The organism is Streptomyces sp. NPDC020917, assembly GCF_044333795.1.
Classification (GTDB): domain Bacteria; phylum Actinomycetota; class Actinomycetes; order Streptomycetales; family Streptomycetaceae; genus Actinacidiphila.
The window spans coordinates 1-108,047 of sequence record NZ_JBIRRR010000029.1 but is presented as its reverse complement, the minus strand read 5'-3'; the positions used below and the strand labels follow the sequence as shown (position 1 = coordinate 108,047).

Sequence of the window (108,047 nt, the reverse complement as noted above, 5' to 3'; positions counted from 1 at the left end):
CAGCTGGCAACTCACTCCGGCCACCGCATAGCGAACCGGGGCTGCCCAGCCTCCGACCGGACAGCCCCTCACCAAGATCTTCATGAGTCTTCTAGCCCGGCCCGCACCGGCGCCGCACCCTCGTGGACCCGGCCCATTCGGGGGAGCCGCTCGCCCAGGAGGGTTCGGTCGGGCCCGCACCTCCCCGAAACGGCGCGGAACGCGACCTAAAGTCACGCTCCGAACGGTCCCGGCGAAACCTCGCCCGACGGTCACATCGAGGAGGCTCATCCGTGATTCCCTGGCGCGAACGACGTGCACGTCGTGAACGGCGCGAGCACAAGGCCGCCTTCCTGGTCGCCGCCGCGGCCGCGGCCGCCGTGGTGGCCCTCGCGCCGTCGGCGGCCGCCGCCGATCCGTCGTCGACCACGGTGCAGGCGTCGCCCTCGTCGGCGTCGACCGGGCAGCTGGTGACCCTGGACGCGACCGTGACGTGCAGCTCCGACCCGAGCACCGGGCTCGGCGTGTCGTTCTTCGACGGCCCGGACCTCCTCGCCACCGCGCCCGTCTCGGCCAGCGGTCAGTCCACGCTGACCACCGGGTTCACCACCACCGGGACGCACACCATCACCGCCGCCTTCAACGGCGACGACGGCTGCAGCGCGTCGAACGGCACCACCGACGTCACCGTGTCCGAGGCCCCCGCACCGCCGTCGAACACCCCGGGCTGCCTGCTGTGCGGCCTGGTCGACTTCCACGTCGGGGACATCCACAACAACGTGAACATCAACAGCCACAACATCACGAACATCCACAAGTGAGCCCGGCCGCCGGCCGGTGGACGCGGCGAAGGGGCGCCACGGGTCCGTGGCGCCCCTTCGCTGCGTCTCCTGCGAGGTGTCGACTGCGGCCGTCGGGCCGTCGGGTCGTCAGATGAGGCCGAGCTCGCGCACCGCGGCGCGCTCCTCCTCGAGCTCCTTCACGGACGCGTCGATACGGGTCCGCGAGAACTCGTTGATGTCCAGGCCCTGCACGATCTCGTACGCGCCGTCCTTGGTGGTGACCGGGAACGAGGAGATCAGGCCGGTCGGCACGCCGTAGGAGCCGTCGGACACGATGCCCATGGAGGTCCAGTCGCCGTCGGCGGTGCCGTTCACCCAGGTGTGCACGTGGTCCAGGGCGGCGGACGCGGCGGACGCGGCCGAGGAGGCGCCGCGGGCCTCGATGATGGCGGCGCCGCGCTTGGCGACGGTCGGGATGAAGGTGTCGGCCAGCCACTGCTCGTCGTTCACGACCTCGGCGGCGTTCTTGCCGGCGACCTCCGCGTGGAAGACGTCCGGGTACTGCGTCGCGGAGTGGTTGCCCCAGATGGTGAGCCGCTTGATGTCCGCGACCTGCACGCCGGTCTTCTTCGCCAGCTGCGCGACGGCGCGGTTGTGGTCGAGGCGGGTCATCGCGGTGAACCGCTCGGCCGGCACGTCCGGGGCGTTGGACTGGGCGATCAGCGCGTTGGTGTTGGCCGGGTTGCCGACCACGAGGACCTTGATGTCGTCGGCCGCGTGGTCGTTGATGGCCTTGCCCTGCGGCTTGAAGATGCCGCCGTTGGCGGACAGCAGGTCGCCGCGCTCCATGCCCTTGGTGCGGGGGCGGGCGCCGACCAGCAGCGCGACGTTGGCGCCGTCGAAGGCCACGTTCGGGTCGTCGCTGATGTCGATGCCGCGCAGCAGCGGGAAGGCGGCGTCGTCCAGCTCCATCGCGGTGCCCTCGGCGGCCTTGAGGCCCTGCGGGATCTCCAGCAGCCGGAGCTTCACCGGCACGTCCGCGCCGAGCAGGTGGCCCGAGGCGATGCGGAAGAGCAGGGCGTAGCCGATCTGGCCGGCCGCTCCGGTGACGGTGACGTTGACGGGAGTGCGAGTCATTGCCTTCTCCTGGCCTTTGCTGCGGTGTGCTGCGGCGGGTTGCGGTCGCCCCGGCAGTGGCCCGAGCGGCCCTTCACGTGGATCTCTCGGCGTCAAGAGAGCCACCCGTCAGGCTATCGCGCGCGGCGGGCCGCCTCGACGCGCGGTCGTGTGGTGACGGTCACCGGCCGGAACGGTTTCCCCGCGGGGGGCGGCCCGGGAGGACGCCGGGACGCCGTCCCGGGGACGGGTCGGGGCGGGGCGGCCGGGTCGGGTCGGTCGGGGCGGGGCGAGGCGGCCGGGCGGGCGATACGGCCGCCTCAGCCGATGCAGACGCCGAGCAGGATCAGGCCCAGGCACACCTGGGAGCGGGTCGGGCTGGGGCTCGGGCTCGACGGGCTGCTCGGCGCCGCGGTGGTCCCGCCGCCGCCCGTCGTGGTCGGCGGCGCCGCGGTGGTCGTGCCGCCCGGGCTGCCGGCCCCCGGCGGCGCCGTGGAGCTCCCGCCGGTCGCGGGCGTGGCGGACGGCACGGGGGACGGGGACAGCGAACCCATCGCGGGCGACGGCCGGTCCCCGGTGGGGGCGCCGCCGGTCGGGTCCGCGCCGGCGTTCGCGGTCGTGCCGGAGCCGCCCGAACCGGCCTTCCCGGTGGGCGATCCGCCGCCCGACGAAGCGGCGCCGGTGTCGGGGGCGATCCCGCCGGACACCGAGGGCCCGGCTGTGCCCGGCGGGACGCGGCCCGTGCTCGGGCCCGCGGTGAGGAGGACGGCCACGAGCGCGGCGACGGCCAGCACGCCCACGGTCGAGAGCAGCAGCATCCGGCGGCCGCGGCGCGGCAGCCCCTCGTCGGGCCCGAGCGGGTCGAGCGGGTCCGGGTGCGGCAGGGGCTTGCCCCGGCCCCGGTCCCCGGAGCCCGAGGCGGCTTTCTCGGCGAGCTTCCACAGGGCGCCGATGCGGTCGTAGTCCGCGCCGCTGACCTGGGCCAGCACCTCGACCGCGTCGAGCGGCGGGAGGTGGCGCCCGGCGAAGGCACGCTCCCAGGACTCGGCGCTCTGCGCGGTGCGGGCGGCCAGCGCGGGCACGGTCAGGCCGCTGCGGTCCTTCATCCGCCGCAGCTGCGTGGCCAGGCGCCGCATGTCCACCGGGATGCGGTCCGCCAACGGCTGCCAGTGACCCATGGCGCACCCCCTCGCCCTCGTCCGTCCCCGCCGGGGGTCACGCTAGAACAGGCGTGCCCGCCCGCACCCGTTTTCCCGCACCTCCGCCCGGAACGGACCGCTTCGTGCTATACGCCCGCGGGGCCGCCTGTACGTCCGCGAGGCCGCACGTCAGGCCGTGTTGCTGCCGGAATCGGCCCCTTGAGTGGCGTGTCACCCGGCGTGACGGCGCGCTGCGAGGTCGTGCCGGATCCGGCCGGTATGCGTGGTCCGTCAGGTGCGCCAAGCAGAAGGCTGGAGACGATGGTTGGGCGAAGGAAATTCCTCATGGCCGGCGCCATGGGCGGTGGTGCGGCCATGCTTCCTCAGGGGCTTGCCCCGGCGCGGGCGTATGCGGCGCCGGCTCGCGGGATGGGCGGCGCCGACGCCCCGGTGACGCAGACGCCGCCGCTGGAGAAGTACGTCGATCCGCTGCCCACGCCGCTCACAGCCGTGCCGGATCCCTCGGTCTATCCCGGCGCCGACTACTACGAGATCACGATGCGCGAGGGCGAGTGGCGCTTCCACCGGGACCTCGGGCCGGCGAGGGTGTGGGGCTACTGGGCCACCAACCCGCACCGGGCGCACCGCCCGATCGGCATGGGCTATCTCGGGCCGACCATCGAGGTGGCCCCGGACCACCCGACGGTCGTCAAGTACCGCAACGAGTTGCCGACCACGCACATGTTCCAGTACGTGATCGACCAGATCCGCAGCGGGAACCCCCAGCTCACCCCGATCCCCCCGCCGCCGTACAAGAGCGAGCAGCCCTTCCCCGCGAACGTCAACGTGTGGAATGTCGTCCACCAGCACGGCGGTTACACACCGCCGCAGTCGGACGGCACCCCGATGCAGTCGTTCAGCCCGGACGGTGTCCACGCCGCGGACTACGCGACGCTGGACCCGAGCCGGGTCCGCCCCAACGAGGCGATCTACGCCTACACCAACCACGACCAGTCGTGCATGCTCTGGTACCACGATCACGCCATGGGGATGACCAGCCTCAACGTGTACGCGGGACTGGCCGGCCTCTACGTCCTCCGCGACCCCGCCGACGAGCGACTCGGCCTGCCCAGCGGCGAGTTCGAGGTGCCGCTGATCCTCCAGGACCGGACCTTCAACTCGGACGGCTCGCTCGCGTACACCATGACCGAGCGGGAGGGGGAGGACACCCCCGTCGTCAACGGGAAGGCGTACCCCTACCTGGCCGTGGAGCCGCGACGCTACCGGCTGCGCTTCCTCAACGCCTCCAACGAGCGCTTCTGGCGACTGCGCTTCGACACGCCCAGGGACGTGTTGCCGCAGCCCACGCTGCCGTTCTGGCTGATCGGCACCGACGGCGGCTTCCGCAGGCCGCTGCAGATGCTGAACTTCCTGATCTCGCCGGCCGAACGGTACGACCTGATCGTCGACTTCAGCAGGATGCCCATGGGCACCTCCATCACGCTGACGAACTACAACGCGCCCGTCCACTTCCCCGACGGCGCCGGGCCGGAGATCACCGAGGTCATGCAGTTCCGGGTCACCAGGCCCCTGTCCGGGCCGGACCGGACGACGCCGCCCGCGCAACTCGACCTGCCCGCGGTGCCACCGGCCAAGGTGGCACCGGACACCCGCCGGCGGCAGTGGGTCGTCTACCAGCACCAGCTGTTCGGCACCATGACGTTCAACGCGGTGCCCTTCCCCGAGCCGTCGCAGGACTTCGTCACCGACGGCTCGACCGAGGTCTGGGAGTACGTCAACCCCAACCACGACGGGCATCCCATGCACGTCCACCTCGTCAACTTCCAGGTGCTGAACCGGCAGCCGATGGACGCGGCCGCCTACCAGGCCCAGTACGAGATCTGGATCGACGGCGGCCGCAAACCGGAGGACCTGCCGGTGCTGGAGAACTACCTCACCGGCCCGCCGATCCCGCCGGACCCCGACGAGGCGCTCTCGTGGAAGGACACGTTCAAGTCCTATCCGGAGACGGTGACCAGGATCGTCATCCCGGACATCACCCCGCCGACCGGGCCGATCGCGTCGATCCCGGGCAGCGGCGCGGAGTTCCCGGCGATGTACATCCACCACTGCCACATCCTCGAGCACGAGGACGACGACCTGATGCGCCCCTGGACGATCGTCCGCGACGACGGCTGAGACCGCCCGGCCCCGGCACCTGCTGGGCGGGTGCCGGGGCCGGCGGCGCCCGTCGAGTACGCCAGGGCGGTGCGTCTAGCGGACGCTGAAGTGGATGATGTCCTCGAGGAAGGGGATGCGGATCAGCGGGTTGGGCTGGGCCATGAGAGCCAGGAGCAGGATGGCCAGGCCGAGCACGCCATAGGTGAGGACATCCGTGAAGCGGCTCCGCACCGCCAGCATGCCCACGTTGACGACCGTCCACCGCAGCACCGCTCCGACCAGCAGCGCCACCCCGATGGTGATCGTGCCCGCCCGGAAGGCGCCCGTCGCCGTGACGACCAGACCGATCGCCACGCCGGCTATGACCAGCAGGATCGGCCACTGCCTGGCCGGGGCGGGGGCGTCGCCGCCGGCCGCCCGGCCGCCGCCCTCGGGTCGCGGGGTGCTGCGGGTGACCGCGGGCCGGCCGCCCGGCTCGCGGCGGGACGAGTGCCGCCAGGCCGGCTCCGGCCGCGCGTCAGCCGACACGGCCTGCCGCCTCGACGACGTTCTGCAGGAGCAGGGCGCGGGTCATCGGGCCGACGCCGCCCGGGTTCGGCGACAGCCACGCGGCGACCTCCGCCACCCCCGGGTGCACGTCGCCGACGATCTTGCCGTTCTCGTCGCGGCTGACGCCGACGTCCAGCACGGCCGCGCCGGGCTTGACGTCCTCCGGCTTGACGATGTGCGGCACACCGGCCGCGGCCACCACGATGTCGGCCTGGCGCAGCTGCGCCGACAGGTCGCGGGTGCCGGTGTGGCACAGCGTCACCGTGGCGTTCTCCGACTTGCGGGTGAGCAGCAGCCCGATCGACCGGCCGACCGTGATCCCGCGCCCGACGACCACCACGTGCGCGCCGTTGATCTCCACGCCGTGCCGGCGCAGCAGCTCGACGATGCCGTTGGGGGTGCAGGGCAGCGGGCCGGGCACGCCCAGCACGAGCCGGCCCAGGCTCATCGGGTGCAGCCCGTCCGCGTCCTTGTCCGGGTCCATCAGCTCCAGCACCCGGTTGGTGTCGATGCCCTTGGGCAGCGGCAGCTGGACGATGTAACCGGTGCACGCGGGGTCGGCGTTCAGCTCGCGGACGACCGCCTCGATCTCGTCCTGCGTCGCGGTGGCCGGCAGTTCGCGCTGGATGGACGCGATGCCGACCTCGGCGCAGTCGCGGTGCTTGCCCGCGACGTACCACTTGCTCGCCGGGTCGTCGCCGACCAGCAGCGTGCCCAGGCCGGGCGTGATCCCCCGGGCCTTGAGCTCCTGGACGCGTGCGGTCAGCTCTGCCTTGATCGCGGCGGACGTGGCCTTGCCATCGAGAATCTGGGCGGTCATGCCCCCATACTCGCGGATCCGCCCGGCGGGCGGCGAATCAGGTCCCGTCCGGTCCGCGGAACGGGCGGATTTGTCCCTTGCGCGGCGCCCGGCGCCGGGCCCACGATGTGCCGGTCCCCCCTCGGCTACGCCGCCCCCGCCCGCTCCTCCGCTCGAAGGAACCGCACGTGAGCCAACCCCCCGGTCCCGCCAATCCGTACGGCGAGCAGCCGCCGCAGCAGCCCTACGGCTACCCGCAGCAGCAGCCGGCGTACCCGCAGAACCCGTACGGCCAGCCCGGCCCTGCGGGGGCCTATCCGGGCTTCCCGCAGCAGGCCGGCTACCAGCAGCCGTACGACGCGATGCCGCCCTACGCGACGGCGCCGCAGGGCATGCCCCCGCTGGCGAGCTGGGGCGCCCGGCTGGGCGCGACGCTGCTCGACTTCCTGATGGTCATGCTGGTGCCGTACGGCCTGTTCATGGCCGGGTACCTGCGGTACTCGGTGAAGGTCGCCAACCGCTGGAAGGACTGTGACAACCTGCACATCACGCGGGACAACTGCCCGGTGCCCAAGGTGCCGACCGGTTCCGTCGTGCTGATGCTGATCGGCGGCGTGCTGATGCTGGCCGCGACCCTGTTCCTCTGCTACCGCGAGGGCACCACCGGCCAGACGCCGGGCAAGCGCATCGTGGGCATCCGCGTGCTGCGCGAGCGTGACGGCTCGGCGATGGGATTCGGCCTCGCCTTCGGCCGCCGCCTGCTGCACGTCCTCGACTCCCTGCCGTGCTGCCTGGGCTACCTGTGGCCGCTGTGGGACAGCAAGAAGCAGACGTTCGCCGACAAGTGCGTGTCCACGGTGGTCATCAGGGACCCCAACTAGCCACGCCCGCACGACGCCAAAGGCGAACGGCCGGCGGCCGCGCCCTCGTTGCGAGGACGCGGCCGCCGGCCGTTCGCCGGTCCGGGCCCGTCAGGCCCGGACGCCCGGAGGTCAGTGGAAGAAGTGGCGGGTGCCGGTGAAGTACATCGTCACGCCGGCCTTCTGCGCGGCCTCGACCACCAGCTCGTCGCGGATCGAACCGCCCGGCTGCACGACGGCCTTGACGCCCGCCTCGGCGAGCACCTCGAAGCCGTCGGGGAACGGGAAGTACGCGTCGGACGCCGCGTAGGCGCCGGTGGCGCGCTCGGCACCGGCCCGGGCGACCGCCAGCCGGGCCGAGTCCACCCGGTTGACCTGGCCCATACCCACGCCGACGCTCGCGCCGCCCTTCGCCAGCAGGATCGCGTTGGACTTCACCGCGCGGCACGCCCGCCAGGCGAACGCCAGCTCGGCCAGCTCCTCCGCGGACAGCGCGTCACCGCTGGCCAGCGTCCACGCCGCCGGGTCGTCGCCCTCGGCCTGGAGCCGGTCCTTGACCTGCACCAGGACGCCGCCCTCGATGGGCCGGTACTCGGTCTCCGCCTGCGGCGCCTCGGCGCACCGCAGCACCCGGATGTTCTTCTTGCCGGACAGCACCTCGACCGCGCCGTCCTCGTACGCCGGGGCCACGATGACCTCGGTGAAGATCTCCGCGACCTGCTCGGCCATCGCCACCGACACCGGCCGGTTCACCGCGATGACGCCGCCGAACGCCGACGTCGGGTCGCAGGCGTGCGCCTTGCGGTGCGCCTCGGCGACGTCCGCGCCGACCGCGATCCCGCACGGGTTGGCGTGCTTGATGATCGCCACGCATGGCTCGGCGTGGTCGTACGCGGCGCGGCGGGCGGCCTCGGTGTCGACGTAGTTGTTGTACGACATCTCCTTGCCGTGCAGCTGCTCCGCGCCGGCCAGGCCCTGGCCCGAGCCGTCGCTGTACAGCGCGGCGCCCTGGTGCGGGTTCTCGCCGTAGCGCAGGATGTTCTGCCGCCGGTAGGTCGCGCCGGTGAAGTCGGCGAAGCCGCTGTCGCCGTCCGCCGCGTAGCCGTCGGCGAACCACGAGGCCACGGCCACGTCGTAGGCGGCGGTGTGCTGGAACGCCTCCGCGGCCAGCCGCTTGCGGGTCGTCAGGTCGAAGCCGCCGTCCTGCGCGGCGGCCAGCACGTCGGCGTACCGCCCGGGGCTGGTGACCACGGCCACCGAGGGGTGGTTCTTCGCCGCGGCGCGGACCATCGACGGGCCGCCGATGTCGATCTGCTCGACGCACTCGTCGTCGCTCGCGCCGGAGGCCACCGTCTCCCGGAACGGGTAGAGGTTGACCACGACCAGCTCGAACGGCAGCACGCCGAGGTCGGCGAGCTGCTGCCGGTGGTCGGAGATCCGCAGGTCGGCGAGGATGCCGGCGTGCACCTTGGGGTGCAGCGTCTTGACCCGGCCGTCCAGGCACTCGGGGAACCCGGTCAGCTCCTCGACCCGGGTGACCGGCACCCCGGCGCCGGCGATGCGCGCCGCGGTCGACCCGGTCGACACCAGCTCGACGCCGGCCGCGTGCAGCCCGCGGGCCAGCTCCTCCAGACCGGTCTTGTCGTACACGCTGATCAGTGCACGGCGGAAGGTCCGCTTGGTCTGCGTGCCCTCGGTGGGGGTGACGTCGGCGCTCATGCCGGGATCCGTACCTTTCGTCCTTCGATGCGGTAGCCGTCGCGCGACAGCCGCCCTACGACGTCGACGAGCAACCGCCGCTCGACGTCCTTGATGCGCTCGTGGAGCGCGTCCTCCGTGTCGTCCTCGCGGACCTCGACCGCGCGCTGCGCGATGACCGGGCCGCTGTCGACGCCGTCGTCGACGAAGTGGACGGTGCACCCGGTGACCTTCACGCCGTACGCGAGCGCGTCGCGGACGCCGTGGGCGCCGGGAAAGCTCGGCAGCAGCGCGGGGTGGGTGTTGACCAGCCGCCCCCCGTACCGGGCGAGGAACGCCTTGCCGACGATCTTCATGAAGCCCGCGGAGACCACCAGGTCCGGCTCGAACGCGGCGGTGGCCTGCGTCAATGCCTCGTCCCAGCTGTCGCGGTCGGGGTGGTCCTTCACCTTCACCACGAAGGTGGGGAGCCCGGCGCGCTCGGCCCGTTCGAGGCCGGCGATGCCGTCGCGGTCGGCGCCGACCGCGACGATCCGGGCACCGTAGTCGGGGTCGGCGTCGATCGCGTCGATCAGCGCCTGCAGATTGGTGCCCGAGCCGGAGACCAGGACCACCAGGCGGGCGGTCCGGTCCGGGTCTGCGGGGCGGTCAGGGCGGGCGGGGGTGCGGGCGGCCACTGGCGGGGGCTCCCTTGGAGGTGGTGCGGTATTGGATGATCGTACGATGCGGGGGCCGTTCGCATTCCGGGGAACCCTACGAGCCCGCCGACCGTCAGCAACGATACCGGCACTCTGGACGGCCCCCGCGGGACGGGGGAGCGCGCGGACGGTAGCGTCTGGCGGAGAATGGAAGTTCGCACAGGGCACCCACTGACCGGAGGAGTCGAGCCCAAGGGGATGGCGCATCACATCATGAGCAGCGGCAGCAACCGTTTCGTGCTGCGCGCGCCCGAGGGCGATCAGCGGGACAACCCGTTCGCGCCGCCGCCCGCCGGAGCGCCTGACCGGCCGTGGCAGCCGCGGCAGCCGGAGGGCCCGCGGGGCGCGCAGTCGCCGTCCGGCGAGGGCCAGGGGGACGGCGGTTCCTCCGGCGATTCGCAGGGCGGGGCGCCCGGGGGCTCGCAGGGAACGCCCGACGGATCCCAGGGCGGGCAGCAGGGCGGGTCCCCGCAGGGGCCGCCGCCTCCGCCGCCCCCGGCATGGGGCAGCCAGTGGAGCAGCAGGCAGCCGCAGTCAGGACGGCCCGATCCGTTCGCGCAGCGCCCACCGGACCAGGAGGCGCCCACCGGGCCGCAGGGCACCGGACCGCGGTTCGACCCCACCGACCCGGCGCACCGCCGGTCCCGCTACGCGCTGGTGTGCGGCGGCTGGGGCCTGATCTTCGCGCTGCTCGGGTGGACCGCGATCGGGCTGCTGCTGGGCGCGCTCGCCCTCTACTGGGGCATCAGCGCGCTGCGGATGTCCCCGGAGGACCGTGCGTCCGCGCGGGCCACGGCCGCCTCGGCCCTGGCCGACGCGACGCAGTCGCCCCGCCCGGCGCCCCCCGCGCCCGGCCCCGACGCGCAGCGGTCCTTCCTGACCGCCGCGTGGTCCGGTGTGATCACCAGTGCTCTGGCGCTGGCGATCGTCGCGGCGACGTACGGCTTCCAGTTGGCGTACCGCGACTACTACACGTGCAAGTCGGATGCTTTGACGCAGCCGGCGGCGCATGCGTGCACCAAGCTTCTGCCGACGCCGTTCCGGGATCTGCCGGCCTTCCGCCGCTGACCGCCTCCGGCGGGCCGGGAACGGCCTGGTGCGCCTTGCGCCTGCGGGGGCCTCTGGGATGAGGTGCGGCTCTCCCCTGCGCGGGGCCGCGCCTGACGGCGGGTGAGGTCCGCGCTTCCGTGCGGGTCAGGCTGCGCCTGGCTCGGGGGCGGTTCGGCACCGCCGGGTCGGTTCGTCTCGCGTCCCGCCGCGGCGGCGGGATCAAGGGAGCCTCTCGGCTCCCCCGGGCCCCACGACGATCAGGCTGCGCCCGGCTCGGGGCGGTTCGGCACCGCCGAGCCCGCTCGTCTCGCGTCCCGCCGCGGCGGCGGGATCAAGGGAGCCTGGCCGCTCCCCTGGACCCCACGGCGACTCCTGAGCCCCAGGCTGCGCCTGGCTCGGGGGCGGTTCGGCACCGCCGAATCGGTTCGTCTCGCGTCCCGCCGCAGCGGCGGGATCAAGGGAGCCTGGCCGCTCCCCTGGGCCCCACGGCGACTCCTGAGCCCCAGGCTGCGCCTGGCTCGGGGCGGTTCGGCACCGCCGGGTCGGTTCGTCTCGCGTCCCGCCGCCGCGGCGGGATCAAGGGAGCCTCTCGGCTCCCCCGGGCCCCACGACGATCAGGCTGCGCCCGGTCGTCCACTGGGGCCCCACGGTTGTTCGGGGGCGCGGGGCGGGGTCATGCGGGTGGGTTGGAGCCACTGGGGGTGGGGGGTGGGGAAGGGGCGGTCGGGGGGAGGGGCGGGGGGAAGGGTGGGGGGGTTGGCCAGGGGAGGGGGTCGGTGACGGAGGGGGCGGGGGCTTCGGTGGGGCGGCGGAACGTGGGGCGGGGGATGCGGGGGCGCCAGGGGGAAGCAGGGCGCGGGAGGTGGGGGCGCCACGCGGAGGTGGGGCGCGGGATGTGCGGGCGCCAGCCGTGGGCGGGGTGGGCCACGTGCCAGCTCAGCACGAGGGCTCCGGGCACGGCGAGGACCAGAACCCACGCCGCGCCCGCGGACCCCGTCAGCCACCACGTGGGCCCGAACGTGGCGAGCACGTCGTTGCCGAGCGCCCCGCCCGCCCACGCAGCGGCCACCGCCAGCCCCGCACCGTAGAAGAGCGCCGCACCGCAGGTGACCCGCAGCGTCCGCCACCCGCTCAGCCCCGCTCCGCCCGCGCACCACGCCACCGCGCACGCGGCCGCCGCGGGCAGCGCCAGCGTGGCCCAGCCGAAGACGCCCGCTCCCCCGGTCCCGGGCAGTGCCGCCAGCAGCGGGAAGGACGGCAGCAGCGGATACCCGGACGCCCCGGCCGGGCCCACCACGCTGCCCGCGCCGACGCAGAAGCCGGCGCCCAGCGCGTAGGACGCCGCCCACACGGCCAGGTTGGGGATCAGCGCGGCGGCCAGCAGCAGGACCGCGACGCGCCCGGCGTTCGGCCCGCTGAGCTGGCCGTACGTCCGCCCGACCGCGTCCCAGTGCCAGGCCAGCGCGGCCGCGCCGAGCAGCGCGCCGCCGCCGAGCAGCACCCCGCCCGCGACGGCCGCGGACCGCAGCGCCGCCGCGAGTTCCTCCGCGTAACCGCGGGGCAGCGGCAGCCACGAGTCGAGCGGCGGCCGCCCGCACCCCGACCAGGCCCCGCACGCCACGGCGACGGTCGCGAACAGCGGCACGTAGAGCGCGGTCAGGGGCGCGACGCGGATCGGGCCGCCCGACGCGTAGACGACGGCGACCGCCGTCACCGTCAGATAGCCGGCCAGCACCCAGCGGGCGACGGCGAGGGCATGGCGCACGTCGGGCGGGCCGTCATGGCCGGTCCTGCCGCCCGCTCCGCGCGCGTCCGGGGCGTGCGCACCATCGGCCCCCTTTCCGTCCCCGTCGGCGGCGTCGTCCGCGTCGCGCTCCCCGGCGACCGCGGACGCCGTGCCCCGGTACAGCAGCCACGCCGGGACGGCGCTGAGCAGCAGCGGGGTGAGGCCGACGGGTGCCGGGTCGCCGGACAGAGTGCCGGTGCGGACGAGTTCGGCGCCCTGGGCGAGCAGCCACAGGGCGGCGGTGAGGTGCAGCGCGCTGCCGAGTCCGCTGTCGGGGTAGGGCGAGCCGATCCAGAGCAGCAGGACGGCGACGGCCGGCACGCCGAGCCCGAGGCCGGCGGCGACGGCGCCCGCGGCGAGCGCGGACACCCGTTCCGCGGCCCACCGCGCGTGCGGCTCGGGGGCCGCGGTGGGGGCCTGGACGGGGTCGGTGGTGTGCGTCACGGCGACCCATGCTGCCAAGAACACCCGTTTCGCCCCGGCAGCGGGCGAAAAGTCGTCGTGTCGCGCAGTATGAGCGCTATGTGTCTTTTTTTCCGACGATCGGACGCTCAGACCAACGCCCGCCCGCACGGCGCTGAGGGGGCCGCGCGGTGAGCGCCCGGAAGAATCGGAAGAACGAGAAGCCGCAGCACCGGGACGAGGCCGAGGCGACGCCGTCCGGCCACGGGGAACACGGCCCCGCGCGCAGCCCCCGCCCGGGCGCGGCCCAGGCGGAGCCCCCGCGCGGCGCACTCCGGACCGCACCGCGCCCCGGGACGACGCGCACCGAACCCCGCCCTGGCACGACGCGGACCGAGCCGAGGCCCACCGCCGAACCGGCCGCGCGGGCGACAGGCCCCGCCCACCCGCACTCCCCCACGCCCGTCCCGGCCGGTGCCCCGGGCCCGCACTCCCCGGCGCCGGCCCGCGCGTACCGGCCGGTGGCGGCGACGTACCGCCCCGTCGAGGCGACCGCGCCCCCGTCCGGGCACCCGGACGGGGGCGCGGACGCCGGAGGGCGCGAGAGGGCCGCGGGCCCGGAACAGGCCACCCGCCCTGAGGAGGCCGCGCTCCCCCGCACCCCGGAGGCCGCGTTCGACGCGCTGTACGTCCGCAGCGCCGGCGCCCTGCTGCGCCAGGTGGAACTGCTCACCGGCGACCCGGTCTTCGCCGGCCACGCGGTGGCCCGGGCCTTCGACCTGGCCTGGCAGCGGTGGCCCGAGGTCGCCGAGGACAGCGACCCGGTGGGCTGGGTGCGGGCGGCGGCCTACGAGTACGCCCTCGCACCCTGGCAGCGCTGGGTGCCCGGGGCCGCCCACCGCCTGCAGCCGCACCCCCCCGAGGATTCGCTGGCGGCGGCGCTGCTCGACCTGCCGCCCGCGCACCGCAGGGCGCTGATGCTCCACGACGGCCTGGGCCTGGACCTGCCCGACGCCGCGGCGGAGGTCGAGGCGAGCACGGCGTCGACGGCCGCCCGGATCACCCACGCCCGCGAGGCGCTGACGGCGGCGCTGCCCGAGCCGGCGCAGCCCCTGTCGGTGCGGCTGGGCGCGCTCCTCGACGGCGAGCAGGACCCGCCTCAGGAACCGGCCGGCGTACGGGAGGCCAGCGAGCGCGGGGTGCACCGGCGCACCGTGGGGGCGTTCGGCCTCACCGGCCTGATCGCCGCCGTCACCCTGACGGTCGTCCTGGCCGGCCCCGGCACCGGGAAGCACGCGACCCCGCCGGACGCGCCGGCCCCGGCCGCCAGCACTCCGCACGCGGCCAACGCCCCCGAGTTCGTCCAGGAGTTCCTGCCCCCGTCCGCCCCGCTCGTGACGCCGAGCACGGGCATGGGAGCGCCGCCCGCGGGCCCGCCCTGGGCTCCGCTCGCCCCGGCGCCGGCGACACCGCCCGCGACCCCCGGCGCCTCCGCGCACCGGGCGACGACGGGCACGCCGGCCGCGGCACCGCCCGTGCCGCACCGGCCCGCCGTCACCGCGGCGCCCGTCGAGCGGCGCTCCCCCGCAGGCGCGTCCTCGGCCGTTCCGTCCGGCCCCCGCCGTTCCGCGACCGCGACACCGCCCCCGGCGGGCCCCGCCGCGCACGGTGCTGCGGCGACGCGACCGGCCGCGGGGCCGACGGCCCCCGCGGCGTCGAGCGCTCCGGCCGCTCCGGCCGCTTCCGCCCCGGCCGCCGCCCAGCCCCCGCAGCCCCTCCCGCCGAGCCCTGCCGCCCCGCAGCCGGCCGCCCCGGTTGACCCGGCCGCCCCGGCCACCGCGGCGCCGGCCGGGGCGGCGAACGCGATCGGCCCGAGCCCGGCCCCGTGAGGGCGTCGGCCCCAGCACAGGCAGCGGCACCGCGCCCTGGCGCCGAGGGGCGGCAAAGCGAACGGCGCGGGCCCGTCCCCCTGGGGGGAAGGACCCGCGCCGTCACGCGGTGATCAGCCGGGTTCGCGGCCCGCGCGCCGCCCGGTGGCCGGGCGGGGCTTCCGCGGGTGCCGGGACTCAGCCCGCGAGGATCGCCCGGGCGAGGCGCGCCGTCTCGGACGGCGTCTTGCCGACCTTGACGCCCGCGGCCTCGAGGGCCTCCTTCTTGGCCTGAGCGGTGCCGGAGGAGCCGGAGACGATGGCGCCGGCGTGGCCCATGGTCTTGCCCTCGGGCGCGGTGAAGCCCGCGACGTAGCCGACGACCGGCTTGGTCACGTTCTTCTCGATGAACGCCGCGGCCCGCTCCTCGGCGTCGCCGCCGATCTCACCGATCATCACGATCAGGTCGGTGTCGGGGTCGGCCTCGAACGCGGCGAGCGCGTCGATGTGCGTGGTGCCGATGATCGGGTCGCCGCCGATGCCGACCGCGGTCGAGAAGCCGATGTCCCGCAGCTCGTACATCATCTGGTACGTCAGGGTGCCCGACTTGGAGACCAGGCCGATGCGGCCGGGCTTGGTGATGTCGCCCGGGATGATGCCGACGTTCGACTGGCCCGGGGTGATGATGCCGGGGCAGTTCGGGCCGATGATGCGGGTCTTGTTGCCCTTCTTGCCGGCGTGCGCCCAGAAGGCGGCCGAGTCGTGCACGGCGATGCCCTCGGTGATCACGACGGCGAGCGGGATCTCCGCGTCGATCGCCTCGACGACCGCGTCCTTGGTGAACTTCTCCGGCACGAAGATGACGGAGACGTTGGCGCCGGTCTTCTCGATGGCCTCCTTGACGGTGCCGAAGACCGGTACCTCGGTGCCGTCGAAGTCCACGGTCTGCCCCGCCTTGCGCGGGTTGACGCCGCCCACGACGGTGGTGCCGTCGCCCAGCATGAGCTTGGTGTGCTTCATGCCGGTGGCGCCGGTCATGCCCTGGACGATGACCTTGCTGTCCTTGTTGAGCCAGATAGCCATGGTGGTGTGAGTCCTCGTCCTTGTCTTACTTCGCGGCGGCCAGCTCGGCGGCCTTGTCGGCCGCGCCGTCCATGGTGTCGACGCGCTGCACCAGCGGGTGGTTGGCGTCGGTGAGGATCTTCCGGCCCAGCTCGGCGTTGTTGCCGTCGAGGCGGACGACCAGCGGCTTCTCGACCTTCTCGCCGCGGTCCTCCAGGAGCTTCAGCGCCTGGACGATGCCGTTGGCGACCTCGTCGCAGGCGGTGATGCCGCCGAAGACGTTGACGAAGACCGAGCGGACGTCCGGGTCGCCCAGGATGATCTCCAGGCCGTTGGCCATGACCTGGGCGGAGGCGCCGCCGCCGATGTCCAGGAAGTTGGCGGGCTTCACGCCGCCGTGGGCCTCGCCGGCGTAGGCGACGACGTCCAGGGTGCTCATGACGAGACCCGCGCCGTTACCGATGATGCCGACCTCGCCGTCGAGCTTGACGTAGTTGAGGCCCTTGTCCTTGGCGGCCGCCTCGAGCGGGTTGGCCGCGGCCTTGTCGTGGAGGGCTTCGAACTCGGGGTGGCGGAACTCGGCGTTGTCGTCGAGCGACACCTTGCCGTCCAGCGCCAGGACGTCGCCGGAGGCGACCTTCGCCAGCGGGTTGACCTCGACGAGGAGGGCGTCCGACTTGATGAAGGTGTCCCACAGCGTCACCAGGACGTGCGCGACCTTGTCCGCGACCTCGGCCGGGAACTTCGCGGCCGCGACGATCTCGCGGGCCTTGGCCTCGTCCACGCCGTCGATGGCGTCGATCGCGATCTTGGCGACGGCCTCCGGGCGGGTGGCCGCCACCTCCTCGATCTCCATGCCGCCCTCGACGGAGGCGATGGAGAGGAAGGTGCGGTTGGCACGGTCCAGCAGGAAGGAGACGTAGTACTCCTCGACGATCTCCGGAGCGGTCTCGGCGATCATCACCTTGTGGACCGTGTGGCCCTTGATGTCCATGCCGAGGATGTCCGTCGCGCGGGCGACGGCCTCGTCCGGGGTCGCGGCCAGCTTCACGCCGCCGGCCTTGCCGCGGCCGCCGACCTTCACCTGGGCCTTCACGACCGACTTGCCGCCGAGACGCTCGGTGATCTCGCGCGCCGCCTCAGGCGTGTCGATGACTTCACCGGCCAGCACCGGTACCCCGTGCTTGGCGAAGAGGTCCCTCGCCTGGTACTCGAACAGGTCCACGCGCGTCCGTCTCCCTTTTCCCTGGTGTTCCCTGGGTTTTCCCTGGATGTCAGGGCTTCGCAGGCTGCTGCCGCCGGGTGTGCAGCGCTGCCTGGTCCGCCTGGGCGTGCCGCTACGGGCAGGGCGACTGCACTGTCACAAGGGAAGCGCACACGGTGACCGAGTACGCGGCATGTCCGTCTTGCAGGTTATCGCCGCGGGCCGTGGCGGCCTAAATCGCAGCTCGCATGTGAGCGGTGAGAACGGTCACAGCCTGCGGACCTTCACAGCGCCTTACCGGCCGCCGCGCCCGCCCGCTCACCCCTCCGGCACCGGCAGCGGGCGCTTCTCTATCGCGGCCGCCATGACGTCGGGGAACAGGTCGGGCGTGCAGGCGAAGGCGGGGGCGCCGAGCGCGGACAGCGCGGCGGCGTGCTCGCGGTCGTAGGCGGGCGCGCCCTCGTCGCTGAGCGCGAGCAGCGCCACGAACTGCACCCCGGCCGCCTTCATCGCGGCCACCCTTTTGAGCATGCCGTCGCGGATGCCGCCCTCGTACAGGTCGCTGATGAGCACGACGACGGTCTCGGCGGGGCGGGTGATCAGCGACTGGCAGTAGGCCAGCGCGCGGTTGATGTCGGTGCCGCCGCCCAGCTGCGTGCCGAACAGGACGTCGACCGGGTCGTCGAGCTCGTCGGTCAGGTCGACGACGGCCGTGTCGAAGACCACCAGCTTGGTGGCGATGGAGCGCATCGAGGCGAGGACCGCGCCGAAGACGGAGGCGTAGACGACGGACGCGGCCATCGACCCCGACTGGTCGATGCAGAGCACGACGTCCTTCTTCACCGACTGGTCGGCGCGGCCGTAGCCGATCAGCCGTTCCGGGACAATCGTGCCGTGCTCGGGCAGGTAGTGGCGGAGGTTGGCGCGGATGGTGCGGTCCCAGTCGATGTCCCGGTGGCGGGGCCGGCTGACCCGCGCGGAACGGTCCAGCGCCCCGGTGAGGGTGGCCCGGGTGCGGGTCGCCAGCCGCTTCTCCAGGTCCTCCACCACCTTGCGCACCACGGCCCTGGCGGTCTCCCGGGTCGTCTCGGGCATCGCCTTGTTCAGGGACAGCAGGGTGCCGACGAGGTGGACGTCCGCCTCGACCGCCTCCAGCATCTCCGGCTCCAGCAGCAGCGCGGACAGGCCGAGCCGGTCGATGGCGTCGCGCTGCATGACCTGGACGACGGAGCTGGGGAAGTAGGTGCGGATGTCGCCGAGCCAGCGGGCGACCTGCGGGGCGGAGCCGCCGAGGCCCGCGGACCGGTCGTTGCCGCGGCCGGGGGACGCGCCGCCGCCGGGGCCGCCGCTGTAGAGGGCGGCCAGCGTGCGGTCCATCGCCGCGTCCCGCCCGGCCAGTTCGTGGCCGGTGCCGTCCGCGCCGCCGCCGAGCACCAGCCGCCAGCGCCGCAGGCGTTCGGCCGCGGCCTCCTGAGTGTCAGTCATCTCCCTGTTCCCCCAGGTCCGTTGTGGTGAGCGTGCCGAGCAGCAGGCGCACGGTGTGGGCCGCGGCGTCGGCGCGGGCCGCGTCCAGCGCGGTGCCGAACCCGGGCAGTCCCGCGTCGGCCGGGCCGGTGGCGCGGCGGGTCGTGGCGGGCCCGCGGCGGACCAGCTCGCCGACGCTGCGCCGAACCCCGGGCTCGAAGTCGGCGAAGGTGCGGCGCAGCAGCGGCAGGACGTCGGTGAACGCCTCGCCGGACACCCCGGCCAGCCAGCCGTCGACCAGCGCGAGCAGCCGCTCGTCGTGCACGAGCAGGATGCCGCCGCCGGCCAGGAACCCCTCGATCCAGGCGGCCGCCTCGGCCGGTCCCGTGCCGGGCGAGAGCGCGAGGCCCATCAGCCGCGCGGCCTCTCCGGCGTCCAGCCGCCCGTCGTCCATCAGCAGGCGGGCGGCGGCGCCGCGGAGCAGGCCGGGTATCGCGCCGTCCCGCTCGGCCAGCGACCGCAACACCGCGGCCCAGCGGTCGCGCAGCTCCTGGGCGGGGTCGCCCGGCCCGGGAACCGACGCGGAGGCAGTTCCCTGTCCCGGTGTCCGGCCGTCGGTACGGCCCTCGGGGCCGGATGTCCGCGCCGGGCCCGGCAGCAGGCCGACGGCGCGGTGCACCTCGTCCATGTGTGTGCGCAGGGCGCGGGCCGCGTCGGCGTCGACCCCGGTGCAGGCGGCGGGGAAGCCGACGCAGATCCGCTGGGCCAGGCCGTGCGCGACCGCGCCGAGCGCCGTGGAGTCCGTGCCGCGGACGTCGCCGTAGCGGACCGCCCGCACCAGCGCGGGCAGGGCCGCGGCCAGGTGGGCCACGTCCGCGTCGAGCGCGGCGCGGTCGGCGAGCACCTGCATCACGGTGGGCAGCGCGCCGGACAGGCCGGCCGGCAGGCACTGCTCGGCGACCGCCGTGACCTCGGCGAGGGTGGTGGCGTGCACCGCCAGGTCCTCGGCGCGGGCGGTCGCCGCGGACTCCACGGTCGTGCCCCAGATCCCGGCCTCGGCGACCCGGATCGCCGCCTCCGGCTCCCAGCGCAGCCGCCAGGTCTCGCGGAAGGTGCCCTTGCCGCCGCGGCTCGCCGCGGGCTCGCCCCAGCCGATCCGCAGCAGGCGCAGGCGGTGCAGCAGCCGGCTGCGGCCCGCGTCCAGGTCCTTGCGCAGGTCCAGTTCCAGCTCGCGCTCCAGCGCCTCCGGCTTGAGTCGCCACGCGCGCTGCTCGCGGGCCAGGTCGCGGGCCAGGGGCACGGCCGGCGCGTCCGGCGGCACCTCGCCGAGGACGTCGCCGACGACCAGCCGGTCCTGGATCAGCGCCAGCGGGACGTCGGACCCGTCGCACATCACCGACCGGACCGCGTCGGTGGTCTCGCCGAGGCCCGCGAGGGGGCGGCCGCGCATCGCCGCGAGGGTGTCGGCGAGCCGCACCGCCTCGATGACATGCGCCGAGGACACCGGGTAGTCCTCCTCCCGGAGCAGCCCGGCGACCTTCGTCATCCACCGGGTCACCGGCCGGTCGGGCGCGGTGAACAGGTGCCGGTACCAGCCGGGCGAGTCGATCCCGGCGCCGTAGCCGCTGGCCCTGGCCAGCCTGCGGTGCGTCCACGGCACCCAGGTGGTCTCGACCTTGACCTTGGGCAGGCCCTTGAGCAGCGCCCGGTCGGCGGTGGCGGTGGCCTTCGCGGCCAGCGCCGGGACGTGCCAGGCGCCGCACACCACGGCGGTGCGGGTGTGGGCGCGGCGGGCCTCGCGGACCCGCAGCCGCATGTGCGCCTCGCGCAGCGGGTCCTGGGTGTGGCCGCCGTCCCCGTAGGTCTGCCGGAGCGCGCCCATCGCCTCGGCCAGCGCCGCGAACGCGGCGAGCGCACCCGCGCCCTGCTCCTCGTCCGTGGCACCCCCCGGCAGCGACTCGGTGCGGCTGCCGCGGTGTTCGACGGCGTCCTCCCACCACCGCTCGGGGTCGTCGTACCCGGCGGTGCGCGCGAGGACGGCGAGCGGGTCGATCCGCACGGCCTCGTCCGGGTCGCCCGCGTCGGGCTCGCCGAGCGAGGGGTCGGCAGCGTCGGGCTCGGCGGGCGAGGCCGCCGCGGGTGGCGGCGCGGCGGGATCCGTGCCGTCGGCCGGAGCACCGGTGCCGAACGGGCCGCCGGCGGCGCCCGGTTGAGCAGAGGCGCCCGGCTGGGCGGGGCCGCCCGGTTGAGCGGGGTCGGCCGGTTGAGCGGGGCCGCCCGGTTGGGCGGGGCCGGCCGGGGCGCCCTGGCCGGGCGCCTGCTCGGCGTCCTCCTCCGCGGCCTCCGCCTCGCGCAGGGCCAGGGAGTGGGCGGCCGGCAGGTCGATGAAGCGGACCTCGGCGCCGGCCTTCGCCGCCCACTGCAGCGCCACCCACTCAGGGGAGAACTCGGCGAACGGCCAGAAGCCCGCCCGCGCCGGTTCGTCCACGACATGGGCCAGCAGCGCCACCGGGGGCCGCATCGCCGGATCCGCGGCGAGCGCGGCCAGCGCGTCGGCCTCCGGCGGGCCCTCGATCAGGACGCAACTCGGCCGGTAGGCGTCGAGCGCGGCGCCCACCGCGCGGGCCGAGCCGGGGCCGTGATGGCGCACCCCCAGCAGCAGGAGGTCCTCTTCGGCGCCGCTCATACCGACACCTCGCGGCAGGCCCGGTAGAAGTCCTTCCAGCCGTCCCGCTCGCGCACGACCGTCTCCAGGTACTCCTGCCAGACCAGCCGGTCGGCGGCCGGGTCGCGGACCACCGCGCCGAGGATGCCGGCGGCGACGTCGCCGGCGCGCAGCACTCCGTCGCCGAAGTGGGCGGCCAGCGCCAGCCCGTTGGTGACCACGGAGATCGCCTCGGCGGTGGAGAGCGTCCCGGAGGGGGACTTGACCTTCGTCCGGCCGTCCTCGGTGATGCCGCCGCGCAGCTCGCGGAAGACGGTCACGACGCGGCGGATCTCGTCGGCGCCCTGCGGCGCGGCGGGCAGGTCGAGGCTGAGGCCGATCTGGTCGACGCGGCGCGAGACGATGTCCACCTCGTCCTCGGCCGTGGCGGGCAGCGGCAGCACCACCGTGTTGAAGCGGCGGCGCAGCGCGCTCGACAGGTCGTTCACCCCGCGATCGCGGTCGTTGGCGGTCGCGATCAGGTTGAACCCGCGCACGGCCTGGGTCTCGGTGCCCAACTCCGGTATCGGCAGCGTCTTCTCGGACAGGATCGTGATGAGCGTGTCCTGGACGTCGGCGGGGATGCGGGTGAGCTCCTCGACGCGGGCGATGCGGCCTTCCGCCATCGCCCGCATGACCGGGCTGGGCACCAGCGCGTTCCTGCTGGGGCCGTGCGTCAGCAACTGGGCGTAGTTCCAGCCGTAGCGGATGGCCTCCTCCGGCGTGCCGGCGGTGCCCTGCACCAGCAGCGTCGAGTCGCCGCTGACGGCCGCGGCGAGATGCTCGGACACCCATGTCTTGGCGGTGCCGGGCACGCCGAGCAGCAGCAGCGCCCGGTCGGTGGCCAGGGTCGTCACGGCCACCTCGACGATGCGGCGCGGGCCGACGTACTTGGGCGTGACGACCGTGCCGTCCGGCAGCGTGCCGCCGAGGAGATAGGTGGCGACGGCCCACGGAGAGAGGTTCCAGCGGGCCGGGCGCGGGCGGTCGTCCGCGGCGGCCAGCGCGGCGAGTTCGGCCGCGAAGGCGTTCTCGGCGTGCGGCCGCAGCGCCTGCTCGGTGCCAGTAGCGGCACCCGCGACCGCTGCGGTCGTACTCGTCGATTCGGACATGGCTCTCCCCCACTCACTCGCCGGGACCGTGGCGGCCCGGGCTCGTTCCGTTTGCTGATCTCCACGATGCACCCCGCCACTGACAATCCGTCACGGACAGCGATCCGGGCAGGTCAGGGCGATTGTCAGAGGGGAGATCTACGGTCGTGGGCATGGAGACCGAAGCGCGGTGGACCGCGGATCAGGTGCTCGCGCTGGCGCCTGACGCGGCATCACGAAAGGCGGGCGCCAGGCTCGCGACGCCCTCGCCGTGGTCCGGCACGGGAGTGGCCGGCGCGGCGGTGTGGGGGCTGTGCAAGGGCAGCGGCGGTACGCCCTACCAGACGGTGGTGGACGTCAGCGGTCCTGCGTTCCGCTGCTCCTGCCCGAGCCGCAAGTTCCCGTGCAAGCACGCGCTGGGGCTGCTGCTGCTCTGGGCGGAGGGGGACGCCGGGCCGATCGCGCCCTCGGGCGCGCCGGAATGGGTGGAGCAGTGGACGGCGGCACGGCGGAAGAAGGCGGAGTCGCAGGCGGCCGGCCCGGCGGCGGAGAAGGCCGCCGGGCCCGCCGATCCCGAGGCGGCGAAGCGGCGGGCCGACCGCCGGGCGATACGCGTCGAGGGCGGCGCGGCGGAGCTGGAGCAGCGGCTCACCGACCTGCTGCGCGGCGGCCTCGCGGGCGCCGACCGCGACGGGTACAAGCAGTGGGACGAGGTGGCGGCCCGCATGGTCGACGCGCAGGCGCCCGGACTCGCCGCGCGCGTAAGGGACTTGGGGACGGTGCCGGCCGGCGGGGGAGACTGGCCGTCGCGGATGCTGGAGGAGACGGCGCTGCTGCATCTGCTCGCACGCGGCTACCTCGGCCGCGAGCGGCTGCCGGTGCCGCTGGCCGAGACGGTCCGGACGAGGGTCGGATTCACCGTGGACAGCGCGGAGTTGCTGGCCGGGCCGACGGTGCGCGGCCACTGGCTGGTGCTCGCGCAGTACGACACGGCGGACGACCGGCTGACCACGCGCCGCATATGGCTGTACGACGAGGCGGCCGGGCGGTTCGCGCTGCTGCTGTCGTTCGGGGCGGCGGGGCGGGCGCCCGAACTCGTACTGCCGGTCGGGGTGGTGATCGACGCGGAGGTGGCCTACTACCCGTCGGCCCTTCCGCTGCGGGCGGTGCTGGGCACCCAGCACGGGACGGCGCCGGCCGAGGCGGTGCCGCGGGGCGTGGCGGTCGCCGCCGCCCTGGACTCCTACGGGGTGGCGCTGGCCGACGACCCCTGGCTGGACGCGTGGCCGGTCGTCCTGGCAGACGTGGTGCCGATACCCGGGGACGTGCGGTGGCAGGTCGCCGACGCGACGCGTGAGGAGGCGATACCCGTCGCCGGGGGCGCACCCCAGTGGCGCCTCGCCGCCCTGTCGGGCGGTCACCCCGTCACGGCCTTCGGCGAACTCGGCCCGACGGGTTTCCGCCCCCTCGCCGCCTGGCCCGCCTCCACCCCGACGCCGGTCCCCCTCGCCCCGTGACACCCGTGCGGCCGGGGCACCGGAGGGGGCCGGGGCCGGTCAGTGGGGTGCGCACACGACCGCGGCACGGAACCACGGCCGGCACGGCCCGGCACCGGTCGAGGGGGATGCGAAAACGGTGACGGGGGCACCGGAGGGGGGCCCGCGGGCCGGTCAGAGGGGTGCGCGCACGACCGCGGCGCGGAACCAGGGCCGGTAGGCCCCCCGCACCGGTCGAGGGGGATGCGAGAAGCGGTGACAGGGGCAGCGGCACCAGAGCACGGGTCGCGACGGGGCGGGAAGCGGACGGACGACGGCATGGGAGAGGGGACGGGATGGGCAGTTGGGATGACCTGGTCGGGAGCGCGCTGCTCGGGACGGAGCGGCGGCGGCCGGCAGGGGTCGTGGGGGACGCGGAGGAAGCGGCGGCCGCGCTGCTGGATGCGGCGGCCGGCGGGGTGGTGCGGCGCCGCGCGGGGGTCCGGCCGGCGGTGGCCGGGCAGCGGCCGGTGGCCGCGCCCGCGGACCGGCGGCCGGAACTCCCGCAGGCGGCCCGGCGGCGGCTGGCGATGCTGCTGGCCGACCGGACGGCCGACGCCGCCCGCGGGCGCCGCGGAGCCGCGCCGAACCTGGCGGAGCTGCTGCCGCAGTGGCTGGCGGCGGCCCGCCGCGAGGGCTACGCCGCACCGCACGCGCTGCTGCCCGCCCTGCTGGACGCGGCCCGTGCCCGCACCGACCTGCGGGCGGACGCCCTGGCCCTCGCGGGCCCGCGCGGCCTGTGGCTGGCCGCGCTCAACCCGGACTGGAAGTTCGCGCTGCGCGTCGGCCAGGGCGCGGTCGCGGTCCAGGACGGGGACGCCCGGAAGCTGTGGGAGGAGGGCCTGTTCGCCGAGCGGATCGCGCTGCTGACCCGGATGCGGCTGGCCGACCCGGCCGCGGCCCTCGCCCTGCTCGACTCGTCGTGGCGCACCGAGCGCGCCGAGGACCGGCTGATGTTCCTCGACGCGCTGCGCACGGGACTGTCCGGCGCGGACGAGGAGTTCCTGGAGCAGGCGCTGTCCGACCGCAGCCGCAACGTCAGGACGACCGCGGCAGAACTGCTCTCCGCGCTGCCGGGTTCCGCGCTGGCCGCGCGGATGGCGGACCGGGCGCGCAGCTGCGTCTCCCTGGGTCCCGACGGCATCACCGTGGAGGCGCCGTACGCCTGCGACCCGGCGATGGAACGGGACGGGGTGGCCGCCAAGCCGCCCAGCGGGCGGGGTGAACGGGCCTGGTGGCTGGGCCAGTTGGTGGACTCGGCGCCGCTGCCGGCGTGGCCGCAGCGGTTCGGCGGCCGCACCCCGGAGGAGATCATCGCGCTGCCCGTGCTGGACGACTGGCAGCCCGATCTGCACGCCGCCTGGTGCCGGGCCGCGGTCCGGCAGCGGGACATCGGATGGGCGCGGGCGCTGCTGGGCCCGCCGCCGCAGTCGTCGGCGCCGGTCACCGCGGTCGGCGACCCGGCGAAGCTGCTGTCGATCCTGCCGTCGCCGGAGCGCGCGGAGTGGGTGGCCCGGTTCGTCGAGGCGCACGGGCTGTCGGAGGCGTTCCAGATGCTCGGGGTGTGCGCGGTGCCGTGGTCCCGCCCGCTGGGCCGCGCGGTGGTCGACGCCCTGGAGATCGCCCGGGACGGCGGCAGCTACCCGTGGAGCTTCAGCGGGGTGATGGGCCTGGCCGAGCGCTGCCTGGACCCGGACGCGGCGGACCAGGTCGCCGCGCTGACCGCGGCCGCGGAGGAGCCGAGGGACAGCTCGCCGGGCGCGGGCACGTACTGGGCGGAGGCGTTCCAGCGGCTCACCGGCACGCTGCGGCTACGCGCCGTGATGCTGGCCGAGCTGCGGGGCACGCCAATACCCGGCGGGGGTACGCAGACCACTCCGGCGGGACCTGCCGGTCACGCAGGGTGAGACCAGCGGACTCCGCCCACCCTGCGCAGGGGCACGGGCTCAGGCGTCGGCCGACTGGCGGACGTTCGCGTTCACCCAGGCGACGACGTCCCCGGTGGACGTGCCCGGCGTGAAGATCGCGGCGACGCCCAGCTCCTTGAGCGGCGGGATGTCGGCCTCGGGGATGATGCCGCCGCCGAAGACCTTGATGTCCTCGGCGTCGCGCTCCTTGAGCAGCTCGATCACCTTGGCGAACAGCGTCATGTGCGCGCCGGACAGGATCGACAGGCCGATGGCGTCGGCGTCCTCCTGGATCGCGGTGTCCACGACCTGCTCAGGCGTCTGGTGCAGTCCGGTGTAGATGACCTCCATACCGGCGTCCCGCAGCGCCCGCGCGATGACCTTCGCACCGCGGTCATGGCCGTCGAGACCCGGCTTGGCGACCACGACGCGGATCGGTCCGGTCACTCCCATCACTGCCTCCATGGGTACGGCTGCTGCGCAGCACTGCGTGAACGCACGTTATCGCCCGGGCCTGGGACCCGTCAGTTTTACGGGACGCAGGGAGGGGGAAATCACACAGGAGAAACTATCGTCGGGACGCAGGTTCCGCGGTGGTCCACCCGGCACGGGACGCCAGGACGGCCACGGACCTGCGAGCTTCCTGAGGAGCCGCTGTCAGGACGCCGCATCCCCGCGCTCGCAGCCGCAGAGCGCGGGGTGCGGCCTCCGCTCCGGTTCCCGCCGAGAGCGCCCCGTGGATCGATGCCGATCCCCGGCGCCGCTGACGGGAGGTGGGCCATGGCCGGGCAGTCGCCGGAGGCCGAGCCGGGTGGTGCAGAGCCGGGCAGCAGTTTCCTGGGGCACGGAGCCGGCCTGGTCCGTGCCACCGCCATCGATCTGGCCGTGCTCGCCGGGCACGTCCTGCTCTATCCGACGGGGATCCTCCCCGAACGCTCCCACGGCCCGCACGGCCGCCAGCCGCCGGTCCAGCCCGCCGCGGTCCCCCCGGAGACCGGCCCGGAGCCGGCGTCCGGGCCCCGGCACGCGGCAGGCCCGCGGCCGCCGCGCGGGCGCACGCGGCAGCGGCCCCCGGTGCTCCTCGTCCACGGCTTCGTCGACAACCGCTCCGCCTTCGCGCTGCTCCGCCGCTCCCTGCAGCGCAACGGCTGGACGCGGGTGCAGGCGGTCAACTACTCACCGTTGACCTTCGACATGCGCACCGCGGCCGCCGTACTCGGGGCGCATATCGAACGCATTTGCGAGGAGTCGGGCGAGCGGCGGGTCGACATCGTCGCGCACAGCCTGGGCGGGCTGATCGCGCGCTACTACGTGCAGCGCCTCGGCGGTGACGCACGGGTGCGGACGCTGGTCACGCTGGGTACGCCGCACAGCGGCACCCGCGCGGTCCCGGCCATCACCCCGCATCCGCTCGCGCGGCAGATGCGCCCGGGATCCGAGGTGCTGAAGGAGCTGGCGGCCCCCGCGCCGCGGTGCCGGACACGCTTCGTGGCGTTCTGGAGCGACCTGGACCAGCTGATGATCCCGGTGGGCTCGGCGCGCCTCGAACACCCGGACCTATTCGCCAAGAACATCAAGGTGACCGGGATAGGGCATCTGTCCCTCCCGGTGCACGGCGCCGTGGCGGCGCAGATCCGCCGCGAACTGGCCCGACGGCCGGCCCGGCCGGGCGCGGCCGACGCCGCATAACGGACACATAACGGTCGAATATCGACCGAACACCGGGCAAGGCGGGCGTCAGGTCCCGGGGGGAGATTGTCGCGGCCGGGTACGGAGGGCTACAGTCGCCGCTAATTCTCCTGCTGCCGAGGCGAAAGAGAAGCTGGCGGTGAACGAAAGTCACCAGTCGGGCTACTCCCCCGACTACGACGCCTACGGGTATGACCCTTATTCCACGGGCGGCTACCCGACCGTCGGCACCGCGTTCGCCGAGGACGCCACCGGCACCTACGCCGCGATCCCGCAGCAGTACGCGCCGTCGCACGACCAGAACCAGGGCTACGGCTCCGGCTACGGGTACGACCCGGGCGCCTCGCAGTCCTGGGACACCGGCGGCTACGCCACCTACGACCCGTACACGTACGGCCAGGCCCCGTCGGCCACGGTCACCGGCACCGGGTACTACGAGACCGGCACCTTCGCCGCGTACCCGCAGCAGTCCCAGCCCCTGCAGCAGCCCCAGCAGGAATGGGACTCCGGCGCGTACCCGGCCTACGGATACGGGTACGGCTACGACGCCTCGGGCGACACCGGCCTGTACGAGCAGCTGGCGCCCGAGCAGACGCACATGGCCGCCGCGCCCGTGTACCCGACGGCGTACGGCACCGGCTATCCGGCGCCCGCCGACGAGACCGCGCTGCTCGCCGACGACGAGCCGGCGGCCTCCTACGCGGACAACGCCTACGCCGGCGATCCGTACGCGGACGACCCGTACGCGGACAGCCACTACACCGACCACTACACCGACGCTGACGACGTGCTCACCGCCGCCGCCACCCGCGACGAGCCGGCGGCCCGGCACGACTACGCGAGCGACGGGTACGCGGCCGGCGGCCTCGTCGACGGCGAGCAGGCCGCCCGCAGCCGCCGCCGCAAGCCGGCCAAGCGCTCCGCGCTGCTGACCATCGCCGTGCCGTCGGTGGCCGTGATGGGCGTGGCGGCGGTCGGCGCCGCCGCGGTCGCCGGGGTGGGCATGGCGCAGGGCTCCTCCTCCAAGACGCAGGCCGACGGTGCGGTGGCCAAGGCGCCGACGCAGCAGCTCGACCGGCAGTTGACCGGTGCCAGCCGGGACGCGGATGACTTCGCGACCCGCGCCAGCCGCTCCCAGGAGCGGCTGGACCTCAAGGAGCGCCAGGCCGCGGCGAAGAAGGCGGCGGAGGAAGCCGCGGCGCGCAAGGAGGCGCTGCGTCCGAAGTTCGTGCTGCCGGTCACGCAGAAGGGCCTGAGCGCGTACTTCGGGCAGGCCGGCGTCAACTGGATGGCGCTGCACACCGGCATCGACTTCCCGGTCCAGGTGGGCACCCCGGTGATGGCCGTGACGGACGGCACGGTCCGCACGCAGTGGAACCCCTCCTACGGCAACATGGCCATCGTCACCGCGCCCGACGGCACCGAGACCTGGTACTGCCACCTGAGCAGCACCAAGATCCGGTCGGGGTCGGTCAAGGCCGGTACGGTCATCGCCTATTCGGGCAACACCGGCAACACCACCGGCCCGCACCTGCACCTCGAGGTGCGCCCGCACGGCGGCTCCCCGATCGACCCGCTGCCCTGGCTCCTCGCGCACGGCCTCGACCCGCGCTGAGCATCGACCCGATCTGACCCCTGGGCCGAACTGACCCCGGTCCGCGGGCGCCTCCGCCCGCGGACCCGTCGCGTCCGCTAGAGCTTCTCCACCGGCGCGTACCGCAGCAGGAGTTGCTTGGGCCGCTCGTCGCCGAAGTCGATGGTGGCCTTCTCGTCGCCCGGCCGTCCGGTGACCGCGATGACGGTGCCCAGCCCGAACTGGTCGTGGGTGACGCGGTCGCCGACCGCCAGCGAGATCACCGGCCGGTCGCCTGACCTGCGGGTGGCGAAGCCGCCCGAGCCGCCGCGGCTGCGCGCGGCCATCGAGGAGGACAGCGACGCCGCGGCCTTGGACACCGCGCCCCCACCGCCCGAGCCCGAGCCGAAGCCGCCCGGCGAGCCGCCGGTGCGCCGCCACTCGATGAGGGCGTCCGGGATCTCCTCCAGGAACCGCGACGGCGGGTTGTAGGAGGGCTGCCCCCAGGCGCTGCGCATCGTGGAGCGGGTCAGGTAGAGGCGCTCGCGGGCGCGGGTGATGCCGACGTACGCCAGCCGCCGCTCCTCCTCCAGCTCCTTGACCTGGCCGAGGGCCCGCATGTGCGGGAAGACCCCGTCCTCCATGCCCGTGAGGAACACCACCGGGAACTCCAGGCCCTTGGCGGTGTGCAGCGTCATCAGCGTGATCACGCCGCCGGACTCCTCGTCCTCGTCCGGGATCTCGTCGGAGTCGGCGACCAGGGCGACGCGTTCCAGGAACTCGGACAGGGTGCTGCCCTCCTCGCCGCGCTCCTGCTCGAACTCCAGGGCCACGGCGGCGAGTTCCTGGAGGTTCTCGACGCGGGTCTCGTCCTGCGGGTCGGTGGACGCCTGCAACTCGGCCAGATAGCCCGTGCGTTCGAGCACCGCCTCCAGGACGACGGCGGGGCCCGCACCGGACTCCACGATGGTGCGCAGCTCGTCCATGAGGGTGTTGAACCGCTTCACGGCGTTCGCCGAGCGGGCCGCCATGCCGTAGGCCTCGTCGACCCGGCGCAGCGCCTGCGCGAAGGAGATCCGCTCGCGCTGCGCGAGGGCGTCCACCATCGCCTCCGCGCGGTCGCCGATGCCGCGCTTGGGCACGTTCAGGATGCGGCGCAGCGGCACCGCGTCCTCGGGGTTGGCCAGCACCCTCAGGTAGGCGAGCACGTCCCGCACCTCGCGCCGCTCGTAGAAGCGCACGCCGCCGACGACCTTGTAGGGCAGGCCGACGCGGATGAACACCTCCTCGAACACACGGGACTGCGCGTTGGTGCGGTAGAAGACCGCCACGTCGCCGGGGCGGGCCTGGTCCGCGTCGGTGAGGCGGTCTATCTCGTCGGCGACGAACTGCGCCTCGTCGTGCTCCTGGTCGGCGACGTAGCCGATGATGACCGGGCCGTCGCCGGACTCGGTCCACAGGTTCTTGGCGCGGCGGCCGGCGTTGCGCTCGATGACGGCGTTGGCCGCGGACAGGATGGTCTGCGTGGAGCGGTAGTTCTGCTCCAGCAGGATGGTGCGGGCCTGCGGGTAGTCCTCCTCGAACTGGAGGATGTTGCGGATCGTGGCGCCGCGGAAGGCGTAGATCGACTGGTCCGCGTCACCGACCACGCACAGCTCGGCGGGCCCGGGGACGGCGTCCGCGCCCCGCGCGCCGTCCTGCTCGCCGGCGTCGGCCGCCCCGCCGTCCTGGCTGTCCTGGCCGTCCTCCGCGGACGGCGGCGCCTCGGTGCCGACCAGCTCGCGGACCAGCATGTACTGCGCGTGGTTGGTGTCCTGGTACTCGTCGACCAGGACGTGCCGGAAGCGCCGCCGGTAGTGCTCGGCGACGTCCGGGAACGCCTGCAGCAGGTTGACCGTGGTCATGATGATGTCGTCGAAGTCCAGGGCGTTGGCCTCGCGCAGCCGCGACTGGTAGAGGGCGTACGCCTCGGCGAGCTTGCGGTCGAACGGGGTCTCCGCCTGGGCGGCGAAGGTCTCCTCGTCGATCAGCTCGTTCTTGAGGTTGGAGATCTTCGCGCTGAACGACTTCGGCGGGAACTGCTTGGGGTCCAGGTCGAGGTCGCGCTGGCAGACCAGGGCCATCAGCCGCTTGGAGTCGGCCGCGTCGTAGATCGAGAAGGACGAGGTGAAGCCCAGCTTCTTGGACTCGCGGCGCAGGATGCGCACGCACGCGCTGTGGAACGTCGACACCCACATCGCGCCGGCGCGCGGCCCGACGAGCTGCTCCACCCGCTCCTTCATCTCGCCGGCGGCCTTGTTGGTGAAGGTGATCGCCAGGATGGAGCCGGGGTGGACGTGCCGGGCGTAGAGGAGGTGCGCGATGCGGTGGGTGAGCACCCGGGTCTTGCCGGAGCCGGCGCCGGCCACGATGAGCAGCGGCCCGCCGGAGTGCCCCACGGCGGCGCGCTGCTGCTCGTTGAGGCCCTCCAGCAGCTGCGCGGGGTCGGCGGCCGGGCGGGCGGCGCCGTCGCGGTAGTGGGCGTCGCGGATCGGCGGCGGGCCGTCGAACCGGTCGCCGAACAGGCCGTCCGGCAGGGAGTCGGGTTCGTCGTGCTCCCCCTCCGGCGGCGGGGGCGGGCCGTCGTCGGCCGGGCCGTGGGCCGCGTCGAGACCGGCCAGGAAGCTGTCGTCAAAGAGGCTGCTCATCGCCTCCTGAGTCTAGGACGCCGCGCCGACAGTCCGTCCCGGTTCACCCGGTTCCCCCGGCCGAAGGACTCGCACAGGTGTGTCCTTCCTACCACGCTCGGTGACGACGCACCGGGTCTGGCAAAAGATTACGAAAAGGTATCGGGCCTTATCGGACATCGGCCTTCCCAGCAACGCCGGGCCTCGGCTACGTTCCCGCACCAGCCCCACCGGTCCGCGTCCGAGAGGAGTCCGCCCGCCATGGCGACGCACCGTAAGGCCAGAACCGCGCTACTCAGCGCCTCGGGACCACGGGCGGCAGTGGGTATCACCACTGCCGCCCTGGCCACCGTGACCCTGCTGAGCGAGACGGCGAACGCCACCCCGCCGCCGCAGCCCTCCATCGCCGAGGTCAAGGCGAAGGTCGACTCCCTGATGCACCAGGCCGAGGTCGCCACCGAGAAGTACAACGGCACCAAGGAGCAGGTCGACCAGCAGAACGTCAAGGTCAACAAGCTGCTGGAGCAGGTGGCGCAGAAGACCCAGACGCTCAACGACGCGCGCCGCCAGCTCGGCCTGTACGCGGCCGCGCAGTACCGCTCCGGCGGTGACGAGACCACCACCCGCTACATGCTGTCCGGCAGCCCTGAGGACCTCGTCGACCAGCTGCACCTGACCGACGTGCTCGCGCAGCGCCAGAAGGCGGCGGTCGACTCGTTCCGGGTGGAGCAGGCCGCCGCGACCCAGCAGCGCATCGAGGCGGCCAAGAGCCTGGCGTCGCTCACCGCGCAGCAGGCCAAGCTCAAGACCGCCAAGCAGGACGTGCAGACCAAGCTGAGCCAGGCCCAGCACCTCCTCAACAGCCTGACCGCACAGGAGAAGGCGCGGCTGGCGGCGCTGGCCGCCAAGCAGGAGGAGGAGGCCCGCCGGAAGGCGGCGGCACTGGTGGCCAAGCAGAAGGCCGCTGCCGAGGCGGCGGCCAAGGCGGCCGCCGCGAAGAAGAGCACGTCGACGACGACCACGACGCCGCCGTCGACGCCCGCCAACTCCTCGGTGGCCGACCAGGCGATCGCCTTCGCCCGCAAGCAGATCGGCAAGCCCTACGTGTGGGGCGCCACCGGTCCCGACTCGTTCGACTGCTCGGGCCTGACGCAGGCGGCCTACAAGGCGGCCGGCATCACCCTGCCGCGCACCACCTGGGACCAGGTGAACGTCGGCACCCGGGTCTCGGAGACGAACCTGCAGCCGGGCGACCTGATCTTCTTCTACAGCGACATCAGCCACGTCGGCATGTACATCGGCAACGGCGAGATGATTCACGCTCCGCACACGGGCACCGTCGTCAAGATCGCGCCGATCACGGAAATGCCCTTCTACGGTGCCGTTCGCCCGTATTGACCCCCTGAACCACCGTCACCAACCGTAAGATCACAAAGCGATTTCGGTCACATTGCGATCCAAACTTCCCAAGACTCGCGAGAGTTGATTACCGTAGCCCGCTAGGTGGCCTGCTTCCCGCCGGTGCAAGTGCCGGCAGCACGCCACCTCCGCCTAATCCGGCCGGCGGCCGGAACCGGGGACCCACAGTCACATTGGGGTGAATCCGGACAGACGCGACAAGCGTCCGTCCAGTAGGGCAGCCTTCCCAGCCCGAACCCGTCAGCTAACCCGGTCGGCGGTCCACGGAAGGAGTCGCCTGCTGTGGCGTCGCACCGCAAGCCGCGTACCCGGATACTCGCCTCAGCCGCCCCCCGCGCGGCGGTCGGGGTCACCGCAGCGGCACTGGCGTCGGTCACCCTGATGAGCGAGACCGCGAACGCGGCGCCTGCCAAACCCTCGATCGCCGAGGTGAAGAAGCAGATCGACACGCTCAACCAGCAGGCCGAGGTGGCCACCCAGCAGTACGACCAGGCCAAGGAGAAGACCTCGGCGCAGCGCGCCAAGGCCAACCAGCTCCTGGAGCAGGTCGCGCAGAAGACCCAGCAGATGAACGAGACCCGCCGGGTCCTGGGCCAGTTCGCCACCGCGCAGTACCGCGACGGCGGCCTCGACCAGACGACGCAGCTGCTGCTCTCCGACAACCCGGAGCAGTTCCTCCAGCAGTCGCACATGATGGACCGGCTCTCCACCACGCAGGAGCAGGCCCTCCAGACCTTCAAGGTCCAGGAGGAGCAGGCGAACATCCAGCGGGCGCAGGCCACGTCGAGCCTGAACCAGCTGACCTCCGCGCAGAGCGCTCTGGCGACGGAGAAGAAGAACCTGCAGACGAAGCTCGCCGCGGCGCAGAAGCTGCTCAACAGCCTCAACGCCGCGCAGCGCGCCAAGCTCGCCGCGATGACCCCCTCGACGTCGTCCGCGACGAAGCACTACACGTACAGCGGGCCGGCGACCGGACGGGCCGCCGCCGCCATCCAGTTCGCGCTCTCGCAGCGCGGCAAGCCGTACGTGTCCGGTGGCACCGGCCCCAACGCCTACGACTGCTCCGGGCTCACCCAGGCCGCCTACCGCGCGGCGGGCGTCAGCATCGGCCGGACCACCTGGGACCAGGTCAAGGACGGCGTCGCCGTCTCCCAGGCCGATCTGCAGCCGGGCGACCTGGTGTTCTTCTACTCGGGCATCTCCCACGTCGGGATCTACCTCGGCAACGGGCAGATCGTGCACGCCCCGCACACCGGCGCGGTCGTCGAGATCGCGCCCATGAGCTGGATGCCGTTCGCCGCGGCCCGCCGGGTGGCCTGAGTCCCAGCGAAACGCGTGACGTCCGGACGGGAGTGCTCCGTCCGGACGTCACGCGTGTTCGGGCGCGGGCCTACGTCCAGAGCACCGCGATGAAGATGTTGAGCGCGGTCAGCACCCCCACCGCGCCGAACGTCGCCCGGTCGAGGCGTTCCTCGTCGCGCTTGACGTAGACCAGGCCGAGGATCACCACCAGCACCGCCAGCTTGACGCCGATCTTGGCGTTGTCCACGTGGCGGTCGTCGGCGTTCAGCAGGGCGACCATGGTCACGCCGGTCACGAGCATGGTGGCGGCGCCGTAGAGCATGCCCGGGACGAAGCGGACCGCGGCGGTGCCGTTGCCCATCACCTTCAGCTGGGTGAGGAACCCGCCCAGCAGTGCGGCGATGCCCAGGATGTGCAGGCCGACTAGAACATTGATGAGAGTGTCCATGGGCGCGACCCTAGCGACGCCCTTAGCACCCCCCGGCGGGAGGGGTGGCCTTCCCCGCGCATCGGTCAGTGCGGGTACCCAAGCGGGCATGTCACCCGTCGAACGCCGGTCGGTTCCGGTCGGCCCCGACCGGAAGGGCACCAGTCCCGGTCCACCGGACCCGCGCCGCCCCCGGTGAGGTTTAGCGTCGCTCGACAGGTGGCCGATCCCCCGCCGGCGGCGCACTGTCGTCCGTCCGGTGGCGGCTGCCCCCGCCGAGGTCCGGCGGCGCCCTGTTCCCCCGTGCAGGCGCCGCCGGACCCACCCCCGGAAGGAGAGTGACGGCCGCCGTGGCCTCACACAGTCGCCCGCCCCGATCCCGCGTCACCGTCTCCCGCGCCGCCTGCACCCTGGCGCTCGCCTCCGCCGCCTCGGTGTCGCTGTTCGGCGAGACCGGCTACGCACAGCCCCGGCCCACACCGGCCGAGGCCAAGGCCAGGGTCGAGGCGCTGTACCAGCAGGCCGAGCAGGCGACCGAGCAGTACAACGGCGCGAAGCAGCAGGCGGACGACGCCCAGGCCGCACTCGGCGGGCTGCAGGACGAGCTGGCCCGCAAGACCGCCGCGCTCAACGCGACGCGGGACGCGCTCGGGACGGTCGCGGCGGCGCAGTACCGCGCCGGGTCGCTCGACCCGACGCTGCAGCTCGCGCTCAGCTCCGCGCCCGGGACGTATCTGGAACAGGCCGGGATGCTCGACCAGTTGGGGAACCGGCAGGCCTCGGCGCTGGCCCGGCTGGCCGCCCAGCAGCGGGACATCGAGCAGACCCGGGCCGAGGCCGCCGGCCGGGTGGACGCCCTGCGGGCGGCGCAGTCCCGGCTGGCGGCCCGCAAACAGACCGTGCAGCGCACCTTGGCCGAGGCGCAGGCGCTGCTCGCGCAGCTCAGCCCGGCCGACCGGGCGGCCGTCGGCGCCTCGGACGGCCCGGCCGGCCAGGCGGCCGCGAACCGCTCCACGCTCCGCCCGCCGCTGTCGGCGACCGCGGGCGCCCCCTCGGCGCGCGCCGCCGAGGCGGTGGCGTTCGCGTACCGCGCGCTGGGCCTGCCCTACGTCTGGGGCGCCACCGGGCCGAACGCGTACGACTGCTCGGGCCTGACCCAGGCGGCGTGGAAGGCGGCGGGGGTGTCCCTGCCGCGCACCACCTACACCCAGATCAACGCGGGCGCCCGGGTGCCGGAGTCCGAACTGCGCCCCGGCGACCTGGTGTTCTTCTACTCCGGCGTCTCGCACGTGGGCCTCTACATCGGCAACGGCGAGATGATCCACGCCCCGCACCCCGGCGCACCGGTCCGGATCGCCCCCATCTCGCAGATGCCGTTCGCGGGGGCGACCCGGCCGGCGTGAGCCGGTGTGCGCGGGTCAGCGCGGGTCAGCGCGGGTCAGCGCTGTCAGAAGATCGCGCTGTAGGAGTTCCAGCCGGCGGTGCCGATCAGCACGCGGGTCTTGTACGTGATGGTGCCGATGTGCCCGGTGGCGCTGTACCGGAACAGCCGGCCGTCGGAGGTCGCGCCGACCAGGTCCGCACGCCCGTCGCCGTCGAGGTCGCCGGGTGCGGCGAGCCTGGTGTAGGTGTTCCACCCGGCGCCGACGTCGATCCGGCCCTTGAACGGCGCCTTGCTGTCGCCGGTGCCCAGGTACAGGTACAGGTGGCCGTTGCCGGCGCGGGCCACGATGTCGGGGTAGCCGTCGCCGTTGATGTCGCCGGCACCGGTGAGGGCGTTGTACTCGCCCCAGCCCGCACCGACCTTGACCCGGCCGTAGAACGACCCGTTGCCCTTGCCGGTCAGCAGCCACATGACCCCGCCGGTGTCCCGGGCGAGGAGGTCGGCGTTGCCGTCGTTGTTCAGGTCACCGGGGCCGAACACCGTGTTGTAGACGCCCCATCCGGAGCTCTTCACGGTCTCGAAGCCCTGGGTGTCGTTGTAGAGGACGCCGTTGTAGATCTCCAGCAGCGGCTCCTCGTCCTGCTGGGACAGCGACACCGAGGTGAGCAGCTTGGAGCCCTTGAAGTCGCCGTTGACACCGACCTGGACCCGCGCGCTGAGGCCGCCGGTGAGCGTGCCGTAGTAGTAATAGAGGTTGCCGCCGGGGGTCTGGCCGAACAGGTCGTTCTTCCCCCACAGCGGCACGCTGCCCTGGCCGACGACCAGTTGGCTGTTCCAGCCCTTGCTGATCTGGGCCCGCGCCGTCAGGGTGCCGGTGCCGGTGCCCGTTCCGGTGCCCTGGTAGGAGTACAGGTCGCCGTTCTGCGCGCGGCCGAAGAGGCCGCCGATCCGGCCCTGTTCGTCGCCGACGCCGATGAGCTGGTTGTAGGTGTTCCAGCCGTTGCCGATCTTCACGCGGGCGGCCACCGGGTTGGCGGCGGTCCCGTCGAGGAGGTACATCCACAGGTCGCCGTTGAGGTCGCGGGCGACCAGCGTCTCGTGGCCGCTCGCGGTGATGTCGCCGGCGCCGATCAACTGGTCGTAGATGCCGTAGCCGTGGCCGACCTGGACCCGGGCGCCGAACGGCGCGGTGGCGCTGCCCGTTCCCTTGTACAGGTAGAGGTCGCCGGACGGGGTGCGGGCGAGCAGGTCGCCGAAGCCGTTGCCGTCGATGTCGCCGACCGCGACGACCTTGTTGTAGATCTGCCAGCCGTTGCCGGTCCACGTCGGGGAGCCGGTGGGGAACGCGGTGTGGTTCCACAGGGACAGGTGGCCGGTGGTGGTCAGCGACAGCACCTCGGGGCCGTCGATCGCGGTGGTCAGGTCCCCGGGCGTCAGGATGTCGCGGTACATGACCGGGCTCTTGCCGAGCGAGGTCCACACGTTGGCGGCGCTGCCCAGCTGGTGGACGGTGCCGTCGATCTCCTGCGTGAGGAAGTCCTGGGTGCCGTCGCCGTCCACGTCGTAGCGGGGCGTGGTCAGGGCGTCGGCGGCCGCCGCCGTGGACAGCGCGCGCTGCCGCTGCGGCAGGTGGAGCACGGGACCGGGCGTGGCCGGGGCCTTGGTGTGGAGCGCGACCGGCGGGGTCGACGCGTCGGCGTACGCGGTCCCGGCGGGGCTCAGCGCGAACGCGCCGACCGCGAGCACACCGGTGGTGCAGGCCGCGAGCAGACGGCTGCCCCGGTGCGCGCCCGAGCGCGCGCGAGTGGACGAGAACACAATCCCCCCCAAAGGGTTGCGATGGTGCCGGGCGCTCGAAGGGGCCGCCGATGACGGCGCCCCGCGCCGGGCCAGGCGATTCTATCGCCGCGGCCCGCGCCCGGGAGGGGCGCGGGCGGGCACTCGGGGCGCAAGGGGCTTCGCGCGCGGGATCCTCAGCGCAGGGTGACGGTGGAGGGTCCGTTGAACGGCGCGTAGCAGGTGACCGTGCGCGGGGTGCGCAGCTCGTCGCTGGTCGCGAAGAGCTCGCGCGCCGCCTCGAACGGGACGTCGTCGGAGCTGATCAGGGCCGCCCGGTCGTAGAGCGCGAGGAGTTCGCCGTCCATGGCGTCGCCCTTGCCGTCGCCGGATCCCCACACGTCCCACAGCAGCGGCTCGACCTTGTTGAGCGCGGCCACGTCGAGCCGGATGTTCCCGGCGACGAACCACCGGCCGGTGAACTCCGAGCCGGCCGGCGGCAGTCCGAACGTCCGCGGGTCGGCGTCGCCGGCCCGGACGGCCTGCCATGCCTTGCCCGCCGTCAGGAACCGGTCGCGCGGGACGTCCAGCGGGTCGAAGTCCATGGGGTAGTGGTCGGTGTCGAGGATCTCGGCGTCGGCGAGCAACCAGCCGCGCCGCTCGTCCCAGTACTCGGTGACGACGTGGTCGAAGTGGAAGCCGTCGGTGCCGAAGTAGTCGGCGAACCCCGAGCGCAGCCGGGCCGGGATGCCCACGTGCCGGAGCATCGAGACGTGCAGCAGCGTGAAGTCCCGGCAGACGCCGACGAATCGCTCGCCGTACGGGCGAGCGGACGCCAGCGGCTCGGGGCTGCGGCCGGCGATCAGCCGCAGGATGTCGTCGACGTAGCGGGTCTCGGCGTCGTCGTGCAGCCGCCGCTCGTCGACGGGGACGTCCCAGAAGCCGGGCTCCAGGCGGTGGATCAGCAGGTCCCTGACCACGCGTCCGAGGGCGCCGACGTCCCGCGGCAGGTCCGCGTAGAGCCCGGCCATGTCGCCCGGGTCCGAGAACACGCTCTGCGCGGTGTAGAACGCCGCCGCCTCGCCCGCCGGCCGCTGCGTCCCGGTGGTGGTCGTCATCGGTGGTCCCCCTGCTCTCGACAAAATCGGCCACATTTTCGAATGCGGCCTCGATGCGGACCACCGTGTCAAATTTCGCCGGGAATTGTCCACAGCCCCGCGGGAACGGACGGGCCGCACAGACGAAAGCCGGTCCTTTTCAGCAGGACCGGCCCTCCCGGCCCCAGGCCCGGGTCAGCGCGGCGCGCCGGCCGACTGGGCCGTGCCCTGCCAGGCGGCCTTGGCGCCCGAGTCGCCGATCCGGTAGACGTCCACGACGGCTCCGGCGGCGACGACGACCGCGAGGACGACGGCGGCGGCACGGAACCAGGAGGTCGTGAGCCAGGACGGCGCCGCGGCCGCCCCGGACCCGCTCGCGTTCACGTTTCCGTTCCCGTTCCCGTTCCCGTTCCCGTCCGCGTTCGCGTTCGCGGCCGTCGCGGTGCGGCGGCCGGTCCACCACACGGCTGTGGCCGCGAGGAAGAGGGCCGTCGCCCACGGCAGCAGGGAGTCACCCAGTTCGGTGTGGCGCTCCAGCAGGGCGCTGTGGCCGCTCCGCTGCTCCAGCCACTCCCCCGCGTGCGTGGTCACCGGCACCATCCCGAGCGTGACGAGCGCGGTCACCGGCAGTATCAGGCCCATCCGCCGGGCCCACCGGGGGCGGGCCGCGCCGGCCACCACCGCCAGGGCGGTCAGCGGCACGAGCACCACCACGAAGTGGACGAAGAGGATGTGGGCCGGCAGGCCGTTGATGACGGTGGGACTCATCGGGAACTCCACAGGAACGGTTGACCTCGAACAACGAGGTCCGCAGCCTGTCACGGCAACTTCTGCGTCCCCTCTGAGCGCCCTGGGGGCGCCTCGGCGGCCGGACGCGGCAGGGCCGTGCGGGTGGAACAGGCCGTCAGGGCGGCGTCAACCGTTAGGGGAAAGCGACCCAAGCGCCCCTGGGGCGGCGTAATGTCGGCTGTCGCCCCGGGACGGGCGAGCCGAGACGACGGGAGATGCGAGGATGCAGGCCCTGACGGCGAGTTGGGGAGCGTGGCTGGAGGCGTACGAGCAGCACTACAAGGCGCTGCCGGGCCGGGCGACGCACCGGCCGTGCCCCAGCTGCGGATCGGACGACCTGCGGCTGACCTTCACGGGGAAGCCGGAGCGGCGGGTGGGGTACGCGGCGTTCTGGTGCGACGGCTGCCTGATCGGCATCCACCTGAGCCGCTGCCCGGTGCCCGAAGGCGTGCCGATGGAGTCGCTGGAGACGCCGGTGGAGCAGCGCGCGGTCCGCGTGCCGAACTACACGCTGCTCTGGCCCGACGAGGAGTAGCCCCCGGCGGACGGCCCCGCCGCCGGTTCAGACCAGGCGGCGGGCCGTCGCCCAGCGGGTCAGCTCGTGCCGGTTGGACAGCTGGAGCTTGCGCAGCACCGCGGAGACGTGCGACTCGACCGTCTTGACGGAGATGAACAGCTGCTTCGCGATCTCCTTGTAGGCGTAGCCGCGGGCGATCAGCCGCAGCACCTCCCGCTCCCGCTGGGTGAGCCGGTCCAGGTCCTCGTCGACCGGGGGCGCGTCGGTGGAGGCGAAGGCGTCCAGCACGAAGCCGGCCAGGCGCGGGGAGAACACCGCGTCGCCGTCCCTGACCCGGAAGATCGAGTTGATCAGGTCCGGGCCGGTGATGGTCTTGGTGACGTAGCCGCGGGCGCCGCCGCGGATCACGCCGATCACGTCCTCCGCGGCGTCCGACACCGACAGGGCCAGGAACCGCACCGGCCTTTCCGGGTCGGCGGCGAGCGCGGCGCACCGCCGCAGCACCTCGACCCCGCCGCCGCCGGGCAGGTGCACGTCGAGCAGCACCACCTCGGGCCGGGTCGCGGTGACCACGCTGACCGCCTGGTCGACGTCGGCCGCCTCGCCGACCACCTCGACGCCGGTCTCCTCGGTGGCGCCGATCTCCGCCTGCACCCCGGTGCGGAACATGCGGTGGTCGTCGACGAGCACCACCCGTACCCGCCGCTCCTCGTCCGTGCTCATGCCGCCGCCACCCTCTCCATCTCCAGCTCCACTTCGGTTCCGCCGCCGGGGGCGGGACGCAGCCGGGCCTGGCCGCCGTTGCGCTCCATCCGGCCGATGATCGATTGTCGTACGCCCATGCGGTCCTCGGGGACCTGATCGAGGTCGAATCCGGGCCCGTGGTCGCGGACCGAGACGAACACCCGGCCCTCCTCGACCTCGGCGAACACCTGCACCGCCTCGCCGGCCGAACCGCCACCGTACTTCGCCGCATTGACCATCGCCTCGCGCGCGGCCTGCATCTGCGCCACGAGTCGCTCATCGAGCGCGCAGTCGCCGACGCACACCACCTCGACCGGGACGCCGTGCGCGTCCTCGACCTCGGCGGCGGCGGCCCGCACGGCCTCGGCGAGCGTGGTCGGCTCGTCGTCGCGTCCGGTGCCCTCGGGCCGGTACAGCCAGGCGCGCAGCTCGCGTTCCTGGGCGCGGGCGAGGCGGGCCACCTCGCGCGGGTCCTCGGCGTTGCGCTGGATCAGGGTCAGCGTGTGCAGCACCGAGTCGTGCACGTGCGCGGCGACCTCGGCGCGCTCCTGGGCGCGGATGCGCATCAGGCGCTCCGCCGACAGGTCCTGGGTCAGCCGCACCAGATAGGGGCCGGCGATCAGGGCGACGCCGACCAGCACCGCCAGGGCGGCCTGCAGGATGCCGCCGAGGTGGCTGCCGTTGCCCCGGACCACGATGAAGCCGGTGACGCCGGCGACCACCAGCGCGACCCCGGCCGCGGCCCTGGCCAGCGGCCAGAACCGCTTGCCCTGGCTCATCTCCACCCAGCGGGCCTTGCGCGCGTTGTCCGCCTGCCGCCACACCAGGCCCACGCCGAGCGCGATCACCAGCAGCGGCCAGACCGCGCGGTTCGCGGCCCCCAGGTTGAGGTTGTCGACCAGGATGCCGGTGCCGACGGCCAGCGCGATCAGTGCGATGACCTGGCCCTTGTCGGGGCGCTTGCCGGCCAGCCAGGAGCGGGCGTCGCGCGGCTCCTTCGCCTCGGCGACCCCGCCGACGCCCAGCGGCACGAAGAACCAGAAGATCGCGTAGAGCAGGATCCCGATGCCGTTGAAGGCCGCGAGCACGATGAAGAACACCCGCACCCACAGCACGGGCAGGCCCAGGTGGCCGGCCAGCCCGCGCGCCACCCCGCCCACCAGCCGGCCCTCGGAGCTGCGGTAGAGCTTGCGCACACCGCTGTCGCCGGGCTCGGGCGAGGAGAGGAAGGTCGCTCCGGTCGCACCGGAGGGCGGGCTGCTGGCTGGCATACCCCCGATCGTCACACAACGCACCCGCTCGGGGCATCAGGGTTGACCCCCTGATCCGGCCGGCCGTCCGGGGCTGCCCCCCAGGGGACGGATCAGGGTCGTACCAGGGTCGGGGCCGGGTGCCGGGCAGGCCGCCGAACCGCCACCATGGTCGTATGACGGACCAGCCCCCGGGGCAGCACGCCCCGGACCCCGACGCGGATCCCGCCGACGTCCCGGCCGCCGCGCGCGCCGCGGACGCCCCGGGCCCCGACGCGGATCCCGCCGGCAGCCCGGCCGCCGCTGACGGCGTGGACGGCGGTGACGGCGGTGACGCCGGGCAGAAGCCGCGGCTGCGGCGCGGCCGCGACCGCAACAAGGTGATCGCGGGCGTGTGCCACGGCGCCGGCGCGTACTTCGGCGTCGACCCGGTGATCTTCCGCGTCGTGCTGGTCGTGCTCTCGCTGACCGGCGGCATCGGCCTGATCGTCTACGGCATGGGCTGGCTGGTAATCCCGCAGGAGGGCGAGCAGGAGAGCGAGGCCCACCGGCTGCTGTCGGGGCGGATCGAGGGGGCGCCGCTGACCGCGGTGCTGATGGCGCTGGTCGGCTGCGGCCTGTACGCGTCGATGATCGGCAACGGCGCCAACCAGGCGTTCTCGCTGCTGCTGCTGACCGGGACGGCCGCGGCGGTCTACTGGTCGCAGCAGCGCCGCCGGATGGCGGCCGCCGGCGAGATGCCGGCGCCCGGTGCCGGTCCCGGCGGGGCGACCCGGGTGGCGGCGGCGGTGCCCGAGGCGCCGCCGGCGGTGCAGGCCCCGCCGGAGCCGGGGGCCGCGCCGTCGTGGTGGCGGGAGCCGCTGACCAAGGAGCCGGCCTATCTGTGGGGGCCCGACGACGGCCCGCGCGGCGAGGAGGACAAGGCGGCCTGGCGGGAGCGCCGGCGGCAGGTCAGGCGGGAGCACTCGTCCTGGCTGTTCGGCCTGGTGGTGTTCCTTCTCACGGTGACCGCGCTGGCCGTGGGCGCCGGGGTGGCCTGGCCGTACCAGCCGGCGGCGGTCGCCGCCGAGATCGGCCTGGCGTCCGCGCTCGGCGTGCTGGGCGTGGCGTTCGTGGTCGCGTCCTTCGCGGGCCGGGCCCGCGGCGGCACCACGTTCTTCGCGGTGCTGACGATCGCCGCGCTGGTCGGGACGGCGGCGCTGCCGAAGACCGGGCAGGGCTTCGGCCGCACCACCTGGCAGCCGCTGACCGCGTCCGCGGTCCAGCCGATGTACCAGCGCGGCGCGGGCGTCGCGACCCTGGACCTGACGCGGGTGGCGCTCGACGGGCGGACGGTCAGCACGAAGGTGCACATCGGCGCCGGGCAGGCCGAGTTGCGGCTGCCGCGGAACGCCACCGTGGACCTGGACTACGACCTCGGGTTCGGCGAGCTGGTGATGCCGGGCACGGTCAACGACGGGGTGAAGGTGCACGACGGGCAGCACGGCGAGCGGACGTTCGCGGCGCTGCCGGGCACAGTGTCGTCCGGGACGATCCGGCTCGAGGTCAGCGTGGGCGTCGGCCAGGTGAAGGTGGTGCGGTGATGCGGCGGCATCGGTTCGAGCCGGCGGCTCTGGTGATGGGCCTGGTGCTGATCGGGCTGACGGTGGCGTTCCTGCTGGACGCCGGGCGGGTGTGGGACCTGTCCCGCCCCCAGGTGAGCATCCCGCTGGCGGGCGGCGGCCTGCTGCTGGTGGCCGCCACCGCCATCGTCACGCAGGCCGTTCGCTTGGTACGCGCGCGTCGCGCGCGCCGGCTGCGGGCTGCGGAGGGATCCGGTCCTGCCCGCTACGGCGCCTCGTGAGCAGCGCGTCCAGCGACAGGTAGGGCGCCCCGGCCAGCACCAGCGGCAGCCAGGCCATCAGGTAGGCCAGGTCGTTGCCGTAGTAGTAGGGCGTGGTGGACCAGCTGACGGTCAGCCAGAGGCTGAGCGAGATCAGCGCGCCGCCGGTCGCCGCGACCCGGCCCAGCAGGCCGGCGAGCGTGCCCAGGCCGGCGGCGATCTCACCGAAGGCGATGGCGTAGCCGAAGCCGTGCGGCGACTTGAGCGCCAGATCGATCAACGCGGGGACGGCGGCCTGGTCATGGGTGCTGTGCAGGGTCTGCACCAGGGAGCCGTTGGCCGAGTCGGTGAAGAAGGTGCTGCTGGTGAGCTTGTCCAGACCGGCGTACACGAAGGTGACGCCGAGGAAGATCCGCAACGGCAGCAGGGAGTAGCGACGCGCGGTCTTCCGCCAGGTTTCCAGCATCTCTTCCACCTCTCTCGCCGCCCGCGCCCGCGGAGGAACGGTTCTCCGGGACCTCTTCTCGGACGGATGCGTCGAGAGCCATACGTACACCCGCGCGCTGTGACTCAACTCAGCGCGCGGGAAGTGTCGTTCTTATTCCCACTCGATCGTGCCCGGGGGCTTGCTGGTGACGTCGAGCACCACGCGGTTGACGTCCGCGACCTCGTTGGTGATGCGGGTGGAGATGCGGGCCAGGACGTCGTAGGGCAGGCGCGACCAGTCGGCGGTCATGGCGTCCTCGGACGAGACCGGGCGCAGCACCACGGGGTGGCCGTAGGTGCGGCCGTCGCCCTGCACGCCGACGCTGCGGACATCGGCCAGCAGCACGACCGGGCACTGCCAGATCTCGCGGTCCAGGCCGGCCGCGGTCAGCTCCTCGCGGGCGATGGCGTCGGCCTCGCGGAGCAGGTCCAGCCGCTCCTTCGTGACCTCGCCGACGATCCGGATGCCGAGCCCCGGGCCGGGGAACGGCTGGCGCTGGACGATCTCCTCGGGCAGGCCCAGCTCCTGGCCGACCATCCGCACCTCGTCCTTGAACAGCTTGCGCAGCGGTTCGACGAGCTGGAACTGCAGGTCCTCGGGGAGGCCGCCCACGTTGTGGTGGGACTTGATGTTGGCGGTGCCGCTGCCGCCGCCGGACTCCACCACGTCCGGGTAGAGGGTGCCCTGCACCAGGAACTCCACCGGCTCGCCGGTCACGCCGGCCTCGGCGATGATCTCGGCCTGCGCCTGCTCGAAGACCCGGATGAACTCCCGGCCGATGACCTTGCGCTTCTCCTCGGGGTCGGACACCCCGGCGAGCGCGGCCAGGAACCGCTCGGAGGCGTCCACGACCTTCAGCTGCACGCCGGTCGCCGCCACGAAGTCCTTCTCGACCTGCTCGGTCTCGCCCTTGCGCATCAGACCGTGGTCGACGTACACGCAGGTCAGCTGGTCGCCGATGGCCTTCTGCACCAGGGCGGCGGCCACCGCGGAGTCCACGCCGCCGGACAGGCCGCAGATCGCCCTGCGGGTGCCGACCTGCTCGCGGATCAGCGCGATCTGCTCCTCGACGACGTTGGTCGTGGTCCAGGAGGGCGCGATGCCGGCGCCGCGGTAGAGGAAGTGCTCCAGGATCTGCTGGCCGTGCGTGGAGTGCAGCACCTCGGGGTGGTACTGGACGCCGTACAGCCGCTGCGCGTCGTTCTCGAACGCGGCGACCGGCACCACGTCGGTGGACGCGGTGACGGTGAAGCCCTCGGGGGCGGCGGAGCAGGCGTCGCCGTGCGACATCCACACCGACTGCTCGGCCGGGGTGCCCTCGAAGAGGGTCGAGCCGGGCTTGCTGACGGCCAGCGCGGTGCGGCCGTACTCGCGGGCGCCGGTGTTGTCGACGGTGCCGCCGAGCGTGGTGGCCATCAGCTGGAAGCCGTAGCACATGCCGAAGACCGGGACGCCGGCCTCGAAGATCGCGCGGTCGAGCGTCGGGGCGCCCTCGGCGTACACCGACGAGGGTCCGCCGGACAGGATGATCGCCGCCGGGTTCTTCGCCAGCATCTCCGCGACCGGCATGGTCGAGGGCACGATCTCGCTGTACACCCGGGCCTCGCGGACGCGGCGGGCGATGAGCTGGGCGTACTGGGCCCCGAAGTCGACGACGAGGACCACGTCCGACGTGGTGTCCGAGGTCCCGGGGGTCTGATCGGGGGCGGCTGGGGTCGCTGATGCCACGGGCGGCCTTCCGGCGGTTTCTGCTGGGTCGAGGGCCTGCCGGCCCTGCTGACGAGTCTACCGTCGGCCCGATGGCCCCCGCGCCGGTCCGCTCACCAGGCGGCTTGCGCGCGGGCGGGGACGGTGGTCCATACTGCTCGTATGAACCCGCGCACCTTCGCGTTTACCTATGGCACCGGCTGGTCCGGCTGCCATGGTCGCGTTGCGTGAGCTACTGACGAGCGACTTTCCAGGCGCCCCGGGCCACTCGGCCCGGGGCGCCTGTCGCGTCCGCGGGCCGTGCCCCGGGGCCGGAGCCCCCGAGGAGCAGACCATGACCGAGACCCCGATCACCCCGATGATCCCGATCACCCCGTCCCCCGCGGCCCAGAACCCCACGCCCCCGCCCCCGGCCGTCCCGAGCACCACCGCCGATGCCGGGGCCGCCGGAGCCGATCCGGGGGGCGCCGACGCCCTCATCGCCGCGCGGCGGCAGCGCATCGACGAGCTGGACGAGCGGATCATCGCGCTGGTCCAGGAGCGGATGAGCGTGTCCGGCGAGATCCAGGCCGCGCGGATCGGCTCGGGCGGCCGGCGCGTGCACCTGTCGCGCGAGCTGGAGGTTCTGCGCACGTACGGCGGGGCGCTCGGCAAGCCGGGCACCGCGGTGGCCATGACCCTGCTGGAACTGTGCCGCGGCCGGGTCTGAGCGTCCCCGTTCGGGCGGCATCACCCGAACGGCACGTGACCGCCGCTCCGCGGTTTCGTTGGAGGTGGTGTCCGTGCCAGCCAGGGGCGGTCACCCAACACCACGCGTGGATAGCACCGCCCAGACGCAGCTGGGCGGGATGTGACCGATGCGATGATGCGGCCGCAGTCGTGCGGCCGCTGTGGGACCTCGCGTCGGTGCCAGTGACCGGACGGCAGGGGACAGCAGCCCGGTCACGAACTCAACAGGCGGTCGGCTCCCGGGGACGCTTGGGACCGGCCGCTCTGCGAGGGACACATTACCGTGTGTTCAGGACGTTCCGGACTCGCCCCGTTCCTCCGTCCCGCCGGACTCGCCCGGGCCCTCGGCCCTCGGCGGCACCGCGGGCACCGGGAGCAGCGGCAGCCGCAGCGCGCCGAAGGCGTCCTCGGGCACCGCGGGCGTGGCCGGCGGCACCGCCTCCACCCGCCGGTAAGGCTCGCCCTGGGCCGGACGCGGGTCCTCCTCCCCCTTGTTCGGCCACAGCGACATCGCCCGCTCGGCCTGCGCGGTGATCGTCAGCGACGGATTGACGCCCAGGTTCGCCGAGACCGCGGCGCCGTCCACCACGTGGATCCCCGGGTGGCCGTAGAGCCGGTGGTACGGGTCGATGACGCCGTGCTCGGCGTCCTCGCCGATCGGGCAGCCGCCCAGGAAGTGCGCGGTGAGCGGCCGTTCGGTGGCCTCGCCGATGTTGCTGCCGGGGAAGCCGCCGATCTCCTCGGCGATCAGCCGGGCGGCCTCGGCGCCCTCGGGGATGTGCGTCGGGTTGGGGGCGCCGTGGCCCTGCCGGGCGGTGAGCAGCCCCCTGCCCAGGCCCTTCGGCTTCCGGTACGTGGTCAGGGAGTTGTCGCTGGTCTGCATGACCAGGCCGATGATGGTCCGCTCCGACCAGCGGTAGGTGATCAGCGAGCGGCAGGCCAGCACCGGGTGCCGCACGTTGTTGCCGAGGAACTCCAGCCAGCGCGGCACCCGGCCGCGGTACGGCGCGGCCAGCGTCGACAGCGAGCCCATCGAGTTGGAGCCGCGCCCGTAGCGGACCGGCTCGATGTGGGTGTGGTCGTTGGGGTGCACCGAGGAGGTGATGGCCACGCCCTGGGTGAAGTCCAGCGGGGTGTCCGGGTGCCGCTTGCGGTAGCGGCCCGGTGAGGTCTGCGCGCCCACCAGCGCTTCGGAGTTGGTCCGGGTGAGGTCGCCGAGCCGCTCGGAGACGGCGGGCAGCCGTCCGGTGTCGCGCATGGTGTGCAGCAGCGTCTGGGTGCCGTAGGTGCCGGCCGCGACGACCACCTGCCGGGCCCGCAGCACCGTGCGCGGGCCCTTCCTCCGGCGGTCGGTGGCCACCGCGGTGACGCGGTAGCCGCCCGCGGAGTCCTCGGCGAGGTCGACCACCGTCGTCATCGGGTGGATGACGGCGCCGGCCCGCTCGGCGAGGTGCAGGTAGTTCTCGTTGAGGGTGTTCTTCGCGCCGTGCCGGCAGCCGGTCATGCACTCCCCGCACTCGGTGCAGGCCCGGCGGGAGGGCCCGGCGCCGCCGAAGTACGGGTCGGGCGTCTCGTCGCCGGGCGGCACCTCGGCGTCGCCCCGCGCGTCCTTGCCGTCGCCGAAGAAGACGCCGACGGGCGCCAGGTGGAAGGTGTCGCCGACGCCCATCTTCTCCGCGGCGGCCTTGAGATGGACGTCGGAGGGGGTCATCGTCGGGTTCAGCCGCACCCCGAGCATGCGCTGCGCCTGGTCGTAGTACGGCGCCAACTCCTGCTGCCAGTCGGTGATGTGGCCCCACTGGCGGTCCTCGAAGAACGCGGCGGGCGGCACGTACAGGGTGTTGGCGTAGTTCAGCGAGCCGCCGCCGACCCCGGCGCCGGCCAGCACCAGGACGTTGCCGAGCACGTGGATGCGCTGGATGCCGTACAGGCCGAGCGCGGGCGCCCACAGGTAGTTGCGCAAGTCCCAGGAGTTCTTGGGCAGTTCGTCGCGGGCGAAGCGGCGGCCGGCCTCCAGCACGCCGACCCGGTAGCCCTTCTCGGTCAGCCGCAGCGCCGAGACCGAGCCGCCGAAGCCGGAGCCGATGACGACCACGTCGTAGTCGTAACCGTCTTCCTGAGTCACGGGTTCCTCCGGGAGAGGTGGGGGACGGGGAGCGCCGGAGTGCCGCAACGCGCGGGCCCGGCGGGGCTGTCGGGGCCGGCGGTGGTGCGGGGCCGCAGCGCTTCGGGGAGGGGAGCCGCGCGGCGACGGGGGAGCCGCGCCGCGCGGCGGTCGGGGGGGCCGGGGCGGTGGGGTGCCGCGGCCGGCGGGTCAGCGCCCCGGCGGCGCCGGCAGCGCCGTCATCGCATCCGCAGCGCCTTCATCAGCCGCAGCGAACGGCTCAGGAACGCGGCGTACTTCTCGTCGTCCATGCCGAACGCCGGGCCCATGGGCAGCACCCGCTGGGTCGCGATGGTCTGCGCCTCGGTGTACTTCAGGATGCCCTCCGAGCCGTGCCTGCGGCCGAGACCGGAGTCCTTCATGCCGCCCATCGGGGCGCGCACGCTGCCGTACGCCGACGCGTACGCCTCGTTGACGTTGACGGTGCCCGAGCGCAGCCGGGCGGCGATCCGGCCGGCGCGGCGCGTGTCGCGGCTCCAGACGCTGGAGTTGAGGCCGTAGTCGGTGGCGTTGGCGCGCTCGACCGCCTCCTCCTCGTCGCGGAAGCGGTAGATCGAGACGACGGGGCCGAAGGTCTCCTCGGTGCACACCGCCATCGGCGGCTCGACGCCGTCGAGGATCGTCGGCTCGTAGACGTACGGTCCCAGGTCCGGGCGGGGGCGGCCGCCGGCCAGCACGCGGGCGCCCTTCTCGCGGGCCTCGTCCACGTGCCGGGCGACCGTCGCCAGCTGGCGCTCGCCGACCAGCGAGCCCATGCCGGCGCCGAAGGCCAGCGCGGTGCCCAGGCGGATGGCCCGGGTCCGCTCGACGAACTTCTCGGTGAAGGCGTCCGCGACCGACGCGTCCACGAACAGCCGCTCGACGGAGATGCACAGCTGTCCCGCGGAGGCGAAGCAGGCGCGCACCGCGCCGTCGGCGGCCTTGTCCAGGTCGGCGTCGCGCAGCACCAGCAGGGCGTTCTTGCCGCCGAGTTCGAGGGAGGCGCCGACCAGGCGGGCCGCGGCGCGCTGGGCGACCTCGCGGCCGGTGCGGGTGGAGCCGGTGAAGGACACGTAGTCGGCGTGCTCGACGACGGCCGGGCCGACGACCGGGCCGTCCCCGATCACGATCTGCCAGACGCCCTCGGGCAGCCCGGCCTCGATCAGCTGCTCGCGCGCCCACAGCGCGGTCAGCGCGGTCTCGGTGTCGGGCTTCATCACCACCGCGTTGCCGGCCGCGAAGGCGGGCAGCGCGTCGCCGACGGACAGTTCCAGCGGGTAGTTCCAGGGCGCGATCTGGCCCACCACCCCGCGCGGCTGGCGCAGTTCGACGGTCTTGGTGAGGGCCGGGATGGCGCCGGTGTGCCGCTTGGGCCGCAGGTACGACGGCGCCTTGAGGCCGTAGTGCCGGGCGGCCATCGCGACCACCTGCACCTCCTCGTGGGCGTGCAGCCGGGCCTTGCCGGTCTCCAGCTGGATGAGGTCGAGGACCTCGGCCTGCCGGGCGAGCACCAGGTCGTGGAAGCGCAGCAGGACCGCGGCGCGCCGGCGCGCCGGGGTGGCCGCCCATGCCTGCTGGGCGAGCCGGGCGCGGTCGAACGCCTCGGCCACGTCCTCGGGCGTGGCCTCCGGCAGGTCGGCGAGCTTCTCGCCGGTGAGCGGCGTGTGGTTCGCGGTTCTGCCCGAGCCGGCGACGCCGCGGGTCAGGCGGGCGACGAGGTCGGGCGTGACGACGTCCTGCGGGCCCCGGCCCGTGGTGGGCGCGGCCGGGTTGCCGTCGGTGGGGCTGCTGCTGGCGCTGCCGCCCGGGCCGCCGCTGGCGCTGCTGCTCGGGTTGCTGCTGGGCTCCGGCGATTCCGTCATGCCGGTGAGGTTACGACTGACCGGCGCCCTGTGGATACCCATCAGTAGCCACTTTTTCCTTGATTCGCGCAACTACGCCAGCGAACGGTGGCGCCATAGGGGTCGCCGCAGGTCGGAGCGGGGTAACCGGGGGTACACCGAGCCGCAGGTCAGCCGCGGCTCCTGCGGCCGTGGCGTCAGTGGCGGGCGCCCGCGGCCGGGTCGGTTCCGGGGTCAGTGGCGGGCGCCAGCGGTGAAGCTCGCCCGGATGGTGTCGAAGGTGCTGCGGGCCGCCTCGGTCTGCTCCACCGGCGCCGACAGCCAGATGTCGTACATCCGGCCGTGCTCCGCCCAGCACAGGTCCAGGGTGCGGCGGGCGCCCTTGCCGTCGCCGAAGCCGTCGTAGGTGAACTCCCACAGCGCGGCCTCCTGGCCGTGCATCACGGTCCTGGTGATCACGCCGTCGCGGTACCCCTTGTAGGGGCTGCCGGGCTTGGTCGCCGCCTTGTCCTGGTCGCTCATCACCGCGTACGCGCCGCGCGGGTCGGGCTTCTGCTCGCGCTCGCCGAACCGGAACGTGTGGTCGACCAGCCAGTAGTAGACCCGGGCCGCGGTCGGCTCACGCTGGTAGCCCTCGGGCAGGGCCACGGAGAAGCCGCGCTGATCGGTGACCTGGCGGAAGCCGGTCGGCAGCGGCGGGGCGGTCGAGGAGGGCGCGGTGGTGGGCGGCCGGGTCGGAGGCGCGGTGGTCGCCGTCGTCGCGCTCCTCACGGCCGGGGTGGACGGCGGGGTCGCGGCCTGCCTGCCGCCGTCGCCCCGGGTGACCACCAGCGCGGCCGTCGCACCGGCGACCACGGCGATCAGCGCGGCACCGGCCAGCACGGCCGCGGTCCGGCCGCGGGACCTGCGGGGCGCGGCCGGTTGCGGCGACGGCTCGGCCACCGGCAGTGCGGGCGTCGGCGCCTCCGGGGTCGGCGGCTCGACACCCGTCTCGGCGTACGCCATCAGCACCGTCCGCACCTCGGCGGCGGCCATCCGGCGGGCCGGGTCCCGGTCCAGCAGCCCCTTGACCACCGGCAGCAGCGGGCCGACGGTGCTCGGCGGCGTGATGTCGTCGATCGCCACGGCGTGCACCACCTCGGCGATCGACTCGCGGTGGAACGGGGACTGGCCGTCCACCGCCGCGCACAGCAGCGCGCCCAGTGACCACAGGTCCGACTCCGGGCCCGCGCCGCGCCCCGCCATCCGCTCCGGCGCGGTGTACTCCGGCGAGCCGACGAAGGACCCGGTGTCGCTGATGGTGGCGCTGCCGGGGATCCGGGCGATGCCGAAGTCGGTCAGCACGACCCGGCCGCCGTTCCGCTCGATCAGCACGTTCGCCGGCTTCACGTCGCGGTGCTGGATGCCGTGCTGGTGGGCGGCGAGCAGCGCGCCGGCGACGGCGCCGCAGATCCTGGCCGCCTCGCGCGGCGCCAGCGGGCCGTCCTCGCGCAGCACGTCGGCCAGCGAGCGGCCGTCGACCAGTTCCATCACGATCCACGGCCGGCCGTCCTGCTCCACGACGTCGTGCACGACCACGACGTGCGGGTGGCGGATCCTGGCCACGCTGCGTGCCTCGCGCAGCGCACGGTCACGCTGCCGGTCCGACTCGACCTCGTCCAACCCGGCGTCGGACAGGTGGAGTTCCTTCACCGCGACCGGGCGCCGCAGCAGCTCGTCGTTGGCCCGCCACACCGTGCCCATGCCGCCGCGGCCCAGGCGCCCGGTGATGCGGTAGCGCCCGGCCACGACATCCCGCGGCTCCTGCGCCGCCGTGACCCGTCCCCCGTCACTTGCCATGGGGCCCATCATGCCCCACCCCCGGCGGGCCACCGCCCCGCTCCCACAATCCCCCCACGCCCGGGGCGTGTTCGCCGGGAGGGCACCCGGGCGCCGCTCGGTCTAGCCGAGGACATCCACGGAGGACAGGCCCCGATGGGCGTGGTGGGCCTCGGCGACCTCTTCAGGCTGGGCGCGGAGTTCCCCGCACTCCCGGGGCATCGCCCCTCCGGGGCGGGACTCCGGGGTGCCCCCGGGGGTGGATTGCCGTCTGCCGCGCCGCTGTGGCTGGTCGCGCAGTTCCCCGCGCCCCTGCGGCAACCGGGGTGCCCCCGGGGGTGCGTTCCCGTCTGCGACGTGCATCGTGGCTGGTCGCGGAGTTCCCCGCACTCCTGGAGCATCGCCCCTCCGGGGCGGGGGTCGGGGGTGCCCCCGGGGGTGCGTTGCCGGGTGCCGCGCCGCTGTGGCTGGTCGCGCAGTTCCCCGCGCCCCTGCGGGGGTGACCCCCGTCCCCATTCCTCCCGCAGACGGGGGACGGGCTGGGAGGGGACGGTGCGGGAGTGTCCCCGCAGGAACTGTGCATCCTCCCGGCCCACTTCGCGAAAGGACCCGCACGCACAGTTCCGAGGAGACACTCCCGTGGCGGCCCCGACCCCACCCACCGAACGTGCACCGCCAGGGGCGCGGGGAACTGCGCGACAAGCCACGACGGCGCGGCAGGCGGCAGAGCACACCCGGGGGCACCCCGGACGCCGGGGGCGCGCAGACGGCAACACGCAGCCCCCACGGGAACTGAATCAACCGGCGGTGTAGGTCTCGACCGCCTTGTCGAAGGCGCGCTGGACGGCAGCGCGTTCGCTGTCGGGGCCGGTGATCAGGATGACGTGGTAGCGGCCGCCGATCTGGACGGCCAGGTTGCGGGCGTAGACGGTGCGGTCGTTGGCATCACGCCAGGTGTACTCGCCCTCGGCGGCGTCGTGGCCGCGGACGGTGAGGGCCTGCAAGCTGGAAGCCGAGGACCAGGCCGACGAGCGGAAGTCGGCGAGCTCCGGCTCGATCAGCTGGTAGGCCAGCGGGTCCTGGCTGTCGCCGGTCGCCTTGTCCCGGCCAGGGACGACGAGGAGTTCGAGGTCGCTGCCGGTGTAGCGGACCTGGTGGCGGCCGTTCTCGCCGGAGCGCGCCCAGCCGGTGTGGACCGCGACGGTGAAGCCCGCGGGATCGGTGCGCAGCGCGAAGTCGCTGCCCAGATCGGGGGGCGCGGTCACGGGCGCGGACGTCGGCGCGTGGGTCGCGGGCCGGGTGGCCGGGTGCGTCGCCGGGGCGCTGGTCGCGGGCTTCGTGGAGTGGCCGTCGTCGCCCCCGCCGCCGGACATCGCGGCCGGCACGGTGCGCGTCCCGCCGGCGCCGTTGTCGGAGGCGTTCCGGTGCGGCATGCCCAGCAGCGCGTAGAGCACCACGGCGATCAGCAGGACGAGGATGCCGATGAGCAGCCGGGCGCCCAGGCGGCGCGGTCCCCCCTCGCCGCGGGCCGGCCGTCGGGAGACCACCTGCTCGCGGTGGTAGAGCTGCTCCTGCCGCAGTTCGTTGCGCTCGTTCGCGGCCTGGCGCGGGATCCGGGCGGTCTTCGCGGGGGCCAGCTCCGCCGACCCCGACCGCGTCTGCCGGGGCAGCTTCGCCGGCTTGGCGGACTTGCTGGCCTTCGCCGGACGCGCCTGCTTGCCGCGCGCGTGCCTGCGGTGCTGCATCCCGGCGTCGGCCGCGGCGGCCGCCGCCCTGCGCCTGCGGCGGACGAGTTCGCCGCGGCGCCGCTTGACCGGCAGCCGCGCCGGATCGGTCGGCACCTGCACGGTGCTCACGCCGACGTCGGGCTCGGGCGCGGCGCGGACCAGGGAGCGCAGCCAGCCACCCAACTCCTCGGCCTCGGGCCGCTCTTCGGGGTCGGGCCGGAGCAGGGACTCGACGACCGGCCGCAGCGGGCCGCAGTCCTCGGCGAAGGCGGGCGGCTCCGCACACACCAACTGGACCAGTTCCGCGGCGTTTTCCTCAGGGAACGGCGGATGCCCCTGGACGCTGCGGAACAGCAGCGCGCCGAGCGCCCACAGGTCGGCGGCCGGGCCGACCGGCGGCGACAACCGCCAGTTCTCGTGCACCTCGTGGGCCTGCTCGGGCGACCAGCGCTCGGTGACGGCCCCGACGACGGTGATCCGGTTCTGCCGGGCCCGCTCCTGCTCCAGCGCCGACTGCGGTCCGTGCCACGGCTGTTCGCCGCCGCCCTCGGCTTCCGTGCCGTCGTCGCCCGCCCCGGAGCCGCCGTGCCCGGCGAGCACCTCCTCGGGCACCGGGTCGTACCCGCACAGCGCCTCCTGCGCGGCGCCGGCCGCGAGGCCGGTGAGCATCGCCCGCCCGTCGTCGAGTACCAGCACGGTGCTGGCGGTGACGTTGCGGTGCGTCCAGCCGTAGGCGTGCAGGGCACGCAGCGCGGTCAGCACGTCGGCGGCCACCTCGGCCGCGCGGAACGCGTCCATCGGGCGCTCCGCGAGTAACGCGGCCAGCGGGCGCGCGGGCACCAACTCGCTGGCGATCCACAGGCTGCCGTCCTCGACGAAGATGTCGAAGACCTGCACCATGCGCGGGTGGTCGGGCACGGCGGCGGCCGCCCGTGCGGCGTCCAGGGCGCGCCGCGCGCTCTCCCCCAGCGTCTCCGGGTGGTCGAACCCGCCTTCGCCGTCCGCCAGTTCGGCGGTCACGACCTCCGGCAGCAGCACCTGGTGGACCAGCACCTCCTGGCCGCTGTACGTGTCGAAGGCGCGGGTCTCGACGAGTTCGAACTCGTCGGCGGGGGGCCTGGGCAGCCGGTAGCGGTCGGCGAGCACGCGCCCTGCGTAGTCGTCCACGGTGCCCCCCTTCGGCCCGGTCGTTCTCCCGCCTGAACCGATCCGATCCGGACACTTACGGATGCGGACGGTCCACGCCTCCTCACGATACGTGCTCCGGCCGCCGGTGGTCAGTCCGTCGACTTGAACGAGGTGAAGAAGCCCTCGCGAAGTGCCGCTCCCTGCGGGGTGTCCCACTGGCTCACCGGCAGCGAGATCATGATCGCGTAGCCGTGCTGGTCGTCCACGACGAACCCGCGGTTCTTCACGTGGACCCGCTGCCCGCTGCTGCTGTTCCGCAGGAAGTCCCAGTCGGCGACGGTGCGGTAGCCGCGGTACGGCACGTTCCCGTTGATGTCGACCAGGTGGTAGCCGGGGATCGTGGGCCCCACGTTACGGTCGCTCTTGCGCCAGTCCGCCGCCGCGTCATTGCCCGGGGTGGGGGTGAAGTCGACGAGCACCTGCGGATAGCCGCTGCCCGGGCCGTAGACGGCGCCCCGCCCAGCCTCCTGGGTAGTGATCAGGTGCCATCCGGCCGGCAGGGCGATGGAGAAGTGCGCCTGCTTGTTGGTCACCTTGTGCCATCCCGCCGGCACCGTGCCGGGGCCCGAACTCGCCGGTGCGGACGCGCCGGTGGAGGGCTTGGACGACGCCGGGGAGTTGCCGGTGTCGGTGTTGTCCCCTTGGCCGTCCTCCCCGCCCTTCCCGTTCTTGCCGTGGCCGGTCGTGGGCGCGGTGGTGGCGCCGCCGGTGGAGCCGTTCTTGGTGTCGCCGGAACCGCCGCTGCCGCCACCGGAGTTGGCGAGCACGATCCCTATCACCGTGCCCAGCAGGGCCATGGCGAGCACCACGGCGGCGATCACCATGGTGCGGCGCGGCACCACGTCGGTGAGGGAGGACGAGGCCGGACGCCGGGCGCCCGCGGGGGTGCCCGGTTCCGGCGCGGGCTTGGGCTTCGCCGCGGCCTTGCGCACCGAGCGCAGCGCCTCGCGCATCCGGGCCTGCTCCTCGGGCGAGGTGCGGGGGGCCGGCGGCTTGTCCGCGGGCATGACGGAGGTGCGGCCGTCCGACGGGGGCGCGTCCGCCGGCTCGTCCGACGCCGAGGGCGTCGCGGGCGGGTCGACGGCGAGCACGGCGGTCTGCGCGTTCGCGGACGCCGCGGGCGGCGCGGCCGGGCGGTCGGGCATGCCGGCGACCTGGGTGAGCAGGGCGCGGGCGGCGGGCTCGTCGAGGCGCTGCGCCGGGTCCTTGGCCAGCAGGCCGGTGATGGCGTCGGCGAGCGGTCCCGCGTTGGCCATCGGGCCGACCGGCTCGGTCATCACCGCGGTGAGCGTGGCGATCGCGGAGCCCTTGTCGTAGGGCGGGCGGCCCTCGACGGCGGCGTAGAGCAGGGCGCCCAGCGACCACAGGTCGGCGGGCGGGCCGGGCTTCTGGCCGCGGGCGCGCTCCGGCGAGATGTAGGAGGGGGCGCCGACGAGCATGCCGGTGGACGTGACCGACGGGTCGCCGTCGATCTGCGCGATACCGAAGTCGCTGAGCACCACGCGGCCGAGCGCACCGTCCGCGGCGGACGAACCGGCGTCCGCGATCAGCACGTTGGACGGTTTGACGTCGCGGTGCAGGATGCCCTCGGCGTGCGCGGCCCTGAGCACGTCCAGCACGACCAGGCCGACCTCGGCCGCGCGCCGCGGGGTGAGCGGGCCGTCCTCGCGGATGACGTCGGCCAGCGAGCGGCCCTCGACCAGCTCCATCACGATCCAGGGCCGGTCGTCCTCCTTGACCACGTCGAAGACGGTGATCGCGCCGGTGTTGCGGATCCGCGCGGTCGCCTTGGCCTCGCGCAGGGTGCGGGTCACCAGGCGGCGCTTCTCGTCCTCGTCCACGTTGCCGGGGAACCGCAGTTCCTTCACGGCCACGCTGCGGCCGAGCGTCTCGTCGACAGCCCGCCAGACGGTGCCCATGCCGCCCTTGCCGAGCATGTCGCCGAGGCGGTACCGGCCGGCGAGTACGCGTCCGTCGGTGCGTTCGGCGTCGGTCATGGCTTCCCTCTGCTGTGCCGGCATCAGTTCAGGCGTTCGTCGTGGTGGTCGAAACGGTCGGAGTCGGAGTCGAGGCGGATCGGAGTCGGGATCGGGATCGGGATCGTCGTGGGGGCTGGTCGTCGGACGGCGTTCGTGTCGGTCGTGTGATGGCGCTGTGCCTGCGGTTCCCGGATCCTGGTCGTGCGGTGTGAGTACCCATCATCCCCGACGCGGGGACGGGGATGCGAACCCGGCCTTCCGGGCGAACTCCACCTATCCGGCGGAGACCCGGAATCCGGCGACGGCCGTGTCGAAGATCTCGCGGTAGTCCTGCCACTTCGCGTCGGGGCCCGACACGTAGATCGCGTACTCGGTTCCGCCGGGTTTGCCGAAGCCGAGATCGATCGCGTGGTACTTGCGCACCGATCCCTCGAAGGTGAACTCCCAGATGGCCGCGGGCTCCCCGAACTGCGTGGTGGGGTCGAGGCGTTCGCGGTGGTAGGTGGGTCCGACACTGTCGCGCGTCGCCGGCTCCAGGTTCGTGAAGTGGTTCAGCGGGCTGGTGCTGGCGAAGTCCAGCGCGCTGATCTTCAGATCGACCCGGCCGGTCGGATCGACGTAGTCCACCTGGTCGCCGCCGTGGGTGACCTTGCGGGTCCAGCCGTCGGGCACCGGCACCGAGTAGCCGCGCTCGGGCATGTCCACCAGGTGGTAGCCGTCCGGCACGGGCGGCGGCGGGGTGGTCTGCGGCGCCGTGGTCGTGGGCGTGGTGGGCGCGGGCCCGGTCGAGGTGGGCGCCGGGGCCGAGGTGGTCGGGGCGGGGGTCGGGTCCGCCGCGTTGTCGTTCCGCAGCCGCTGCACCGCGAAGGCCGTACCGGCCGCCAGCAGCACCACGACAATTGCGCCCGCGATCCACGGTGCCACCCGGCGCTTGCGGCGGCGCGGCGGCGTCTGCTGCCCGCTCCCGGTGTCGTACGGCGGCTGACCGCCCGTCCCGCCGTAGGACGGCTGCCCGCCCGTGGAGCCGCCGTACGACGGCTGCCCACCGGTGCCGTACGGAGGCTGACCGCCCGTCGCACCGTACGACGGCTGCCCGCCGGTGCCGTAGGGCGACTGCCCGCTGCCGGTGCCGTACGCGGACGGCGGCACGGGGCCGTGCCCGTGCGGGACGACGGCGGTCGGCGCCTCCTGGTCGGCAGTTCGGGTGGTGAAGCGCCCGACGACCGCGGTGTCCTCCTCGGCGGCCGGCATGCGCAGCATCCGCTCGGTGTCCTCCGCGGACAGCCGCTCCGCCGGTTCCTTGGCCAGCAGGCCGGCGATGACCTGGGTGAGCCCGCCCGCGTTGGGCGCCGGCAGCACGGGATCCTCGGCGATCGCGTACGCGGTCTCGATCGCGGTGGGCCGGCGGAACGGCGAGTTGCCCTCGATGGCCTGGTAGAGCGTGGCGCCCAGCGCCCACAGGTCGGCCTCGGGGCCGGGCACGGTGCCGCGGATCCGCTCGGGGGACAGGAAGTCGATGGACCCGATGAGTTCGCCCGTCCGGGTCAGGGTGGAGGTGCCGGACGCCTGGGCGATGCCGAAGTCGGTGAGGACGATCCGGCCCTGCCCGAGACCGCCGACCGCCTCGTAGGTGCGGCCGTCGACGCCGCCGAGCAGCACGTTGCCGGGCTTGACGTCGCGGTGCAGGACCCCGGCGCCGTGGGCGGCGCGCAGCGCGGCGACCATGCCGCGGCCGATCCGGGCGACCTCCTCGACCGGCAGCGGACCGTGCTGCTTGAGCACCTCGCCGAGGGTGAGGGACGGGACGTACTCCATGACGATGGACGGCAGTCCGGCGTCGTCGACCACGTCGTGCACGACGATCACGTTGGGGTGGCTGATGCGCGCGGCGGCACGGGCTTCGCGGCGGGTGCGCTCGAAGAGGGTGGCGAGTTCTTCCTCGTCCATGTGGGGCTGCGGCGGGTGCAGCTTCTTCACCGCGACCTGTCTGCCCAGGAGTTCGTCCTCGGCGCGCCAGACGGTACCCATACCGCCGCGGCCTATCCGCTCCAGCAGCCGGTAGCGGCCCGCCACCAAGCGTCCCTCGTCGACCTGCCCGACCATCCCGCTCCTCCGCCTGCTCCCCCGATCGCGCGTGCGTGTTTCCGCGCCCAGGCAATCCGCCTAGAGAGGAACGATATCCGGCGCGCCGAGCCGCGCGGCATCCGCGGTCTGGTCGTCGGGCTGGAGTTGGGACTCGCGCTCCGCCTCGACGCGCTTGTCGTAGTACTCCACCTCGCGGTCGATCTGCGCCTGATCCCAGCCCAGGACCGGTGCCATCAACTCCGCGGCCTCGCGGGCGGTACGGGTTCCGCGGTCGAAGGTCTCGATCGAGATACGGGTCCTGCGGGTCAGCGCGTCCTCCAGGTGGCGGGCCCCCTCCGCCATCGCGGCGTAGACGATCTCGGCCCGCAGGTAGTCGTCGGCGCCGGTGAGCGGGGAGCCGAGCGAGGGGTCGTCGGCGACCAGGCCGAGCACGTCCTCGGACAGCGAGCCGTACCGGTTCAGCAGATGCTCCACCCGGGCCACGTGCACGCCGGTGCGGGCGGCGGTGCGGGCGCGGGCGTTCCACAGCGCCTGGTAGCCGTCGGCGCCGACCAGCGGGACCTCCTCGGTGCAGCAGGGCGCGACGCGCTGGTTGAGCCCGTGCACGGCCTCGTCGACGGCGTCCTTGGCCATCACGCGGTAGGTCGTGTACTTGCCGCCGGCCACCACCACCAGGCCGGGGACGGGGTGGGCGACGGTGTGCTCGCGCGACAGCTTGCTCGTCGCGTCGGACTCCCCGGCCAGCAGTGGCCGCAGCCCGGCGTACACGCCCTGGACGTCGTCCCTGGTGAGCGGGGTGGCCAGGACCGAGTTGACGTGTTCGAGCACGTAGTCGATGTCGGCGCTGGACGCCGCCGGGTGGGCCTTGTCCAGGTCCCAGTCGGTGTCGGTGGTGCCGACGATCCAGTGCCGGCCCCAGGGGATGACGAACAGCACGCTCTTCTCGGTGCGCAGGATCAGCCCGGTGGTGGAGTGGATGCGGTCCTTGGGCACCACCAGGTGGACGCCCTTGGAGGCGCGCACGTGGAACTGGCCGCGCTCGCCGATGAGTCCCTGGGTGTCGTCGGTCCACACGCCGGTGGCGTTGACCACCTGACGGGCCCTGACCTCGTACTCGCCGCCGGCCTCCACGTCCTGGACGCGGGCGCCGACCACCCGCTCGCCCTCGCGCAGGAACGCGACGACCTTGGCGCCGTTGGCGACCTGCGCGCCGTAGGTGGCGGCGGTGCGCACCAGGGTGACGACGAAACGGGCGTCGTCCATCTGGGCGTCGTAGTACTGGAGAGCGCCGACGAGGGCGTCCTTGCGCAGGGCGGGCGCGACCCGCAGGGCGTGCTTGCGGCTCAGGTGGCGGTGCATGGGCAGGCCGCGGCCGTGCCCGGAGGAGACCGACATGGTGTCGTACAGGGCGACACCGGATCCGGCGTACAGCCGCTCCCACCCGCGGTGCTGCAGCGGGTACAGGAACGGCACCGGCCGCACCAGGTGCGGGGCGAGCTTCTCCAGCAGCAGGCCGCGCTCCTTGAGCGCCTCGCGGACCAGCGCGAAGTCCAGCATCTCCAGGTAGCGCAGGCCGCCGTGGATGAGCTTGCTCGACCTGCTGGACGTGCCGGAGGCCCAGTCCCGGGCCTCGACCAGGCCGGTCGACAGGCCCCGGGTGGCGGCGTCGAGCGCGGTACCCGCGCCCACCACACCGCCGCCCACGACCAGGACGTCCAGCTCCTGCTCGGCCATCCGGGCGAGCGCTTCCGACCGGTCGGACGGGCCGAGAGTTGACGTACGCATCCGCGCCTCCGTGACTGCGCGACCGGCAGCGGGCCGCTTCCTCGACGTTTCCTGATGCCCTTTTGATAGTGACGGCGATCCACCACTCCGGCCAGCCGGAGGGCTGACGCTCGAGCTCCCGCAGTGGCCGGCCGAGGAACGAGGCCGTCCGCGGAGGGAGCGAGGAGGAAGACCGACTGAAAGGGCCGGAGGCAAGCCGACCATTGGTCCCCGCAAGGGGGCCGGGGCGGTTGTTCAGCGGGGCGCACGGCGCGCCGCTTGGTCATATCAGTGATTTGTCTGGTTAGCCTGTTTTAACGCTCTTCCTGGGGCCATTCGTGGAGGACTGAAGCCATGCCCGCAGACCTCGCTGTGCTCGGACTCGGCCACACCGGACTCCCCCTCGCCCAGGCGGCCACAGCCGCCGGTGTCGGCGTCATCGGCTACGACCCCGATCCCGCGGTGGTCGCCGACATCAACGCCGGCCGCGTCCCGCCGGGCGCCCTGGCCGCCGCCGACCTGCGCCGGATGCTCGCCTGCGGGTTCCGGGCCAGCGCCGACCCCGCCGTGCTGGGCCGGGTCAGGACGGCCGTGATCTGCGCCCCCACCCCGCTCTGCGAGGCCGTCGACGGCGGCAGCCCCGACCTGACCGCGGTCGCCGCCGCGGCCCGCGCCCTGGCCGCGCACCTGCGCCCGCACACCACCGTCGTGCTGGAGTCGGCCGTCTACCCGGGCACCACCGAGGAGTTCCTGCGGCCGCTGCTGGAGGCGCACGGGCTGCGAGCCGGCCGCGACTTCCACCTGGCCTACTCCCCCAGCCGGCTCGATCCCGGCAACCGCGCCTTCCACCTCGCCAACACCCCCAAGGTGGTGGGCGGTTGCACGCCGGCGTGCACCGAGGCGGCGGCCGCGTTCTACGGCCGGCTCACCGAGCGGGTAGTGCGGGCCCGCGGGCCGCGCGAGGCCGAGGCGGTCAAGTTGCTGGAGACCAACTACCGGCACGTCAACATCGCCTTCGCCAACGAGATGGCGGTCTTCTGCCACGGCCTGGGCATCGACGTGTGGGACGTCATCCGCTGCGCGGAGACCAAGCCGTTCGGCTTCCAGGCGTTCCGCCCCGGCCCGGGCGTCGGCGGGCACGCGCCGGCCCTGGACCCGGGCGCGGCACCGCTGTTCGCCACCGCCGCGGCCGACGGCCGGTCCCGGCTGCCCGGCCACCCGCTGCGGATGGTCGAGCTGGCCCAGGAGGTCAACGGGCGGATGCCGCGCTACGTCGTGCAGCGGGCCGCCACCCTGCTCAACGAGCACGGCAAGTCGCTGCGCGGCGCCCGCGTGCTGCTGCTCGGGGTGACCTACAAGGCGGACCTGGCCGACCAGGAGGGGGCGCCGGCCCGGGAGATCGGCGCCCGGCTGATCGAGCTGGGCGCCCAACTCGGCTACCACGACCCGTACGTCCCGCAGTGGCGGGTGCTGGACCGGCCGGTGCCGCGCGCCGACTCGCTGTGGGAGGCCGCGGCCGAGGCGGACCTGACGCTGCTTCTCCAGCACCACCGCACGTACGACTTGCAGGGCCTGGCGGTCAAGGCGCAGTTGCTGCTGGACACCCGCGGTGCGACCCCGGCGGGCGCCGCCGCCCGGCTGTAGCCCGGGGGCTCATGTCGCCATCCGGTACGCGGTGTAGTGGTCCTGTAACGACCGGATGAATCATCTTGTCCCAATGTCGTCTTGCCCTGCTAGATTTCGGCGTCACTCTCGCACGCCGCAAGCTCGTGCGATTCCGCTACACGTCCCGGGGGAACCCTTCATGAGCGCCAACTTCCCGCCGCCGCAGCAGCCTGCGCCCGGCCAGAATCCGTACGGTTCGCCGCAGGCCCCCTACGGCGCCCCGCCGCAGCCCGGTTTCAACGGCGGCGCCTACCCGCCGCCGGCGCCCGTGGCGCCCCAGCGTCCCGACAACATGGCGCTCGGCCTGCTCGTGGGCGTCGCCGCGACCCTGGTGATGGCCCTCGCCTACGGCGGCGTGCTGCGCCTGATGTCCAAGAACGACGGCACCTTCTACGAGTTCCGGCTCATCGCCATCGCGGTCGGCGTCCTGGTCGGCCTGGTCGTCGGCAAGGTCGGCGGGCGCAACCCGCTGCTGCCCGTCGCGGCCATCGTGTTCGCGCTCGCCGCGATCATCCTCGGCGAGCTGTTCGGCGACGCGCTGATCATCAGCCACTACGTCTCCAGCCACGGCGGTGAACTGTCGACGACCGACATCCTCTTCCACCACTTCGGCGACCTGTGGAAGACCTGGAAGCACGACTTCGACTTCAAGCGCGTGCTGTTCCTGCTCTTCGGCGGTCTGGCCGCGTTCGGCCTGGCGAAGCGGTTCGGCGAGAACTGATCCGCCGCCCGCCCGCGACCACGCGCGAGGGGCCCGTACCGCGGTTGCGGTACGGGCCCCTCGTCCGTGTGCGGGAGGTGGTCCCGGTCAGCGGTGGTGGGTCGGCGAGACGGTCACCTCGACGCGCTGGAACTCCTTCAGGTCCGAGTAGCCGGTGGTGGCCATCGACCGGCGCAGGGCGCCGAAGAAGTTCATCGAACCGTCGGGCGCGTGGGACGGGCCGAGCAGGATCTCCTCGGTGGTGCCCGTGGTGCCCAGGTTCATCCGCTTGCCGCGCGGCAGTTCGGGGTTGACCGCCTCCATGCCCCAGTGGAAGCCGCGGCCGGGGGCGTCGGTCGCCCGGGCCAGCGGCGAGCCCATCATCACCGCGTCCGCACCGCAGGCGACCGCCTTCGGCAGGTCGCCGCTGGCGCCGAAACCGCCGTCGGCGATGACGTGCACGTAGCGGCCGCCGGACTCGTCCATGTAGTCGCGGCGGGCCGCGGCCACGTCGGCCACCGCGGTGGCCATCGGCACCTGGATGCCCAGCACGCTGCGGGTGGTGTGCGCGGCGCCGCCGCCGAATCCGACGAGCACGCCGGCCGCGCCGGTCCGCATCAGGTGCAGCGCCGCGGTGTAGGTGGCGCAGCCGCCCACGATCACCGGCACGTCCAGCTCGTAGATGAACTGCTTGAGGTTCAGCGGCTCGTGCGAGCCGGAGACGTGCTCGGCGGAGACGGTGGTCCCGCGGATCACGAAGATGTCGACGCCCGCGTCCACCACGGCCTTGGAGAACTGCGCGGTGCGCTGCGGGGAGAGCGCGGCGGCGGTGACGACACCGGCCTCGCGGACCTCCTTGATGCGCTGGCCGATCAGCTCCTCGCGGATCGGCTGCTGGTAGATCTCCTGCAGCCGGGCGGTGGCGCGGTGGTCGTCCAGCTCGGCGATCTCGGCGAGCAGCGACTCGGGGTCCTCGTAGCGGGTCCACAGGCCCTCGAGGTTCAGTACGCCCAGGCCGCCGAGGTGGCCGATCCGGATCGCCGTCTCCGGCGAGACGACCGAGTCCATGGGGGCGGCGAGGAACGGCAGCTCGAAGCGGTAGGCGTCGATCTGCCAGGCGATCGAGACCTCCTTGGGGTCCCGGGTCCGCCGGCTCGGCACCACGGCGATGTCGTCGAATGCGTATGCCCTGCGGCCTCGCTTGCCCCGGCCGATCTCGATCTCAGTCACGTCGTGCGCCTCTCTTTTCCTGGCTCCGCCCTCAGTATCCCGCACGCCCCCTCCCCGAGCCGCGCCCAGCCCTCAAGCGGGCTGCGTTCACCATTCCAGGGGCGCGGGGTCCCCCAGTGCTGCGCCTGGGAGGTGCCGCACACCCGTTGAACGGGTGAACGCTGCCCGCGGAGGGTGGACGGTGCCATGTTCACGGGGTGGGGCTATTCCGAGGCGAAGCCTCAGCCGTGGTAGTTGGGCGCCTCGACCGTGAGCTGGATGTCGTGGGGGTGGGACTCCTTGAGTCCCGCGGCCGTGATGCGGACGAACCGCCCCTTGCTCTCCATCTCCGCGACCGTCGCCGCGCCGACGTAGCCCATGGTCTGGCGCAGGCCGCCCACGAGCTGGTGCAGCACCGCCGACAGCGGGCCGCGATAAGGCACCTGGCCCTCGACGCCCTCCGGGACGAGCTTGTCGTCGGAGGAGACCTCGGCCTGGAAGTAGCGGTCCTTGGAGTACGAGCGGCCCTGCCCGCGCGACTGCATCGCGCCGAGCGAGCCCATGCCGCGGTAGGACTTGAACTGCTTGCCGTTGATGAAGAGCAGCTCGCCCGGGGACTCCTCGCAGCCGGCCAGCAGGCTGCCCAGCATGACGCTGCTCGCGCCCGCGGCCAGCGCCTTGCCGATGTCGCCGCTGTACTGCAGGCCGCCGTCGCCGATCACCGGCACCCCGGCGTCCAGGCACGCCTGCGCGGCCTCGTAGATCGCGGTGACCTGCGGCACGCCGATGCCGGCGACCACCCGGGTGGTGCAGATCGAGCCGGGGCCGACGCCCACCTTCACGCCGTCCACGCCCGCGTCGATCAGCGCCTGCGCGCCGTCACGGGTCGCGACGTTGCCGCCGACGACGTCCACCGGGACGTTGGACTTGATCTTCGCCATCCAGTTGAGCGCGTTGCTGTTGTGGCCGTGCGAGGTGTCGACGACCAGGAAGTCCACGCCCGCGCCGACCAGCGCCTGGGCGCGGTCCAGCGCCTCGGGGCTCGCGCCGACGGCCGCGCCGACCAGCAGCCGGCCCTCCGCGTCCTTCGCCGCGTGCGGGTACTGCTCGGCCTTCACGAAGTCCTTGACGGTGATCAGCCCGCGCAGCCGGCCCTCGTCGTCGACCAGCGGGAGCTTCTCGATCTTGTGCTTGCGCAGCAGCCCCATCGCGTCCACGCCGGAGATCCCGACCTTGCCGGTGACCAGCGGCATCGGCGTCATGACCTCGCGGACCTGGCGGGCGCGGTCGCTCTCGAAGGCCATGTCGCGGTTGGTGACGATGCCGAGCAGCCGGCCGGTCTCGTCGGTGACCGGCACGCCGCTGATCCGGAACCGGGCGCACAGCGCGTCGGCGTCGGCGAGCGTGGCGTCCGGGCGGACCGTGATCGGGTCGGTGACCATGCCGGACTCGGAGCGCTTGACCAGGTCGACCTGGCTGACCTGGTCCTCGACCGACAGGTTGCGGTGCAGCACGCCGACGCCGCCCTGGCGGGCCATCGCGATGGCCATCCTGGCCTCGGTGACCTTGTCCATCGCCGCCGACAGCAGCGGGATGTTCACCCGGACGTTGCGGGAGATGAGCGAGGAGGTGTCCACCTCGTTGGGCAGCACCTCGGACGCCCCCGGCAGGAGCAGCACATCGTCGTAGGTCAGTCCGAGGGTGGCGAACTTCTCGGCTACTCCGTCGGCGTTCAGCGACATGACACCTTCCCGAATGGTCTTGCCCGGCGAGATCTTCAATGGTAGTGGGTACGCCGGTATTCCCTTGACCGCCCGGTACGCGGCTTGTGTCAGGTGTGCACCCTATGCGCTGAGGCCCGGGGCGTCCCCGGCGTGCGCTCCCGCGGTCTCCTCGGCGATCGCCCGCAGCCGGCTGAGCGCGCGGTGCTGCGCGACCCGTACCGCGCCGGGCGACATCCCGAGCACCTGTCCGGTCTCCTCGGCGCTGAGCCCGACCGCGACCCGCAGCAGCACCAACTCCCGCAGGTGGTCCGGCAGCCGGTCGAGCAGCTTCTTGGCCCAGGCCGCGTCGCTGTTCAGCAGCGCCCGCTCCTCCGGGCCGAGCGAGTCGTCCGGCTTCTCCGGCATCTCGTCCGACGGCACCGCGGTGCTGCCGGGGCCGCGCATGGCGGCCCGCTGCAGGTCGGCGACCTTGTGGGCGGCGATGGAGACCACGAACGCCTCGAACGGGCGCCCCAGATCGCGGTAGCGCGGCAGCGCGCAGAGCACCGCCAGGCACACCTCCTGCGCCAGGTCGTCCACGAAGTGCCGTGCGTCACCCGGCAGCCGGGACAGCCGGGTGCGGCAGTAGCGCTCGGCGAGCGGGTGGACGTGGGCGAGGAGGTCGTGCGTGGCCCGCTGGTCGCCGTCGACGGCGCGACGGACGAGGGCACCGATGGCCGGGGTGTCGTCGTCGCGCATCCACCCATGGTGCCTCGCCGCCGGACGATCCGCCGCATCGCGGCCGTACTTCTGCACCGAAGCGTTATGAGCGGCGCTGCGGGCGGCACTTTCCGCGGACTCGTCCGAATCCGCCGCCCCCACCGTCGCGGTCGCTGTCACATCCACCATGTGCGGCCCCCGCCGATCCCCGAGGAAGTCCATACGTCAAGCATGCGTCCTCCCCCGGGAAACCGAGGACTCGCGGGTGACGCCACCATGGCCCGGGTGGGGCCGACCCGGTTCAGCGCACCAGGCCCCAGCGGAAGCCGAGCGCCACCGCGTGGGCCCGGTCCGAGGCGCCGAGCTTCTTGAACAGCCGCCTGGCGTGGGTCTTCACCGTGTCCTCGGAGAGGAAGAGTTCGCGGCCGATCTCCGCGTTGGAGCGGCCGTGACTCATCCCCTCCAGCACCTGGATCTCCCGGGCGGTCAGGGTCGGGGCGGCGCCCATCTCGGCCGAGCGCAGCCGGCGCGGGGCGAGCCGCCAGGTGGGGTCCGCCAGCGCCTGCGTGACGGTGGCCCGCAACTCCGCGCGGGAGGCGTCCTTGTGCAGGTAGCCGCGGGCGCCGGCGGCCACGGCCAGGGCCACGCCGTCGAGGTCCTCGGCGACGGTCAGCATGATGATGCGCGCGCCGGGGTCGGCGGACAGCAGCCGCCGCACCGTCTCCACGCCACCCAGGCCGGGCATGCGGACGTCCATCAGGATGAGGTCCGAGCGGTCGGCGCCCCAGCGGCGGAGGACCTCCTCGCCGTTGGCCGCGGTGGTTACGCGCTCGACGCCGGGCACGGTGGCCACCGCGCGGCGCAGGGCCTCTCGGGCGAGCGGGGAATCGTCGCAGACGAGGACGGAAGTCATGGCCGCCCCCCGCAGCTGAACCGCGTCACGTTGTGCCTCCAGGCTGTACGAAGTTCGAATCTTCACCGTGTCTTCACCGATGCGGTGGACGGCCTCGGGCACGTGCCCGATTCATGTGCTCCGCCAACCGCTTCCGCCAGACTCAACGACCCTCACCCGAAAGAGTTACGAAGTTTGGTCGTAGTCATCGGCACTCTACGTGATCATCCGCGCACTGATCGCCCACGCCGCAGGTCAGAACGGGTGAGGTAGCGCCCAACCGGAGCCCGGAACAGCGTCGCGCGCCCCCCTGGTTCGTCAGGGGATGCTGCCGATCGGCTGTTACGTCGCTGATGTCGGTGTTTGCACTGTTTGGCGGCTCTTTTCTGTTGTGCGGGGTAAACGCCGCTAGATTGGCGATGAGTCATATTTACATCTACTACGACAGTAGATGTACGGTCGGAGACGATCGGAAGATCGAGCTCCATGACCTTCACGCACGCTCCGAGGGGATGAGCAATGGCAGACTTCTCCCGCCTTCCCGGACCGAACGCCGATCTCTGGGACTGGCAGCTCGTCGCCGCCTGCCGCGGTGTCGACAGCTCGTTGTTCTTCCATCCCGAGGGCGAGCGGGGCGCCGCCCGCAGTGCACGTGAGGCCGCCGCCAAGGAGGTGTGCATGCGCTGCCCGGTGCGCGCCGAGTGCGCCACCCACGCCCTGGCCGTACGGGAGCCGTACGGCGTGTGGGGCGGGCTGACCGAGGACGAGCGCGAGGCCATGATGGGCCGCTCGCGCAACCGGTCCGCCGACCGCGCGGACGACGAGCGGGCCGACCGCGAACTGGACGGGGACCTGGAGCACGACGACCACGACCTGCAGCACGGGGGCGGGCACCGCAGGCGCCGCGAGCACGCGTACGAGCACCGGGCCGAGTACCAGCACGGACACGCACTGTCGCCCTGATCACCCGCCGTGACGAGCCGCTGAACTGAAGAATCGATTCTGCTGTGGCGCGAGCCGAGCGCCTCCCCCGGGGTGGGACGTCACCGCGGGGACGGGTGACGGCTCGCGTTTCGGGTGCCATGGGGCAGGCGCCCGGGCGGTGAGGGCGGCGTTCGGCCTTCGGGCTGCGTCCGGCTCCCGGCCGGCGGCCGTCAGGCCGCGTCCGGGCGGGAGCCCAGACGCAGGGCCGCGCGGGCGAGGCGGCCCAGCATCATGTCCACCGCGGGGACGTGCGCGAGGTCGGGCAGCGTGAGGGCGACGATCTCGCGCTCCACCGCGGGCAGCAGTTCCACCGTGGCGACCCCCGTGGACCGCACCGCCTCCAGGGCCAGCTGCGGCAGCACGGCCACGCCGAGACCGGCGGCGACCAGGCCCACCACGGCCGGGTAGTCGTCCGTCGCGAAGTCGATCCGCGGGCTGAAGCCGGCCCGCTCGCACACCTCGACCAGGTGCCGGCGGCAGCGCGGGCAGCCCGCGATCCACTCCTCGTCGGAGAGTTCCCCGATGGGCGCGGGCTCGTCGCGCCCGGCCAGCCGGTGAGCCGTCGGGACCACGCCGACCAGCCGGTCGGTGAGCAGCGGGCGGACCACCAGGTCCTCCCAGGACTCCTCGGACGGCGTCGGCAGGTCCACGTAGCGGAAGGCGAGCGTGATGTCGCAGTCGCCGGCGCGCAGCATCTCCACCGAGCGCGGCGGCTCCGCCTCCACCAGCGAGATCTTGGTGCCCGGGTGGTGGGCACGCATGTCGGCGACGGCGGCGGGCACGAGCGTGGAGCTCCCCGAGGGGAACGAGCCGAGCCGGACCCGCCCGGCACGCAGCCCGGCGATCGCGGCGACCTCCTCCTCCGCGGCGGTGAGCCCGGCGATGATGCCCGCGGCGTGCCGCACCAGGGCCTCGCCGGCCTGCGTCAGCCGCATCTCGCGCGGGCCGCGGACCAGCAGCGGGGTGCCGGCGCTCTGCTCCAGCGCCTTCATCTGCTGGCTGACGGCCGGCTGCGTGCAGCCGAGGTCGCGGGCGGCGGCTGAGAAGGAGCCGGTGCGCGCCACGGCACGCAGCACACGGAGGTGACGGGCCTCGATCATGCCTCAACCATAAGCGTGACTTAGGGGTACCCGACAGTTTTCGGCGATGGACTTTGAGGCTGGCGGGGGCCAGGCTGAGGAGCCATGGACGCCAAGGACGCTTTCAGGACGGATACCTACGCAGCGGACACCTCTGGATCCGGCGCGGTCGGGTCGAACACGGGCGGCGCGGGCACGGGCGGTGCGCGAACGGGCGGGGCGGCGGCCGCCGCCGGGGGTTTCGACGCGACCGCGCCCGGGACGGACGCCTGGGGGCCGGCGGTCGGCGCGGAGTTCCCGTCGCTCGAACCCGGCTACCTCAACACGGCCACGCTCGGGGTGCCGCCGCGGCGCGCACTGCACGCGATGCGCGAGTCCATGGACGTCTGGGAGGCGGGCCGGCCCGCCACGGACCGGTTCGAGGCGGCCGTGGTGTCCGCGCGGGCCGCGTTCGCCCGGATCACCGGAGTGCCGGTGGAGCGGGTCGCGCTGGCCGGCACGGTCGCGCAGGCGGTGGGGCTGATCGCCGCGCAGCTGCCCGAGGGGGCCGAAGTGGTCGTCGCCGAGGACGACTTCAGCTCGCTGGTGCAGCCGTTCGCGGGGCGCGGCGGGCTCTCCTTGAGGATCGTGCCGCTGGCGGAGGTGGCCGCCGCGGTGCGGCCGTCGACCGCGCTGGTCGCGGTGAGCACCGCCCAGTCCGCGGACGGGCGGGTCGCCGACCTGCCCGCTATCCGCGCGGCGGCGGCCGCGCACGGCGCGCGGGTCCTGCTGGACGGCACGCAGTCGGTGGGATGGCTGCCGCTGGACGCCGGGCAGTACGACTACGTCGTGTGCCACGGCTACAAGTGGCTGCTCAGCCCGCACGGGGCGTGCTTCCTGACGGTCGCGGAGGGGGCCGAGCCGACGCTGTCCCCGGCGTTCGCCGGGTGGTACGCGGGGGACGACCCGTGGGCGTCCTGCTACGGTCCCGTGTCGCAACTCGCCCCCGGGGCCCGCCAGTTCGACGCGCGGCCCGCCTACCTGTCCTTCGTCGGCGCGGCGGCCGCGCTCTCCCTGGTCGAGGAGATCGGAGTGGCCGCGATCCACGCCCACGACGTCGCCCTGGCGGCGAGCCTGCGCGAGGGACTGTCCGCCCTCGGCCACGCGCCGGTCCCCGGCGACTCCGCGATCGTCGCCGTCCCCGGCATGCCGCCGACCGCCACCGAGCGCCTCACCGCCGCGGGCATCCGCTTCTCCGCCCGCGCGGGCAACCTGCGGTTCGCCCTCCACCTCTACAACACCCCCGCCGACGTCGCCTCCGCCCTCGCCGCCCTCACCGGGTGAGCCGGGGGGCCGGGGGCGGGGTGCCGCGTTCCCGGGTGAACGTCCAGAGGGCGAGGCCGAGGAGGCTGAAGGCGGCGCCGAGTGCGCAGACGGCGCCCCAGCCGGCCGCGGTGTAGAGGGAGGTCGCAGCGAGCGCGCCGGTGGCGCTGCCGATGGAGTAGAAGACCATGTAGCCGCCGATCAGCCGGCTGCCCGCGTCCGGGTGCAGCGCGTAGATCAGCGTCTGGTTGGTGACATGGACCGCCTGCACGGCGAGGTCGAGGAGGATCACCCCGACCGCCAGCGCCCACAGTGAGCTGCGGGTGAAGGCCAGGGGCAGCCAGGAGGCGGTGAGCAGCGCCAGGGCGATGCCGGTGGTCCGCTGGGAGAGTCCGCGGTCGTTGAGCCGTCCCGCCGCGTTCGCGGCCAGGGCGCCGGCGACACCGACCAGTCCCAGCGCCCCGATCGCGCTGTGGGACAGGAAGTACGGCGCCTCGCTCAGCGGCAGCGCGACGCTGCTCCACAGCGTGCTGAACGCCGCGAAGATCAGCAGCCCGAACAGGGCGCGGATCCGCAGCGGTCGCTCCCGTGCGAACAGGGTGACGGTGGAGCCCAGCAGCTGCCCGTAGCGCAAGGTCGGCCGTGGGGCGTCCCGGTGGCGGGGCAGCATGCGGGACAGGACCAGGGCGAGCACCGCGGTGAGCGACGCCGAGGCGAGGTAGACGGAGCGCCAGCCGGCGAGGTCGGCGAGCAGGCCCGATGCGGTGCGGGCGAGCAGGATCCCGACGACCACGCCGCTGGTGACGAGGCCGACGACCCGTCCGCGCCGGGCGGGAGGGGCCAGTGACGCCGCGAAGGCCACCAGCGTCTGCGTGACGACCGCGAGCAGCCCGACCGCGGCCATCCCGGCGAGCAGGACCGCCGCCGTGGGGGCGGTGGCCACCACGGCCAGCGCCACGACCAGGAGCAGCAGTTGGGCCACGATGAGCCGCCTGCGGTCGGCCACGTCGCCCAGCGGCACCAGGAGGAACAGCCCCAGCCCGTATCCGGCCTGCGTGAGGGTGACCACGCTGCCGACGAGCGCCGGGCCGATGGCGAGGTCGTGGCCGATGGTCACCAGCAGCGGCTGGGAGAAGTAGACGTTGGCCACCGCGGCCCCGCAGGCGACGGCGAACAGGACGACGACGCCGCGGGAGAGAGCGGACGCGGCGCCTTCCCCGCTTCCGGCCTCGGCCCTTCGCGCCTCGGCATCGCCGTTCGCCGCAGTCCCGCTGCCGGCCGCGGCCCCGCCGCCGGCCTTGGCCCCACTGGTGCCGGGCATCCGCACCCCTCCGCCCATCCGGTTTCATCTTGCTACCAGCGGGGACGGTAGCCCGCCCTGGTAGCATGTTGCAACCATCGAGAGTGAGGGACGCCATGGTGACCAGGACCCGCTTCGACGACAGCACATGCCCGGTGGCCCGGTCGGTGGACGCGATCGGCGACTGGTGGTCCCTGCTGATCGTGCGGGACGCCTTCGACGGGAGCCGGCGCTTCGGGGAGTTCCAGCGCAGCCTGGGCGTGGCGAAGAACATCCTCACCGCGCGCCTGCGCACCCTGGTCGCCGGCGGTGTCCTCGTGTCCGTCCCCGCCTCGGACGGCAGCGCCTACCGCGAGTACGTCCTGACGCAGAAGGGCGAGGCGCTCTTCCCCGTCATCGTGGCGCTGCGGCAGTGGGGCGAGCAGAACTTCTTCGCCCCCGGCGAACCCCACTCGGAGCTGGTCGACCGCCGGGAGGGACAGCGCCTGCGCCCGCTGGAGGTGCGGTCCGCGGACGGGCGCCTGCTGGATCCCGGCGACACGGCCGTCCACAAGGTCTCCGCGCGCTGATCCGGGCCGCCGGACGGGCGCACGACCGGGTTAATGCGTGGTGGTGACCGCCTGGGGCGTGTTGGAATGCGCGGATGGACCGGGACAAGGTGTTGGCGGAGTTCGATCGGCAGATGCGGCGCGAGGCGGCGCCGGAGGGAGCGGGCGCGCGGATCGAGGCGGTGGGGGCGCTGCTGCGGCATGTGGGGAACGGGCCGCAGGGGTGGACGGGCGTGCTGTGGTCAGACCTCGACGACGAGACCGCGGACGCGGCCATCGCCGCGGAGACCGCCTGGCTCGCGGGCCCGGAGGGCAGGGGCCGGGAGTACGAGTGGAAGCTGTACTCCCATGACAGGCCCGCCGACCTGGGCGACCGCCTGCGCCGCGCCGGCTTCGAACCGGAGGACCAGGAGGCCCTGATGGTCGCCGAGGTGGCGGAGCTGTCCACCGACGTGCGCCTGCCGGAAGGGGTCAGGCTGGAGCCGGTGACCGACGTCGCGGGCGTCGACCTCGTCGCCGCGGTGCACGAGCAGGCGTTCGGCACCAGCGCCGACCGCCTCCGCGACCGGCTCGTCGACCAGCTCCCGCAGACCGCCGACGGCACCCTGAGCCTCGTCGTGGCCATGGCCGGCGACGTGCCGGTGTGCTCGGCCCGGATGGAGATCCACCCGGGCACGGACTTCGCGAGCCTGTGGGGCGGCGGCACCGTCGAGGAGTGGCGCGGGCGCGGCATCTACCGGGCGCTGGTCGCGCACCGGGCCGCCCAGGCCGCCGACCGCGGCCTGCGCTACCTCCAGGTCGACGCCTCCGACGACAGCCGGCCGATCCTGCAGCGCCTCGGCTTCACGCCGCTCAGCACCACCACCCCCTATCTCCTCCAGGGATGACCGTGCCGCACGTGCTCAGCGTCAACGTCGGCCGCCCGCGGCCCAATCCGTGGAAGCGGCTGCCGTCCACCGGCATCGACAAGCGCCCGGTGACCGGCCGGGTCGCGGTGACCGCGCCGGGCCCCAAGGGCACCGGCACGGTCGGCCTGGCCGGCGACCGGGCGCACGACGTGCGGAACCACGGCGGCGACCACCAGGCCGTGTACGCCTACGCCCGCGAGGATCTCGACCGCTGGGAAAGGGAGTTGGGCCGCACCCTGGTCCCCGGCGCGTTCGGCGAGAACCTCACCACCACCGGCATCGACGTCAACGAGGCGCTGATCGGCGAGCGATGGCGGATCGGCTCGGTGCTGCTGGAGGTGTCCTGCGCGCGCATCCCGTGCGCGACGTTCGCCGGGTGGCTGGACGTCGAGGGCTGGCTGCGGACGTTCACGCGGGCCGCCCGCCCGGGCCCGTACCTGCGGGTCGTCGAGCCCGGCGACCTGGGGGCCGGCGACGACCTCGACGTGGAGTTCCGGCCGCGGGACCACCAGGTCAGCGTCGCCCAGAGCTTCCGGGCCCTGACCACGGAACCCGAACTGCTGCCGCTGCTGGCGGACCTGGCCGCGCTGCCCCCCGAGGACCGCGCGGCGATCCGGCGGCGGCTGGCCCGCGACACCACCCGTCCGAACGGTTAAGGTGCGCCGATGTCCCACGTGATCTCCGTGAACCTCGGCCGGGCGACGGCCGTCCCGTACACCGCTGCCCCGGGCGGGCTGACCGGCATCGGCAAGCGGCCCGCCGAGGGTCCCGTCCAGGTGGCCGCGCCCGGGCCGCGCGGTGCGGCCGGCAGCGGTCTGGCCGGCGACGCGGTGTGCGACCTGCGGGTGCACGGCGGCGACGACCAGGCCGTCTACGCCTACGCCCGCGAGGATCTCGACCACTGGGAACGGGAGTTGGGCCGCCCGTTGACGCCCGGCATGTTCGGCGAGAACCTCACCACCACCGGCATCGACGTCAACGAGGCACTGATCGGCGAGCGATGGCGGATCGGCTCGCAGGTCGAGCTGGAGGTGACCTCGGGGCGGATCCCGTGCCGGACCTTCGCGGGATGGCTGGACGTGGGCGGCTGGGTCAAGCGCTTCACGCAGGAGGCGCGGCCCGGGCCGTTCTTCCGCGTGCTGACGCCGGGGCCGATCGCGGCCGGCGACCCGGTCACCGTGCTGTCGCGGCCGGACCACGAGGTGACCGTCGCGTTCCTGTTCCGGGCGATGACCACCGAACCCGGCCTGCTGCCGCGGGTGCTGGCCGCGGAGGACACCCTCAACGCGTCGTACGCCGAGGACATCCGGGCCCGCCTCGCCCGCACGGTGGCCGGCTGACCGCGCCGCCCCGGCTCCGGCCCGGCCGCAGAGCCTAGGCTTCCCGTATGACGACTTCACTGGTGACCGGCCCCACCGCAGGCATCGGCGCGGCCTTCGCACGCCAACTGGCCGCCAAGGGGCACGCGTTGGTGCTCGTCGCGCGGGACGAGGAGCGGCTCGCGCAGACCGCGAAGGACCTGCGGGAGGGGTACGGGGTCGAGGTGGAGGTGCTGCCCGCGGACCTCGCCGAGGACGCCGGTATCGCGGCGGTCGAGGAGCGGCTGCGCGACACCGCCCGCGCGGTGGACGTGCTCGTCAACAACGCGGGGTTCGGCAACCGCGGCACCTTCCTCAAGGCCCCGATGGCCGACGAGCTGCGCATGCTGCGGCTGCACTGCGAGGCGGTGCTGCGGCTGACCGCGGCCGCCGCAGAAGGCATGCGGGAGCGCGGGCGCGGCGCCGTGGTCAACGTGGCGTCGGTCGCGGCGTTCATGCCGCGCGGCACGTACGCGGCGAGCAAGGCGTGGGTGGTCCGCTTCACCGAGGGCGTCGCGCAGGAGCTGCGCGGCAGCGGCGTGCGGTTCCTCGCCCTGTGCCCGGGTTTCGTGCGGACCGAGTTCCACGCGCGGGCCGGCATGAACGCGGACGTGCTGCCGTCGTGGGCGTGGCTCGACGCCGACAAGGTGGTGGCGGCGGCCCTGCGCGACCTGGCGCGGGGGCGGATCGTCAGCGTGCCGGACCCCCGCTACAAGGTGGCCGTCGCCCTCGCCCGCCACACCCCGTCGCGGCTGTTCGCCGCCGCGTCCACCCGCACCGGCCGCCGCTACGACCCGAAGAACCCGGCCTGATCCCGCGTCACCTGCTCCGTCCGGCGCCAGGCTCGCCCTGCCGGGCCGGCCGGGACCGCGGATCACCCGCACCGACGGCGCCCGTATCGTCCTAAAATGGGACGTAAGTACTGGCACGGGACCGGCATGGAACCCGAGGAGGCGCCATGACATTCGTCCAGCTCATCGACTGCAAGACACACAAGTACGACGAGATGAACCAGCTCATGGACAGCTGGGCCGAGGCCACGCAGGGCAAGCGCACCGCCACGCACGCGGTCGTCGGCAGGGACCGGGGCGCCGACGGCCACTACGTGGAGATCGTGGAGTTCCCCTCCTACGAGGAGGCGATGCGCAACTCCGGCCTGCCGGAGACCGGCCGGATCTTCGAGCAGCTCGTCGCCCTCTGCGACGAGACGCCCACCTTCACCGACCTCGACGTGGTCCGCGATGAGCAGCTGAACAAGGCCGCGGTGAGCCGCTTCCTGCTGGAGCTGTGCGGCCGCGACGAGCCGACCGCGTACCGCACGCTGTTCGCGCGGGACTACCTGGACCACGACGTGGCCAAGGGCAGCGAGACCCGCGGGGTCGACGCCTTCCGCGAGGAGACCCTCGGCTACCGCGACGCCTTCCCCGACTTCACGTTCACTCTCGAGGACCAGATCGCCGAGGGCGACCGGGTGGCGACCCGCTGGACCTGGCACGGCACCAACACCGGCCCGCTGCGCGGCATCCCGGCCACCGGCAGGACCGTGGACATGGCCGGCACCACCACGTTCGCCTTCCGTGACGGCCTGATCGCCGAGGGCTGGTGGCACTGGGACACGCTCGGCATGATGCGGCAGCTCGGCGTGGTCGAGATGCCGTCGTCCTGACAGCCGCGGTCCGGCACACGGAGGTCCGCGCGGATCCGATCCGCATGCGTGAGGCCCGGCACCCCCGCGGGGGTGCCGGGCCTCAGGCGTGGCGCCGGTACGTCAGTCGCGCCGGAGCATCACTGGCGGCGGAGCGTCAGTGGGAGTGGCCGTGGCCGGCCGCCTCGGCGGGCTCCTCTTCCTTCTTCTCGACGACCAGGGTCTCGGTCGTGAGCAGCAGGGAGGCGATGGACGCCGCGTTCTCCAGGGCGGAGCGGGTGACCTTGACCGGGTCGATGACGCCGGCCTTCACCAGGTCGCCGTACTCGCCGGTGGCCGCGTTGAAGCCGTGGCCCTTGTCGAGCTCGGACACCTTGGCGGTGATCACGTAGCCCTCGAGGCCGGCGTTCTCGGCGATCCAGCGCAGCGGCTCGACCGCGGCGCGGCGCACGACCGCGACACCGGTGGCCTCGTCGCCGTCCTTGTCCAGGTTGCCGTCGAGCACCTTGACCGCGTGGACCAGGGCGGAGCCACCGCCGGAGACGATGCCCTCCTCGACGGCCGCGCGGGTCGCGGAGATCGCGTCCTCCAGACGGTGCTTCTTCTCCTTGAGCTCGACCTCGGTGGCCGCGCCGACCTTGATGACGCAGACGCCGCCGGCCAGCTTGGCCAGCCGCTCCTGCAGCTTCTCGCGGTCCCAGTCGGAGTCGGTGGTGGCGATCTCGGCCTTGATCTGGCCGACGCGCCCCTCGATCTCGGACTTGTCGCCGGCACCGTCGACGATCGTGGTGTCGTCCTTGGTGACGGTCACGCGGCGGGCGGTGCCCAGCAGGTCCAGACCGGCCTGGTCGAGCTTGAGGCCGACCTCCTCGGCGATGACCGTGGCGCCGGTCAGCGTCGCGATGTCGCCCAGCATGGCCTTGCGGCGGTCACCGAAGCCCGGCGCCTTGACCGCGACGGCGTTGAACGTGCCGCGGATCTTGTTGACGACCAGGGTCGACAGGGCCTCGCCCTCGACGTCCTCGGCGATGATCAGCAGCGGCTTGGAGCCACCCGCCTGGATGATCTTCTCCAGCAGGGGCAGCATGTCCTGGATCGAACCGATCTTGCCCTGGTGGATGAGGATGTACGGGTCGTCGAGGACGGCCTCCATCCGCTCCTGGTCGGTGACGAAGTAGGGCGACAGGTAGCCCTTGTCGAAGGCCATGCCCTCGGTGAAGTCCAGCTCCAGACCGAAGGTGTTGGACTCCTCGACGGTGATGACGCCGTCCTTGCCGACCTTGTCCATCGCCTCGGCGATCAGCTCGCCGACCTGCTTGTCCTGGGCGGACAGCGCGGCGACCGCGGCGATGTCCTCCTTGCCCTCGATCGCGCGGGCGGAGGCCAGCAGCTCGTCGGAGACGGCCTTGACCGCCGCGTCGATGCCCTTCTTCAGGGCGGCCGGGGAGGCGCCGGCGGCGACGTTGCGCAGGCCCTCGCGGACCAGCGCCTGCGCCAGCACGGTCGCGGTGGTGGTGCCGTCACCCGCGATGTCGTTGGTCTTGGTCGCCACCTCCTTGACGAGCTGGGCGCCCAGGTTCTCGTACGGGTCCTCGATCTCCACCTCGCGGGCGATGGTCACGCCGTCGTTGGTGATGGTCGGGGCGCCGAACTTCTTGTCGATGACGACATTGCGGCCCTTGGGGCCGATGGTCACCTTCACGGTGTCGGCGAGCTTGTTGACGCCGCGCTCAAGGGCGCGACGGGCGTCCTCGTCGAACTTCAGAATCTTGGCCATGCCTGCGAACTACCTCGTCTTGTCGTCGTGTGTCACGGAAACCGCCCCGGGCCCGGCCTCAAGGACACGGACAACCCGGGGCGGGATCACGGCTGCGCTTCGGCGCCGATGACTTACTTCTCGACGATCGCGAGGACGTCGCGAGCCGAGAGGACGAGGTACTCCTCGCCGTTGTACTTCACCTCGGTGCCGCCGTACTTGCTGTAGAGCACGACATCGCCGACGGCGACGTCGAGCGGCAGGCGGTTGCCGTCCTCGAAGCGGCCCGGACCGACGGCCAGGACGACGCCCTCCTGGGGCTTCTCCTTGGCGGTGTCCGGGATGACCAGGCCGGAGGCCGTGGTCTGCTCGGCATCGAGCGGCTGGACCACGATGCGGTCCTCAAGCGGCTTGATGGCAACCTTGGTGCTGGCGGTCGTCACGATCCGACCTCCCCCTTCAAAGGGCTCACGGGAGTGTCTGTCAGGGTCGGCGACCTGGTAGGCCCGTCGTCGCGGGTGCCGGACCTGCCCGTCGCTGAGTGCTGGCACTCAGCGGGGCCGAGTGCCAGGGTCGAGACTAGGACGGTCTTAGCACTCGGTCAAGCGGAGTGCCAGGCGCGCGCTCCAGGTGTCGCACCGCCTCCTCTTCCCGCCCTCCGCGGACAGCGCCCACCTCCCGGTGCGGGGCAACCATTTGGGCCCGGCCTCCCCGCCTCCACCTCCCGGTGTGCGGCAACCCCGCAGGGGCGCGGGGAACTGCGCGCTCAGCCCGGCTGCGGGCCGCAGGTCGTCACCGCCCCGAAGGGGCAGTTCGGTCCGTCCCGGACCACCGGCCCGGTGGTGGGCTGAGCGCGCAGTTCCTCGCGCCCCTGCGGGGCCGGTCCTGCCCCGGAAGGCAGCGCTGCCGTCGCACAGCCGGTGGGTGGTTGGTGGCGCTGGGGGCACCTCCCAGGCGCAGCTCTGGGGGACCCCGCGCCCCTGCGGGGCTCGGGCTGCGCCGCCGGGGGGCGCCCGCGACGGAGTCGGACGGGTGGGGATGGGAGGATGGGGAAGTGGACGTGGAGGTGTTTGCGGAGCTGCTGGAGCCGGAAGGCCAGGCGCTGCTCGCAGAGCTGAGGGAGTACGACCCCGCACAGGAGCTCGCCGCAGCGACCCGGCTGCGCCGGGACCACCCCGCCCCCCTGGTGAGCGCAGCGCTCGGGCAGGCCCGCCTGCGCCAGCGCGCCGCCGCCAAGTTCGGCGCAGCCGACGCGTCCCGGATGTACTTCACGCCGAACGGCGTCGAGCAGGCGACCCGCGCCACCGTCGCCGCCCATCGCGCCGCCCGGTTCCGGGCGGCCGGTGCCACCCGCCTCGCCGACCTGTGCGGCGGCATCGGCGGCGACGCCCTCGCCCTGGCCCGCGCCGGCATCGACGTGCTGGCCGTCGACCGCGACCCCCTGACCTGCGCGGTGGCCCGCGCCAACGCCGAGGCGCTGGGCCTCGCCGACCGCATCGAGGTGCGCTGCGCCGACGTCGCCGACGTCGACACGTCCGGGTGCGACGCGGTGTTCGTCGACCCGGCCCGCCGCGGGGGCGCCGCCGGCCGCCGGATCTTCGACCCCGAGGCGTACTCCCCGCCGCTGTCGTGGGCGGTGGCCGCCGCCCGCACCGCGCCGGTCGCGGCGGTGAAGGTCGCCCCCGGCATCCCGCACGAGGCCGTCCCGGCGGACGCCGAGGCGGAGTGGGTCTCGGACCGCGGCGACGTGAAGGAGGCGGCCCTGTGGTTCGGCACCGCGCCGGGCGCGTTCACCGCGACCCTGCTGCCGTCCGGCGCCGCGCTGACCGGCGAAGGGCTGCTGCCGGAGCCGCCGGTGCGCGCGCCCGGCCGGTTCCTGTACGAGCCGGACGGCGCGGTCATCCGCGCGCACCTGGTCGCGGCGGTCGCCGAGCAGCTGGGCGGCGGCCTGATCGACCCGACCATCGCCTACGTGACGGCCGACGACGCCCGCCCGACGCCGTACGCGACCGCGTACGCGCTCACCGACGTGCTGCCGTTCAACCTCAAGCGGCTCAAGGCGCTGCTGCGCGAGCGGGAGGTGGGCACGCTCACCGTCAAGAAGCGCGGGTCGGCCGTCGAGCCGGAGGAGGTGCGGCGCCGGGTCAGGCCGCAGGGCCCGAACGCGGCGACCGTGTTCCTGACCCGGGTGGCCGGCGCGCCCTCGATGCTCCTCGGGCGGCCGGCCGACGTGAGCGCCGCGCAAGCGGTCTGACGCAGCGTCAGACGTAGTCCTCCAGCCGGGCCACCGTGTAGCCCTGCCGGGCGATCTCGCGCAGCATGTTCCGGACCATCACCGTCATGGTCTCCCCCTTGAGTTCGGAGGGGCCGCGGAAGTGGGCGAGGACGATGTCGCCGGGCTGGAACCTCTTGCCGGGGTCCTGGAAGGCGACGTTCTTGATCTGCATGGACTCGCGCCACAGGATGATCGCCCGCAGGCCGCCGCAGGACTTCACGGCGGTGCGGGTCGCGGTGTCGTAGGCGCCGTACGGCGGCCGGAACAGGCCGGGCCTGACGCCGTACTCGTGGGCGAGCCGGGCCTGTTGCCCGCAGATCTCGGTGCGCTGCTGCGCCAGGTTCCGGGCGCGCAGGTCGGGGTGGGTGAGGGTGTGGTCCTCGATGCTGTTGCCCAGCGCCTGCAGGGGCTTGAAGTAGCCGTAGTCGCTGCGGATGATCGCGTCGGTCAGGAACATCGTGAACGGGATCCGCAGGTCCCGCATCATCGCCACGAACTTCGGGTCCTTCTCGGCGCCGTCGTCGAAGGTGACGAAGACGATCTTGCGGGTGGTCGGTATCCGGCTGACCACCGGCAGCCGCGCCCCGCCGGTCACCACCGGCTTGACGGCCGGCGGCGCGGGCGGCGGCGCGAGCACCGGGACGCCCCACTTGCGGAACGCCGCGGCGCGCGCGGCGGCGGACGTGCGGGGGTCGCCGCCGTTGCCCGGCGCCGCGGTCCCGCCGGCCGGTGCGGAGCCCGAGGGGCGGGAGGACGACGGCCGGGGCGACGACGACCCCGCACATCCGGTGACGACGGCCAGCAGGCCGCACACCGCAAGAGCCGGGAGTACGGACGTGAGCCGCTGTACGGGTGCACGCAGGGCACTGACACGCATGGGAGGGGCGCCTACCTCGAAGCCGGACCGCGCTGGACGGGAGCGAGTGCGCGGGCGGATGAGACCGGTCATCCGTCCGCGCACTCACCCCGGGTGATGCGCGTTTTCGTCCCCGGGTTCCACCGAGACGGACACGAAACGCCAGCGGTGCACCTCGCGGCGGACCAACACGCTTGGCGGATCGGTCAGTTCGGGCAGCTTCGCGGCGTAGGGGGCGTCCCACCAGGTGAGGACGAGCACCCGGTCGCCGGGGGCGGTGAGGAACTCGCGGCGGCGCGGCTCACCAGGCAGCGCGGCGGCCTGTTCCCTTGCCCAGGTGAGGAGTTCGCCGCCGCGGCCCTCCGCGGCGGCGGCCTCCCACATCAACGTGACGGTCATCCGTAGAGGTTGTCCTTGCTCACCTCGTGCACATGGTCGTGCCCGTGCCCGTTGCCGTTGCCGTGGTCGGTGCCGACCGGCACGGGCGCCGGGTGCTGGGCGTACCCGGGCACGGAGACGTCGGTGACGGGCAGCGAGGAGTCGGCCGGCAGGTCCAGCGTGGAGGCGGCGCGGCCGCGGGCGACCATCTCGGCGCCGAGCGCGGCGACCATCGCACCGTTGTCGGTGCACAGTCCGGGCCGCGGCACCCGCAGCCGGATGCCGGCGTCGGTGCAGCGCTGCTCGGCGAGCGCGCGCAGCCGGGAGTTGGCGGCCACTCCCCCGCCGATCATCAGGTGGTCGACGCCGTTGTCGCGGCAGGCCCGGACGGCCTTGCGGGTGAGCACGTCCACCACGGCCTCCTGGAAGGAGGCGGCGACGTCGGCCACCGGTACGTCCTGGCCGTCCCGGCGCCGCGCCTCGACCCAGCGGGCGACCGCGGTCTTCAGGCCGGAGAAGGAGAAGTCGTAGAGCGGGTCGCGCCCGCCGCTCAGGCCGCGGGGGAAGGCGATGGCCGCCGGGTCGCCCTCGCGCGCGTACCGGTCGATGACCGGCCCGCCGGGGAAGCCCAGGCCGAGCACCCGGGCGACCTTGTCGAACGCCTCGCCCGCCGCGTCGTCGATGGTGGCGCCGAGCGGCCGCACGTCGCTGGTGATGTCGGGTGCCAGCAGCAGCGAGGAGTGGCCGCCGGAGACCAGCAGGGCCATCGTCGGTTCGGGCAGCGCGCCGTGCTCCAGCTGGTCGACGCAGATGTGCGAGGCCAGGTGGTTGACGCCGTACAGCGGCTTGCCGAGCGCGTAGGCGTACGCCTTGGCCGCCGACACCCCGACGAGCAGCGCGCCGGCCAGCCCGGGGCCCGCGGTGACGGCGATGCCGTCCAGGTCGCGGGCGGAGACGCCGGCCTGCTTCAGCGCGCGCTGGATGGTGGGGACCATCGCCTCCAGGTGCGCGCGGCTGGCGACCTCGGGGACCACCCCGCCGTAGCGGGCGTGCTCGTCGACGCTGGAGGCGATGGCGTCGGCGAGCAGGGTGTGCCCGCGCACGATGCCGACACCGGTCTCGTCGCACGAGGTCTCGATACCGAGGACAAGGGGTTCGTCAGCCATGGATTTCCTCAACGGTGTTCTGTGCCGGGTCGGCGAGCCGCATGACCAGCGCGTCCACGTTGCCCGGCTGGTAGTAGCCCTTGCGGAAGCCGATCGGCGCGAAGCCGAACCGCTCGTACAGGCGCTGCGCGCGGCCGTTGTCGACCCGCACCTCCAGCAGCACCTCGTGGCACTCGGCCGCGGTCGCGGCCCGCAGCAGTGCGGTCAGCAGCCGGGCGCCGAGGCCGGTGCCCCAGTGGTCGCGGGCGGCGGCGATGGTCTGCACGTCGCCGGTGCCGGCCACCGCGGCGAGCCCGGCGTACCCGACGATCCGGCCGCCGCCGTCCTCGGCGACGACGTAGGTGCGGCTCGCCGCCGGGTGCCCGGCGTCGGCGAGTTCGGACCAGAACATGCCGCGGGACCAGGCGTCCTCGGGGAACAGGTCGTGTTCCAGCGCGAGCACGGCGTCCAGGTCCCACCAGCGCATGTCCCGGAGGGCGGCTTCGGTCACGTCGGCAGTACCGCCTTGTAGCCCGCGGGCACCTGCGCGTCCGGCCGCCGCAGGTACAGCGGCAGCGCGGGCTCGAACGGCTCGCCGGTCGCCAGGCGGTGCGCGGCGACCGCGGCCAGCGCGCCGGCCGACTGGTGGGCCGGGGACGGGCGGTGGTCGGTGAAGACCTGCGGGTAGAGCTCCGCGCCGGCGCCGACCGACGGCAGCGAGACGACGTCCGCGGGCAGGTCGGCGGGGCGGTCCACGGCGGGCTCGGTGGCCCGCTGCGCCGGGCGGTCGTACCGCGCCCAGTAGACCTCCTTGCGCCGGGCGTCGGTGGCCACGGTGAAGGGGCCCTCCAGGCCCGCCTCGCCGGCCGCCCATGCCAGGCCGTCGAGCGTGCACACCCCGTGCACCGGCACGCCGAGCGCGTCGCCGAACGCCGCGGCGGTCACCAGCCCGACCCGCAGCCCGGTGTACGGGCCCGGGCCGACGCCGACCACGACGCCGGTCAGGTCGGTCAGCGCGCGGCCCGCGGTGGACATGACGCGGTCGACGGCGGGGACGAGGAGTTCGCCGTGCCTGCGCGCGTCGACCACCGTGGACTCGGCGAGCACCCGCTCCCCGTCGTGGAGGGCGGCGGTGACGGCGGGTGTGGCGGTGTCGAAGGCAAGCAGCAGCACGCCCCCAGGGTACGGCGCGCGATGCGCCCGCACGGGTGGCGGGCGGGATCCCCATGCCCGACGAAAGGGTGCATCTCCTCACAGAGCGGTTCACACCGGGCGCCGGTCGGGAAGACCCGAGCCGATCGGACGTCCACGAGGTCCCCTGCCGAACGCGGCGGAGAGCGGGAGGACCGGCCGGAAACCGTCCCGTCCCCATGCCCGCACCGGCGCCGCAGCAGGCGCGGACCCGAGGGAGCCCTCATGCCACGCTTCGCCTCCGGCACCGTGGTGGCCGGGATCGTCACCGCGGCCCTGGCCGGCGTCACCGTGCTGACCGCGCAGGCCGCGGACACGGCGCCCGCGAACCCCTATGCGGCCGGGCACGCCGCCGACGCCGCCGGCGCCTGCGGGCACGCCGGGCTGCCGGCCGACTGCGGGTCCGGCATGCGGGTCGTGTACAGCATCACCGGGCACCGGGTGTGGCTGGTCACCGGGGCCGAGCGGGTGCTGCGCGCCTATCCGGTCGCGGGCGGCGACCCGGCGCCGCCGCTGGGAACGCACGAGGTGTTCGCGCGCGGCGCCCGCAGCAGCGGGGGCGACGGCGCGCCGGTCGAGCACGTGGTGCTGTTCGCGCAGTCCGGGGACACCAACATCGGCTTCAGCGCGGCCGTCGGCGCGGCCAAGGCGGGCGCGCGGCCGACGCCGGCGATCCGGGAGAGCCGGGCGGACGGCGACGCGCTGTGGCAGTTCGCCACCGTCGGCACCACCGTCGAGGTGGTCCCGTAGCCCGCCGGGCTCGGGCACCGCGGCGCGGAGGACACCGGACAAGGGCGTCGCGGCGCCGCGGCCACCGGACGGGGGCGCGCGGACGCCGACGGGACGTCACGCCGGCGGGCGTGAGGCGAGAATCACTCGTACGAGTGAGGCGGAGGGCCCCGGCTGCCGCCGGTCAGGCGGCGTCGCGTCCGCGGGAGGACGGCGGGCGCACCTCGTCGGAGGTCTCCTGCGAGGTGCCGGACGGCTGCTCGGCGCGCGCCGGGTCCGCGGCGAGCGCGGCGTCGTCCGGCGGCGTCGAGACGGTGCGGGCGGCGGCACAGGACGCGAGCACGTCCCGGACCGAGACAGTGGCGTCACCGCGGGCGCCGGAGGCGTCCGCGGCGGGTCCGGCCGGCGGGACGGGAGCGTCGTGGTGCTGGTCCTGCGGGTCGTGGGCCGACATGCGCGCCTCCCCAAGCAGACGAAGTTAGGCAGCCCTAAGTTGGTGCCCGTATCCAGCACACCACGGGCGCCCGTCCTGGCGCAACATCTTCCCGACACGCTGTCGGCGCACCCGGCGCGCGGGTGCGCGTCCTCACCCCTCCAGCGCGGTCAGGTCCTCCTGGGCCCAGCGCGGGCCGACGCCGGTGACCGTCACCTCGCGCACGTCGTCCGCCAGGGGTGCGGCGTCCATGCCGTCCACGGCGGCCGGGGCGGGCGGGGCATCGGCGCCGTGCGGGCCGCCGATGGCGCGCGAGATGACCACCTGCAGCCGCGCCTCGGACAGGTCCTCGACCTTGCCCTCGCCCCACTCCACGACCACCACCGACTCCGGCAGCGACACGTCGAGGTCGAGGTCCTCCATCTCGTCGAGGCCGCCGCCGAGCCGGTAGGCGTCCACGTGGACGAGCGCCGGACCGCCGGTCAGCGACGGGTGGACGCGGGCTATGACGAACGTCGGCGACGTCACGGCGCCCCGGACGTTCAGGCCCTCGCCCAGGCCCCGGGTCAGCGTGGTCTTGCCGGCGCCCAGCTCGCCGCTCAGCAGCACCAGGTCGCCGGGGGCGAGCAGGGCCGCCAGCCGCCGGCCCAGCTCCTGCATACGGTCGGCGGTGCGGACGGTGATGCGGACGGCCGGAGCGTCTTCGGCGGTACCCGCGGGGTACCGGTCGTGCGGTGTGCCCATATCGGCGAATGCTACGCGTCGACCGCGGCGGTCAGCTCCCTCAGGCGCGGCGGGACGGGCGCACGGACCGCGTCGGCGGCCTCGGCGACGACCCGGGCCAGCGCCGCGTTCACCAGTTCGGGTCGCTCCATCAGGACCAGATGGCCCGCGCCCGGAACGACCAGCAGTTCGGCGGCGGGCAGCCGCTCGGCGATCTCGGTGCTGTGCGCGCTCGGCGTCAGCAGGTCCTTGTCCCCGGCCAGCACCAGCGCCGGCAGGCCGTCCAGCACCTCCAGCGCGTCGGCCTTCTCGTGCTCGGTGAACGCCGGGTAGAACTCGGCGACCACGTCGATCGGCGTGGCCTCGATGAGCCGCTCGGCGAACCGTTCGACCGCGGGGTCGACGTCGTCGGAGCCGAACGAGTAGCGCTTGATGATCCCGGCGAACAGGTCGGCGGTGGCCCGCCGGGTCCGCTCGACCAGGTCGACCTGGCTGCCCAGCACCTTCAGCAGCCCGGGCGCCACCGCCCTGAACGCCCGCGCGCCGGCGGCCGGCAGGCCGAACGTGACGGCCGCCAGCTTGCCCGCCGAGGTGGACACCAGCGCGACGCCCGCGACGCGCTCGGCCACGTACTCGGGGAACTGGTCGGCGAACGCCATCACCGTCATGCCGCCCATCGAGTGGCCGACCAGGACGATCGGGCCCTCGGGCACCGCCGCGTCCAGCACCGCCCTCAGGTCCCGGCCCAGCTGGTCGATGCTGACCGGCCCGCCCTCGGCCTGGTCGTGGCCGCGCTCGCTGCGGCCGTGGCTGCGCTGGTCCCAGAAGACCGTGCGCACCGCGCCGCGCAGCGCGGCCCGCTGGAAGTGGAAGGCGTCCTGGTTGAGGCAGTAGCCGTGCGAGAAGACCACGGTGACCGGCAGCGGCGCCGGGCGGGTCCGGCTCGCGCGCAGCCAGCCGCGCTTGGACCGCGGCGCCTCGGCGGGCGGCGCGTCGACGGGGTCGGTCTCGTCGATCTCGTAGTACAGCTCCGTGCCGTCCTCGGCGATCGCGGTGCCGGGCGCGCCGCGCAGGCTGCCGTAGGAGCCGGCGGCGTCCAGTGCCAGCCGGGCCTTGCGCCGCATCCCGCGGCCGACGGTGACCCGTTCTATCGCCACACCCGCCGCGGCGCCCGCGGCGACCACGCCGATCGCGGCGCCGACCAGCCCGGCCCGCTCCCACTTCCCGTCCACCATCAGCGCGCGCCGGCGTAGACGCGGGGCACCCGGGCACCGATCCGGGTGACGATCTCGTAGGCGATGGTGCCGCACGCCCGGGCCCAGTCCTCCGCGGTGGGCTCGCCGCGGTCGCCGGGGCCGAAGAGCACCGCCTCGTCGCCCGGGGACGCGGCGTCGCCGCCGAGGTCCACCACGAACTGGTCCATCGCCACCCGTCCCGCCACCGTCCGCCATTTCCCGGCCACCAGTACAGGGCCCGCACCGGACGCGTGCCGGGGCACACCGTCTGCGTACCCCAGCGGGACCAGCGCAAGCGTGGTCTCGCCCGGAGTCACGTACTGGTGGCCGTAGCTGACGCCGTGCCCGCCGGGCACCCGCTTGACCGACGCCAGCCGGCCGGCCAGCGTCATCACCGGCCGCAGCCCGAACTCCTCGGGGCCCGCGGTCTGCGGCACCGGCGAGATGCCGTACATCGCCACGCCGGGCCGGACCAGGTCGTAGTGCGCCTCGGGGAGCGTGAGGGTGCCCGGCGAGTTCGCGATGTGGCGCACCTCGGGGGTCAGGCCCGCCTCGTCGGCCTGCGCCAGCGCGGTGCGGAAGACGGACAGTTCGCGGGCGATCGACGGGTGGCCCGGCTCGTCGGCGCAACTGAAGTGCGCCCACACGCCGGTGACCTCGACCAGTCCGTCGCGTTCCGCCTGCCGGGCGGCCCGCACCAGGTCCGGCCAGTCGGCGGGCTGGGCGCCGTTGCGGCCCAGGCCGGCGTCGATCTTCAGCTGCACGCGGGCGGTGCGGCCGGCGAGGCGGGCGGCCTCGGCCACCTCGGCCAGTGCCCAGTGGCCGCTGACGGTCACGTCGATGCCGGCCTCGACGCAGGCGCGCCAGGGTCCGCCGGGCGTCCACAGCCAGCACAGCACCCGGGCGTCCAGGCCCGCGGCGCGCAGCGCCAGCGCCTCCTCGGGCGTGGCCGTGCCGAGCCAGGTCGCGCCGGCCTCCAGCGCGGCCCGGGCGCACGGGACCATGCCGTGGCCGTAGCCGTCGGCCTTCACCACGGCCATGAACGCGGCGCCGGGGGCCCTGGCCCGCAGCGCCGCCACGTTCGCCCGCAGCGCGTCCAGGTCGATCCGCGCCCACGCGCGCAGCGCGGCCGGGTCGCCGGGCGGGCAGGCGGGGGGTGCGGCCGGGTCCGGGTGCGCCGCGGTGCGGCTGATGTCGTTCGCGTTCACGTCGTTCCGTTTCGCTCGCTCCCGCCCAGTCTCTCAGGCCGGACCGGCGGAACGGCCGGTAGAGCGGCCGCGGCGTACTTGCCGAGCAGTTAGTAAGCGCGCATACTATCTTCATGACGACGATCGCACAGGCAGGGATCACCGCGACGGCCTCCCCCGAGGCGTTCTTCGCCCGCTGGGCGGACATGGCCACCTGGCCGCAGTGGAACACCGACACGCAGTGGGTGCGCCTGGACGGGCCGTTCACGCAGGGCGCCACCGGCGTGCTCAAGCCCAGGGGCGGGCCGAAGGTGCGGTTCGAGGTCGCCGTGCTCGTCCCGGGGCGCGAGTTCACCGACGTCTCCCGGCTGTTCGGGGCCCGGCTGACGTTCCGGCACCTGGTGGCGCGGGACGGGGCGGGCGCCACCCGGGTCGACGTCGAGGTCACCCTCACCGGGCCGCTCGCCCCGCTGTGGAACCTGGCGCTGGGCAAGGGGATCAAGGCCGGGATCCAGGGCGACCTGGAACGGCTCGCGTCCGCCGCCGCGGAGCACGGGGCCGCGGTGGAGGTGTGAGCGGCCTCTCGACGGGCTTCTCCTCCGCCGAGGAGAGTCCCGGACTGCTGCTCTGGCAGGTCACCAACCGGTGGCAGGCCGCGCAGCGCGCGGCGCTCAAGCCGTACGGGCTGACGCATGTGCAGTTCGTCCTGCTGGCGTCGCTGACCTGGCTGGCGGGGGCCTCCGGCGAGGCGGTCACGCAGCGGGCGCTGGCGGACCACGCGGTGACCGACCCGATGATGACCTCGCAGGTCCTGCGGGTCCTGGAGGGGCGGGACCTGGTCGTGCGCGGCCCGCATCCGCAGGACGCGCGGGCACGGGCGCTGTCGGTCACGCCCGAGGGCCGGGACCTGGCCAACCGCGCGGTGGCGGCGGTCGAGGCGTGCGACGCGGCGTTCTTCGCCGCCCTCGGCGACGGGATCCCCGCGTTCGCGCGGGCGCTGCGGACACTGCGGGCCGCGGGGGACGCGGGGGACGCAGGGGCCGGGTAGGCGCGCGCCGGTGCCGCGTCGATGCCGCGCCGGTACCGCGGGCGGGTCACCGCGGGACGGGCCGGCCACGGCCACGGAGGTCCGTGGCCGTGGCCGGGTGGTGCGCGAACGGGCGCCTGCGGCGCGGGCGTTCGGCACCGCGGTGCTGAGAAGACCGCGGGTTCGGCAGCGCGGTCTGCTCAGTACCGGCCTGTCTCAGTACCGCAGGGACGCCAGTCCGTCGGGCGAGCCGAGGCCGGTCGGGGCGTCGTAGCCCGGGAGCGAGGTGCACAGGTAGCTGGTCACCGGGCACTCGTGGCCACTGCCGGGGATGCTGACGCTTGCGCCGCCCGCGACGTCGTTCAGGTGGTCGGGGTGCGCGTACAGGCCCGAGGCGTCCTTGACGGCCGCCGCGGGACCGGCCATCACGTACATGGCCGCGACGAGCGGGGTGGCCGCGCTGGTGCCGCCGGCGTGCAGCCAGCCGCCGGGCAGGCCGTCACCGGGGTCGGGTGTGCTGTCGTAGATCGCCAGCCCGGTGTACGGGTCGGCGACCGCGGAGACGTCGGCGACGGTCCGGCCGGGGCAGGCGGTGTCGTGCTGCCAGCCCGGCTTGTCGACGTGCGCCGAGCAGGCCGCTCCGGCGCCCGAGGGGCGCTTGGTCGGCCCCCACGCGGTCTCGGTCCAGCCCCGCGCGGTGTCGCTGCGGGTCAGCGAGGTGCCCCCGACCGCGATGACCGTGGTGAGGTCCGCCGGGTAGGGGGCGTCCAACTGGTAGCCGGAGTCGCCGGACGCGGCGAGGATCGGCACGCCGGGGTGGTCGTAGGAGGAGATGTTGGCGGGGATGCCGCCCTTCGACGTGGCGGTGTTGTCCCACACCGTGGTCTCCGCGCCGCTGTAGCTGTTGGAGACCGCGTCGGCGCCGAGCCGCACCGCGGTGTCGACGCCGTTGCCGAGGTTGATCCCGCTGGCGAAGTCGGTCTCGACCAGCAGGATGTTGCAGTCGGGGCAGGCCGCGGAGACGGCCTCCACGTCCAGGCTGATCTCCACCGCCCAGCTCACGTCGACCGAGGGCAGGGGTGCGGCATTGCCCCGCTCGTTGACCTTGCGGAAGCAGCCGTTGTCCGTGGTGCACGGCGGCAGGCCGTAGGTGGAGCGGTAGACGGCGAGGTCGGCCTCGACGGTCGGCGCGTCGTAGGCGTCGACGATGGCGACGGTCCGGCCCTTGCCGGCGTGCGCCGCCACGTCGGCGCCGATGTTGTACGCCGACTGGAGGTCCGCCGGGCCGTAGCCGTCGGGCAGCGCGGCCTTGCTCCTGGCGGTGAAGGACCGCGCTCCGGTGGCGGAGGTGTCCGGCATCACCTCGGCCTGGCAGGCGAGCTGGCCGGGCGGCGGGGCGGAGCAGACGGCAACCGGGGCGGTCGCGGCGGCAGTTGCGGGGGCGGTGCTGTCGCCGTCGTCGCCGAACGAGGCCGGTGAGACGACCGCGAGCAGGCCGAGGACGGTACCGGCGACCGCCACCGAGCCGACCAGCGGCCGGAAGAGACGGGGCTTCTTCGCGTAGGACGTCACGGAGGGCTCCTGGGAAGCTGGGGTGGTCATGGTCACCGCACCTCGTAGGCGTGCGGCAGCACCTGGTCGATCCGGTTGCCCTGGGCGTCCCACGCGGCGAGCTTGAAGGACACGCCTGACGCGTCCGCGGGGACGGTGTAAGCGGCCCGGAAGGCCCCGTTGGCGCCGGTCACGTGCAGGTCCTGCCAGCTCTTGCCGTCGTCGTACGACACCTGGAGGGTGGCGCCGGTGACCGTGGAGCCGGTCGCGTACTGCTCGCGCGTCACGTCGAGGTGGACGGTGTGCGGACCCGCGGTGAGCCGGTGCTGGAGGTCGGCGTCGGTGGAGGTGTCGGCGAACAGCAGCGGCAGCGCGGCGCAGCCGGCGTCCAGCCCCTGGCACGGCACCCGGTCCGGCAGGGCCCTGCCCTTGCCGGGCTCGGCGGTGAAGGTCCACGTCGTGTCGGTGCTCGGCGCCAGCGCGGCGTCGGGGCGCAGGGTCTGCTGCCGCAACTGGTAGGTGGCGCGGCCCGGCGGGACGTCGACGCTGACGCCGTACAGGCTGCCGGTGTCGCTGGCCAGGAGCTGGCCGTCGCGGGTCAGGGTGACGGTGCCGGCGTCGCCGTCGAAGCGCATGCCGACGGTGCCGGGCGTGCTGTCGCTGTCGGCGCCGATGCCGAAGACCATGGTGTCCGCGTCCGCGCACGCGCCGCAGCCGACCGAGCTGCTGCCGGTGTCGACCGGCACGCCGGGCCGCGGGGCGTCGGCCTCCCACATCTCGGAGCGCCGGTCGCCAGCGCGGTAGACGGTGTCCTTGCCGGTGAGCCTGACGTGGGTCTGCTCGTCCTCCACCTCGGTGTGCCAGTTGAGGTCGGCGGAGCCGCTGATGTACTCGGTGCGCTCCGTGCCGGGCGGGCGGAACTCGAACCCGGTGGCGTACTGCTGCCCGCGGCCCCGGGCGAGCCACACCGGCGTCACGGCCTGGACCACCAGGTCGATGCCGTCCGGACCGGTGGGTGCGGAGAGCGTCCTCGCGACCGTCGCCAGGGACTTCGGGTCGACCGAGGTCGGGTACGAACTCGGCAGGTGGTCGTAGGAGTTGGCCACATGGTAGGCGTACGGCTGAGGCGCGTCGGCGGGCGACGCCAGGTCGGCGGTGGCCACCATGGTGAACCGGCCGCGCTTGGCCGGGGCCGTGGAGTTGAGGGTGAAGCCGTGCGGTTCCGCGCCCATCCGCTGGACGCGCAGGACCAGGCCGCGGGCGTCACCGCTCGGTGTGCCGTCGCTGGCGTAGATCGACAGGCCGGTGTTGGTGAGCTCGGCCGGGCGCGGCGTGGCGGGCACCGGGATCTCGTGGGTCGAGGTGCGGGCGTCCAGGGTGAGGGTGCTGCCGTCGCCGACCGTGACGTTGGGATCGACGGTGATGTGGTTGTCGTTGACGTAGACGGCCTCGTAGTGGCCGACGGGCACGCTGACCTTCAGGGTGCCCTGGCTCGCGATGAAGACCATGTCGGAGTTGGCGTAGTCGGCGTTGTCGACGTCGATCAGGAAGAGCTCGCCGTCGCCGATGGGCTGGCTGTCCGCGTAGATCAGGTGCACGGTGAGCCGGCCCATGGCGTAGGAGCCGTGGCCGGCCGCTGCCGTCCTGGCCGAAGCCGGGGCGAACGCGTCGGTGCCGCAGGCGCGTTGGGCGAGCGCGGTGGTGTCGTAGGCGGCCAGGCCCTTGGTGCCGGCCTGCGCCGCGGCGCCCTGCGGGACGAGGTACTGGTGCCCGCCGTTGGAGAAGGCGAGCATCGTCTGCCCGGTGGCGGCCGGATCGGTGAGTCGGGCGCCGTCACGGGTGACGGTCGCCTTGAGCCCTCCGGGCAGGGTGACCTGGCAGTCGGCGGCCCCGCCCTGGGCGGCGGAGGTCCGGACGAAGGCGGAGGGCGGCGGCTCCTGGGCATGGGACGCGGGCACGACGAACAGGCCGCAGGCCGCGGCGAGTCCGAGGGCCACCGCGGTGCTCGTGCGGTGCCCGGTCAGGGGTATGGAACGTGGCAGTCGTTTCAACGCGGGGTTCACCTTTCGGTGTTCGGGATCCCGGGCCGCCCGGTCACAGGGGCTCGTAGCCCGTGAACGGGTCGTCGTCCGGTTCCGTCGGGGGCCGGTTCTGCGGGTCGGGATCGGTCTGCTCCTCCCCGGACGGCGCCTGGCCGTCCGGGGGAAGGGGCCCGGTCGGACATCCCTCGCGGGCGGTGTCCTCACCAGAGCGGCTCACTGTGCTGGTCTCCGTCGGCTGTCGCGGGGGAAGGCGGTGCGCAGGTGAGTATGGCGACGCCCGGGGTCCGGGAACGATGCGTCAAGTGACCTAAAATTCGCCGGGCCCGGCCCCCACCCCGCACCCCCGTCCCGGCCGCCGGCGGCCCACCGATCGGCCGTTTTGCGCAACGTTCCCCTGCGGGGGGCGGGTTGGGCCGCGGATCGGACCGCGAGGCCCGAGCCCGCCACGGCCCCGTCCCGGCCGGGAACCGCCCGCCGGTCGGCCCGACTGCGCAACGCGCCGCCGCGGAGGGCGGGTCGGGGACCGGATCGGTCAGGGGGTGGGGGCGGGGGTGACGCCGGACTGGAGGGCGGCGACGGCGAGCGCGGTACGGGACTTGACCCGGTACTTGCGCATCGCGGAGTTGAGCTGGGCGGCGACCGTGCGCGGGGAGCGCGAGAGGGACCTGGCGATGTCGGGGGTGGACAGCCCGGTCAGCATCAGCCGGACCACCTCCAGCTCGCGCGGCGACAACTGGTCGCCGTAGCCGCGCCGGCCGCCGCGGGACGCCGGCCGGTCGCGGGCGGCCACCCGCTGGGCGTCGCGCTCGGCACCGAGGGCGCGCAGCCCGGTCTCGACGGCGGCGAGCAGATCGGCCGCCTCACCGTCACGACCGGCCGCGGCCAGCGCGACGGCCCGCCGCTCCCGGGCGAGCAGGGCGGCGTAGGGCCGCGGCAGCCGGTCCCACCCGGCGGCCGTGTCCTCCCACTGCTCCGCGGCGCGGTCAGCGGGTTCCCGGACCTCGGCCAGCCAGGCCCGGCACGCGGCCAGCGACGCCTCGGCGGCCGGCGCGGTGCAGCCGCGCAGCCCCCGCGCGTACCGGGCGACGAGGTCGGCGGCCTCGTCGGTGCGGCCGGCGGCGAGCAGCGCCTGGACGCGGACCGGGGCGATCTCGGCGGCCCACAACCAGATGCCCTTGCGGGTGACGACCCGCATCCCCTCGTCGGTGAGGGCGAGGCTGTCGGCGACGCGGCCCTCGGCGAGCCGCAGCGCCGCGAGGGCGGCCGTGGGCTCCAGCGGCACGTCGACGATGCCGCGGCGCGCCCCCTCGGTCAGCACCCGTGCGAACCTCCCCTCGGCCAGGGCGAGTTCGGCGGCGTCGGTGGAGGTGGCCGAGGTGAGCAGTGCGGTGATCAGCCCGCCCTCGAGGAAGATCACCGGATCCTCCTCGATGGCGGCGAGCGCGGCGGCGCGCTCGGCCAGGCCCGGCCAGCGCCCGGCGTGCCAGTCGAGATGGGCCAGGGTCACCGCGGCCATGTCCCGCATCCGCAGGTGCCCGCTCGACGCGCCCACCTCGACGGCCCGCTCAAGGCGTCGCCCTGCCTCCGCGTAGAACCCCCAACGCATCGCGGCGTCACCGATGTTGAGGTCGGCCCTGATGACGCTCAGCAGGTCGGCCGGCCGGTCCGCCGTCTCCGGGATGCCGGCCGCGACGTCCCAGCCGCCCGGGTCGCCCATCTCCAGCAGGGCGGTCACCCGGTCGACGCGGAACGGCAGCCGGCGGTCCGCCGGGACCCGGATCTCGACCAGTTCGACGGACCTGTCCAGCCACCGCCGGTGCGCGGAGACCGGCCAGTCCGCCCCGGCCGGGCGGCTGAGCGAACTCATCGCCGCTGCCGCCTCGTACGGGTGGTCGTCGAGGTCGCCGATGGCCTGCTCCAACTCGGCGGCGCCGGCCGCGTACTGCCCGGTCTGCATCAGCATCCGGCCCAACTGGGCGCGCACCTCGCCGCGTTCGGACTGGGTCAGGGCGGCGCCGCCGTCGAGCAGGGCACGCAGCACGCCGAGCAGTTCGGTGCTGCCGAGGTAGCCGGAGAACGCGAACACGGGGAACTTCCGGCACAGCCGGGCGACGTCCCCGGCCGGCAGGTCGCCGGCGGACAGCAGCGCGTGCAGGGCGGTGACTGCGGCGGGCTGGTCGCCCGACGCGAGTGCGAGGTCGGCGGCGCGTTCGGTGTAGTGCCGCCAGGCGTCGGTGTCGCCGGCCTCCCCGAAGTGCCGCGGCAGCCGGGCGATCGGGACCGGCGACAGGGTTTCCAGGGCCCGGCCGGCGCGATGGTGCAGGGCGCGCCGCTCCCCGCCGGGTATGTCGTCGTAGACGGCGCGGGCCGCCAGCAGATGGCGGAAGTGGACCCGCCCGCCGGGGTCCTCGACCAGCGCCCTGGCACGGACGGCCGCGGCGAGCGCGTCCCGCGCTCGGTCCTCGGGCAGCCCGGAGACGGTGACGAGCACCGCCGGGTGCACGGCCTCGGCCAGGACCGCGGCGGCCCGCAGCACCTGGCGGTCGTCCGGGCCGAGCCGGGCGGCGCGTTCCAGGACGGCGTCGCGGATCGTCGGCGGCACCTCGATCTCGGTGAGGGTCCTGCGCCGCCACTCGCCGCCGCGCCGGATCAGGTCCGCGCGGTCGTCCAGCAGGCGCACGGACTCCTCCAGGGCGAGCGGCAGCCCGGAGGTGTGCTTGTGCAGGAACGTGGCGAAGGCGTCGGAGACATGCTCGTCGTGCAGCATCGACGACACGAACTGCGCGGTCTCGGCGACGCTGAGCGGGACGAGCGCGATCCGGGTGTGGACGGTGCCGGGCACCGGTCTGCCCAGCAGGCGCAGCAGTTGGGACCCGGCCGGCACGTCCTCGGGACGGTAGGTGAGCACCAGGCTGAGCCGGTCCGCGGCCGGCCGGGTGGCCAGGAACAGCAGGAAGTCCAGGGTGGCCGCGTCGGCCCAGTGCGCGTCCTCGACGACGAGCACGGTGGTGCCGCAGGCGGCGAGGAGTTCCTGCAGGGCGCGGAAGAGGCGGTGCCGGGCGGCCCCCGCGTCGTCGAGCCGTTCCGGCGCGGGCGGCAGGGCGTCCGCCCACTCGGGGAACAGCGGGCGCAGCGCTCCGGCCAGGGCGGAGAGCCCCAGCCCGGCCACCCCGGTGCGGGCCTCGCGCACCGCGTCGACGACCGGGGCGAGCGTGAGGGTGTCACGGAACGGCGGGCAGCCCGCCACCAGCACCCCGTCGAGCCCGGGTGCGGCCAGCACCTCCTGGAGCAGCCGGGTCTTGCCGATGCCCGCCTCGCCCTCGACGAGGACGGTCGCGGGAGTACCGGCGGTGAGGCTGCGCACGGCCCGGTCGAGCTCCGCCGACCGCCCGACGAGCCGGGGTCCGCGGACCGCGGGCAGGCCGTCAGGGACCGCCGGTTGCTCCGCCAACGCCTTGCCCTCCCTCCGCAGCCGCCACCCGTGCCGGACGGGCCCGGCGACGGACCATTGTGTCCCGCCGGGCCGGCGCTGACCAGGGAACACCTCCCGGCCCGCGGGCGGACGGCGAACGGCGGGGCCCGCACCAGGGCGCGTACACGAGCCCGTTCAGGGCGCCGACCGCGCGTCTGCGGCCGGGCACGCGCCCGTCCGCTTCCCGTACGGGGGTGCCGCGCGCCCGTCCGCTTCCCGTACGCGGTGCCGCAGGACAACCCGGGACCCGGGACCGAGCCGGGGCGGCAAGTACCGTGTCAGGAAAGGACGTTGCGCCAGGCGGCGGGCAGGGCTGCGGCCACGTCGAGCGCGGACAGCGGGCCCTCGACCAGCCGCGCGGCGAGCCCGTGCAGATAGGCGCCCGCGGACGCCGCGTCCAGCGGGGCGAGGCCGGCGGCCAGCAGGGAGCCGGTGAGCCCGGACAGCACGTCGCCGCTGCCGGCCGTCGCCAGCCACGGCGTGCCCGTCGCGTTGACCCGCACCGGCCGCTCCGGATCGGGGCCGGCGACCAGCGTCGTGGACCCCTTGAGCAGCACCGTCGCCCCGAACATCCCCGCCAGCTTCCGCACCGCGTCCAGCCGCCCCGCCTCGACCTCCGCGCGGGCGGTCCCGAGCAGTGCCGCCGCCTCTCCCGCGTGCGGGGTCAGCACGGTCGGCGCCCGCCGCCCCCGCACCGCGTCCGCGCCGATCAGCCGCAGCCCGTCCGCGTCGACCAGCACCGGCACGTCCGAGGCCAGCACCTGCTCGACGGCGGTGCGGGCCTCCGCCGAGTCGCCGAGGCCCGGCCCGACCACCCACGCCTGGACGCGCCCCGCGGCGTGCGGGGAACCCGTGGAGACCAGGGTCTCCGGGTGCGCGGCGAGCACCGCGTCGCCGCCGGGGCCCACGTACCGCACCGCCCCCGCGCCGGCGCGCAGCGCCCCGGAGACGGCGAGCACGGCCGCGCCCGGGTAGCGCTCGGAACCCGCCGCGATGCCCACGACGCCCCGCCGGTACTTGTCGCTCTCCCCCGTCGGCTGCGGCAGCAGCGCCGCCATGTCCGCGTGCTGCAGCGCTTCCAGCGCGGGCGCGCCGAGGTCGCCGCCGAGCCCGATGTCGATCAGCCGCAGGGCGCCGGCCAGCGCGGCCGCCGGATCGACCAGCAGGCCCGGCTTGTACGTGCCGAAGGTGACGGTGATGTCGGCGTGGACGGCCGCGCCCTGCACCTCGCCGGTGTCGGCGTCGACGCCGCTGGGCAGGTCGACGGCGACCACGCCCGCGCGGGCCGCGTGCGCGGCCTCGGCCAGCGGTACGGCCTCGGGCCGCAGCCCGCCCTTGCCGCCGATGCCGGTGATGCCGTCCAGCACGAGGTCGGCGCGGCCGATCACCGCGGGGCCCTCCTCGGCGCCGGCGGCCCGCCCGCCGGCGGCACGCAGCGCGGCAAGACCCTCCGCGTGGGTGCGATCCGGGGCCAGCAGCACCGCGGTGACCTGCGCGCCGCGCCGGGCCAGGCGCGCTCCGGCGTACAGCGCGTCGCCGCCGTTGGAGCCGCTGCCGGTGAGGACCGCGACTCGGGCGCCGTAGACCCGGCCGAGCGCGTCGGCGCAGACCGCGGCGAGTCCGGCCGCGGCCCGCTGCATCAACGCGCCCTCCGGCAGCCGCGCCATCAGGGCGCCCTCCGCCGCCCGCACGGTCTCCACGGTGTGCCCGTACCTCATCTGCTGCCTCCCGCCGTCACCGCGCCCGCACCCGCGAACACCACCCTCCCCACGCTCCCACGCCCGAAGGGAGTCCACGAGTTTGCTCGGGCCTCCTCCTCACTCCCCACGCGGACGGCCTCGTACCTCGCCCGCCCACTCCGGGAGCTCGCGCGTCAGCCCACACCCCCCACGCTCGGGCCTCCTCCTCACTCCCTACCCGGACGGCCTCGTACCTCGCCCGCCCACTCCGGGAGCTCGCGCGTCAGCCCTCGGCGATCACCACTGCGGAGGCGACGCCCGCGTCGTGGCTGAGGGAGACGTGCCAGTGGAGGACGCCGAGGGTGTGGGCGCGGGCGGCGACGGTGCCCTTGACGGTGAGGTGGGGGCGGCCGTCGTCGGAGGTGGTGACCTCGGCGTCGAGCCAGTGCAGGCCGGGCGGGGCGCCCAGGGACTTGGCGAGTGCCTCCTTCGCCGCGAACCGGGCCGCGAGCGAGGCGATACCGCGCGGCTCGCCGGAGGGCAGCCGCAGTTCCGTCGCGGTGAACAGCCGCTCGGCCATGCCGGGAGTGCGGTCCAGCGCGGCCTGGAAGCGGTCGATCTCGGCGACGTCGATGCCGACTCCGACGATCACTCGACGGTCACCGACTTGGCCAGGTTCCGCGGCTGGTCCACCTCGTTGCCGCGCGCCGTCGCCAGCTCGCAGGCGAACACCTGCAGCGGCACCGTGGTCACCAGCGGCTGCAGCAGCACCGGCGTCTGCGGCACCCGCACCAGGTGGTCCGCGTACGGGACGACGGCCTCGTCGCCCTCCTCGGCGATGACGATCGTGCGGGCGCCGCGCGCCCTGATCTCCTGGATGTTGGACACCATCTTGTCGTGCAGCACCGACCGGCCGCGCGGCGACGGCACCACCACGACGACCGGCACGCCCTCCTCGACGAGCGCGATCGGCCCGTGCTTCAGCTCGCCCGCGGCGAACCCCTCGGCGTGCATGTACGCCAGTTCCTTGAGCTTGAGCGCGCCCTCCAGCGCGACCGGGTAGCCCACGTGCCGGCCGAGGAACAGCACGGTGTTGCGGTCGCTCAGCGAGCGGGCCAGCTTGCGGACCGGCTCCATGGTGGTGAGCACCTGCTCGACCTTGCCGGCGATGTCGGCGAGTTCGCGGACCACCGCCTGCACCTCGTCGCCCCACTGGGTGCCGCGGGCCTGGCCGAACCACAGGGCGACCAGGTAGCACGCCACCAGCTGCGTCAGGAACGCCTTGGTGGAGGCGACCGCGACCTCCGGCCCGGCCCGGGTGTAGAGCACCGCGTCGGACTCGCGCGGGATGGTCGAGCCGTTGGTGTTGCACACCGCCAGCACCTGGGCCCCCTGCTCGCGGGCGTGCCGCAGCGCCATCAGGGTGTCCATCGTCTCGCCCGACTGGCTGACCGCGATGACCAGGGTGCGCCGGTCCAGGATCGGGTCGCGGTAGCGGAACTCGCTGGCCAGCTCCACCTCGCAGGGCACCCGCGTCCAGTGCTCGATGGCGTACTTGGCGATCATCCCGGCGTGGAAGGCCGTGCCGCAGGCCACGATGACGATCTTCTGGACCTCGCGCAGCACCGTGTCGGGGATGCGGACCTCGTCCAGGGTGAGCCGGCCGGCCGCGTCGATCCGGCCGAGCAGGGTGTCGGCGACCGCCCGCGGCTGCTCGGCGATCTCCTTGAGCATGAAGTAGTCGTAGCCGCCCTTCTCGGCGGCCGACACGTCCCAGTCGACGTGGTAGGGCCGGATCTCGGCGGGGCTGCCGTCGAAGCCGGTGACGGTGATGCCCTCCCGGCGCAGCTCCACCACCTGGTCCTGGCCGAGCTCCACGGCCTCGCGGGTGTGCGCGATGAACGCCGACACGTCGGAGGCGAGGAAGTTCTCACCCTGGCCGACGCCGACCACCAGCGGCGAGTTGCGGCGGGCGCCGACCACCACCTCGGGGTCGTCGGCGTGCACCGCGACCAGGGTGAACGCGCCGTCGAGCCGGCCGCACACCTGGCGCATGGCCTCGGCGAGGTCGCCGCACGAGGAGAACTGCTCGGCGAGCAGGTGGCCGACGACCTCGGTGTCAGTCTCCGAGCCCAGGTCGTGGCCGCGTTCGGCGAGTTCGGCGCGCAGCTCGGCGAAGTTCTCGATGATGCCGTTGTGGACCACCGCGACCCGCCCGGCGTTGTCCAGGTGCGGGTGGGCGTTGCCGTCGGTGGGCGCGCCGTGCGTGGCCCAGCGGGTGTGCCCGATGCCGGTGCGGCCGTCCGGCAGCGGCTGCCGGGCCAGCTCCTCGCGCAGGTTCGCCAGCTTGCCGGCCCGCTTGGCGACCGCCAGGCCGCCGTCGGCCAGCACCGCGACCCCGGCCGAGTCGTACCCGCGGTACTCCAGGCGTTCCAGCCCGGCCATCACGACGTCCAGTGCGCCCTGCCCGCCGACGTACCCCACGATGCCGCACATGCGCGCCAGCTTACGACCTGCCGCGCCCCGGGGCCCGGGGACCTGACGGACGGCCAGTGACGCAGACCACCCGTTCCCCGGCGGGAAAGCCGGGCCCCGGCACAGGACAATGAGGCCCGTGCCCACCACCACCGCCACCGCCCCCGCGAGCCCCTACGTCGACCTGACCCGGGACCAGTGGAGCGCGCTGCGCGAGCGCACCCCGCTGCCGCTGACCGCGGAGGAGGTCGAGCAGCTGCGCGGCCTCGGGGACGTGGTGGACCTCGACGAGGTGGTCGACGTCTACCTGCCGCTGTCCCGGCTGCTCAACCTCTACGTCGGCGCGCACAGCGGCCTGCGCGGCGCCCTCAACACCTTCCTCGGCGAGGGCGCGCAGCCCGGCACGCCGTTCGTCATCGGGGTGGCCGGCAGCGTCGCGGTCGGCAAGTCCACCACCGCGCGGCTGCTCCAGGCGCTGCTGGCCCGCTGGCCGGAGCACCCGCGGGTCGAGCTGGTCACCACCGACGGCTTCCTGCTGCCCAACGCCGAACTGCACCGGCGCGGCCTGATGTCCCGCAAGGGCTTCCCGGAGTCCTACGACCGGCGGGCGCTGACCCGCTTCGTCGCCGATGTGAAGGCCGGCAGGCCCGAGGTCAGCGCCCCGGTGTACTCGCACCTGATCTACGACATCGTGCCGGACGAGCGGCTGGTGGTGCGCCGCCCGGACATCCTGATCGTCGAGGGCCTGAACGTGCTGCAGCCCGCGCTGCCCGGCAGCGACGGCCGCACCCGCATCGCCCTCGCCGACTACTTCGACTTCAGCGTCTACGTGGACGCGCGGACCGAGGACATCGAGCAGTGGTACCTGGGCCGGTTCCGCAAGCTGCGGCAGACCGCGTTCCAGGACCCGGACTCCTACTTCCGCAAGTACACCCAGGTGCCGGAGGACGAGGCGCTGGACTACGCCCGTCTGATGTGGCGCACCGTCAACCGCCCCAACCTGGTGCAGAACGTGCTGCCCACCCGCGGCCGGGCCACCCTGGTCCTGCGCAAGGGCCCGCAGCACAAGGTGCAGCGGTTGTCGCTGCGCAAACTCTGAAGGGAAGCCTGCCGCGTGCTGCATCTGCGGATGATCGTGCCGTCCGACCGCACCGACGCCATCGCCGGACTGGTCAGGGGCACCGTCGGCGCCACCCATCTGACCGTGCTCAGGGGCGCCGCGCTCGACCCGCCGGGCGACGTGCTCACCTGCGACGTGGCACGGGAGGCCGCCGACGGGCTGCTGGCCGAGCTGCGCTCGCGCGGGGTCGCCGACGCCGGCGCGATCGCCGTCGAGGACATCGACCTGACCCTGTCCGGGAGCGCCGACCGCGCCGAGGCGGCGGCCCCCGGCGAGGGCGCCGACGCGGTGCTGTGGGAGTCGCTGGTCGAGGAGACCCACGAGGAGTCCACGCTCACGTTCACCTATCTGGGGTTCCTGACCGTGGCCACCATGCTCGCCGCCTACGGCGTGATGCTGGACAGCTCGATCCTCATCGTCGGCGCGATGGTGGTCGGCCCGGAGTTCGGCCCGCTGGCCGGGATATGCACGTCGGCGGTGCGGCGCGACCGCCCGCTGCTGCTGCGCTCCCTCACCGCGCTGACCGTCGGGTTCCTGGTGGCGGTGCTGCTGACCGGCGCGTTCAGCGGCCTGATGGACGTCTTCGGGCTGTTCACCCAGGCGCGGTTCGACGCCCCGCATCCGGCGACCGGGTTCATCTGGCAGCCGAGCTGGGACTCGTTCGTGGTGGCCCTGCTCGCCGGGGTGGCCGGGATCCTGTCGCTGACCTCGGCCAAGTCCGGTGCCCTGGTGGGCGTCGCGATCTCGGTGACGACGGTGCCAGCCGCGGCCAACGCCGCACTGGCGCTCAGCTACACCAACTGGCACGAGCTGCGCGGCTCGACCGCGCAGCTCGCCGTCAACCTGGCCGGCATCGTGCTCGCCGGCACCGTGACGCTGCTCGCCCAGCAGTGGTTCTGGGCCAGGCAGCGCCGCGGGACGTGAGCCCGGGCGGGCGTCAGCCCAGGGCGGACTTCACGACGTCGGCCAGGCGGCCGGCCACCGCGCGGGCGTGGTCGATGTCGGCCGCCTCGACCATGACCCGCACCAGCGGCTCGGTGCCGGAGGGCCGCAGCAGCACCCGGCCGGTGGAGCCCAGCTCCGCCTCCGCCTCGGCGACCGCGGCGGTCAGCTCCGGGCTGCTCGCCACCCGGCTCTTGTCGACGTCCGGGACGTTGACCAGCACCTGCGGCAACCGGTCCATCACGGACGCCAGTTCGGCCAGCGGGCGCTCGGTGGAGGCCACCCGCGCGGCCAGCAGCAGGCCGGTCAGCGTGCCGTCGCCGGTGGTGGCGTGGTCGAGCACGATGACGTGCCCGGACTGCTCGCCGCCGAGCGCGTAGCCGTTCTCCTTCATCGACTCCAGCACGTAGCGGTCGCCAACCGCGGTCTGCACCAGCTCGATGCCCTCGCGCTCCATCGCCAGCTTGAAGCCGAGGTTGGACATCACGGTGCCGACGACGGTGTTCTTGCGCAGCGCGTCGCGCTCCCGCAGCGACAGGGCGAGGATGGCGAGGATCTGGTCGCCGTCCACCTCCTCGCCGGCGTGGTCCACGGCCAGGCAGCGGTCCGCGTCGCCGTCGTGGGCGATGCCGAAGTCCGCGCCGTGCTCGACGACCGCGGCCTTGAGCAGTTCAAGGTGGGTCGAGCCGCAGCCGTCGTTGATGTTGAGGCCGTCGGGCTGGGCGCCGATGGTGATCACCTGGGCGCCGGCCCGGGAGAACGCCTCGGGCGACACGCGGGCCGCGGCGCCGTGCGCCTCGTCCAGGACGATCTTCAGGCCGTCGAGCCGGTTCGGCAGCACGCCGATGAGGTGCGCCACGTACTGGTCGAAGCCCTCGTCGTAGTCCTTGACGCGGCCGACGCCGGCCCCGGTGGGACGGTTCCACGGGGCGCCGGTGCGGTGCTCGTCGTACACGTCCTCGATGCGGTCCTCCAGCACGTCGTCGAGCTTGTGGCCGCCGCGGGCGAGGAACTTGATCCCGTTGTCCGGCATCGCGTTGTGGCTGGCCGACAGCATCACGCCGAGGTCGGCACCCAGCGCGCCGGTGAGATACGCCACCGCAGGGGTGGGCAGCACACCGACCCGCAGGACGTCCACGCCCGCGCTCGCCAGGCCGGCCACGACGGCGGCCTCCAGGAACTCACCCGAGGCCCGCGGGTCGCGGCCGACCACCGCGACCGGCCGGTGCCCGGCGAAACTGCCCGCCTCGGCCAGGACGTGCGCCGCCGCGACCGACAGCCCGAGGGCCAGCTCGGCGGTCAGGTCCTCGTTGGCGATGCCCCGCACTCCGTCGGTGCCGAAGAGTCGTCCCACAGTATTTCCTCCGATGATCTGTGCGGTGGTGCGGCCGTCCTTCGGCGCGACGCCCCCTGTGACGCCCGGCGTCCTGTGACCCGTGGCCCGCGTCCCCGGCTCGGGGACATGACTCAACCATCCAGCACGCAGGGTCATATCAACAGACATATACGCCGGTTCCCGGTAATGCGAACGCCCCGGAGGCACCAGAGTGTCTCCGAGGCGTTCGATGCGCCGGGCGCGGGATCGGTTCCCCGCGCCGGAGGCGACTTAGCGCTTGCTGAACTGCGGCGCCTTGCGCGCCTTCTTCAGACCGGCCTTCTTCCGCTCGACCGCGCGGTCGTCACGGGTCAGGAAGCCGGCCTTCTTCAGCGGGCCGCGGTTGTTGTCGACGTCGGCCTCGTTGAGCGCACGGGCGACGCCCAGACGCAGCGCACCGGCCTGGCCGGAGATGCCGCCGCCGCTGATGCGGGCGATGACGTCGTAACGACCGTCCAGCTCGAGCACCTTGAAGGGCTCGTTGACTTCCTGCTGGTGCACCTTGTTCGGGAAGTAGCCCTCAAGGGTGCGGCCGTTGATCTTCCACTTGCCGCTGCCCGGGACGATCCGGACGCGGGCGATGGACTGCTTGCGGCGGCCGGTGCCGGCAGCCGGCTGCGGGTCGCCGAAGCGCGAGGCGAGCGACTCGGAGGTGTACTCCCCCTCGACGGACTCGGACTCGAAGGTCGTGATCTCCTCGTAGGACTCTTCGCCCTCGAGCGGGGTCTCGGCGGTGGTCTCAGCCACGATTCTCCTCAGATTCTTTCTGGTAGCTGGTGGCCGGGACTACTGCGCGACCTGGGTGATCTCGAACGGGACCGGCTGCTGGGCCGCGTGCGGGTGCTGGTCACCCGCGTAGACCTTCAGCTTCGAGAGCATCTGACGGCCCAGGGAGTTCTTCGGGAGCATGCCCTTGACGGCCTTCTCGATGGCCTTCTCGGGGCTCTTGGCGAGCAGCTCGTCGTAGCGCACCGAACGCAGACCGCCCGGGTACCCGGAGTGGCGGTAGGCCATCTTCTGGGTCTTCTTGTTCCCGGACAGGTGGATCTTGTCGGCGTTGATGACGATGACGAAGTCGCCGGTGTCGACATGGGGGGCGTAAATGGGCTTGTGCTTGCCCCGCAGGAGGGTTGCGGCCTGGGAGGCCAGACGGCCCAGGACGACGTCCTGCGCGTCGATGACGTGCCACTGGCGCTGGACATCGCCGGGCTTGGGGCTGAACGTACGCACGGTCGTAGCCTTCGCTTCTTCTCAGTAGTGGTTTCCCCGGGGTCGCGCGGACCAGGGGAAGGGGTCCTGACAAGGCCACCCGGACGATCACGACAGCCTTGGCGGCGCACGGGGACGCAACCCGTTCGCCTGCCGCTGGTCATCGGCCCGGTGGACCGGCGTAAGGGCCCCTCACGTGAGATAGAGCAAGCCAATACGCATAACGAACCGCAAGCCTACCGTTCCGCCCCCACGAGGGTCAAAACGCGGCAGGACCGCGCCTGACAGCCCCGACCCGCGGGTAAGGTGTGACCGGCGCCACACGATCCGCCACTGCCGGGACGCGGCGGACGCGTGGCCCGTAGGGAGGCTGGGGTTGACCCCGACGCAGTTGCGGGCCTTCGCGGCCACCGTACGCCTCGGCTCGGTCAAGGCCGCGGCAGCGGACCTGGAGGTGACCGAGGCCGCGGTGTCGATGCACATAGCGCACCTGCGCAAGGAACTCGGCGACAGGCTGTTCACCCGGGTCGCCTCCGGACTGGTCTTCACCCCCGGCGGGCTGCGGCTGGCCAGCCGGGCCATCGAGATGCTCGGGCTCCAGGACCTCACCGTGCGCGAGGTCAGCCAGGCCGGCTCCGGCCGCCGGCTGCTGCGGCTCGCCGCCTCCAGCCTGTTCGCCGAACACGCCGCGCCCGGCCTGATAGACCTGTTCGCCGGGCGTGCGGACGACCTCAGCGTCGAGCTGAGCGTGCACAACGCGCAGCGGTTCGCGCATCTGCTGGTGACGCGGGCGGTCGACGCGGCGATCGGGCCGCGGCCCGCCACCCTCGACGAGTCCCTGTCCTGCACGCCCTTCCTGAACTACCAGGTGATCGCCGTCGTCGGCGGCGCCCACCCGCTGGCCGGCCGGCAGGCGAGCGCGGCCGAACTGCAGGAGCAGACGTGGCTGCTCGGCCCGTCCGCGGCCAGCCGCACCGGGCTCGTGCCGTCCGTGCTGCGGCGGCTGGGCATCCCCGAGCGGAACCAGCGCATCTACCAGAGCCATGCCGCGGCCGTGGAGGACGCCAAGCGCGGCGGCGGCCTCGCGCTCGCCGTCTCCTTCTCCGTCGGCAAGGACCTCGCCGCGGGCGACCTCCGGCAGGTGGCCGGACCGCACCTCCCCGCGCGCGGCTCCTGGCACCTCCTCGCCCTCGCCGGCCAGGAGGCCGCCTCCACCGCCTCCGAACTGCGCCGCTTCGTCGCCACCCCCCGCGCCACCCAGGCCATGCTCCGCGGCTCCGGCGTCACCGCAGGCCGCTTCAGACCCGCGGTGCACGTGACGCTGTGGACGTGACTGTGTGGTGCCCTTTTTTGCCGGCCTCTCGCCGCCGGGCCCTTAGACCCGGTGTCTGCCGGTCGATCGTGCTCGCTCGCTCCTTCGTCGCTCACTGCGCGCGT

General features: G+C 73.9%; 88 protein-coding genes, 1 pseudogene and 1 riboswitch. Of the genes and pseudogenes, 33 read left to right on the top strand and 56 right to left on the bottom strand.

Features of this window, described 5'->3' with window-relative positions; genetic code table 11:
• Positions 1 to 272 precede the first annotated feature (272 nt).
• Positions 273 to 800 (top strand): Ig-like domain repeat protein, encoded by a 528-nt coding sequence (locus ACH4TG_RS38395; RefSeq protein ID WP_398247505.1) that lies wholly within the window; start codon positions 273 to 275, stop codon positions 798 to 800.
• A gap of 108 nt (positions 801 to 908) precedes the next feature.
• Here ACH4TG_RS38395 and ACH4TG_RS38390 read toward each other — a convergent pair whose 3' ends face one another.
• Together ACH4TG_RS38390 and ACH4TG_RS38385 are read right to left on the bottom strand one after the other, a co-directional pair.
• Positions 909 to 1,898, bottom strand: a complete 990-nt coding sequence (locus ACH4TG_RS38390) for a malate dehydrogenase (RefSeq protein ID WP_398247504.1) — start codon at positions 1,896 to 1,898, stop codon at positions 909 to 911.
• 299 nt (positions 1,899 to 2,197) lie between these two features.
• Positions 2,198 to 3,055, bottom strand: coding sequence for a helix-turn-helix domain-containing protein (locus ACH4TG_RS38385; RefSeq protein WP_398247502.1), 858 nt, complete (start codon positions 3,053 to 3,055; stop codon positions 2,198 to 2,200).
• Between the two features lie 306 nt (positions 3,056 to 3,361).
• Between ACH4TG_RS38385 and ACH4TG_RS38380 the strand changes: the two genes are divergently transcribed.
• Positions 3,362 to 5,215 (top strand): multicopper oxidase family protein, encoded by a 1,854-nt coding sequence (locus tag ACH4TG_RS38380; protein ID WP_398247500.1) that lies wholly within the window; start codon positions 3,362 to 3,364, stop codon positions 5,213 to 5,215.
• A gap of 75 nt (positions 5,216 to 5,290) precedes the next feature.
• Here the strand turns inward: ACH4TG_RS38380 and ACH4TG_RS38375 are convergent, their stop codons facing one another.
• Together ACH4TG_RS38375 and ACH4TG_RS38370 are read right to left on the bottom strand one after the other, a co-directional pair.
• Positions 5,291 to 5,725 (bottom strand): DUF3017 domain-containing protein, encoded by a 435-nt coding sequence (locus tag ACH4TG_RS38375; protein WP_398247498.1) that lies wholly within the window; start codon positions 5,723 to 5,725, stop codon positions 5,291 to 5,293.
• On the bottom strand, positions 5,715 to 6,566 hold the full coding sequence (locus tag ACH4TG_RS38370; protein WP_398247496.1) for a bifunctional methylenetetrahydrofolate dehydrogenase/methenyltetrahydrofolate cyclohydrolase: 852 nt from the start codon (positions 6,564 to 6,566) through the stop codon (positions 5,715 to 5,717). Before ACH4TG_RS38370 ends, ACH4TG_RS38375 begins: the two co-directional genes overlap by 11 nt.
• A 167-nt stretch (positions 6,567 to 6,733) precedes the next feature.
• On the opposite strand from ACH4TG_RS38370, the gene ACH4TG_RS38365 reads away from it, so the two are divergent.
• Positions 6,734 to 7,426: an RDD family protein gene (locus ACH4TG_RS38365; RefSeq protein ID WP_398247494.1), complete on the top strand. Its 693-nt coding sequence runs from the start codon at positions 6,734 to 6,736 to the stop codon at positions 7,424 to 7,426.
• 111 nt (positions 7,427 to 7,537) lie between these two features.
• On the opposite strand, the gene purH is transcribed toward ACH4TG_RS38365, so the two are convergent.
• Together purH and purN are read right to left on the bottom strand one after the other, a co-directional pair.
• The gene (gene purH / locus ACH4TG_RS38360) at positions 7,538 to 9,124 is read right to left on the bottom strand and encodes a bifunctional phosphoribosylaminoimidazolecarboxamide formyltransferase/IMP cyclohydrolase (protein WP_398247492.1); all 1,587 of its coding nucleotides are present in this window, start codon (positions 9,122 to 9,124) and stop codon (positions 7,538 to 7,540) included.
• A complete protein-coding gene (gene purN, locus ACH4TG_RS38355) occupies positions 9,121 to 9,780 on the bottom strand; it encodes a phosphoribosylglycinamide formyltransferase (protein WP_398247490.1) in 660 nt (219 codons plus the stop codon). Before purN ends, purH begins: the two co-directional genes overlap by 4 nt.
• 219 nt (positions 9,781 to 9,999) lie before the next feature.
• On the opposite strand from purN, the gene ACH4TG_RS38350 reads away from it, so the two are divergent.
• The gene (locus tag ACH4TG_RS38350) at positions 10,000 to 10,869 is read left to right on the top strand and encodes a hypothetical protein (RefSeq protein ID WP_398247488.1); all 870 of its coding nucleotides are present in this window, start codon (positions 10,000 to 10,002) and stop codon (positions 10,867 to 10,869) included.
• A gap of 655 nt (positions 10,870 to 11,524) precedes the next feature.
• Here ACH4TG_RS38350 and ACH4TG_RS38345 read toward each other — a convergent pair.
• Positions 11,525 to 13,081: a DUF6350 family protein gene (locus ACH4TG_RS38345; RefSeq protein WP_398247486.1), complete on the bottom strand. Its 1,557-nt coding sequence runs from the start codon at positions 13,079 to 13,081 to the stop codon at positions 11,525 to 11,527.
• A 479-nt stretch (positions 13,082 to 13,560) separates the two neighbouring features.
• Here ACH4TG_RS38345 and ACH4TG_RS38340 point away from each other — a divergent pair, with 479 nt between their 5' ends.
• Positions 13,561 to 14,928 carry a hypothetical protein gene (locus ACH4TG_RS38340; RefSeq protein ID WP_398247485.1) on the top strand — a complete coding sequence of 456 codons (1,368 nt, stop codon included), beginning with the start codon at positions 13,561 to 13,563 and terminating at the stop codon, positions 14,926 to 14,928.
• 177 nt (positions 14,929 to 15,105) lie between these two features.
• Here the strand turns inward: ACH4TG_RS38340 and sucD are convergent, their stop codons facing one another.
• From sucD to ACH4TG_RS38315, 5 genes are all read right to left on the bottom strand, one after another.
• A complete protein-coding gene (gene sucD, locus ACH4TG_RS38335; protein WP_398247483.1) occupies positions 15,106 to 15,990 on the bottom strand; it encodes a succinate--CoA ligase subunit alpha in 885 nt (294 codons plus the stop codon).
• Positions 15,991 to 16,015: 25 nt separating this feature from the next.
• Positions 16,016 to 17,194: an ADP-forming succinate--CoA ligase subunit beta gene (gene sucC / locus ACH4TG_RS38330; protein ID WP_398247481.1), complete on the bottom strand. Its 1,179-nt coding sequence runs from the start codon at positions 17,192 to 17,194 to the stop codon at positions 16,016 to 16,018.
• A gap of 297 nt (positions 17,195 to 17,491) precedes the next feature.
• Positions 17,492 to 18,658: a vWA domain-containing protein gene (locus tag ACH4TG_RS38325; protein WP_398247479.1), complete on the bottom strand. Its 1,167-nt coding sequence runs from the start codon at positions 18,656 to 18,658 to the stop codon at positions 17,492 to 17,494.
• On the bottom strand, positions 18,651 to 21,323 hold the full coding sequence (locus ACH4TG_RS38320; protein WP_398247477.1) for a DUF5682 family protein: 2,673 nt from the start codon (positions 21,321 to 21,323) through the stop codon (positions 18,651 to 18,653). The genes ACH4TG_RS38325 and ACH4TG_RS38320 overlap by 8 nt, the downstream gene beginning before the upstream one ends.
• Positions 21,320 to 22,453, bottom strand: a complete 1,134-nt coding sequence (locus ACH4TG_RS38315; protein WP_398247475.1) for an AAA family ATPase — start codon at positions 22,451 to 22,453, stop codon at positions 21,320 to 21,322. Before ACH4TG_RS38315 ends, ACH4TG_RS38320 begins: the two co-directional genes overlap by 4 nt.
• Positions 22,454 to 22,605: 152 nt before the next feature.
• Between ACH4TG_RS38315 and ACH4TG_RS38310 the strand changes: the two genes are divergently transcribed.
• Both ACH4TG_RS38310 and ACH4TG_RS38305 read left to right on the top strand, forming a co-directional pair.
• Complete coding sequence (locus ACH4TG_RS38310) at positions 22,606 to 23,949, top strand: SWIM zinc finger family protein (protein ID WP_398247474.1); 1,344 nt, start codon at positions 22,606 to 22,608, stop codon at positions 23,947 to 23,949.
• Positions 23,950 to 24,263: 314 nt separating this feature from the next.
• Positions 24,264 to 25,874, top strand: coding sequence for a DUF5691 domain-containing protein (locus tag ACH4TG_RS38305; protein WP_398247472.1), 1,611 nt, complete (start codon positions 24,264 to 24,266; stop codon positions 25,872 to 25,874).
• Positions 25,875 to 25,913: 39 nt separating this feature from the next.
• Here the strand turns inward: ACH4TG_RS38305 and ACH4TG_RS38300 are convergent, their stop codons facing one another.
• Complete coding sequence (locus ACH4TG_RS38300; RefSeq protein WP_398247470.1) at positions 25,914 to 26,327, bottom strand: cobalamin B12-binding domain-containing protein; 414 nt, start codon at positions 26,325 to 26,327, stop codon at positions 25,914 to 25,916.
• A gap of 327 nt (positions 26,328 to 26,654) precedes the next feature.
• Here ACH4TG_RS38300 and ACH4TG_RS38295 point away from each other — a divergent pair, with 327 nt between their 5' ends.
• Both ACH4TG_RS38295 and ACH4TG_RS38290 read left to right on the top strand, forming a co-directional pair.
• Positions 26,655 to 27,563 (top strand): lipase family alpha/beta hydrolase, encoded by a 909-nt coding sequence (locus ACH4TG_RS38295; RefSeq protein ID WP_398247468.1) that lies wholly within the window; start codon positions 26,655 to 26,657, stop codon positions 27,561 to 27,563.
• A gap of 139 nt (positions 27,564 to 27,702) precedes the next feature.
• The gene (locus tag ACH4TG_RS38290; RefSeq protein WP_398247466.1) at positions 27,703 to 29,178 is read left to right on the top strand and encodes a M23 family metallopeptidase; all 1,476 of its coding nucleotides are present in this window, start codon (positions 27,703 to 27,705) and stop codon (positions 29,176 to 29,178) included.
• A 77-nt stretch (positions 29,179 to 29,255) separates the two neighbouring features.
• On the opposite strand, the gene pcrA is transcribed toward ACH4TG_RS38290, so the two are convergent.
• Positions 29,256 to 31,823 carry a DNA helicase PcrA gene (gene pcrA, locus ACH4TG_RS38285; RefSeq protein ID WP_398247464.1) on the bottom strand — a complete coding sequence of 856 codons (2,568 nt, stop codon included), beginning with the start codon at positions 31,821 to 31,823 and terminating at the stop codon, positions 29,256 to 29,258.
• Positions 31,824 to 32,063: 240 nt separating this feature from the next.
• Between pcrA and ACH4TG_RS38280 the strand changes: the two genes are divergently transcribed.
• Together ACH4TG_RS38280 and ACH4TG_RS38275 are read left to right on the top strand one after the other, a co-directional pair.
• Positions 32,064 to 33,200, top strand: coding sequence for an NlpC/P60 family protein (locus tag ACH4TG_RS38280; RefSeq protein WP_398247462.1), 1,137 nt, complete (start codon positions 32,064 to 32,066; stop codon positions 33,198 to 33,200).
• A 140-nt stretch (positions 33,201 to 33,340) separates the two neighbouring features.
• Positions 33,341 to 33,496, top strand: a riboswitch (cyclic di-AMP (ydaO/yuaA leader).
• A 7-nt stretch (positions 33,497 to 33,503) separates the two neighbouring features.
• Positions 33,504 to 34,541 carry an NlpC/P60 family protein gene (locus ACH4TG_RS38275; protein ID WP_398247460.1) on the top strand — a complete coding sequence of 346 codons (1,038 nt, stop codon included), beginning with the start codon at positions 33,504 to 33,506 and terminating at the stop codon, positions 34,539 to 34,541.
• A 70-nt stretch (positions 34,542 to 34,611) separates the two neighbouring features.
• Here the strand turns inward: ACH4TG_RS38275 and ACH4TG_RS38270 are convergent, their stop codons facing one another.
• Positions 34,612 to 34,971 carry a hypothetical protein gene (locus tag ACH4TG_RS38270; RefSeq protein WP_398247458.1) on the bottom strand — a complete coding sequence of 120 codons (360 nt, stop codon included), beginning with the start codon at positions 34,969 to 34,971 and terminating at the stop codon, positions 34,612 to 34,614.
• A 329-nt stretch (positions 34,972 to 35,300) separates the two neighbouring features.
• Between ACH4TG_RS38270 and ACH4TG_RS38265 the strand changes: the two genes are divergently transcribed.
• Positions 35,301 to 36,353, top strand: a complete 1,053-nt coding sequence (locus ACH4TG_RS38265) for an NlpC/P60 family protein (RefSeq protein WP_398247456.1) — start codon at positions 35,301 to 35,303, stop codon at positions 36,351 to 36,353.
• A 44-nt stretch (positions 36,354 to 36,397) separates the two neighbouring features.
• On the opposite strand, the gene ACH4TG_RS38260 is transcribed toward ACH4TG_RS38265, so the two are convergent.
• The 3 genes from ACH4TG_RS38260 to ACH4TG_RS38250 all read right to left on the bottom strand — a co-directional run bounded on the left by ACH4TG_RS38260 (position 36,398) and on the right by ACH4TG_RS38250 (position 39,975).
• Complete coding sequence (locus tag ACH4TG_RS38260; RefSeq protein ID WP_398247454.1) at positions 36,398 to 38,152, bottom strand: FG-GAP repeat domain-containing protein; 1,755 nt, start codon at positions 38,150 to 38,152, stop codon at positions 36,398 to 36,400.
• 155 nt (positions 38,153 to 38,307) lie between these two features.
• The gene (locus ACH4TG_RS38255) at positions 38,308 to 39,228 is read right to left on the bottom strand and encodes a transglutaminase family protein (protein ID WP_398247452.1); all 921 of its coding nucleotides are present in this window, start codon (positions 39,226 to 39,228) and stop codon (positions 38,308 to 38,310) included.
• 174 nt (positions 39,229 to 39,402) lie between these two features.
• Complete coding sequence (locus ACH4TG_RS38250) at positions 39,403 to 39,975, bottom strand: DUF2231 domain-containing protein (RefSeq protein ID WP_398247450.1); 573 nt, start codon at positions 39,973 to 39,975, stop codon at positions 39,403 to 39,405.
• Positions 39,976 to 40,219: 244 nt separating this feature from the next.
• Between ACH4TG_RS38250 and ACH4TG_RS38245 the strand changes: the two genes are divergently transcribed.
• Positions 40,220 to 40,531 (top strand): hypothetical protein, encoded by a 312-nt coding sequence (locus ACH4TG_RS38245; protein WP_398247449.1) that lies wholly within the window; start codon positions 40,220 to 40,222, stop codon positions 40,529 to 40,531.
• A 27-nt stretch (positions 40,532 to 40,558) separates the two neighbouring features.
• Here the strand turns inward: ACH4TG_RS38245 and ACH4TG_RS38240 are convergent, their stop codons facing one another.
• A complete protein-coding gene (locus ACH4TG_RS38240; protein WP_398247447.1) occupies positions 40,559 to 41,236 on the bottom strand; it encodes a LuxR C-terminal-related transcriptional regulator in 678 nt (225 codons plus the stop codon).
• Complete coding sequence (locus ACH4TG_RS38235) at positions 41,233 to 42,528, bottom strand: PspC domain-containing protein (RefSeq protein WP_398247445.1); 1,296 nt, start codon at positions 42,526 to 42,528, stop codon at positions 41,233 to 41,235. The genes ACH4TG_RS38240 and ACH4TG_RS38235 overlap by 4 nt, the downstream gene beginning before the upstream one ends.
• A 155-nt stretch (positions 42,529 to 42,683) precedes the next feature.
• Between ACH4TG_RS38235 and ACH4TG_RS38230 the strand changes: the two genes are divergently transcribed.
• Positions 42,684 to 44,090, top strand: a complete 1,407-nt coding sequence (locus tag ACH4TG_RS38230; RefSeq protein ID WP_398247443.1) for a PspC domain-containing protein — start codon at positions 42,684 to 42,686, stop codon at positions 44,088 to 44,090.
• Positions 44,090 to 44,350, top strand: coding sequence for a hypothetical protein (locus ACH4TG_RS38225; RefSeq protein ID WP_398247441.1), 261 nt, complete (start codon positions 44,090 to 44,092; stop codon positions 44,348 to 44,350). The genes ACH4TG_RS38230 and ACH4TG_RS38225 overlap by 1 nt, the downstream gene beginning before the upstream one ends.
• On the opposite strand, the gene ACH4TG_RS38220 is transcribed toward ACH4TG_RS38225, so the two are convergent.
• The gene (locus ACH4TG_RS38220; RefSeq protein WP_398247439.1) at positions 44,259 to 44,795 is read right to left on the bottom strand and encodes a DoxX family protein; all 537 of its coding nucleotides are present in this window, start codon (positions 44,793 to 44,795) and stop codon (positions 44,259 to 44,261) included. The genes ACH4TG_RS38225 and ACH4TG_RS38220 overlap by 92 nt on opposite strands.
• A gap of 132 nt (positions 44,796 to 44,927) precedes the next feature.
• Positions 44,928 to 46,544, bottom strand: coding sequence for a glutamine-hydrolyzing GMP synthase (gene guaA / locus ACH4TG_RS38215; protein WP_398247437.1), 1,617 nt, complete (start codon positions 46,542 to 46,544; stop codon positions 44,928 to 44,930).
• A gap of 313 nt (positions 46,545 to 46,857) precedes the next feature.
• On the opposite strand from guaA, the gene ACH4TG_RS38210 reads away from it, so the two are divergent.
• On the top strand, positions 46,858 to 47,232 hold the full coding sequence (locus ACH4TG_RS38210; protein WP_398247435.1) for a chorismate mutase: 375 nt from the start codon (positions 46,858 to 46,860) through the stop codon (positions 47,230 to 47,232).
• A 309-nt stretch (positions 47,233 to 47,541) separates the two neighbouring features.
• On the opposite strand, the gene ACH4TG_RS38205 is transcribed toward ACH4TG_RS38210, so the two are convergent.
• From ACH4TG_RS38205 to ACH4TG_RS38175, 7 genes are all read right to left on the bottom strand, one after another.
• On the bottom strand, positions 47,542 to 49,377 hold the full coding sequence (locus ACH4TG_RS38205) for a GMC family oxidoreductase N-terminal domain-containing protein (protein ID WP_398247433.1): 1,836 nt from the start codon (positions 49,375 to 49,377) through the stop codon (positions 47,542 to 47,544).
• Between the two features lie 218 nt (positions 49,378 to 49,595).
• The gene (locus ACH4TG_RS38200) at positions 49,596 to 51,257 is read right to left on the bottom strand and encodes a succinic semialdehyde dehydrogenase (protein ID WP_398247432.1); all 1,662 of its coding nucleotides are present in this window, start codon (positions 51,255 to 51,257) and stop codon (positions 49,596 to 49,598) included.
• 213 nt (positions 51,258 to 51,470) lie between these two features.
• Positions 51,471 to 53,075, bottom strand: a complete 1,605-nt coding sequence (locus ACH4TG_RS38195) for a serine/threonine-protein kinase (RefSeq protein WP_398247430.1) — start codon at positions 53,073 to 53,075, stop codon at positions 51,471 to 51,473.
• Positions 53,076 to 53,851: 776 nt separating this feature from the next.
• The gene (locus ACH4TG_RS38190; protein WP_398247428.1) at positions 53,852 to 55,948 is read right to left on the bottom strand and encodes a serine/threonine protein kinase; all 2,097 of its coding nucleotides are present in this window, start codon (positions 55,946 to 55,948) and stop codon (positions 53,852 to 53,854) included.
• Positions 55,949 to 56,058: 110 nt separating this feature from the next.
• The gene (locus ACH4TG_RS38185; protein WP_398247426.1) at positions 56,059 to 57,966 is read right to left on the bottom strand and encodes a protein kinase; all 1,908 of its coding nucleotides are present in this window, start codon (positions 57,964 to 57,966) and stop codon (positions 56,059 to 56,061) included.
• 255 nt (positions 57,967 to 58,221) lie between these two features.
• Positions 58,222 to 60,051 (bottom strand): protein kinase, encoded by a 1,830-nt coding sequence (locus tag ACH4TG_RS38180; protein ID WP_398247424.1) that lies wholly within the window; start codon positions 60,049 to 60,051, stop codon positions 58,222 to 58,224.
• A 60-nt stretch (positions 60,052 to 60,111) separates the two neighbouring features.
• The gene (locus ACH4TG_RS38175) at positions 60,112 to 61,818 is read right to left on the bottom strand and encodes a glycerol-3-phosphate dehydrogenase/oxidase (RefSeq protein WP_398247422.1); all 1,707 of its coding nucleotides are present in this window, start codon (positions 61,816 to 61,818) and stop codon (positions 60,112 to 60,114) included.
• A 333-nt stretch (positions 61,819 to 62,151) separates the two neighbouring features.
• On the opposite strand from ACH4TG_RS38175, the gene ACH4TG_RS38170 reads away from it, so the two are divergent.
• Both ACH4TG_RS38170 and ACH4TG_RS38165 read left to right on the top strand, forming a co-directional pair.
• On the top strand, positions 62,152 to 63,441 hold the full coding sequence (locus ACH4TG_RS38170) for a nucleotide sugar dehydrogenase (protein WP_398247421.1): 1,290 nt from the start codon (positions 62,152 to 62,154) through the stop codon (positions 63,439 to 63,441).
• Between the two features lie 160 nt (positions 63,442 to 63,601).
• Positions 63,602 to 64,183: a hypothetical protein gene (locus tag ACH4TG_RS38165; RefSeq protein ID WP_398247419.1), complete on the top strand. Its 582-nt coding sequence runs from the start codon at positions 63,602 to 63,604 to the stop codon at positions 64,181 to 64,183.
• Between the two features lie 87 nt (positions 64,184 to 64,270).
• On the opposite strand, the gene ACH4TG_RS38160 is transcribed toward ACH4TG_RS38165, so the two are convergent.
• The 4 genes from ACH4TG_RS38160 to ACH4TG_RS38145 form a co-directional block, all read right to left on the bottom strand.
• Positions 64,271 to 65,392: a GuaB3 family IMP dehydrogenase-related protein gene (locus ACH4TG_RS38160; protein WP_398247417.1), complete on the bottom strand. Its 1,122-nt coding sequence runs from the start codon at positions 65,390 to 65,392 to the stop codon at positions 64,271 to 64,273.
• Between the two features lie 221 nt (positions 65,393 to 65,613).
• Positions 65,614 to 67,113: an IMP dehydrogenase gene (gene guaB, locus ACH4TG_RS38155; protein WP_398247415.1), complete on the bottom strand. Its 1,500-nt coding sequence runs from the start codon at positions 67,111 to 67,113 to the stop codon at positions 65,614 to 65,616.
• Between the two features lie 102 nt (positions 67,114 to 67,215).
• Positions 67,216 to 67,833 (bottom strand): sigma-70 family RNA polymerase sigma factor, encoded by a 618-nt coding sequence (locus tag ACH4TG_RS38150; protein ID WP_398247413.1) that lies wholly within the window; start codon positions 67,831 to 67,833, stop codon positions 67,216 to 67,218.
• 262 nt (positions 67,834 to 68,095) lie between these two features.
• Entirely contained in the window at positions 68,096 to 68,707 is a 612-nt protein-coding gene (locus ACH4TG_RS38145; RefSeq protein ID WP_003948568.1) for a response regulator transcription factor, read from the bottom strand.
• Between the two features lie 498 nt (positions 68,708 to 69,205).
• Here ACH4TG_RS38145 and ACH4TG_RS38140 point away from each other — a divergent pair.
• A pseudogene (locus ACH4TG_RS38140) lies at positions 69,206 to 69,487 on the top strand (WhiB family transcriptional regulator); the annotation flags it as partial.
• A 353-nt stretch (positions 69,488 to 69,840) separates the two neighbouring features.
• Here ACH4TG_RS38140 and ACH4TG_RS38135 read toward each other — a convergent pair.
• Positions 69,841 to 70,770 (bottom strand): LysR family transcriptional regulator, encoded by a 930-nt coding sequence (locus ACH4TG_RS38135; RefSeq protein WP_398247411.1) that lies wholly within the window; start codon positions 70,768 to 70,770, stop codon positions 69,841 to 69,843.
• Between the two features lie 84 nt (positions 70,771 to 70,854).
• Between ACH4TG_RS38135 and ACH4TG_RS38130 the strand changes: the two genes are divergently transcribed.
• Positions 70,855 to 72,072, top strand: coding sequence for an aminotransferase class V-fold PLP-dependent enzyme (locus tag ACH4TG_RS38130; protein ID WP_398247409.1), 1,218 nt, complete (start codon positions 70,855 to 70,857; stop codon positions 72,070 to 72,072).
• Here ACH4TG_RS38130 and ACH4TG_RS38125 read toward each other — a convergent pair.
• A complete protein-coding gene (locus ACH4TG_RS38125) occupies positions 72,062 to 73,372 on the bottom strand; it encodes an MFS transporter (protein ID WP_398247407.1) in 1,311 nt (436 codons plus the stop codon). The two genes, ACH4TG_RS38130 and ACH4TG_RS38125, sit on opposite strands and share 11 nt — an antisense overlap.
• A gap of 95 nt (positions 73,373 to 73,467) precedes the next feature.
• Here ACH4TG_RS38125 and ACH4TG_RS38120 point away from each other — a divergent pair, with 95 nt between their 5' ends.
• The 6 genes from ACH4TG_RS38120 to ACH4TG_RS38095 all read left to right on the top strand — a co-directional run bounded on the left by ACH4TG_RS38120 (position 73,468) and on the right by ACH4TG_RS38095 (position 77,831).
• A complete protein-coding gene (locus tag ACH4TG_RS38120) occupies positions 73,468 to 73,920 on the top strand; it encodes a winged helix-turn-helix transcriptional regulator (RefSeq protein WP_398247405.1) in 453 nt (150 codons plus the stop codon).
• Positions 73,921 to 73,994: 74 nt separating this feature from the next.
• On the top strand, positions 73,995 to 74,786 hold the full coding sequence (locus ACH4TG_RS38115) for a GNAT family N-acetyltransferase (RefSeq protein ID WP_398247403.1): 792 nt from the start codon (positions 73,995 to 73,997) through the stop codon (positions 74,784 to 74,786).
• Complete coding sequence (locus ACH4TG_RS38110; RefSeq protein WP_398247401.1) at positions 74,783 to 75,463, top strand: MOSC domain-containing protein; 681 nt, start codon at positions 74,783 to 74,785, stop codon at positions 75,461 to 75,463. The genes ACH4TG_RS38115 and ACH4TG_RS38110 overlap by 4 nt, the downstream gene beginning before the upstream one ends.
• Positions 75,464 to 75,472: 9 nt before the next feature.
• Positions 75,473 to 76,147, top strand: coding sequence for an MOSC domain-containing protein (locus tag ACH4TG_RS38105; protein WP_398247399.1), 675 nt, complete (start codon positions 75,473 to 75,475; stop codon positions 76,145 to 76,147).
• Between the two features lie 47 nt (positions 76,148 to 76,194).
• Positions 76,195 to 76,977, top strand: a complete 783-nt coding sequence (locus ACH4TG_RS38100) for an SDR family NAD(P)-dependent oxidoreductase (RefSeq protein WP_398247397.1) — start codon at positions 76,195 to 76,197, stop codon at positions 76,975 to 76,977.
• A 146-nt stretch (positions 76,978 to 77,123) separates the two neighbouring features.
• On the top strand, positions 77,124 to 77,831 hold the full coding sequence (locus ACH4TG_RS38095) for an ester cyclase (protein WP_398247395.1): 708 nt from the start codon (positions 77,124 to 77,126) through the stop codon (positions 77,829 to 77,831).
• A 136-nt stretch (positions 77,832 to 77,967) separates the two neighbouring features.
• Here ACH4TG_RS38095 and groL read toward each other — a convergent pair whose 3' ends face one another.
• Together groL and groES are read right to left on the bottom strand one after the other, a co-directional pair.
• On the bottom strand, positions 77,968 to 79,587 hold the full coding sequence (groL, locus tag ACH4TG_RS38090) for a chaperonin GroEL (protein WP_398247393.1): 1,620 nt from the start codon (positions 79,585 to 79,587) through the stop codon (positions 77,968 to 77,970).
• 113 nt (positions 79,588 to 79,700) lie between these two features.
• Positions 79,701 to 80,009: a co-chaperone GroES gene (gene groES, locus ACH4TG_RS38085; RefSeq protein WP_075017238.1), complete on the bottom strand. Its 309-nt coding sequence runs from the start codon at positions 80,007 to 80,009 to the stop codon at positions 79,701 to 79,703.
• 611 nt (positions 80,010 to 80,620) lie between these two features.
• Between groES and ACH4TG_RS38080 the strand changes: the two genes are divergently transcribed.
• Positions 80,621 to 81,820 carry an SAM-dependent methyltransferase gene (locus tag ACH4TG_RS38080; protein WP_398247391.1) on the top strand — a complete coding sequence of 400 codons (1,200 nt, stop codon included), beginning with the start codon at positions 80,621 to 80,623 and terminating at the stop codon, positions 81,818 to 81,820.
• Between the two features lie 7 nt (positions 81,821 to 81,827).
• On the opposite strand, the gene ACH4TG_RS38075 is transcribed toward ACH4TG_RS38080, so the two are convergent.
• From ACH4TG_RS38075 to tsaB, 5 genes are all read right to left on the bottom strand, one after another.
• Entirely contained in the window at positions 81,828 to 82,718 is an 891-nt protein-coding gene (locus tag ACH4TG_RS38075) for a polysaccharide deacetylase family protein (protein ID WP_398247390.1), read from the bottom strand.
• Between the two features lie 84 nt (positions 82,719 to 82,802).
• On the bottom strand, positions 82,803 to 83,096 hold the full coding sequence (locus tag ACH4TG_RS38070) for a hypothetical protein (protein ID WP_398247388.1): 294 nt from the start codon (positions 83,094 to 83,096) through the stop codon (positions 82,803 to 82,805).
• On the bottom strand, positions 83,093 to 84,241 hold the full coding sequence (gene tsaD / locus ACH4TG_RS38065; protein ID WP_398247386.1) for a tRNA (adenosine(37)-N6)-threonylcarbamoyltransferase complex transferase subunit TsaD: 1,149 nt from the start codon (positions 84,239 to 84,241) through the stop codon (positions 83,093 to 83,095). The genes ACH4TG_RS38070 and tsaD overlap by 4 nt, the downstream gene beginning before the upstream one ends.
• Complete coding sequence (gene rimI / locus ACH4TG_RS38060; protein ID WP_398247509.1) at positions 84,234 to 84,707, bottom strand: ribosomal protein S18-alanine N-acetyltransferase; 474 nt, start codon at positions 84,705 to 84,707, stop codon at positions 84,234 to 84,236. The genes tsaD and rimI overlap by 8 nt, the downstream gene beginning before the upstream one ends.
• A 20-nt stretch (positions 84,708 to 84,727) precedes the next feature.
• Complete coding sequence (gene tsaB / locus ACH4TG_RS38055; RefSeq protein ID WP_398247384.1) at positions 84,728 to 85,393, bottom strand: tRNA (adenosine(37)-N6)-threonylcarbamoyltransferase complex dimerization subunit type 1 TsaB; 666 nt, start codon at positions 85,391 to 85,393, stop codon at positions 84,728 to 84,730.
• Positions 85,394 to 85,636: 243 nt separating this feature from the next.
• Between tsaB and ACH4TG_RS38050 the strand changes: the two genes are divergently transcribed.
• The gene (locus tag ACH4TG_RS38050) at positions 85,637 to 86,161 is read left to right on the top strand and encodes a hypothetical protein (RefSeq protein WP_398247382.1); all 525 of its coding nucleotides are present in this window, start codon (positions 85,637 to 85,639) and stop codon (positions 86,159 to 86,161) included.
• A gap of 163 nt (positions 86,162 to 86,324) precedes the next feature.
• Here the strand turns inward: ACH4TG_RS38050 and ACH4TG_RS38045 are convergent, their stop codons facing one another.
• The 4 genes from ACH4TG_RS38045 to alr form a co-directional block, all read right to left on the bottom strand.
• The gene (locus tag ACH4TG_RS38045; protein ID WP_398247380.1) at positions 86,325 to 86,594 is read right to left on the bottom strand and encodes a hypothetical protein; all 270 of its coding nucleotides are present in this window, start codon (positions 86,592 to 86,594) and stop codon (positions 86,325 to 86,327) included.
• Between the two features lie 132 nt (positions 86,595 to 86,726).
• Positions 86,727 to 87,317 (bottom strand): tRNA (adenosine(37)-N6)-threonylcarbamoyltransferase complex ATPase subunit type 1 TsaE, encoded by a 591-nt coding sequence (gene tsaE, locus ACH4TG_RS38040; protein WP_398247378.1) that lies wholly within the window; start codon positions 87,315 to 87,317, stop codon positions 86,727 to 86,729.
• Between the two features lie 11 nt (positions 87,318 to 87,328).
• On the bottom strand, positions 87,329 to 88,531 hold the full coding sequence (locus ACH4TG_RS38035) for an alpha/beta fold hydrolase (RefSeq protein WP_398247376.1): 1,203 nt from the start codon (positions 88,529 to 88,531) through the stop codon (positions 87,329 to 87,331).
• Positions 88,531 to 89,655 carry an alanine racemase gene (gene alr, locus ACH4TG_RS38030; RefSeq protein WP_398247507.1) on the bottom strand — a complete coding sequence of 375 codons (1,125 nt, stop codon included), beginning with the start codon at positions 89,653 to 89,655 and terminating at the stop codon, positions 88,531 to 88,533. Before alr ends, ACH4TG_RS38035 begins: the two co-directional genes overlap by 1 nt.
• A 197-nt stretch (positions 89,656 to 89,852) precedes the next feature.
• Between alr and ACH4TG_RS38025 the strand changes: the two genes are divergently transcribed.
• The gene (locus ACH4TG_RS38025; protein WP_398247375.1) at positions 89,853 to 90,293 is read left to right on the top strand and encodes an SRPBCC family protein; all 441 of its coding nucleotides are present in this window, start codon (positions 89,853 to 89,855) and stop codon (positions 90,291 to 90,293) included.
• Positions 90,290 to 90,766 carry a MarR family winged helix-turn-helix transcriptional regulator gene (locus ACH4TG_RS38020; RefSeq protein WP_398247373.1) on the top strand — a complete coding sequence of 159 codons (477 nt, stop codon included), beginning with the start codon at positions 90,290 to 90,292 and terminating at the stop codon, positions 90,764 to 90,766. Before ACH4TG_RS38025 ends, ACH4TG_RS38020 begins: the two co-directional genes overlap by 4 nt.
• A 195-nt stretch (positions 90,767 to 90,961) precedes the next feature.
• On the opposite strand, the gene ACH4TG_RS38015 is transcribed toward ACH4TG_RS38020, so the two are convergent.
• The 7 genes from ACH4TG_RS38015 to glmS all read right to left on the bottom strand — a co-directional run bounded on the left by ACH4TG_RS38015 (position 90,962) and on the right by glmS (position 101,985).
• Entirely contained in the window at positions 90,962 to 92,347 is a 1,386-nt protein-coding gene (locus ACH4TG_RS38015; RefSeq protein WP_398247371.1) for a S8 family serine peptidase, read from the bottom strand.
• A gap of 2 nt (positions 92,348 to 92,349) precedes the next feature.
• Positions 92,350 to 94,347, bottom strand: coding sequence for a hypothetical protein (locus ACH4TG_RS38010; protein WP_398247369.1), 1,998 nt, complete (start codon positions 94,345 to 94,347; stop codon positions 92,350 to 92,352).
• 43 nt (positions 94,348 to 94,390) lie between these two features.
• The gene (locus ACH4TG_RS38005; RefSeq protein WP_398247368.1) at positions 94,391 to 94,555 is read right to left on the bottom strand and encodes a hypothetical protein; all 165 of its coding nucleotides are present in this window, start codon (positions 94,553 to 94,555) and stop codon (positions 94,391 to 94,393) included.
• Between the two features lie 315 nt (positions 94,556 to 94,870).
• Positions 94,871 to 97,789 carry an ATP-binding protein gene (locus ACH4TG_RS38000; protein ID WP_398247366.1) on the bottom strand — a complete coding sequence of 973 codons (2,919 nt, stop codon included), beginning with the start codon at positions 97,787 to 97,789 and terminating at the stop codon, positions 94,871 to 94,873.
• A gap of 299 nt (positions 97,790 to 98,088) precedes the next feature.
• Entirely contained in the window at positions 98,089 to 99,528 is a 1,440-nt protein-coding gene (locus ACH4TG_RS37995) for an NAD(P)H-hydrate dehydratase (RefSeq protein ID WP_398247364.1), read from the bottom strand.
• Between the two features lie 244 nt (positions 99,529 to 99,772).
• The gene (locus ACH4TG_RS37990; RefSeq protein ID WP_398247362.1) at positions 99,773 to 100,141 is read right to left on the bottom strand and encodes a holo-ACP synthase; all 369 of its coding nucleotides are present in this window, start codon (positions 100,139 to 100,141) and stop codon (positions 99,773 to 99,775) included.
• The gene (glmS, locus tag ACH4TG_RS37985) at positions 100,138 to 101,985 is read right to left on the bottom strand and encodes a glutamine--fructose-6-phosphate transaminase (isomerizing) (protein ID WP_398247360.1); all 1,848 of its coding nucleotides are present in this window, start codon (positions 101,983 to 101,985) and stop codon (positions 100,138 to 100,140) included. Before glmS ends, ACH4TG_RS37990 begins: the two co-directional genes overlap by 4 nt.
• A 109-nt stretch (positions 101,986 to 102,094) precedes the next feature.
• Here glmS and coaA point away from each other — a divergent pair, with 109 nt between their 5' ends.
• Both coaA and ACH4TG_RS37975 read left to right on the top strand, forming a co-directional pair.
• On the top strand, positions 102,095 to 103,063 hold the full coding sequence (gene coaA / locus ACH4TG_RS37980; RefSeq protein WP_398247358.1) for a type I pantothenate kinase: 969 nt from the start codon (positions 102,095 to 102,097) through the stop codon (positions 103,061 to 103,063).
• 15 nt (positions 103,064 to 103,078) lie between these two features.
• The gene (locus ACH4TG_RS37975) at positions 103,079 to 104,008 is read left to right on the top strand and encodes a DUF389 domain-containing protein (RefSeq protein ID WP_398247356.1); all 930 of its coding nucleotides are present in this window, start codon (positions 103,079 to 103,081) and stop codon (positions 104,006 to 104,008) included.
• Between the two features lie 13 nt (positions 104,009 to 104,021).
• On the opposite strand, the gene glmM is transcribed toward ACH4TG_RS37975, so the two are convergent.
• From glmM to rplM, 3 genes are all read right to left on the bottom strand, one after another.
• Complete coding sequence (gene glmM / locus ACH4TG_RS37970; protein WP_398247354.1) at positions 104,022 to 105,380, bottom strand: phosphoglucosamine mutase; 1,359 nt, start codon at positions 105,378 to 105,380, stop codon at positions 104,022 to 104,024.
• Positions 105,381 to 105,632: 252 nt separating this feature from the next.
• Positions 105,633 to 106,148: a 30S ribosomal protein S9 gene (gene rpsI, locus ACH4TG_RS37965; protein WP_398247352.1), complete on the bottom strand. Its 516-nt coding sequence runs from the start codon at positions 106,146 to 106,148 to the stop codon at positions 105,633 to 105,635.
• A 39-nt stretch (positions 106,149 to 106,187) separates the two neighbouring features.
• On the bottom strand, positions 106,188 to 106,631 hold the full coding sequence (gene rplM, locus ACH4TG_RS37960; protein WP_398247350.1) for a 50S ribosomal protein L13: 444 nt from the start codon (positions 106,629 to 106,631) through the stop codon (positions 106,188 to 106,190).
• 355 nt (positions 106,632 to 106,986) lie between these two features.
• Here rplM and ACH4TG_RS37955 point away from each other — a divergent pair, with 355 nt between their 5' ends.
• Positions 106,987 to 107,943 carry a LysR family transcriptional regulator gene (locus ACH4TG_RS37955; protein ID WP_398247348.1) on the top strand — a complete coding sequence of 319 codons (957 nt, stop codon included), beginning with the start codon at positions 106,987 to 106,989 and terminating at the stop codon, positions 107,941 to 107,943.
• The last annotated feature ends 104 nt before the right edge of the window (positions 107,944 to 108,047 follow it).

Coding starts and splice junctions, on each gene's coding strand:
- ACH4TG_RS38390 (WP_398247504.1), bottom strand. CDS start 1,898: ATGACTCGCACTCCCGTCAACGTCACCGTCACCGGAGCGGCCGGCCAG.
- ACH4TG_RS38385 (WP_398247502.1), bottom strand. CDS start 3,055: ATGGGTCACTGGCAGCCGTTGGCGGACCGCATCCCGGTGGACATGCGG.
- ACH4TG_RS38380 (WP_398247500.1), top strand. CDS start 3,362: ATGGCCGGCGCCATGGGCGGTGGTGCGGCCATGCTTCCTCAGGGGCTT.
- ACH4TG_RS38370 (WP_398247496.1), bottom strand. CDS start 6,566: ATGACCGCCCAGATTCTCGATGGCAAGGCCACGTCCGCCGCGATCAAG.
- purH (WP_398247492.1), bottom strand. CDS start 9,124: ATGAGCGCCGACGTCACCCCCACCGAGGGCACGCAGACCAAGCGGACC.
- ACH4TG_RS38350 (WP_398247488.1), top strand. CDS start 10,000: ATGGCGCATCACATCATGAGCAGCGGCAGCAACCGTTTCGTGCTGCGC.
- sucD (WP_398247483.1), bottom strand. CDS start 15,990: ATGGCTATCTGGCTCAACAAGGACAGCAAGGTCATCGTCCAGGGCATG.
- ACH4TG_RS38325 (WP_398247479.1), bottom strand. CDS start 18,658: ATGACTGACACTCAGGAGGCCGCGGCCGAACGCCTGCGGCGCTGGCGG.
- ACH4TG_RS38320 (WP_398247477.1), bottom strand. CDS start 21,323: ATGAGCGGCGCCGAAGAGGACCTCCTGCTGCTGGGGGTGCGCCATCAC.
- ACH4TG_RS38315 (WP_398247475.1), bottom strand. CDS start 22,453: ATGTCCGAATCGACGAGTACGACCGCAGCGGTCGCGGGTGCCGCTACT.
- ACH4TG_RS38310 (WP_398247474.1), top strand. CDS start 22,606: ATGGAGACCGAAGCGCGGTGGACCGCGGATCAGGTGCTCGCGCTGGCG.
- ACH4TG_RS38305 (WP_398247472.1), top strand. CDS start 24,264: ATGGGCAGTTGGGATGACCTGGTCGGGAGCGCGCTGCTCGGGACGGAG.
- ACH4TG_RS38300 (WP_398247470.1), bottom strand. CDS start 26,327: ATGGGAGTGACCGGACCGATCCGCGTCGTGGTCGCCAAGCCGGGTCTC.
- ACH4TG_RS38295 (WP_398247468.1), top strand. CDS start 26,655: ATGGCCGGGCAGTCGCCGGAGGCCGAGCCGGGTGGTGCAGAGCCGGGC.
- pcrA (WP_398247464.1), bottom strand. CDS start 31,823: ATGAGCAGCCTCTTTGACGACAGCTTCCTGGCCGGTCTCGACGCGGCC.
- ACH4TG_RS38280 (WP_398247462.1), top strand. CDS start 32,064: ATGGCGACGCACCGTAAGGCCAGAACCGCGCTACTCAGCGCCTCGGGA.
- ACH4TG_RS38270 (WP_398247458.1), bottom strand. CDS start 34,971: ATGGACACTCTCATCAATGTTCTAGTCGGCCTGCACATCCTGGGCATC.
- ACH4TG_RS38255 (WP_398247452.1), bottom strand. CDS start 39,228: ATGACGACCACCACCGGGACGCAGCGGCCGGCGGGCGAGGCGGCGGCG.
- ACH4TG_RS38250 (WP_398247450.1), bottom strand. CDS start 39,975: ATGAGTCCCACCGTCATCAACGGCCTGCCGGCCCACATCCTCTTCGTC.
- ACH4TG_RS38245 (WP_398247449.1), top strand. CDS start 40,220: ATGCAGGCCCTGACGGCGAGTTGGGGAGCGTGGCTGGAGGCGTACGAG.
- ACH4TG_RS38240 (WP_398247447.1), bottom strand. CDS start 41,236: ATGAGCACGGACGAGGAGCGGCGGGTACGGGTGGTGCTCGTCGACGAC.
- ACH4TG_RS38235 (WP_398247445.1), bottom strand. CDS start 42,528: ATGCCAGCCAGCAGCCCGCCCTCCGGTGCGACCGGAGCGACCTTCCTC.
- ACH4TG_RS38230 (WP_398247443.1), top strand. CDS start 42,684: ATGACGGACCAGCCCCCGGGGCAGCACGCCCCGGACCCCGACGCGGAT.
- ACH4TG_RS38225 (WP_398247441.1), top strand. CDS start 44,090: ATGCGGCGGCATCGGTTCGAGCCGGCGGCTCTGGTGATGGGCCTGGTG.
- ACH4TG_RS38220 (WP_398247439.1), bottom strand. CDS start 44,795: ATGCTGGAAACCTGGCGGAAGACCGCGCGTCGCTACTCCCTGCTGCCG.
- ACH4TG_RS38210 (WP_398247435.1), top strand. CDS start 46,858: ATGACCGAGACCCCGATCACCCCGATGATCCCGATCACCCCGTCCCCC.
- ACH4TG_RS38200 (WP_398247432.1), bottom strand. CDS start 51,257: ATGACGGAATCGCCGGAGCCCAGCAGCAACCCGAGCAGCAGCGCCAGC.
- ACH4TG_RS38195 (WP_398247430.1), bottom strand. CDS start 53,075: ATGGCAAGTGACGGGGGACGGGTCACGGCGGCGCAGGAGCCGCGGGAT.
- ACH4TG_RS38185 (WP_398247426.1), bottom strand. CDS start 57,966: ATGACCGACGCCGAACGCACCGACGGACGCGTACTCGCCGGCCGGTAC.
- ACH4TG_RS38180 (WP_398247424.1), bottom strand. CDS start 60,051: ATGGTCGGGCAGGTCGACGAGGGACGCTTGGTGGCGGGCCGCTACCGG.
- ACH4TG_RS38175 (WP_398247422.1), bottom strand. CDS start 61,818: ATGCGTACGTCAACTCTCGGCCCGTCCGACCGGTCGGAAGCGCTCGCC.
- ACH4TG_RS38170 (WP_398247421.1), top strand. CDS start 62,152: ATGCCCGCAGACCTCGCTGTGCTCGGACTCGGCCACACCGGACTCCCC.
- ACH4TG_RS38165 (WP_398247419.1), top strand. CDS start 63,602: ATGAGCGCCAACTTCCCGCCGCCGCAGCAGCCTGCGCCCGGCCAGAAT.
- guaB (WP_398247415.1), bottom strand. CDS start 67,113: ATGTCGCTGAACGCCGACGGAGTAGCCGAGAAGTTCGCCACCCTCGGA.
- ACH4TG_RS38150 (WP_398247413.1), bottom strand. CDS start 67,833: ATGCGCGACGACGACACCCCGGCCATCGGTGCCCTCGTCCGTCGCGCC.
- ACH4TG_RS38145 (WP_003948568.1), bottom strand. CDS start 68,707: ATGACTTCCGTCCTCGTCTGCGACGATTCCCCGCTCGCCCGAGAGGCC.
- ACH4TG_RS38135 (WP_398247411.1), bottom strand. CDS start 70,770: ATGATCGAGGCCCGTCACCTCCGTGTGCTGCGTGCCGTGGCGCGCACC.
- ACH4TG_RS38130 (WP_398247409.1), top strand. CDS start 70,855: ATGGACGCCAAGGACGCTTTCAGGACGGATACCTACGCAGCGGACACC.
- ACH4TG_RS38125 (WP_398247407.1), bottom strand. CDS start 73,372: ATGCCCGGCACCAGTGGGGCCAAGGCCGGCGGCGGGGCCGCGGCCGGC.
- ACH4TG_RS38120 (WP_398247405.1), top strand. CDS start 73,468: ATGGTGACCAGGACCCGCTTCGACGACAGCACATGCCCGGTGGCCCGG.
- ACH4TG_RS38115 (WP_398247403.1), top strand. CDS start 73,995: ATGGACCGGGACAAGGTGTTGGCGGAGTTCGATCGGCAGATGCGGCGC.
- ACH4TG_RS38110 (WP_398247401.1), top strand. CDS start 74,783: ATGACCGTGCCGCACGTGCTCAGCGTCAACGTCGGCCGCCCGCGGCCC.
- ACH4TG_RS38105 (WP_398247399.1), top strand. CDS start 75,473: ATGTCCCACGTGATCTCCGTGAACCTCGGCCGGGCGACGGCCGTCCCG.
- ACH4TG_RS38100 (WP_398247397.1), top strand. CDS start 76,195: ATGACGACTTCACTGGTGACCGGCCCCACCGCAGGCATCGGCGCGGCC.
- ACH4TG_RS38095 (WP_398247395.1), top strand. CDS start 77,124: ATGACATTCGTCCAGCTCATCGACTGCAAGACACACAAGTACGACGAG.
- groL (WP_398247393.1), bottom strand. CDS start 79,587: ATGGCCAAGATTCTGAAGTTCGACGAGGACGCCCGTCGCGCCCTTGAG.
- ACH4TG_RS38075 (WP_398247390.1), bottom strand. CDS start 82,718: ATGCGTGTCAGTGCCCTGCGTGCACCCGTACAGCGGCTCACGTCCGTA.
- ACH4TG_RS38070 (WP_398247388.1), bottom strand. CDS start 83,096: ATGACCGTCACGTTGATGTGGGAGGCCGCCGCCGCGGAGGGCCGCGGC.
- tsaD (WP_398247386.1), bottom strand. CDS start 84,241: ATGGCTGACGAACCCCTTGTCCTCGGTATCGAGACCTCGTGCGACGAG.
- rimI (WP_398247509.1), bottom strand. CDS start 84,707: ATGCGCTGGTGGGACCTGGACGCCGTGCTCGCGCTGGAACACGACCTG.
- ACH4TG_RS38050 (WP_398247382.1), top strand. CDS start 85,637: ATGCCACGCTTCGCCTCCGGCACCGTGGTGGCCGGGATCGTCACCGCG.
- ACH4TG_RS38045 (WP_398247380.1), bottom strand. CDS start 86,594: ATGTCGGCCCACGACCCGCAGGACCAGCACCACGACGCTCCCGTCCCG.
- tsaE (WP_398247378.1), bottom strand. CDS start 87,317: ATGGGCACACCGCACGACCGGTACCCCGCGGGTACCGCCGAAGACGCT.
- ACH4TG_RS38035 (WP_398247376.1), bottom strand. CDS start 88,531: ATGGTGGACGGGAAGTGGGAGCGGGCCGGGCTGGTCGGCGCCGCGATC.
- ACH4TG_RS38025 (WP_398247375.1), top strand. CDS start 89,853: ATGACGACGATCGCACAGGCAGGGATCACCGCGACGGCCTCCCCCGAG.
- ACH4TG_RS38015 (WP_398247371.1), bottom strand. CDS start 92,347: ATGACCACCCCAGCTTCCCAGGAGCCCTCCGTGACGTCCTACGCGAAG.
- ACH4TG_RS37995 (WP_398247364.1), bottom strand. CDS start 99,528: ATGAGGTACGGGCACACCGTGGAGACCGTGCGGGCGGCGGAGGGCGCC.
- glmS (WP_398247360.1), bottom strand. CDS start 101,985: ATGTGCGGCATCGTGGGGTACGTCGGCGGGCAGGGCGCACTGGACGTC.
- coaA (WP_398247358.1), top strand. CDS start 102,095: ATGAGGCCCGTGCCCACCACCACCGCCACCGCCCCCGCGAGCCCCTAC.